Origin of the sequence: Dysgonomonas sp. HGC4, from assembly GCF_001261715.1 — a bacterium.
Classification (GTDB): Bacteria; Bacteroidota; Bacteroidia; order Bacteroidales; family Dysgonomonadaceae; genus Dysgonomonas_A.
Window position 1 is genome coordinate 1 of the sequence record NZ_CVRU01000056.1, and the last position, 115,343, is coordinate 115,343.

General features: G+C 35.2%; 122 protein-coding genes and 1 tRNA gene (1 of these 123 running past the window's edge). 27 read left to right on the forward strand and 96 right to left on the reverse strand.

Annotation, left to right across the window (positions count from 1 at the left end; genetic code table 11):
• Window positions 1-170: 170 nt before the first annotated feature.
• From HGC4_RS04870 to rpmB, 18 genes are all read right to left on the reverse strand, one after another.
• Window positions 171-1,469 carry an inositol-3-phosphate synthase gene (locus HGC4_RS04870; protein ID WP_050709007.1) on the reverse strand — a complete coding sequence of 433 codons (1,299 nt, stop codon included), beginning with the start codon at window positions 1,467-1,469 and terminating at the stop codon, window positions 171-173.
• A gap of 708 nt (window positions 1,470-2,177) precedes the next feature.
• Window positions 2,178-2,900, reverse strand: a complete 723-nt coding sequence (locus HGC4_RS04875) for an HAD family hydrolase (protein WP_050709008.1) — start codon at window positions 2,898-2,900, stop codon at window positions 2,178-2,180.
• 121 nt (window positions 2,901-3,021) lie between these two features.
• Window positions 3,022-3,942, reverse strand: coding sequence for a CDP-alcohol phosphatidyltransferase family protein (locus HGC4_RS04880; RefSeq protein WP_050709009.1), 921 nt, complete (start codon window positions 3,940-3,942; stop codon window positions 3,022-3,024).
• 171 nt (window positions 3,943-4,113) lie between these two features.
• Window positions 4,114-4,977 carry an ATP-grasp domain-containing protein gene (locus HGC4_RS04885; protein ID WP_050709010.1) on the reverse strand — a complete coding sequence of 288 codons (864 nt, stop codon included), beginning with the start codon at window positions 4,975-4,977 and terminating at the stop codon, window positions 4,114-4,116.
• A 133-nt stretch (window positions 4,978-5,110) separates the two neighbouring features.
• Window positions 5,111-5,806: a nucleotidyltransferase family protein gene (locus tag HGC4_RS04890; protein ID WP_050709011.1), complete on the reverse strand. Its 696-nt coding sequence runs from the start codon at window positions 5,804-5,806 to the stop codon at window positions 5,111-5,113.
• 99 nt (window positions 5,807-5,905) lie between these two features.
• Entirely contained in the window at window positions 5,906-6,997 is a 1,092-nt protein-coding gene (gene pdxA, locus HGC4_RS04895; protein WP_050709012.1) for a 4-hydroxythreonine-4-phosphate dehydrogenase PdxA, read from the reverse strand.
• A gap of 147 nt (window positions 6,998-7,144) precedes the next feature.
• Complete coding sequence (locus HGC4_RS04900) at window positions 7,145-7,801, reverse strand: hypothetical protein (RefSeq protein ID WP_050709013.1); 657 nt, start codon at window positions 7,799-7,801, stop codon at window positions 7,145-7,147.
• A 12-nt stretch (window positions 7,802-7,813) separates the two neighbouring features.
• Window positions 7,814-8,839 (reverse strand): dual-specificity RNA methyltransferase RlmN, encoded by a 1,026-nt coding sequence (rlmN, locus tag HGC4_RS04905; RefSeq protein WP_050709014.1) that lies wholly within the window; start codon window positions 8,837-8,839, stop codon window positions 7,814-7,816.
• Window positions 8,840-8,957: 118 nt separating this feature from the next.
• Window positions 8,958-10,304 carry a glucose-6-phosphate isomerase gene (locus HGC4_RS04910; RefSeq protein WP_050709015.1) on the reverse strand — a complete coding sequence of 449 codons (1,347 nt, stop codon included), beginning with the start codon at window positions 10,302-10,304 and terminating at the stop codon, window positions 8,958-8,960.
• Between the two features lie 5 nt (window positions 10,305-10,309).
• Window positions 10,310-11,308 (reverse strand): NAD(P)H-dependent glycerol-3-phosphate dehydrogenase, encoded by a 999-nt coding sequence (locus HGC4_RS04915; protein WP_050709016.1) that lies wholly within the window; start codon window positions 11,306-11,308, stop codon window positions 10,310-10,312.
• Between the two features lie 119 nt (window positions 11,309-11,427).
• Entirely contained in the window at window positions 11,428-13,158 is a 1,731-nt protein-coding gene (gene lysS, locus HGC4_RS04920; RefSeq protein ID WP_050709017.1) for a lysine--tRNA ligase, read from the reverse strand.
• Between the two features lie 309 nt (window positions 13,159-13,467).
• The gene (locus tag HGC4_RS04925) at window positions 13,468-15,669 is read right to left on the reverse strand and encodes an HU family DNA-binding protein (RefSeq protein ID WP_050709018.1); all 2,202 of its coding nucleotides are present in this window, start codon (window positions 15,667-15,669) and stop codon (window positions 13,468-13,470) included.
• A complete protein-coding gene (locus HGC4_RS04930; protein ID WP_050709019.1) occupies window positions 15,662-15,952 on the reverse strand; it encodes an HU family DNA-binding protein in 291 nt (96 codons plus the stop codon). Before HGC4_RS04930 ends, HGC4_RS04925 begins: the two co-directional genes overlap by 8 nt.
• A 114-nt stretch (window positions 15,953-16,066) precedes the next feature.
• A complete protein-coding gene (gene rimO, locus HGC4_RS04935) occupies window positions 16,067-17,362 on the reverse strand; it encodes a 30S ribosomal protein S12 methylthiotransferase RimO (RefSeq protein ID WP_050709020.1) in 1,296 nt (431 codons plus the stop codon).
• A gap of 164 nt (window positions 17,363-17,526) precedes the next feature.
• Window positions 17,527-18,483, reverse strand: coding sequence for a signal recognition particle-docking protein FtsY (ftsY, locus tag HGC4_RS04940; protein ID WP_050709021.1), 957 nt, complete (start codon window positions 18,481-18,483; stop codon window positions 17,527-17,529).
• A gap of 142 nt (window positions 18,484-18,625) precedes the next feature.
• On the reverse strand, window positions 18,626-18,787 hold the full coding sequence (locus HGC4_RS18350; RefSeq protein ID WP_082204075.1) for a DUF4295 domain-containing protein: 162 nt from the start codon (window positions 18,785-18,787) through the stop codon (window positions 18,626-18,628).
• Between the two features lie 15 nt (window positions 18,788-18,802).
• Window positions 18,803-18,991: a 50S ribosomal protein L33 gene (gene rpmG / locus HGC4_RS04945; RefSeq protein WP_050709022.1), complete on the reverse strand. Its 189-nt coding sequence runs from the start codon at window positions 18,989-18,991 to the stop codon at window positions 18,803-18,805.
• Between the two features lie 19 nt (window positions 18,992-19,010).
• Window positions 19,011-19,250, reverse strand: coding sequence for a 50S ribosomal protein L28 (gene rpmB / locus HGC4_RS04950; protein ID WP_050709023.1), 240 nt, complete (start codon window positions 19,248-19,250; stop codon window positions 19,011-19,013).
• Between the two features lie 238 nt (window positions 19,251-19,488).
• Between rpmB and HGC4_RS04955 the strand changes: the two genes are divergently transcribed.
• Window positions 19,489-20,739: a metallophosphoesterase gene (locus HGC4_RS04955; RefSeq protein ID WP_050709024.1), complete on the forward strand. Its 1,251-nt coding sequence runs from the start codon at window positions 19,489-19,491 to the stop codon at window positions 20,737-20,739.
• A gap of 73 nt (window positions 20,740-20,812) precedes the next feature.
• Here the strand turns inward: HGC4_RS04955 and HGC4_RS04960 are convergent, their stop codons facing one another.
• Window positions 20,813-23,314, reverse strand: coding sequence for a hypothetical protein (locus HGC4_RS04960; RefSeq protein ID WP_050709025.1), 2,502 nt, complete (start codon window positions 23,312-23,314; stop codon window positions 20,813-20,815).
• A 293-nt stretch (window positions 23,315-23,607) separates the two neighbouring features.
• Here HGC4_RS04960 and HGC4_RS04965 point away from each other — a divergent pair, with 293 nt between their 5' ends.
• Window positions 23,608-24,540, forward strand: coding sequence for a tRNA modification radical SAM protein MnmL/YtqA (locus HGC4_RS04965; RefSeq protein WP_050709026.1), 933 nt, complete (start codon window positions 23,608-23,610; stop codon window positions 24,538-24,540).
• A gap of 168 nt (window positions 24,541-24,708) precedes the next feature.
• Here the strand turns inward: HGC4_RS04965 and HGC4_RS04970 are convergent, their stop codons facing one another.
• Together HGC4_RS04970 and HGC4_RS04975 are read right to left on the reverse strand one after the other, a co-directional pair.
• Entirely contained in the window at window positions 24,709-28,551 is a 3,843-nt protein-coding gene (locus HGC4_RS04970) for a DUF748 domain-containing protein (RefSeq protein ID WP_050709027.1), read from the reverse strand.
• 146 nt (window positions 28,552-28,697) lie between these two features.
• Entirely contained in the window at window positions 28,698-31,184 is a 2,487-nt protein-coding gene (locus HGC4_RS04975; RefSeq protein WP_050709028.1) for a TonB-dependent receptor, read from the reverse strand.
• Window positions 31,185-31,597: 413 nt separating this feature from the next.
• Here HGC4_RS04975 and HGC4_RS04980 point away from each other — a divergent pair, with 413 nt between their 5' ends.
• On the forward strand, window positions 31,598-32,992 hold the full coding sequence (locus tag HGC4_RS04980) for an MATE family efflux transporter (RefSeq protein ID WP_050709029.1): 1,395 nt from the start codon (window positions 31,598-31,600) through the stop codon (window positions 32,990-32,992).
• 12 nt (window positions 32,993-33,004) lie between these two features.
• Window positions 33,005-35,119: a DKNYY domain-containing protein gene (locus tag HGC4_RS04985; RefSeq protein WP_050709030.1), complete on the forward strand. Its 2,115-nt coding sequence runs from the start codon at window positions 33,005-33,007 to the stop codon at window positions 35,117-35,119.
• Window positions 35,120-35,122: 3 nt separating this feature from the next.
• Here the strand turns inward: HGC4_RS04985 and HGC4_RS04990 are convergent, their stop codons facing one another.
• On the reverse strand, window positions 35,123-36,760 hold the full coding sequence (locus tag HGC4_RS04990) for a phosphoethanolamine transferase (RefSeq protein ID WP_050709031.1): 1,638 nt from the start codon (window positions 36,758-36,760) through the stop codon (window positions 35,123-35,125).
• A 197-nt stretch (window positions 36,761-36,957) separates the two neighbouring features.
• On the opposite strand from HGC4_RS04990, the gene corA reads away from it, so the two are divergent.
• Window positions 36,958-38,037: a magnesium/cobalt transporter CorA gene (corA, locus tag HGC4_RS04995; RefSeq protein WP_050709032.1), complete on the forward strand. Its 1,080-nt coding sequence runs from the start codon at window positions 36,958-36,960 to the stop codon at window positions 38,035-38,037.
• Window positions 38,038-38,119: 82 nt separating this feature from the next.
• On the opposite strand, the gene HGC4_RS05000 is transcribed toward corA, so the two are convergent.
• From HGC4_RS05000 to HGC4_RS05015, 4 genes are all read right to left on the reverse strand, one after another.
• Window positions 38,120-39,184: an acyltransferase family protein gene (locus tag HGC4_RS05000; protein WP_050709033.1), complete on the reverse strand. Its 1,065-nt coding sequence runs from the start codon at window positions 39,182-39,184 to the stop codon at window positions 38,120-38,122.
• Window positions 39,185-39,308: 124 nt separating this feature from the next.
• Window positions 39,309-39,851 carry a DJ-1 family glyoxalase III gene (locus HGC4_RS05005; RefSeq protein WP_050709034.1) on the reverse strand — a complete coding sequence of 181 codons (543 nt, stop codon included), beginning with the start codon at window positions 39,849-39,851 and terminating at the stop codon, window positions 39,309-39,311.
• A gap of 57 nt (window positions 39,852-39,908) precedes the next feature.
• A complete protein-coding gene (locus tag HGC4_RS05010) occupies window positions 39,909-40,817 on the reverse strand; it encodes a cell envelope integrity protein TolA (protein ID WP_050709035.1) in 909 nt (302 codons plus the stop codon).
• 28 nt (window positions 40,818-40,845) lie between these two features.
• A complete protein-coding gene (locus tag HGC4_RS05015) occupies window positions 40,846-41,559 on the reverse strand; it encodes a pyridoxine 5'-phosphate synthase (RefSeq protein ID WP_050709036.1) in 714 nt (237 codons plus the stop codon).
• Between the two features lie 312 nt (window positions 41,560-41,871).
• Here HGC4_RS05015 and HGC4_RS05020 point away from each other — a divergent pair, with 312 nt between their 5' ends.
• Window positions 41,872-42,744 (forward strand): NAD kinase, encoded by an 873-nt coding sequence (locus tag HGC4_RS05020; protein WP_050709037.1) that lies wholly within the window; start codon window positions 41,872-41,874, stop codon window positions 42,742-42,744.
• A gap of 92 nt (window positions 42,745-42,836) precedes the next feature.
• Here the strand turns inward: HGC4_RS05020 and ruvC are convergent, their stop codons facing one another.
• Both ruvC and HGC4_RS05030 read right to left on the reverse strand, forming a co-directional pair.
• Window positions 42,837-43,412, reverse strand: coding sequence for a crossover junction endodeoxyribonuclease RuvC (gene ruvC / locus HGC4_RS05025; RefSeq protein ID WP_050709038.1), 576 nt, complete (start codon window positions 43,410-43,412; stop codon window positions 42,837-42,839).
• 86 nt (window positions 43,413-43,498) lie between these two features.
• Window positions 43,499-43,810: a DUF4286 family protein gene (locus tag HGC4_RS05030; protein ID WP_050709039.1), complete on the reverse strand. Its 312-nt coding sequence runs from the start codon at window positions 43,808-43,810 to the stop codon at window positions 43,499-43,501.
• A gap of 278 nt (window positions 43,811-44,088) precedes the next feature.
• Here HGC4_RS05030 and HGC4_RS05035 point away from each other — a divergent pair, with 278 nt between their 5' ends.
• The 3 genes from HGC4_RS05035 to HGC4_RS05045 all read left to right on the forward strand — a co-directional run bounded on the left by HGC4_RS05035 (window position 44,089) and on the right by HGC4_RS05045 (window position 45,773).
• Window positions 44,089-44,277 carry a hypothetical protein gene (locus HGC4_RS05035; RefSeq protein ID WP_157258136.1) on the forward strand — a complete coding sequence of 63 codons (189 nt, stop codon included), beginning with the start codon at window positions 44,089-44,091 and terminating at the stop codon, window positions 44,275-44,277.
• 68 nt (window positions 44,278-44,345) lie between these two features.
• Window positions 44,346-44,419, forward strand: a tRNA-Ala gene (locus HGC4_RS05040).
• A 151-nt stretch (window positions 44,420-44,570) separates the two neighbouring features.
• Window positions 44,571-45,773, forward strand: coding sequence for a tyrosine-type recombinase/integrase (locus HGC4_RS05045; protein ID WP_050709041.1), 1,203 nt, complete (start codon window positions 44,571-44,573; stop codon window positions 45,771-45,773).
• 16 nt (window positions 45,774-45,789) lie between these two features.
• Here the strand turns inward: HGC4_RS05045 and HGC4_RS05050 are convergent, their stop codons facing one another.
• The 52 genes from HGC4_RS05050 to HGC4_RS05305 all read right to left on the reverse strand — a co-directional run bounded on the left by HGC4_RS05050 (window position 45,790) and on the right by HGC4_RS05305 (window position 82,489).
• Window positions 45,790-47,649: a hypothetical protein gene (locus HGC4_RS05050; protein ID WP_050709042.1), complete on the reverse strand. Its 1,860-nt coding sequence runs from the start codon at window positions 47,647-47,649 to the stop codon at window positions 45,790-45,792.
• Window positions 47,646-52,034, reverse strand: coding sequence for a phage tail tape measure protein (locus tag HGC4_RS05055; RefSeq protein WP_157258138.1), 4,389 nt, complete (start codon window positions 52,032-52,034; stop codon window positions 47,646-47,648). Before HGC4_RS05055 ends, HGC4_RS05050 begins: the two co-directional genes overlap by 4 nt.
• A 116-nt stretch (window positions 52,035-52,150) precedes the next feature.
• Window positions 52,151-52,513, reverse strand: a complete 363-nt coding sequence (locus tag HGC4_RS05060; RefSeq protein WP_050709044.1) for a D-Ala-D-Ala carboxypeptidase family metallohydrolase — start codon at window positions 52,511-52,513, stop codon at window positions 52,151-52,153.
• Window positions 52,500-52,952, reverse strand: a complete 453-nt coding sequence (locus HGC4_RS05065) for a hypothetical protein (RefSeq protein WP_050709045.1) — start codon at window positions 52,950-52,952, stop codon at window positions 52,500-52,502. The genes HGC4_RS05060 and HGC4_RS05065 overlap by 14 nt, the downstream gene beginning before the upstream one ends.
• A gap of 8 nt (window positions 52,953-52,960) precedes the next feature.
• Window positions 52,961-55,027, reverse strand: a complete 2,067-nt coding sequence (locus HGC4_RS05070; RefSeq protein WP_050709046.1) for a metallophosphoesterase family protein — start codon at window positions 55,025-55,027, stop codon at window positions 52,961-52,963.
• Window positions 55,028-55,198: 171 nt separating this feature from the next.
• Window positions 55,199-55,591, reverse strand: coding sequence for a hypothetical protein (locus tag HGC4_RS05075; RefSeq protein ID WP_050709047.1), 393 nt, complete (start codon window positions 55,589-55,591; stop codon window positions 55,199-55,201).
• Complete coding sequence (locus tag HGC4_RS05080; protein WP_050709048.1) at window positions 55,581-56,072, reverse strand: hypothetical protein; 492 nt, start codon at window positions 56,070-56,072, stop codon at window positions 55,581-55,583. Before HGC4_RS05080 ends, HGC4_RS05075 begins: the two co-directional genes overlap by 11 nt.
• Window positions 56,069-56,956, reverse strand: a complete 888-nt coding sequence (locus HGC4_RS05085; protein WP_050709049.1) for a hypothetical protein — start codon at window positions 56,954-56,956, stop codon at window positions 56,069-56,071. The genes HGC4_RS05080 and HGC4_RS05085 overlap by 4 nt, the downstream gene beginning before the upstream one ends.
• Window positions 56,953-57,810 (reverse strand): DUF6712 family protein, encoded by an 858-nt coding sequence (locus HGC4_RS05090; protein WP_050709050.1) that lies wholly within the window; start codon window positions 57,808-57,810, stop codon window positions 56,953-56,955. Before HGC4_RS05090 ends, HGC4_RS05085 begins: the two co-directional genes overlap by 4 nt.
• 1 nt (window position 57,811) lies before the next feature.
• Window positions 57,812-59,179, reverse strand: a complete 1,368-nt coding sequence (locus tag HGC4_RS05095; protein ID WP_050709051.1) for a phage portal family protein — start codon at window positions 59,177-59,179, stop codon at window positions 57,812-57,814.
• Window positions 59,176-59,415 carry a hypothetical protein gene (locus HGC4_RS05100; protein WP_050709052.1) on the reverse strand — a complete coding sequence of 80 codons (240 nt, stop codon included), beginning with the start codon at window positions 59,413-59,415 and terminating at the stop codon, window positions 59,176-59,178. Before HGC4_RS05100 ends, HGC4_RS05095 begins: the two co-directional genes overlap by 4 nt.
• Before the next feature lie 8 nt (window positions 59,416-59,423).
• A complete protein-coding gene (locus HGC4_RS05105; RefSeq protein ID WP_050709053.1) occupies window positions 59,424-60,473 on the reverse strand; it encodes a hypothetical protein in 1,050 nt (349 codons plus the stop codon).
• Window positions 60,470-60,976, reverse strand: a complete 507-nt coding sequence (locus tag HGC4_RS05110; RefSeq protein ID WP_157258140.1) for a hypothetical protein — start codon at window positions 60,974-60,976, stop codon at window positions 60,470-60,472. The genes HGC4_RS05105 and HGC4_RS05110 overlap by 4 nt, the downstream gene beginning before the upstream one ends.
• Before the next feature lie 99 nt (window positions 60,977-61,075).
• Entirely contained in the window at window positions 61,076-61,318 is a 243-nt protein-coding gene (locus tag HGC4_RS05115; RefSeq protein WP_050709055.1) for a hypothetical protein, read from the reverse strand.
• Complete coding sequence (locus HGC4_RS05120; RefSeq protein WP_050709056.1) at window positions 61,311-61,550, reverse strand: hypothetical protein; 240 nt, start codon at window positions 61,548-61,550, stop codon at window positions 61,311-61,313. The genes HGC4_RS05115 and HGC4_RS05120 overlap by 8 nt, the downstream gene beginning before the upstream one ends.
• Before the next feature lie 27 nt (window positions 61,551-61,577).
• Window positions 61,578-61,829, reverse strand: a complete 252-nt coding sequence (locus tag HGC4_RS05125) for a hypothetical protein (RefSeq protein ID WP_050709057.1) — start codon at window positions 61,827-61,829, stop codon at window positions 61,578-61,580.
• Between the two features lie 283 nt (window positions 61,830-62,112).
• On the reverse strand, window positions 62,113-62,553 hold the full coding sequence (locus tag HGC4_RS05130) for a membrane lipoprotein lipid attachment site-containing protein (RefSeq protein ID WP_050709058.1): 441 nt from the start codon (window positions 62,551-62,553) through the stop codon (window positions 62,113-62,115).
• Between the two features lie 280 nt (window positions 62,554-62,833).
• A complete protein-coding gene (locus HGC4_RS05135) occupies window positions 62,834-63,724 on the reverse strand; it encodes a DUF932 domain-containing protein (RefSeq protein ID WP_050709059.1) in 891 nt (296 codons plus the stop codon).
• Window positions 63,721-64,446, reverse strand: coding sequence for an N-6 DNA methylase (locus tag HGC4_RS05140; protein WP_050709060.1), 726 nt, complete (start codon window positions 64,444-64,446; stop codon window positions 63,721-63,723). Before HGC4_RS05140 ends, HGC4_RS05135 begins: the two co-directional genes overlap by 4 nt.
• Window positions 64,443-64,673: a hypothetical protein gene (locus HGC4_RS05145; protein ID WP_050709061.1), complete on the reverse strand. Its 231-nt coding sequence runs from the start codon at window positions 64,671-64,673 to the stop codon at window positions 64,443-64,445. The genes HGC4_RS05140 and HGC4_RS05145 overlap by 4 nt, the downstream gene beginning before the upstream one ends.
• Entirely contained in the window at window positions 64,654-65,097 is a 444-nt protein-coding gene (locus HGC4_RS05150; RefSeq protein WP_255349822.1) for a hypothetical protein, read from the reverse strand. The genes HGC4_RS05145 and HGC4_RS05150 overlap by 20 nt, the downstream gene beginning before the upstream one ends.
• Window positions 65,098-65,173: 76 nt before the next feature.
• Window positions 65,174-65,743, reverse strand: coding sequence for a hypothetical protein (locus tag HGC4_RS05155; RefSeq protein WP_050709062.1), 570 nt, complete (start codon window positions 65,741-65,743; stop codon window positions 65,174-65,176).
• 611 nt (window positions 65,744-66,354) lie between these two features.
• On the reverse strand, window positions 66,355-67,998 hold the full coding sequence (locus HGC4_RS05160) for a hypothetical protein (RefSeq protein ID WP_050709063.1): 1,644 nt from the start codon (window positions 67,996-67,998) through the stop codon (window positions 66,355-66,357).
• The gene (locus HGC4_RS05165) at window positions 67,988-68,596 is read right to left on the reverse strand and encodes a hypothetical protein (protein ID WP_050709064.1); all 609 of its coding nucleotides are present in this window, start codon (window positions 68,594-68,596) and stop codon (window positions 67,988-67,990) included. The genes HGC4_RS05160 and HGC4_RS05165 overlap by 11 nt, the downstream gene beginning before the upstream one ends.
• On the reverse strand, window positions 68,589-68,876 hold the full coding sequence (locus tag HGC4_RS05170) for a hypothetical protein (RefSeq protein WP_050709065.1): 288 nt from the start codon (window positions 68,874-68,876) through the stop codon (window positions 68,589-68,591). Before HGC4_RS05170 ends, HGC4_RS05165 begins: the two co-directional genes overlap by 8 nt.
• On the reverse strand, window positions 68,845-69,342 hold the full coding sequence (locus tag HGC4_RS05175) for a hypothetical protein (protein ID WP_050709066.1): 498 nt from the start codon (window positions 69,340-69,342) through the stop codon (window positions 68,845-68,847). The genes HGC4_RS05170 and HGC4_RS05175 overlap by 32 nt, the downstream gene beginning before the upstream one ends.
• Window positions 69,329-70,186, reverse strand: a complete 858-nt coding sequence (locus HGC4_RS05180; RefSeq protein ID WP_050709067.1) for a hypothetical protein — start codon at window positions 70,184-70,186, stop codon at window positions 69,329-69,331. Before HGC4_RS05180 ends, HGC4_RS05175 begins: the two co-directional genes overlap by 14 nt.
• A 122-nt stretch (window positions 70,187-70,308) precedes the next feature.
• Window positions 70,309-70,905 (reverse strand): hypothetical protein, encoded by a 597-nt coding sequence (locus tag HGC4_RS05185; protein ID WP_050709068.1) that lies wholly within the window; start codon window positions 70,903-70,905, stop codon window positions 70,309-70,311.
• The gene (locus HGC4_RS05190; protein ID WP_050709069.1) at window positions 70,905-71,861 is read right to left on the reverse strand and encodes a hypothetical protein; all 957 of its coding nucleotides are present in this window, start codon (window positions 71,859-71,861) and stop codon (window positions 70,905-70,907) included. Before HGC4_RS05190 ends, HGC4_RS05185 begins: the two co-directional genes overlap by 1 nt.
• 13 nt (window positions 71,862-71,874) lie before the next feature.
• Window positions 71,875-72,966, reverse strand: a complete 1,092-nt coding sequence (locus HGC4_RS05195; protein WP_050709070.1) for an ATP-dependent Clp protease proteolytic subunit — start codon at window positions 72,964-72,966, stop codon at window positions 71,875-71,877.
• A gap of 71 nt (window positions 72,967-73,037) precedes the next feature.
• Entirely contained in the window at window positions 73,038-73,703 is a 666-nt protein-coding gene (locus tag HGC4_RS05200) for a hypothetical protein (RefSeq protein ID WP_050709071.1), read from the reverse strand.
• A complete protein-coding gene (locus tag HGC4_RS05205; RefSeq protein ID WP_050709072.1) occupies window positions 73,700-74,140 on the reverse strand; it encodes a hypothetical protein in 441 nt (146 codons plus the stop codon). Before HGC4_RS05205 ends, HGC4_RS05200 begins: the two co-directional genes overlap by 4 nt.
• Window positions 74,141-74,218: 78 nt before the next feature.
• Window positions 74,219-74,716, reverse strand: coding sequence for a hypothetical protein (locus HGC4_RS05210; protein ID WP_050709073.1), 498 nt, complete (start codon window positions 74,714-74,716; stop codon window positions 74,219-74,221).
• 503 nt (window positions 74,717-75,219) lie between these two features.
• Complete coding sequence (locus HGC4_RS05215; RefSeq protein ID WP_050709074.1) at window positions 75,220-76,464, reverse strand: VapE domain-containing protein; 1,245 nt, start codon at window positions 76,462-76,464, stop codon at window positions 75,220-75,222.
• Between the two features lie 195 nt (window positions 76,465-76,659).
• Entirely contained in the window at window positions 76,660-77,307 is a 648-nt protein-coding gene (locus HGC4_RS05220) for a DUF6633 family protein (RefSeq protein ID WP_050709075.1), read from the reverse strand.
• A 5-nt stretch (window positions 77,308-77,312) separates the two neighbouring features.
• Window positions 77,313-77,504 (reverse strand): hypothetical protein, encoded by a 192-nt coding sequence (locus HGC4_RS05225; protein ID WP_050709076.1) that lies wholly within the window; start codon window positions 77,502-77,504, stop codon window positions 77,313-77,315.
• Window positions 77,505-77,506: 2 nt separating this feature from the next.
• Window positions 77,507-77,695 carry a hypothetical protein gene (locus HGC4_RS05230; RefSeq protein WP_050709077.1) on the reverse strand — a complete coding sequence of 63 codons (189 nt, stop codon included), beginning with the start codon at window positions 77,693-77,695 and terminating at the stop codon, window positions 77,507-77,509.
• A 4-nt stretch (window positions 77,696-77,699) separates the two neighbouring features.
• Complete coding sequence (locus HGC4_RS05235) at window positions 77,700-78,227, reverse strand: hypothetical protein (RefSeq protein WP_050709078.1); 528 nt, start codon at window positions 78,225-78,227, stop codon at window positions 77,700-77,702.
• Complete coding sequence (locus HGC4_RS05240; protein WP_050709079.1) at window positions 78,224-78,505, reverse strand: hypothetical protein; 282 nt, start codon at window positions 78,503-78,505, stop codon at window positions 78,224-78,226. The genes HGC4_RS05235 and HGC4_RS05240 overlap by 4 nt, the downstream gene beginning before the upstream one ends.
• A gap of 13 nt (window positions 78,506-78,518) precedes the next feature.
• A complete protein-coding gene (locus tag HGC4_RS05245) occupies window positions 78,519-78,749 on the reverse strand; it encodes a hypothetical protein (RefSeq protein WP_050709080.1) in 231 nt (76 codons plus the stop codon).
• Window positions 78,750-78,755: 6 nt separating this feature from the next.
• Window positions 78,756-79,178: a hypothetical protein gene (locus HGC4_RS05250; RefSeq protein ID WP_050709081.1), complete on the reverse strand. Its 423-nt coding sequence runs from the start codon at window positions 79,176-79,178 to the stop codon at window positions 78,756-78,758.
• Window positions 79,179-79,184: 6 nt separating this feature from the next.
• Window positions 79,185-79,367 (reverse strand): hypothetical protein, encoded by a 183-nt coding sequence (locus HGC4_RS05255; RefSeq protein WP_050709082.1) that lies wholly within the window; start codon window positions 79,365-79,367, stop codon window positions 79,185-79,187.
• Between the two features lie 3 nt (window positions 79,368-79,370).
• Complete coding sequence (locus tag HGC4_RS05260; protein WP_050709083.1) at window positions 79,371-79,592, reverse strand: hypothetical protein; 222 nt, start codon at window positions 79,590-79,592, stop codon at window positions 79,371-79,373.
• Between the two features lies 1 nt (window position 79,593).
• Entirely contained in the window at window positions 79,594-79,809 is a 216-nt protein-coding gene (locus HGC4_RS05265; protein WP_050709084.1) for a hypothetical protein, read from the reverse strand.
• Complete coding sequence (locus tag HGC4_RS05270; RefSeq protein WP_050709085.1) at window positions 79,802-80,053, reverse strand: hypothetical protein; 252 nt, start codon at window positions 80,051-80,053, stop codon at window positions 79,802-79,804. Before HGC4_RS05270 ends, HGC4_RS05265 begins: the two co-directional genes overlap by 8 nt.
• Entirely contained in the window at window positions 80,046-80,423 is a 378-nt protein-coding gene (locus HGC4_RS05275) for a hypothetical protein (protein WP_050709086.1), read from the reverse strand. Before HGC4_RS05275 ends, HGC4_RS05270 begins: the two co-directional genes overlap by 8 nt.
• Window positions 80,424-80,435: 12 nt before the next feature.
• The gene (locus HGC4_RS05280; protein WP_050709087.1) at window positions 80,436-80,711 is read right to left on the reverse strand and encodes a hypothetical protein; all 276 of its coding nucleotides are present in this window, start codon (window positions 80,709-80,711) and stop codon (window positions 80,436-80,438) included.
• Between the two features lie 2 nt (window positions 80,712-80,713).
• Window positions 80,714-81,178 carry a hypothetical protein gene (locus tag HGC4_RS05285; protein ID WP_050709088.1) on the reverse strand — a complete coding sequence of 155 codons (465 nt, stop codon included), beginning with the start codon at window positions 81,176-81,178 and terminating at the stop codon, window positions 80,714-80,716.
• On the reverse strand, window positions 81,153-81,323 hold the full coding sequence (locus HGC4_RS05290) for a putative quorum-sensing-regulated virulence factor (RefSeq protein WP_157258142.1): 171 nt from the start codon (window positions 81,321-81,323) through the stop codon (window positions 81,153-81,155). Before HGC4_RS05290 ends, HGC4_RS05285 begins: the two co-directional genes overlap by 26 nt.
• Window positions 81,324-81,343: 20 nt before the next feature.
• Window positions 81,344-81,835 (reverse strand): hypothetical protein, encoded by a 492-nt coding sequence (locus tag HGC4_RS05295; protein ID WP_050709090.1) that lies wholly within the window; start codon window positions 81,833-81,835, stop codon window positions 81,344-81,346.
• On the reverse strand, window positions 81,832-82,194 hold the full coding sequence (locus tag HGC4_RS05300; protein WP_050709091.1) for a hypothetical protein: 363 nt from the start codon (window positions 82,192-82,194) through the stop codon (window positions 81,832-81,834). Before HGC4_RS05300 ends, HGC4_RS05295 begins: the two co-directional genes overlap by 4 nt.
• Before the next feature lie 4 nt (window positions 82,195-82,198).
• Entirely contained in the window at window positions 82,199-82,489 is a 291-nt protein-coding gene (locus tag HGC4_RS05305; RefSeq protein WP_050709092.1) for a hypothetical protein, read from the reverse strand.
• Between the two features lie 20 nt (window positions 82,490-82,509).
• Here HGC4_RS05305 and HGC4_RS05310 point away from each other — a divergent pair, with 20 nt between their 5' ends.
• Complete coding sequence (locus tag HGC4_RS05310) at window positions 82,510-82,854, forward strand: hypothetical protein (protein ID WP_050709093.1); 345 nt, start codon at window positions 82,510-82,512, stop codon at window positions 82,852-82,854.
• Between the two features lie 144 nt (window positions 82,855-82,998).
• On the opposite strand, the gene HGC4_RS05315 is transcribed toward HGC4_RS05310, so the two are convergent.
• From HGC4_RS05315 to HGC4_RS05325, 4 genes are all read right to left on the reverse strand, one after another.
• On the reverse strand, window positions 82,999-83,223 hold the full coding sequence (locus HGC4_RS05315) for a hypothetical protein (RefSeq protein WP_050709094.1): 225 nt from the start codon (window positions 83,221-83,223) through the stop codon (window positions 82,999-83,001).
• Window positions 83,224-83,346: 123 nt separating this feature from the next.
• Window positions 83,347-83,754 carry a hypothetical protein gene (locus HGC4_RS05320; RefSeq protein WP_050709095.1) on the reverse strand — a complete coding sequence of 136 codons (408 nt, stop codon included), beginning with the start codon at window positions 83,752-83,754 and terminating at the stop codon, window positions 83,347-83,349.
• A 158-nt stretch (window positions 83,755-83,912) separates the two neighbouring features.
• Window positions 83,913-84,074 carry a hypothetical protein gene (locus tag HGC4_RS18815; protein ID WP_185099949.1) on the reverse strand — a complete coding sequence of 54 codons (162 nt, stop codon included), beginning with the start codon at window positions 84,072-84,074 and terminating at the stop codon, window positions 83,913-83,915.
• Between the two features lie 92 nt (window positions 84,075-84,166).
• Entirely contained in the window at window positions 84,167-84,514 is a 348-nt protein-coding gene (locus tag HGC4_RS05325; protein WP_050709096.1) for an EF-Tu C-terminal domain-related protein, read from the reverse strand.
• A 545-nt stretch (window positions 84,515-85,059) separates the two neighbouring features.
• Between HGC4_RS05325 and HGC4_RS05330 the strand changes: the two genes are divergently transcribed.
• The 4 genes from HGC4_RS05330 (at window position 85,060) to HGC4_RS05345 (ending at window position 90,000) form a co-directional block, all read left to right on the forward strand.
• Window positions 85,060-85,722, forward strand: a complete 663-nt coding sequence (locus HGC4_RS05330; RefSeq protein ID WP_050709097.1) for a hypothetical protein — start codon at window positions 85,060-85,062, stop codon at window positions 85,720-85,722.
• A 27-nt stretch (window positions 85,723-85,749) separates the two neighbouring features.
• The gene (locus tag HGC4_RS05335; protein WP_050709098.1) at window positions 85,750-86,241 is read left to right on the forward strand and encodes a hypothetical protein; all 492 of its coding nucleotides are present in this window, start codon (window positions 85,750-85,752) and stop codon (window positions 86,239-86,241) included.
• Window positions 86,238-89,138 carry a hypothetical protein gene (locus tag HGC4_RS05340; RefSeq protein WP_050709099.1) on the forward strand — a complete coding sequence of 967 codons (2,901 nt, stop codon included), beginning with the start codon at window positions 86,238-86,240 and terminating at the stop codon, window positions 89,136-89,138. The genes HGC4_RS05335 and HGC4_RS05340 overlap by 4 nt, the downstream gene beginning before the upstream one ends.
• Before the next feature lie 226 nt (window positions 89,139-89,364).
• Window positions 89,365-90,000 (forward strand): class I SAM-dependent methyltransferase, encoded by a 636-nt coding sequence (locus HGC4_RS05345; protein WP_050709100.1) that lies wholly within the window; start codon window positions 89,365-89,367, stop codon window positions 89,998-90,000.
• 6 nt (window positions 90,001-90,006) lie between these two features.
• Here the strand turns inward: HGC4_RS05345 and HGC4_RS05350 are convergent, their stop codons facing one another.
• Both HGC4_RS05350 and HGC4_RS05355 read right to left on the reverse strand, forming a co-directional pair.
• Entirely contained in the window at window positions 90,007-90,786 is a 780-nt protein-coding gene (locus tag HGC4_RS05350) for a Cof-type HAD-IIB family hydrolase (RefSeq protein ID WP_050709101.1), read from the reverse strand.
• Window positions 90,787-90,953: 167 nt separating this feature from the next.
• Entirely contained in the window at window positions 90,954-91,607 is a 654-nt protein-coding gene (locus HGC4_RS05355) for a tetratricopeptide repeat protein (protein ID WP_050709102.1), read from the reverse strand.
• A 134-nt stretch (window positions 91,608-91,741) separates the two neighbouring features.
• Between HGC4_RS05355 and HGC4_RS05360 the strand changes: the two genes are divergently transcribed.
• Window positions 91,742-91,969, forward strand: coding sequence for a hypothetical protein (locus HGC4_RS05360; RefSeq protein WP_050709103.1), 228 nt, complete (start codon window positions 91,742-91,744; stop codon window positions 91,967-91,969).
• A 79-nt stretch (window positions 91,970-92,048) separates the two neighbouring features.
• Here the strand turns inward: HGC4_RS05360 and HGC4_RS05365 are convergent, their stop codons facing one another.
• The gene (locus HGC4_RS05365; protein ID WP_050709104.1) at window positions 92,049-92,753 is read right to left on the reverse strand and encodes a 16S rRNA (uracil(1498)-N(3))-methyltransferase; all 705 of its coding nucleotides are present in this window, start codon (window positions 92,751-92,753) and stop codon (window positions 92,049-92,051) included.
• 84 nt (window positions 92,754-92,837) lie between these two features.
• The gene (locus HGC4_RS05370) at window positions 92,838-93,437 is read right to left on the reverse strand and encodes a bifunctional nuclease family protein (protein ID WP_050709105.1); all 600 of its coding nucleotides are present in this window, start codon (window positions 93,435-93,437) and stop codon (window positions 92,838-92,840) included.
• A 241-nt stretch (window positions 93,438-93,678) separates the two neighbouring features.
• Here HGC4_RS05370 and HGC4_RS05375 point away from each other — a divergent pair, with 241 nt between their 5' ends.
• From HGC4_RS05375 to HGC4_RS05385, 3 genes are all read left to right on the forward strand, one after another.
• Entirely contained in the window at window positions 93,679-94,110 is a 432-nt protein-coding gene (locus tag HGC4_RS05375; protein WP_050709106.1) for a GtrA family protein, read from the forward strand.
• Between the two features lie 186 nt (window positions 94,111-94,296).
• Window positions 94,297-95,499, forward strand: coding sequence for a bifunctional phosphopantothenoylcysteine decarboxylase/phosphopantothenate--cysteine ligase CoaBC (gene coaBC, locus HGC4_RS05380; RefSeq protein WP_050709107.1), 1,203 nt, complete (start codon window positions 94,297-94,299; stop codon window positions 95,497-95,499).
• 173 nt (window positions 95,500-95,672) lie between these two features.
• The gene (locus tag HGC4_RS05385) at window positions 95,673-97,376 is read left to right on the forward strand and encodes a M23 family metallopeptidase (RefSeq protein WP_050709108.1); all 1,704 of its coding nucleotides are present in this window, start codon (window positions 95,673-95,675) and stop codon (window positions 97,374-97,376) included.
• Window positions 97,377-97,481: 105 nt separating this feature from the next.
• Here HGC4_RS05385 and HGC4_RS05390 read toward each other — a convergent pair whose 3' ends face one another.
• The gene (locus HGC4_RS05390) at window positions 97,482-100,424 is read right to left on the reverse strand and encodes a tetratricopeptide repeat protein (RefSeq protein WP_050709109.1); all 2,943 of its coding nucleotides are present in this window, start codon (window positions 100,422-100,424) and stop codon (window positions 97,482-97,484) included.
• Between the two features lie 368 nt (window positions 100,425-100,792).
• Here HGC4_RS05390 and HGC4_RS05395 point away from each other — a divergent pair, with 368 nt between their 5' ends.
• Entirely contained in the window at window positions 100,793-101,329 is a 537-nt protein-coding gene (locus HGC4_RS05395; protein WP_082204076.1) for a C40 family peptidase, read from the forward strand.
• Between the two features lie 108 nt (window positions 101,330-101,437).
• Here HGC4_RS05395 and HGC4_RS05400 read toward each other — a convergent pair whose 3' ends face one another.
• Window positions 101,438-102,964, reverse strand: a complete 1,527-nt coding sequence (locus HGC4_RS05400; RefSeq protein WP_050709128.1) for a sulfatase — start codon at window positions 102,962-102,964, stop codon at window positions 101,438-101,440.
• 726 nt (window positions 102,965-103,690) lie between these two features.
• Between HGC4_RS05400 and HGC4_RS18355 the strand changes: the two genes are divergently transcribed.
• Entirely contained in the window at window positions 103,691-104,326 is a 636-nt protein-coding gene (locus HGC4_RS18355; protein ID WP_082204077.1) for a DUF4377 domain-containing protein, read from the forward strand.
• A 73-nt stretch (window positions 104,327-104,399) separates the two neighbouring features.
• Here HGC4_RS18355 and HGC4_RS05410 read toward each other — a convergent pair whose 3' ends face one another.
• From HGC4_RS05410 to HGC4_RS05420, 3 genes are all read right to left on the reverse strand, one after another.
• Complete coding sequence (locus HGC4_RS05410; RefSeq protein ID WP_050709110.1) at window positions 104,400-105,023, reverse strand: hypothetical protein; 624 nt, start codon at window positions 105,021-105,023, stop codon at window positions 104,400-104,402.
• Between the two features lie 66 nt (window positions 105,024-105,089).
• A complete protein-coding gene (locus tag HGC4_RS05415; RefSeq protein WP_050709111.1) occupies window positions 105,090-105,341 on the reverse strand; it encodes a hypothetical protein in 252 nt (83 codons plus the stop codon).
• A 65-nt stretch (window positions 105,342-105,406) separates the two neighbouring features.
• On the reverse strand, window positions 105,407-105,565 hold the full coding sequence (locus HGC4_RS05420) for a hypothetical protein (RefSeq protein ID WP_157258144.1): 159 nt from the start codon (window positions 105,563-105,565) through the stop codon (window positions 105,407-105,409).
• Between the two features lie 294 nt (window positions 105,566-105,859).
• Here HGC4_RS05420 and HGC4_RS05425 point away from each other — a divergent pair, with 294 nt between their 5' ends.
• The 4 genes from HGC4_RS05425 to HGC4_RS05440 all read left to right on the forward strand — a co-directional run bounded on the left by HGC4_RS05425 (window position 105,860) and on the right by HGC4_RS05440 (window position 108,805).
• The gene (locus HGC4_RS05425; RefSeq protein ID WP_050709113.1) at window positions 105,860-106,630 is read left to right on the forward strand and encodes a S24 family peptidase; all 771 of its coding nucleotides are present in this window, start codon (window positions 105,860-105,862) and stop codon (window positions 106,628-106,630) included.
• 148 nt (window positions 106,631-106,778) lie between these two features.
• The gene (locus HGC4_RS05430; RefSeq protein ID WP_050709129.1) at window positions 106,779-107,567 is read left to right on the forward strand and encodes a cysteine hydrolase family protein; all 789 of its coding nucleotides are present in this window, start codon (window positions 106,779-106,781) and stop codon (window positions 107,565-107,567) included.
• Between the two features lie 78 nt (window positions 107,568-107,645).
• Window positions 107,646-108,365 (forward strand): MBL fold metallo-hydrolase, encoded by a 720-nt coding sequence (locus HGC4_RS05435; RefSeq protein ID WP_050709114.1) that lies wholly within the window; start codon window positions 107,646-107,648, stop codon window positions 108,363-108,365.
• 59 nt (window positions 108,366-108,424) lie between these two features.
• Window positions 108,425-108,805 (forward strand): VOC family protein, encoded by a 381-nt coding sequence (locus HGC4_RS05440; RefSeq protein WP_050709115.1) that lies wholly within the window; start codon window positions 108,425-108,427, stop codon window positions 108,803-108,805.
• A gap of 77 nt (window positions 108,806-108,882) precedes the next feature.
• Here HGC4_RS05440 and HGC4_RS05445 read toward each other — a convergent pair whose 3' ends face one another.
• Together HGC4_RS05445 and HGC4_RS05450 are read right to left on the reverse strand one after the other, a co-directional pair.
• Entirely contained in the window at window positions 108,883-109,272 is a 390-nt protein-coding gene (locus tag HGC4_RS05445; RefSeq protein WP_050709116.1) for a hypothetical protein, read from the reverse strand.
• Between the two features lie 288 nt (window positions 109,273-109,560).
• Entirely contained in the window at window positions 109,561-111,213 is a 1,653-nt protein-coding gene (locus tag HGC4_RS05450; protein WP_050709130.1) for an AMP-binding protein, read from the reverse strand.
• A 368-nt stretch (window positions 111,214-111,581) separates the two neighbouring features.
• Between HGC4_RS05450 and HGC4_RS05455 the strand changes: the two genes are divergently transcribed.
• The 3 genes from HGC4_RS05455 to HGC4_RS05465 all read left to right on the forward strand — a co-directional run bounded on the left by HGC4_RS05455 (window position 111,582) and on the right by HGC4_RS05465 (window position 114,930).
• Complete coding sequence (locus HGC4_RS05455; RefSeq protein WP_185099950.1) at window positions 111,582-112,388, forward strand: mechanosensitive ion channel family protein; 807 nt, start codon at window positions 111,582-111,584, stop codon at window positions 112,386-112,388.
• Between the two features lie 64 nt (window positions 112,389-112,452).
• Window positions 112,453-113,106 carry a hypothetical protein gene (locus HGC4_RS05460; protein WP_050709118.1) on the forward strand — a complete coding sequence of 218 codons (654 nt, stop codon included), beginning with the start codon at window positions 112,453-112,455 and terminating at the stop codon, window positions 113,104-113,106.
• A gap of 54 nt (window positions 113,107-113,160) precedes the next feature.
• A complete protein-coding gene (locus tag HGC4_RS05465) occupies window positions 113,161-114,930 on the forward strand; it encodes a hypothetical protein (RefSeq protein WP_050709119.1) in 1,770 nt (589 codons plus the stop codon).
• Window positions 114,931-115,003: 73 nt separating this feature from the next.
• Here HGC4_RS05465 and HGC4_RS05470 read toward each other — a convergent pair whose 3' ends face one another.
• Window positions 115,004-115,343, reverse strand: the 3' portion of a protein-coding gene (locus HGC4_RS05470) for a hypothetical protein (RefSeq protein ID WP_050709120.1). 80 nt of this gene lie beyond the right edge of the window; the window shows 340 of its 420 coding nt (coding positions 81-420); the start codon falls outside the window, past its right edge; it ends in the stop codon at window positions 115,004-115,006.

The following is a 115,343-nucleotide window of genomic DNA, read 5'->3' on the forward strand; positions in this document are numbered from 1 at the left end:
TTAGACACTTTTTTGAATAAATTATTTCAACAAGACACTACTTATACACCTAAAATTCTAAAGTAAAGAAACTTATGATTTATATAATTTTTTAAGTCTATTGAGATATAAAGTAAAAAAGAAAGGAGGACAAAATCCTCCTTTCTTACAAATTATATAGTTATGCTATATTAGTCGATAAAATCAACAGTTTCTTCACCAATCATTTTACGAAGTGTATTTTTTAACTTCACATATTGGATGAATAAATCGTGTTCTGCAATCTGATTCTTTTCGTGCATTGGGCTCTTGAAGTAGAATGATAACCAGCTTTGGATACCGCTCATGCCAGCACGTTGTGCAAGGTCAGAGAACAATACAAGGTCAAGACACAAAGGAGCAGCAAGAATAGAGTCACGGCAAAGGAAATCCACTTTCAATTGCATTGGGTAACCCAACCATCCGAACAAGTCGATATTATCCCATCCTTCTTTATTGTCCTTACGAGGAGGATAATAATTGATACGTACTTTGTGATATACGTTACCATAAAGTTCTGGATATAATTCTGGTTGAAGGATATTATCGATAACCGATAATTTTGATTCTTCTTTTGTTTTGAATGATCCTGGATCGTCAAGAACTTCTCCGTCACGGTTACCTAGAATATTTGTAGAGAACCATCCGCTAAGACCTAACATACGAGTCTTGAACATAGGAGAAAGAACTGTCTTCAACATAGTTTGACCAGTTTTGAAGTCTTTTCCACAGATCGGAACTTGTTTTTGTGCTGAGAATTCCCACATTGCAGGAATGTCAACAGTTAAGTTAGGAGCACCATTGATATAACCTACACCTTCTGCAATAGCTGCATAAGCATATAAGTTCGATGGAGCAATATCTGCATGATTTTCTTTTACTGCTTTTTCGAAAGAAGAAAGGTTTTTGTGAATTTCACCAAGAGGAGTAAATACTTCTGTACTACCGCACCAGATCATAACTATTCTATCGCAGTTATTGTCTTTTTTGAAGTTGCGGATATCTTCTCTTACTTGTTCCATCAAGTCCCATTTAGTAGGAGCCTGTTTTACCCATGTACCATGAAGTCTTTTTACAAAATTTTGATCGAATACTGCTTTCATTGGCTTGATTGCCGAAAGCTCGTCTTTCACTTTGTTTAGATCTTCATCAGTTAATACCTCAGCATGTTTAGCTGCTTTATAAACATCATCTTCGAAAAGATCCCATCCACCGAATACGATATCATTAAGATCAGCCAAAGGCACTGCATCTTTGATCTTCGGAAAACGATTTTCTTCTCTTTTACCCAAACGCATTGTAGCTAATTGAGTGATTGAACCAACAGGAACACCTAATCCCTTACGAGAAATTAATGTACCTGCGATAAATGTAGATGCCACTGCACCACCAACTCCAACAACAAGAACACCAAGTTTACCTTTGGCTTCTTTCACTTGTACTTTTTCCATTTTTTAAATTAAATTAAAATACACTGCAACCCGCAGTAATCCTTTAAACTAGCGGCTTTCTTCATTCAGAATATTTTACTCCTAAGAAGAGAAACCTATATAATAAAATCGCTTTGGTGAAGATTCATCTCATTTTATTCTCCCAACCCGGGCTTTTCCGCCATACAACCGGCATCCATTATTAAGAATAAATATTCAGACCAACGCTCTTGTATTATCAAATATTAAGTACATGTAGATTTAGTATCAATCAAATAAAGAGTCAATATCTAAATCTCTAAAAATCTTTTTCTCATCCAAATAAGCCCTTAAAGCATTATTCGGCATAAAGATAGTTTTCAAAGATAGCTGTTTTTTTGTAGTTTCCTGCCATCTTTCATCATTATCGATACAATCAGCTGAAACATTACCTTTTACCCACACGTGAGCACCAATCCCAACATCTGTATTCTTTTAATTTATATGCTTAGAAACATTCATATTTCCGTTGACGATAAGACCTGTTATATCAGGATCTTCAAAATCTAAAAAACATCTCGTCCCATCAAATTCTAAATAGTCAAGAATCCAATCTACTTCAAGAACTGTAACAAGAGTATCTTCTAGGTATTTTTCAGGAATTCCGCCAAAATTAACTTTATCCCCAAAAACACATAGTTTTTCAGCTTCTAACCATTTTATTTTTTGATAGGTTGCTATTCATTCTAATTATATTTTAAAGGCAGTAGCTAACTCCATAAAATCAGTAATTATCAAATCAGCAGTTGCATCAGGATCATCATCGCCCCACCCTGGCCCTTTTAACCAGATAGTCTGACATCCGTTTTTAGAGGCAGGCACAATATCTTTTGCATGAGAATCTCCTATCACTACAATAGAAGAAGCAGGAAGGTTTAACTTATCTACACCCAAACCAAAGATAGCTGGATCAGGTTTTCGTACACCTACCACGGCTGATTCTATAATATCATCAAAGAACTCTAATAGACCGAAATCGCCCAATACAGCTTGTACATTTCCATAGAAGTTAGAAACAAGCACCATGGGATAACGATCTTGTAAAGCTTTTAAAATCTCCTTTTCTTTACTTATAATCTCTTTAGCAAAAAGATAACATTGCTTAGAAATAGCAAGAGAATAGCTAGCCGTTTTGTCATTATCTTCTAACAATTTCTGCTCTAGCAAATAACGGATCTGAAGATCTGTTTTTATTTTCAATAAATCGTAGAAGTTATGATTTGGTTGCACATCAGGATGTGTCGCTAAATAACGCTCTCCATATACATAAGCTTCGCGAAAGGCTTCTTTAGTTACTGGTACATTTACATCCTTATAGGCATCCCATAAGACCTCAGCCCAATGTGCACCATTACTATCTATTGTACCTCCGTAGTCAAAAATAATACCTTTAACGGCACTCAAATCAAACATATATTCGGTTTATTTTAATTATTAAGTAAATGAAAGTATTTATTGATACACTTCCCAATTATAACAGACCATTACCTTAGCTAGGAAAAGGAACGTAACTTTAAGTTCAATAAATACGATCTCAGTCGTATTTATGTTCTTCAATCTCTTTTGTAAATGTTTTACACATTTTCTCATGGCTCCAAACCATATATACCAAAATCACATTGAGAACTATAAGTTCGAACACGAAATACAGCCAAGGTTCTCTAATCAACATAGCAACAAACAAAGCTATTGCACGAGTATTGAAAGAGAGAATATTAGTCCACTTCATCAAAGGTAGGCTTTTTTCTCTAAAATCGGCTCTGAACTGCTCAGGAGCAGTTTCACCATATTTACTTTTCAACAGTTTAAACATGACTTGAAAGTTACCAGTCCAACTTTCTTGTCCCTTTGTATAGTTGGTATAAAAGGTAAGAACTAACTTTTCCCAAAAATTAGACTTCCAAGTTAGTGTAGCATTTTTTTGATTCAGTTCATTAGTATTATCCAACTCACTACCCGATTTTCCTTTCAAAAACAGTAAGTGTATATTGCGATAATAATCGGCCATAGAAGCTTGTTTACTATGAAAAAAGCCCGTTATAATAGCCAAAGCCCATATACTCCATCCCCATACAGGGAACAGACGCATACAGATAGCAATATAAATGGAAGCAAACCACAGATTTCCGGCAAAACCATCTAACACTCTACCTAATGCTGAAAATTGTTTAGTCATACGAGCCAATTGCCCATCGGCACTATCGTATGAATTGGCCCATACCAAGAGAAGTATACCTAAAATAGTGACCCAGAAATTATCAAAGTAGAAGCAGATACCCGAACCTACTCCAATAAAAATACTGGCTATAGTTACAGCATTGGGAGTTATCCCTAATTTCTGAAAAAGTAATGCCCATCTATAACCTATGGGGCGATAAAAATAAATATCTATAAACTCCTCGGTGTCTGACGATTTCAGCGTAGATTCTAAAGTCGGTTTTTTATCTGAACTCATTTGAAATTATTTTCTATTCTTAATTCTGCAAAAACTTTATATTCAGATCTCTGAATACTTGCTTTCCCTGTTCAACCCAATAACTTACCTCTTATTTCCCTCAAGATGAACTAAAAGAACAACTTTCAATAAAGAAAGAATACTTAAATAGGTATTGTGTTAAAGAAGATATTAAATATGTTTTTGTACGTGTTTATCTATACATTCTGCAATTTTAGGGGCAGCCTGCTCACGACAAGGAGCAAAACTAGGCCAGTCATTAAAATCTATGATCTTAAATGATCCGTCTTTTGCAACAACACAATCACCTCCATATATTTTTATATTCAGAATTTCTCCTGCTTTATCGCAAGCTTCTTTCAAAGCTTCTACAGAAAAAGCATACTGATTGGCAGCTCCATTTATTTCCTCTAACCCAAATTTACTATGGCTCAAATCAAAAGGATAGAAATGATAGAAAAAGTCAGTATCAGCCACACCATAAAACTTCACAAGATCTCCAACAAGATGCTCATTTATAACTGCATTGGGGATTCCTCTGAATGCAAATTCTTTCAAAATCTCCTTAGCTTCGGTTATGCTTCTTGCAAAGGCAACATCTTCGCGGTGTATAGCATGAAAATCGCCTCTTTTGATCCAATATGCATTGGCATCCATTTGCTCTAACAATTCGGTAGGATCGTCATTACTATCTATAATAATACTTTCGGGGTGAGGTATATTATTGTCGATAAGCATACGCGTCATCTTTCCTCTGGTACAGTTTTCGATACCATAAGCCGAATTTATAACAACTGAGCCATTATCTTCCAGATGCTTCAACCATTTGATTGTACTCTTATCACGAGCCATATCAAAGATAAATTTATCCTTGATATCACTTAAAACAAATTCCGACTCTGTATAATCTTGTACGTCGTAGCCCATATCTCTCAGACATTGCGCTGTCATATTGTAGATGGTACCGTCGTTTCCAATATGGTTGGGCGAGTATTTGGTTTGTCGCTTTATCCCAGTTAGTTTTCCTTTAGACATGATTATTTATAATATAATTGCTCTACTTTTTGATTTCCGGTTTATTTGGAGGCTGCAAAATACGTATGCTACATTTCAATTATAACAAGATTTAGCTACTAGCCTTGCCAAAGCAATAAATAGGTCTGAGACCTTAATTCCTTAGAAAAGCTTCTGCTTTCACAATATCCTCTGCGTGATCAACATCTACAATCTTAGGAAATGGGTATGCTTTGAGACACAGTCCATCAGCCACAAGTTGACGCTGAAAATTACGCATGCGTGATTGTCCCGAAGATAAACAATTCTCGAGTGTATCAATTGCTTTAGGAGTAAGTCCATAGATACCTCCTGAGATATATTTACAAGAGTCTGAATTATCCAAAAATCCTGTAATTTGCATAGCTTCATTCACATCTACATAGAGAGGCTTCTCGTCATCAATATAATCTGTAACGGCCATCATACCATCCGATTCAGAATCTGCGATGAAAGCCTTAATATATTGTTCGAAGTCTTCTTCCTTAAATATTGTATCAACAGTAGTCAAACAAAACTTGCCATTACGTAAAAAATCTCTCAATTCGAAGAAACTATGCATCGAACTGGGAGTAGATTTAATTACGATATTCAATGGAATATCCAGTTTTATTTGTTTTACGTATTCTTGAACCGCTTTCATCTCTTCATTTACAATGATACTGATAGAGTCAGCTTGATTCTTCGCAAAAATATCAATCAGGCGGCGGATCATCTCCACACCATTTAACTTTACAAGGGGTTTTGGTAATGTAACCCCTTCTTGTGCCAACCTCGAACCTTCTCCAGCGGCTATTATTGCATAATTCATCTTATCCTATTCTTAGTAATAAATATTTATTGCTTTGTTTGCTACAATAACTGATTATTGTTATTACACTTCTCAAAGCTACAAAAAGATCTCCGACCTTTAATCTTCTGAAACCTCTTTAGTTAAGTCTAAGACTTCATTATCTCCACCTTTTTCGTAATACATTTTTCTCAAAGGATTAGCGTGCGCTTTATCATACTCAATACGATTACGACGAGTATCTATTGCCAGATAAATAGCTTGACGGAACGAGTCTTCCGATGCTTCATTTTTCCCTGCAATATTATAAGCTGTGCCATGAGCAGGTGATGTGCGCACAATTGGCAAACCTGCTGTAAAGTTAACACCCTCTTCCATCGCTAATGTTTTGAAAGGAGCTAAACCTTGATCGTGATACATGGCTAATATACCGTCAAAAGACTTGAATCGCCCCGATCCAAAAAAGCCATCGGCTGCATAAGGTCCGAAACACAAAACGCCACTTTCTTCCATCTCACGAAGAGCAGGAATAATAATGTCGTTTTCTTCTGTTCCTAACAACCCATTCTCTCCTGCATGAGGATTCAGTGATAGTACTGCGATACGAGGCTTATCTATATTAAAGTCACGAAGCAGCGATTTATTAAATATACCGATCGTTTCCTTTACTTTGTCTTTAGTAATATTTTCGGCAACCTTACCTAAAGGTAGATGTCCTGTAACAAGAGCAACTCTTAAGTCATCTTTAGCAAGAATCATTAATGATTTAGATGTATCTTGTCCAAATTTTTGCTCCAAATATTCCGTATGTCCGGGAAAATGAAAGGCGTCCTGTTGTATATTATCCTTGTTGATAGGTGCTGTCACCAATACATCAATCAGTCCGGCAGCCAAATCAGCAGTAGCTCTTTCCAACGCGCTCAACGAGGCATCTCCTGCTGCTTTAGTAGACTTGCCCAACTCAACTTTTATGTCATCGGGAATACAATTAATAACATTCACTTTGTTTACCTCTGCTTCATTCGCTTCCTGAATCAGGTTGAAAGTAACAGGAGGCAACTCTAAAGCTTTGCGATGATAGGCTGCAACTTTTGTAGATCCGTATATTACGGGAATGCATAATTCCGCAATACGGAGATCGCCAAACGTTTTAAGTATGACCTCATAGCCAATACCGTTTATGTCACCGTGTGTAATTCCTACTTTTATCATTGTATATTAGTTTTTCTAAGTAATTTGTTCCTTAAGGTCACAGACCTTTTTATCGCTTTAGCAGCTATAACCATAATAACCAGTTATAACTTTAAGATATAGTATTAAATATTACAACTCACTTAAGTAAGCTGAAAAGTATGTGACCTATTTTACTACCTTTTCCCACTGATGAGCCAATTGCTCGGCATAGTCGGTAAATGTATTCACAGAATCAAATTTATGAATAGTATATTCGGGTTGCCCTTTCAATTTCGAAATATCGATAGGCGAATAACCATCGTGTGCGAAAAAGAATATCTCTTTTGTTTTATTATTATAGAAAGTTGTATTGCCATTTGCCTCAAGAGCAAAGGTTACAAGATCATTTATATCTAAAGGCTCAATACCTTCCGATTTACATGCCGCAAGATAGTTTTCTTCCCAACCGCCCATACCAATAACAGCATCTTTTAAAGTAAAAGTATGCTCGTTGTTAGTCAAAAATGTATCTATATTCCGATGACCTCCAATCCAATACTGAACTATAGTCCCCACATTCTTAGAGAGCAAAGCATGTTCATGTATAATGTTACGTCCGCGGGGTACACAATGCTCCATGTGACATAACCATCCGGAAGTATTGCCATGTTTATCTGTCCAAATGTATTGACGAAAGACCTGATTGCTATTTATTGTAAAATCAATCCAGCTGGCTTTCGACAAAAGTTTATTTAATGATGGAAATGTAGTTTGAAATTCTTTATCAAACGAACTTTTTCCATCAGAAATATTTGTAAAATTTATATGTGGTTGTTTACTCATAATGACATAATCTTACTTCTTACTCTTCTCTGTTGATAGCATTCCGCAAGCAGCAAATATATCTTCACCTCTTGAAGAACGTATGGTGCACATAAGCCCTTTGCGAGTCAGAAAATCTCTAAACTGAACCATGGTTTCGTTAGTAGATGTTACCAAATCGACATTAGGGATAGCATGGAAGCGAATCAAATTGACCCGACAATCCAAACCGTTTAATATTTTGAACAACTCTCTAGCATGTACCAGTGAATCATTAAAATCTTTAAACATTATATATTCGAAAGACAAACGTCTTTGCTTTGACCAATCATATTGTTTCAGCAGTTCGAGAACTCCCGATAAAGGGAATGCTTTCTCAGCTGGCATTATCGACAATCGTTGCTCCTTCATTGGTGTATGTAAACTTACTGCCAAATGAGCATTACTTTCATCTAAAAAACGTTTCAACTTGGGAGTGACTCCTGTAGTGGAAACGGTAATACGCTTCGGGCTCCATGCAAAACCATAGTCCGAAGTCATAATATCTAATGTTTTTTTCAACTGTTCATAGTTGTCAAGAGGCTCACCCATACCCATAAATACGATATTGGTAAGATCATCCGACTCTTCTATCGAACATACTTGATTCAATATTTCGTTTGCTGACAAGTGACCATTGAAGCCTTGCTTTCCTGTCATACAAAACAAGCAATTCATCTTACATCCTACTTGAGACGATACACATAAAGTGGCTCTCTCATCTTCGGGAATCATTACCGATTCGATAAATTTCCCTGCATCTGTTTTGAACAGATATTTTACTGTTCCATCTATCGACCTTTGATCTTCGATAGGTAAAGAACGTCCTACATCGTATTTCTCCGACAATAGGTTTCTATTCGCTAACGATAGATTTGTCATCTCCTCTATCGTAAGTATTCTTTTCTTATAAAGCCAGTCTGCCATTTGTTTAGCGGCAAACTTAGGCAACCCACACTCTAATGCAACCTCTTTCAGTTCATCTAAAGTTAGCCCCAATAGGTGCTTTTTCTCTGTCATTCTGTACTCTTAAGTAATTTAGTATTTCTATTTGCAGGGACAAATTATATGGGTTCCCTATAATGGGCAAACACATAGGTTTGCCCCCACAGCTTAGAAATAGAAAGGTCTCCGACCTTTAAAGACGTTTTTGTATTTCTTCGTGGTCTTTTTCAAAACCCGGTTTATTCAACAGAGCAAACATATTCTTTTTATAAGCCTCTACACCAGGTTGATCAAAAGGATTTACTCCTAAAATATAACCACTGATACCACATGCTTTTTCAAAGAAATATATAAGTTGTCCCAAATAATATTCGCTCAATTCAGGAATTTCAATTTTGATGTTTGGTACACCTCCGTCAACGTGAGCTAACTGAGTACCTAGTTCCGCCATTTTGTTCACGAAATCAACGCGTTTACCTACTAAAAAGTTCAATCCATCTAAATCTTCTTCATCTTTTGGTACAAGAACCGTATTATGAGGATTTACTACTGATAGAACAGTTTCGAAGATAGAACGTTCACCTTCTTGTATCCATTGTCCCATTGAATGCAAATCTGTAGTAAAATCTACAGCTGCATTGAAGATACCTTTATTTTCTTTTCCTTCGCTTTCTCCGTACAACTGTTTCCACCATTCTGCAAAGAAGTGAAGTTTTGGATTGAAGTTAGCTAGAATTTCTATTTTCTTACCTTTTTTGTACAATTCGTTACGAGTAACTGCATATTGCTCAGCAAGATTTTTCTCAAATGGTACATCTGGAGCTGTATTCTTTTCCATGAAAGCAGCACCTGCTACCAGTTTTTGGATGTCAAATCCGGCAACTGCAATAGGCAACAAACCAACAGGAGTAAGTACAGAAAAACGACCTCCTACATTATCTGGAATTACATACATCTTGTAGCCTTCTTTTTTAGCCAATGTATGTAAAGCTCCTCTAGCTGCATCTGTGATTGCTACGATACGGCTTTTAGCCTCAGCTTTTCCAACTTTTCTTTCCAATTCTCCTTTAAGGATGCGGAACGAAAGAGCAGGTTCAGTTGTAGTTCCCGATTTTGATATATTTATAATACCGAACGATTTATCTGCCAAATAAGCGATAAGTTCCGATACATAATCTTCTCCGATATTTTGACCGGCATATACTACCACCGGATTTTTACGATCTTTTTGTAACCAGTCGAAAGAGTTTGATAGAGCTTCAATCACCGATTTTGCTCCCAAATAACTACCTCCAATACCTACAACGACTACTACTTCGCATTTGCTTCTCAATACTTGAGCTGTATCTGCAATATCTTTCAGGTCTGCATCTGAGATAGATGAAGGAAGGTTTAGCCATCCAAGAAAATCACTTCCCTTACCCGAACCTTTATGCAAAGTTTCATTGTATTGTTTAGCCAAAGCTGCACCAGCTTCTATTTCTGACTTACTTACAAAAGAAAATACTTTATCAACATTTAAATTTATAACCTTTTCCATTCTTGTTATTTTAATATTTCTTCTCTTAAACGCTTAATTTCTATTCGTGCCGGAACTTTTTCATAAAGGATACGGTAAACCGTTTCCACAATCGGAATATTTATGCAATAATGTGCATTCATTTCCATTATACATTTAGTTCCGTAATATCCTTCGGCTACCATCTCCATTTCTATTTGTGCAGCTTTTACCGAATATCCTTTTCCAATCATCGATCCGAAAGTTCTATTTCTACTGAAACTAGAATAGGCAGTAACCAATAAGTCTCCTATATAAGCCGATTCAAATATATGACGCTTGATCGGAGAAACTACTTCCATAAACTTCTCCATTTCCTGTACTGCATTCGAAACCAATACTGCTTGGAAGTTATCTCCGTATTTCAACCCATGGCATATACCTGCCGCAATGGCATATACGTTTTTCAAGACAGCAGCCAGCTCTATACCATTTACATCCACCGAAGTAGATGCTTTCACAAAACGATTTGTAAATATCTTGGCAACAGCACTAGCTTTCGCCATATCTGTACATGCAATAGTGGGATATGTCAAGCGTTCGAGTGCAATCTCTTCAGCATGACAAGGACCTGCTACTATTGCAATATTATCTGCGGGTACACCATATTCTTTAGTCAGAAAATCGGTAACCAATAAGTTTTCAGGGGGTATAATTCCCTTTATTGCAGATATAATAAATTTGTCACTTATCGGCGTTTTTAATTGCTCTAAATGAGTTTTCAAAAACGGAGAAGGTACAGCCAAAATTAAAGTATCCGAATTTTTTATTACCTCATTTATATCTGAGAAAAAAGAAATCCTAGATAAATTAAATGGCACATTCGACAAATAAGAAGGATTGTGTCCTACTTTTATAAAATCTTCAATTTGCTCAGGACGACGCATATACCAATTGATATGTGTCTCCTGTGTTAACACTATTTTAGCAAGGGCAGTAGCCCATGTTCCTCCTCCTATTATAGCTATTCTTCCCGGATAGTTCATCGGTCATTATTCAAGTTAAACAATAGAGACTTAATTACAGTAAACAAAATACTTTCCATATTTTAAGTCATAACTAACTTTGTCAATTACTTTCCAAAGTAAATAAAAGGTCTCCGACCTTATTTTTTAGCATTGTTAACCCATGCTTGCACTTCCTCATCTTTCGGGTTGGCTAATTCTAGTTTGTGCTTCTTATTCATTTCACACAACTCCTGACGTAATTTATTAGGATTAGCTTCAGTCAAATCCTCTACTGTCAGATAGCCTGCCTTCTGAATGACTGATACCCATTCTTCAGGAATACCTATTTCTGTATATTTTGATATAGAATCTCTCTTAACTACTTTTTCGGGACGCATCTGAGGAAATAATAATACTTCCTGAATAGTTGTTTGTCCAGTTAATAACATAACCAAACGATCCATTCCAATACCCATACCCGATGTTGGAGGCATACCATATTCTAAGGCACGAAGGAAATCCTGATCGATAAACATCGCCTCATCGTCACCTTTTGCCGAAAGTTGCAATTGCTCTTCAAAGCGATTGCGTTGATCGATAGGGTCATTTAATTCAGAATATGCGTTTGCCAATTCTTTACCATTAACCATCAATTCGAAACGTTCGGTTAACTCAGGATTGGTTCTATGTCGTTTACATAAAGGAGACATTTCGATAGGATAATCGGTAATAAATGTGGGCTGAATGTATTTGCCTTCACATTTTTCGCCAAATATCTCGTCGATAAGTTTACCCTTACCCATTGTTTCATCCTGATCAACGCCCAATTGCTTACAAACTTCACGTAATTGACTTTCATTCATCCCATTAATATCAATTCCTGTATGATCTTTAATAGAATCAATCATCGTCACACGTTTATAGGGAGCTTTAAAATTAATTAGATTGTCCCCTACCTGCACTTCTGTTGTACCCAATACATCCAAACAAACCTTTTCGATCATTTGCTCTGTAAATTCCATCATCCAGATATAGTCTTTGTAAGCTACATAGATTTCCATTACAGTAAATTCTGGATTATGCGTGCGATCCATACCTTCGTTGCGGAAGTTACGAGAAAACTCATACACACCATCAAATCCACCAACAATCATACGTTTCAAGTACAACTCATTAGCTATTCTCAAATAAAGAGGAATATTTAGGGCATTATGGTGAGTTATAAACGGACGAGCAGATGCCCCTCCTGGTATACTCTGCAACACAGGTGTATCAACTTCGATATAACCTTTTTCATTGAAAAGATTACGCATTGAGTTAAACACTTTTGTACGCTTTAAAAATATATCTTTTACACCCTCATTTACGATCAAATCAACATAACGCTGACGGTAACGCATTTCAGGATCAGTAAAACCATCGTAAGTTACTCCATCTTTTACCTTAACAACAGGCAACGGACGAAGCGATTTAGATAATACAGTAAGGCTTTCAGCATGAACAGAAATTTCTCCCATCTGAGTACGGAATACATATCCTGTAATTCCAATAAAATCACCTATATCCAATAATTTTTTGAAAACTACATTGTATAAGTCTTTGTTTTCATCTGGACAAAGATCGTCTCTGGTAATGTATAATTGTATGCGACCTTCAGAATCCTGAAGATCAACAAAAGCAGCTTTTCCTGCAATACGACGGCTCATTATACGACCGGCAATAGCTACTTGACGACGCTCTGCATCATCCTTAAAGCTTTCTTTTATTTCAACCGAATATGCATTCGTTTCATACAATGCCGCAGGATATGGATCTATACCCAGTTGGCGCATCTCCTCGAGGCTTTTTCTTCGAAAAATTTCTTGTTCACTTAATTCTAGGATACTCATTATCTTATATTCTTTTACTTTCTTTTTCTGTCGATTTTCCTTTAAATTACAAATTATCCTCAAAGCAATCTCTTGCTATGCAATATTCACTCTAATTTAAATTCTAAATAGTGAATAAATAACGTTATTGACATAAATTCACGAGTTGGTAAAATTACAAATTATTGTACGTATTTTACATATAAAAGCAAAAAAGAATAACAGATACTTATATCTGTTACTCTTTTTTAAGGTCGAAAACCCAATTTAATACCTTGTTACCACCACAAACCCAATATAGTTATAATTGAACAGTATGGTATATCGTTTTTATCTAAGTCTTAGAATTTTTGCTTCTAGATTTTTAGCTACCTGAATTTCTCTTGCATCGCTCGGATTATACACCCCATAATCGGATAAAGGCGGTATAAGAAGGCTCGTTCCTATAGGCACATTATTGGGATTAGCAATATTCTTTTTATTCGCTTGATAAATATACACCCAATAATCGGGATTGCCGTAATGAGTTGTTGCCAACGTACGCAAAGTTGTACCCTTTCTTATTGTAGCATATTTTGCTTTTGAATCAGAAGCTGGCTTAGCTTCAACCTTCGGTTCTACTTGAGGTTTCACTTGCGAACCAGAAGCCGACTCAGCTTTACTTTCATTTTTATATTTTTCCAAATGAAACTCTGCTTTATTTAGTATACCGAATTTCAATTTATCTGAAATAACAAAACTATTTTTTTCAGCATCTATTGTTCCTCTGGTCAAAGAATCTGTTTCTCCAACAATAGCCGCTTTAACTGCCTCAACCTTTGGCTCAACAGCGGATTCTTTAGCTATCGGAACTATAGGTTCTTTCTTCATTGTCTTAACTGTATCCTCTACAACTTGGGCTTGTACCTTCTTCATAGAATCAAGCATAGCGTCAGTTGCTTCAACCATAGGTGATACTTCATCAATAAAAGGTAAAGTATCCGTCAATGAAAGATTAGTTCTCCCCAGATTAGACTCAAAATCGTAAGGTTTATTAAGCATCTTAATCAAACCATAAGTTAGAGAAGCAACAATAACCAATAAAAAAGCTATCATTGGTAACCATTTCCTAAAGCGCGAGCCTATATCAGGCGAATTAAAATCATGATATGGAATATCAACTGGATCTATCGTATCAGAGAAGGAGACACTTCTAGTTTCCGCAGGTTTATTATTCCCGGCATAGCTTCGTTGATTCCCAACGGAAGGTATAACAGGCTCTTTTTCATTAGCCTCCGAGGCCTCAACGCCTTCATATCCAGATTCTCCTAATGGAACAAAGTCCATTTCTGTTACTACTTCCTCTTCCTCAACGGGGAACAAAGGACGCTCTGGATCTTCATTCGAAAATGCTGCTTTTTTTTCCTCTTTTATCTTATTCTGAGCATCACGATCAACAAACGAAGTTTCTTTCTTCGCCAGCCTTTCAATTACAGGAATAGGAGCAGGAATGATAATATCTTCCTCTGTTTCTATTTCCGAATCAAAGTCAGATTCCAACTCAAGATCGTCTGATACTATATTTTTAGAGAGAGGCTCTACCAATAGCACTGATTCCACTACCACCTCTTCTTCATCTTCTATCACTTCGGGTTGAACATCTTCAATAATGTTCTCCACTTTTTCACCCTCAATTGCTACCTCTTCTGATTCTTCTACAATTGTAGACTTATCTGAAGAATCTTCTTCCTGCACATCATCATCCTCTTCTTCCTCGTCATTACCATCAACTGGTACATGAGGCAGATCCAACAACTCTATTGGAAATTCTTTCTGTACGGGAACTTCTTCTTGAATAACTTCTTCAATCTCCGGTTCTGAAGATACAACGGGTCTAACTAAGTCATCCTTAGGAACAGTAAGAATTATAGAATCGGACTCTTCAGATGGCTTCGAAGAAGTGTATGTGTACACAAATGATTGAGGATATCTTTGTTTTGAAGAATCTTGCGGTCTCGATTCTTTTTCGGAGTTTACTTTATCAATATCCTTTTCTCTCACCGGTGTGTTATTTACATTGTCAATTATTGGAGCAGACTCTACAACAATCGGTTTTTCAATTTCTGAGACGATACTCTCGTCCTCATTTTCTATATCTATTTCTTGGTTCTCAACAACTTCATCTTCAACAGCATTTTCGCTGTTATCAACAGAAGCTTCGAACACAACTCCATCTTCCAACAAGATTGTCTCGAATTGGGAAAATGGTTTATTTACTAAATTTTTAAGTATTTTGTCAGGAAGAAAACTTAATTTGTAATGAGAAGGAATCTCTATTTTCTCTCCTGTATTTACATTTACACTCTCGCGGCTACTTACCGAGATTAGCTTAAATGTTCCGAAATCTTTAACCTTAACAGAATCATTATCAAATATCCGTTCTAAAATCAATTGAAAGAACTCTCTAAAAAAAGAGTCTGCATCTTTCTTCGTTATCTTGGCTTTCTTCGATAAGATATCAACCAAATCTTGAAGTGATAGTTTATCATTCATTCTCAGACAACTTTTTTAATTTATCTTTAACTACCTGACCCGGACGAAACGCTGTAGTAATCTTTGGAGGCACTAGAAATCGCTGCTTAGAAACAGGATTTACCGACATCCTCTCCTGACGTCTTTTGGTTTCAAACAATCCAAACCCTTGTATGTTAATAGAATTAGAATTTGCCAGATTAGTATTAACAACAGATACAGCATCCTCTAGAATCTTAGAGGTCTGAGCCTGTGTCCAATCTAATCTTTTAGACAGCTCTGCAATTAACTCTTTATTTGTCATAGATTTGCCGGATTATAAATACTTTTATTATGCATTACCAGACCTTCAATTTTCGATTATTTAGTTACATTAACTGCCTAAATAGCCAACAGACCTGACTGCTAATATATCAACTTAAACAACACTACCATACAGATCGAAAGGTTCCGCTTGATTTATAATAACATTATAAATATCACCTTTGTTCAAGGGAATATCTTTAGATATCAATACCTCGGGATCAACCTCTGGTGAGTCGTATTGAGTACGCCCAATATAATATTCGGCATCTTCTCTATCAATGATTACCGAAAAGGATTGTCCTATTTTAGACTCATTAACGCTCAAGGAGACACCCTCTTGCAAAGCCATTAACATATCCATTCGTTCCTGTTTAACCGTTTCGGGAATATTATCTTCGTATTTTTCATATGCAAAAGTACCTTCTTCGTTCGAATATGGGAAAGCTCCCATTCGCTCAAACTGAGCCTCTTTCGCAAACTGCATTAGTTCTTCAAAATCTTCTTCGGTTTCTCCCGGATGCCCTACCAAGAAGGTCGTCCTAAGATGAATACCAGGAACTTCTTCTCTAATTCTCTTTACCAGGTTAATTGTTTCCTGTTTTGTAATACCTCTTCGCATTTTGCTCAACATATTATCACTAATATGCTGAAGTGCTATATCAAGATATTTACAAACATTATCTCTTTCTCGTATTACTCGAAGTAAATCATAAGGAAATTTAGCAGGATAAGCATAATGTAAACGAATCCATTCAACTCCTTTTACATCAGAGATACGTTCGATTAATTCAGGAAGTTTCATTTCCTTATAACGATCAATCCCATAATAAGATAAATCTTGTGCTATAATCTGAAATTCTTTAACGCCTAGTGCTACGAGCGATTGAACTTCTGCTACAATCTCTTCCATCGGACGAGAACTATGTCGTCCAGTCATAATAGGAATAGAGCAATATGAACAAGCACGATTACACCCTTCCGATATTTTCAGATAAGCATAATGGGCAGGAGTTGTTAAAGCTCTTTCATATTCAACATCTTTACGAAAAGATTTTCCGAGATCAGTAATGAGACCTTTCCATCCAAATTTTCCATAAAATTTATCAACCTCAGGTATCTCAGCCTGAAGCTCTTCCATGTATCTTTCGGATAAACAGCCCATTACAAACAGTTTATTCAGTTTTCTATTTTTTTTAGCTTCTGCAAAACCAAGTATCGTATTTATCGATTCTTCTCTTGCATCACCAATAAATCCACATGTGTTTATAACGACAATTTCGCCTTCGGGTTTGTCCGGATCATGCTTCACAGTATATCCATTAGCGAGGAGTTGCTTCATTAACATCTCCGAGTCGACTAGGTTCTTGGAACAGCCTAGTGTTACAACATCAATTCTATTTTTCTTCATTCAAAAAGAATCCTTCCTTCTTAGGTATAAATAACAGTAAATATTTATTGCTATATTTTATAATTATAACTGTCTCCGGTTAATTATACTCTCAAAAGCAACAAAGAGGTCTGAGACCTTAAATCCAGCAATATAGTTTATTGCAGGGGCAAAAATAGCACAATTTAGCCACCAAACAATGAGTTAACGAATTCTTTTCGCTGAAAGACTTGCAAATCGTCTATACCTTCGCCAAGTCCAATATATTTTACAGGAATCTTAAATTGATCCGAAATACCAATTACAACTCCACCTTTTGCCGTGCCATCAAGCTTTGTTACAGCCAAAGCAGTAACATCCGTAGCGGCAGTAAATTGCTTTGCTTGCTCAAATGCATTTTGACCTGTCGATCCATCAAGCACCAGTAAAACTTCATGAGGTGCACCGGGTACGATTTTATTCATTACATTTTTGATCTTCGACAATTCATTCATCAATCCGACCTTATTATGTAATCGTCCAGCTGTATCTATTATTACAACATCTGCATTATTGGCTTTTCCTGAACTGATTGCATCAAATGCTACAGAAGCAGGATCAGAGCCCATTGCTTGTTTAATTACCGGAACACCAACCCTCTCTCCCCAAATAACCAACTGCTCTACAGCAGCAGCACGGAAAGTATCAGCAGCTCCAAGATATACCGATTTTCCGGCTTTCTTAAATTGGTTAGCCAATTTACCAATTGTTGTAGTTTTACCTACACCATTAACACCCACAACCATTATTACATATGGCTTGTTGTCTACTGGCAGATTAAAACCTTCAGTATTATCATTTGAGTTATTTTCGGTAAGCAATTCAACAATTTCTTCATGCAAAATAGTACTCAATTCATCTGTACCTACATATTTATCCTTAGCAACGCGTTCTTCTATGCGTTCGATGATTTTCAGCGTAGTATCCACACCAACATCCGAAGTAATTAATACTTCTTCCAAATCATCCAATACACTATCATCAACTTTAGACTTCCCAACAACAATCCTTGAAAGTTTAGAAAACATGTTTTCTTTTGTTTTTTCCAAACCTTTATCCAACGATTCTTTTTTCTGTTTTGAGAAGAAGTCCAAAATACCCATAAGATCTTATTATTTATTCTTGAATACTATAATAGTTGCTCCCAATATATACTTGGAACGAGCTACACAAAGCTAATAAAGGATATACAAAAAACCCCCTAACAAATTCTTGAAAGGAGGTTTTTAGTTATTTTTAACTAAATTATTTTGCAAAATAATCTTTCACAGCTTCATTAGGAACCATTTCTTCCTTAAATGTATAAGCTCCTGTTTTAGGTGATCTTACCATTTTAATTACTTTTGCATAATTACGTCCGTCTTTTGATGATGGATCGCGGTAACCTGCGACTGTCTTCTTTGCCATGGTTGTATATTATTTTTACTTAATTTCTTTATGTACTGTTACTTTCTTCAAAACTGGGTTGTATTTTTTCAACTCCAATCTTTCAGTTGTATTTCTTCTGTTCTTTGTAGTAATGTATCTTGATGTACCAGCCATACCACTTTCTTTGTGTTCGGTACATTCTAGAATTACTTGAATTCTATTTCCTTTTGCTTTCTTTGCCATTTTTAGGTTCTCCTTTGATTTAAGCTTTTAAATAACCTTTTTCAGCTGCTTTTTTCAATGCAGCATCCAAACCAATTTTATTAATTGTACGAAGACCTGACGCAGATACATCTAGACTAATCCAACAATCTTCTTCTACCCAATAGAATTTTTTCCTGAATAGGTTGATATTAAATTTTCTCTTAGTCTTTTTATTTGAGTGAGAGACATTGTTACCAACCATAGCTTTCTTTCCTGTAATTTCACAAATTTTGGACATCGCTACTATATTTTATTTTTTATTTATTTTATTCCTTGCCGTAGTAAAACAGGGTGCAAAATTAAACCTTTTTTTTGAATCAGCAAATTATTGGCAGTTAATAAACTATCTTTTTTCAAAAAAACACTACTCCTTAATTATCTTATTCTTAACTGAGAATAATCTTTCCCAACTTTGTAATAGAAATGCAAATATAGTAACTTTGTTGATGTCTAGAAATATATAATACCTTTTTACTATGAAAAAACACGTTTACTTATTTTTGTGTGTATTCCTTTTTACATGCACACATCTATTTTCTCAATCGCCTTTTAGCTTTATTGTAATTTCCGACACACACCTTGGAAGGGAAGGATCGGAAGAAAAAAACAGAAAAACGCTTCGCTATCTACTTAATCAGCCAAGTAAACCTGAAGCTATTTTTGTTGTTGGAGATCTTACCAACAATGGTTATCAACAGGAGTATGATCTTTTCAAGAAAGTATTTACAGAAGAGTTACCAACTAATTTCCCTAAATATTATTGTCTGGGAAATCATGATAGGTATAATGACAAGGGAAGCGAGAACACCCGATTTCAAAACACATTAGGGCAAGACCTTAACCAATATGTAGAGGTTAACGATTACCCCTTCATACTTATAAGTATGGAAAACTCGTCTTATGACAAATGCTATACCGACCCTAGTCGTAAGTTCCTATTAGAAAAATTAGAGTATGCAGCTAAGAAGCATCCTGAAAAGCCTATTTTCGTATTCTTTCATATGCCAGTTGTAAATACGGTATATGGATCATACGAGATTGGGGGTAAAGATTCATGGGGTACTAGCGGATTAAAAGATATTTGCGAACAATATCCACAGATCGTAGCTTTCTCAGGACACTCACACTACCCTATCGGAGATGAAAGATCTATACACCAAGATAAATTTACATCTGTAAATGATGGTAGTATTGCCTACTCGGAAATAGAAACGGGCAAAACCGAAGGGATACACCCCGAAGGGTTTAATGATGTTACCGAAGGCATGATTGTTAGTATTGATAATAACAAAGTGAATATTCACAGATACAATACTGCACAAGGCGTAGAAATAAAAACTCCATGGGAAATAAAAGCCCCTCACGATGGCTCTGCTTTTACGTACAAAGACAGAAAAGACAACAAAGCGCCTAAATTTACAAAAGGTATTAAGCCTACCTTTTACAATATTACTAAAAATGGTTGCAGACTATTATGGAAGCAGGCTTCTGATAACGATATAGTACATCACTATAAAATCTTATTGACGAAGAGAGGAGACGAAAACAGCTCCCCTACCCTTATGACTATTTTCTCGGGGTTCTTCTTAAATGCAGAGATGCCTCAATCGAAAGGTTGGGACTTGAAAGATTTAGATGCCGATTCGACTTATGACGTATTGGTTTCGGCAGTTGATTCTTTCGGCAATGAATCAGAACCCATAATAGGCTCATTTACGACATTGTAAGCTTATCAGAATCATTAAAATAGAAGAGGCGAGCATTCCATTACTCGCCTCTCTTTATCTATATCTGTTACCTTTAAAAACCCATACCTATACCAATAGAAAAACGATTGCCATCTTTTGACCCGAAATATGAGAATTTACCCGTATAGCTTTTAAAGAGTGTAAGCCACCAACCTCCACCATAAGAGGTATGCCACCTTTGAGAATCTTCGCCCGGATACCATACCCGACCATAATCAGCACCCACAAAAACACCATATTGCACAGGTGTAAAAGGGTTCTTTAGATGACCTAGATCGTATCTAAGATCGGTATGTTGATAAAGAGATTGTCGTCCTATAAAACGGCTTTCCCTAAAACCTCTAAGTTCAACAGAAGCCGCCTGATAAAATTCGTAATCGTTAGTAAACAACGCTGTACCAATTACCTCTGTAGCTAAAGAAAGGCGATCTCCACATGCTATATTAAATGCAAACCTCGATTTTAGATAAGGAAAATTTCGACTTACATCTTTCACATCCCAATTCCAACCTCCAGTTACCAAAAAATCAATTGAATTAAGTAAAGTAGTATTAAACTCTCTGTTTATTTCATAAGTCACATGGAAATCGGCGAATACCCTTGTATCAAATACCGGATCATCATCTCCATATACTTCATTTATAAACCTATCAGTAGGTTTATCCATCTTATATAATTCGACAGTTGTTGCAGCAGTAAATTTATTGGTTTCGTCCAGCTTCCAATAATAAGAAGGTTCTATACTGTACTTAGCAATGCCCACCCGGTTAAAATCTATCGATTTATCTTTAAATCCGTTTGTCTGATTACCATACCCAAAGAAGTTATGAAAATCGTTTGCAATACCAAAAATAGCCTCAATATTAAAACCCTTCATTTCATCCAGCGAAGGAAACATTCCCTGATACATCAAACCATCTAAGTAACTATAACCAATTCGGTGACGATAACTATAAGGCGACCGCTTGAAACCATACATTGTCTTACTCACATATGCTCCCAAATAAAAACCTAAGTCGGAGTCATATACCCCCCATGGCGTGAAACTTATACTTTGATACTTCAATTTCTTATAATCATAAGCATGCACTTTCTCTACGTTGGTTCGTATAATACTGGCATTACCAAGTGTATCATTTTTGACATCGTGAGATTTATAATCATATATATCCGTATTTCGTCCTCCAATAATATTATATACGTTGGAACCTTTTCCTCCCACCAAAGTTAATGGCATAGCCTTTCTTGATTCGTTATTCAATCTAAATTCATCGTCTCCTTCCAGCCCATACAACCAAATTTCTTTCGTACTCTTGTCATATTTCTTATCAAACAACAGAAGCTTTGAGTTTTTATCATATATACGAACATTAGTTGCATGCTTGTCCTTCTGATCTATGACAAATAAATCGTCTCCATGAGTACCAGTAATTACAGGTGTTTCCTGTAATATATCATAATATTTCTGGGCGATCTTTTCGACAACATCCCTACGATTTTTTAAATTCTTTTTTATAATCTCGGTGTCAGGTGACGCATATATTTCTTTCGGTAACTCTTTGAATGCATTATCAATTACCGAATCGGTTAAAAGAGTTTTAATATATTTTGCTTCTTGATACCATATTTCTCGTCCTGTTCGTGCAACTAGGGCTATATCAAGAGGAATAGCAATGCCGTTTGCCTTTTTCAGATTTTTTATGCTACTATCGTAATTTGTTATACTATTTAAGCCAAATACGTCTAGCATCAATTTAAATAACACTCCATCAACTTTTGTAAAAGCATGACTGCGGTCTGCAACCATTGGCATGTATACAAGGCTATCTCCATGAGGAACTTCGTACCACTGCCAACTTTCTCTCGTTTTATTCCAGTCTCCGATAAGTATATCTAAGAGCCGTTCTCTTATATATTCATGCTGATCAACATGAAAAGCTTTAGATTCTTGAATCTTAGCCAACAGCTCAGCTGTCTCTATTATTTTGGAGTGTGTTGTGAACGTCTTTAAATCATATATACTAATTAGTCGATCAGCTATCCCCGTACCATCTGCAATAGTATCAGTAGTTGTATGCTTGGGAATATAGTATATTTCGGAATCAAAAGAATTTACACCTACATCTTCTGCCAGCTTATTTGCAACCATAAAAGCATAGGGATGAGTTATTGTATAAGCATCGCCTATAAACTTATCAACATAAGTACCTTGAAACTCTTGCTTGCTATATGTATTCTTAAAAAAATCAGATTCCATAAATGTTGTTGCACCACCAAGAGGTCTGACCATATAAAGGTGTGCATTTTTATCTTCAAGAAACAATGCATGCAGACGCGGCAATTGACCTATAAACTTAAGGCCTCCGTGAAGATCGTATAACTCTGTCGATTTAACAGTTATGGGGGTAGAGTAAAGCTCGCGATAGTGCTTACCTACAATGCGATTATATAACCCCGCTCGTTTAGCCGCAGTTTGAGGATAAATTGATTTTTTTATTACACCTCCCGAATACAACGGGATGGTATCCTCTTCCAACTTGGAAGATGTATCCATAGCCGAGACATTCAGGTATAATAGGCTGTATATAAATAATACAACGCTAATTTTTCTAATACTGTGCATAAGTAGGAGTCTGTTATAGTAATTCCAATACAAATATTACATTTCAAGCCATTTGTTTTGAAAGTCTAACTATCTCAGCAAATGTAAAGGCTAAAGATCTAAGTATAATACAATAATCAATTATTATAGATGTCTTGCGACCTCAAATCTTAAAATTGTATTTAAACTCATTTGGTTATATAACAATTTGTACCTTTGCATAGTTTTACACGAGAACAAAATTAATGACAAATAAACCATATAAAGAGTTTGGAGATTTCTTAAACAGCATATTTCCACAAAAGGTTCAGAAAATATCTATCAATGCCGGCTTTACTTGCCCCAACCGCGATGGGTCTAAAGCAGTAGGCGGATGTACATATTGTAACAACCAAAGCTTTAGCCCCGGATATGGAGGCAAGCAACGCACAGTTACCGATCAATTGAGAGATGGCATCGCCTTCTTTTCTCACAAATATCCCGAAATGAAGTATCTAGCGTACTTCCAGTCATATACAAACACATACGATGACATAGAGAAACTGATTGCCTTATACGAAGAGGCATTGGCTTACCCGAATGTCGTAGGTATCATTATAGGCACTCGTCCTGATTGTATGCCTGCTGATCTGCTCGAATATTTCGCAAAATTAAAGGACAGAACTTTCCTTTTGATAGAATATGGCTTGGAGTCGACTTTAGATTCTACCCTCGAATTTATCAACAGAGGACACACATATGCCGAAAGTGTAGAGGCTATTTACCAAACGGCTGCTAAAGGAATATATACGGGAGCTCATATGATTCTGGGATTACCCGGAGAGAGCAGAGAACAAATGCTGGAGCATGCCGATAAATTGTCTGAACTGCCTTTGACAACCCTAAAAATGCACCAGTTGCAGTTGATAAAAGGGACAGTTATGGCTCGTCAATATAGAGAGCACCCCGAATGGTTCAACTTATTTGAAGTAGAAGACTATATTGATCTTTGTATTGATTTTACAGAACGCCTCAACCCCGATTTCATTATCGAAAGATTTGTGTCACAATCTCCAAAATCTTTGCTTATTGCTCCCGATTGGGGATTGAAAAACTTTGAATTTACAGCCAAAGTCTTGAAACGATTTGCCGAACGCAATGCATATCAAGGAAAGCTTTGCAAAAAGGTTATAGTTTGATCTAATCCCTTTGACTTTCTTTAGTTTACCACTACACATAGTTATATTTCATTATTGTCCATCTTCTTAGCAAAAATATTTTTGCTAAGAAGATGGACAATTTGATTATAGATGCTCAGATATTATTAATTTCTATCGGAATTGTTTTCTCCAGTTCAAATGTCCCGTTTACTTTTTAGGAACACCCTTTATCTCCGGTTTATTTTCTTTCTTATCCTTATGGAATATGCCCTTTACTTTTTGAAAAAATCCCGAAACTTTTTTCGCAAAATTTTGCTTCTTCTGAGAAAACCCTACTGATTCTACAACAGCAGGCTGCAATATCTGCCATAGATAATTGAATGTGGAGTGGTATGCATCACGTTCGATGGTTACATGAACATGTCTTGCTCGTTTATGTGGTTTATCGGGGTTATTCTTTTTTATTACCTTATTCGCAACCGTACTCACAAGTGTATTAGTTGTTAGTTCACCGTCCTTATTTTTCAACACAGAAATACTCAGATCGTTATACAGCATCAACATCTCAATAGTAGCACCCTTGCTCGAAGCATCTGTATTAAATGTGAGAGATTTTATATACCCTGTTTCAACCTTAGCTGGAGCCATTGGTGTTATCAATTGATTCAGATCCTTTAAATCAAACTTATTTAGATGAGCCTTAAGATGAAAATGATCGTTAAGTGAGTCAACCGGCAACATCCATGTAGCCGTAAAATGGCCTGTTCCCATCAAGTTTCCATCAGCATCCAGTTTGATGTACTGGCCAGGTCTCGAAACAATATTAGTAAGCCCCGATAATCGTCCATTCATATTAGTGAAAAAGATCACACCTGGAACTGTATTATTCTTGGGCAATTCTTCATATACAACTTTAAAGTTGTTGACATTAGCCGTATCTATATCGAATTTCACTGGAAGCTTTTGAAGCCCTTCATAAATCATCGGCATGATGTTGTGCTGTATCTCTATCTGCTGATTTTTGAAGTTCAACAGTTCAACATCTTTCATCAACAGTTCTTTTGCGTGAAGTCTATTATTGGCAAAATATCGATTAAAATCTATACCCGATAACGATATATGCCCTACCCCCACATCAAACCAATCTTTATGAGTAGGATGATGATAGGCAAACTCTTTCTTAGAGTAAGCAGGCACCAAATGAAGTTTTTCTATTCTAAAACTACCCTCATTCTTTTTCAGTTCAATAGTTTCTGCTTTTAGCATATAAAAACCATTGTTCAGAGGAAACTGAAAATTATGTGTGCTGAAATTAATATCGTCCATCACAAACGTTTTCAGTTCGCTATTTATAACCAGTCCACTGAAAAACAAATTAGTTGTATTCAATTGTTGCTGCCTATTAAGTTTTCCATTCAATGTGGTTGCATAGTCAATATTAGCATCCGAAATATTGAACTTGTTTACAGATACCTCACTACCCAATTTTTCAAACACTGAGTAAATATCCTGCTTATTGGACGAAACTTTACTTTTTTGCGCAGACTTAGAAATCTGATTTATTTTAACAACAGGCTTAGCAACTTCTACACTTGCTAGATTAAACTTCCTATTATTCAGATTAATATCCAGAATATCCAGATTCGATGTTTCGAAATGCAATTTAAGACTGGGTTGATCTACCCCTACCTGAATATTAGAAATACCAATTCGCCCTATATTTAAAGATCCTGCAAAAGGAGTCGAAGCACTTGCCTTACTTTGGCTACCTCCTCCTTCTATCACTTTTTTATAATTTATTACAGGCGATTGCAATGTAATCTCACCAATAGAACTATTCTTCATTTCGGCGTCCCATGCCAAAGCCTTTAGTTGAAGTTTACCTACAGTTGTGTTTAAACTATCTTTAGTTGTGTGATCCGAGTATTCTATTTTCGCATTGGAAATATCAAATAATCCTGCAATAAAATTGGTTGTTTTATCTTTCACCTCACTATTCTTCTTAGTCGTATTCGAAGATTTTCGAGTTTTCACAACCTGTATAGTGGGAGATTCTACATTAAAGGAATTAAACATCACAGTATTTTCCTTTTCTGTTATCTTATAATCTATACCTCTGACTGCAACAAATGGACTCAACAACGAAAAGTAAGTATCAGGAGCTTTCTTCCATGTGTTTCTTTGAGGCAACAGTTTTATATCAAACAATTCTAAATTACCTTTTATGCCCGTATACACCCCTTTTCTGATCATCAAACGATAGTCTTTTCCGGGTAAGAGATTATCAAAACGTTCGAAACTAAATCGAAGATTATCACACGCAAAAAAAGTATGTGAATGTTTTATTGTGATTTCATTTATAAGGAAATTTGATGCAAAAAAATCAATCCTTGGTAATTTATAAACCGGATTATCCTTATTTGTATTATCGCGGAATGTAATATTTCCACCATTCAAATTTACTTCACTTATAGATATATGCTTAAAAAAGGGTACAACAACATTCAAATTGGCTGATTTATCATCTACCGGCGCTATCTCTTTTTTCGATTTATGCATTTTCACATATTCGATGTTTGGAGCATCTATCGATAACTGCTGCGCCCGTATTCCTTGATCGTATTCTAAGCCCAACAAACGAATAGAATCTATAGTTCCGACAATATAATCTCGTTGGGTTTTAAGTTGCAGAGGCGACAACTTCACTTTGTCTATCTGAAAATCTTTTGTTACCGTATTCAACTTCATATGCCCAATACTCAGCGCATGATTTTGGCTTATAACGATACCTTCTATATCAGCAGCATCTACTGAGAAACCCTGCGAATACAAAAATCGTTGCTGGATATCGGCTAACGAATCGACCTTAAAACCATAAGCTTCAAAATTAAAGCGATCCATATTATATACATCAATCGTATCTTTGGTAGCATTGGTATATTTTAGTTTAGCTTCCGTTATACCTATCTTATCGATTGAGATGCTATGTAGAAGAGGCGATACTATGGCATACAAAGTCCACGACAGATTCAGGGTATCCTGTACTTGTACCCCGGCATCTTTCTTTGACTCTATTTTTACACTGTCTTTTTTAACGTTGAAATATTGAATTTCAGACCTATTTATATCAAAAGCATTTGCTTCTAAATAATTGAGAGCATTTTCTCGCTTAAACCTCACACCTGTAACCTCTATCGAGTTTATCTTTGCTTCAAGATAAGTATCGGGAAGTACATGTTGCTGTTCCCACAAAAGCGTCTGAGGCTCTAGATGTACCTTCTCTATATGAATAATAGAATCTTTGGTACTTAACCTTATATTGGCTGTCTGAAGTAAAAACTGATTATTGGATAGTAGGACTTGCGGCTGATTAGTGGTAAAATCGAAATCATCACAGAAAAGCAGTTTACCTGATTGATCTGAGTTCTGATCTAACACAAAGCCATAGGCATGAAAACTCACATCTGTCAAACCATACACAACGGGTGTTCCCTGATCTTCTGCCAGATAAGAGATACTGGCATTTTCTAAATTCATTTTCTTAACAGTCAACACATCCATATAAGGAGATATCAACTCATGCAATGATTTAGATGTCTTATTTTTGGTTTTTATTTCAGCACGTGACGAGCTTTCCGACTCAAAAACTTTAACTATCGGTCGTTTGATTTCGAACAGATCGAAGTGAAGCTGTCTATAACTAAACATCCAAACCAGATTGAGCCCTTTGAAATGGATTCGTTCTATCTCTATATCAAAATAATTTTTCGGCAAACTATCTTTTGCTGACCATTGCTTAAACACCGCAGAATCGACCTTAAGCTCTACACCTTTAAGAGTCAGCTCTCCATTGAAAAGTCCAATTTCGAGATGCTTAGAGCTAAACTGATAAAATCCTCCCGTTGCATCAGATACACTCTCGCTCAGTTTTTCCCGCAAAAAGCCTTCAAGCCTTTCCCTCATATACCAATTGACCGCAAATCCCACGATAGCAATGACTATTATAGTGAAACCTACAATCTTTAGTATCTTACGTTTTTTTATTTTCATGCAGAAGGGCTCTTTTTTCAACAATATTAATAAAACTATTCCTTTATTAAACAAAGCCTCTGCAATTATGTTCCATCCGAAACAAAAAACATCTCTAAGTTTTATATTACCAAGAGATGTTTTTTATCAATTATTTCATCTTAACTCTATTGCTGACCGCCGCCTTGCGCGTTACCACCGCCGCCGCCCATAGAGTCGTCATTATTAATTCCACGAACCGCTTTCTTAATCTGAGCTTTCATCTCTCCAAATCGATACGACACTCTTATTCCAAAATATCGGCGTCTATAAATGCTATATGATTCTGAGCGAAAGGTAGGATTATCCACTATATTCCGAAATGTCTGTTTATCTGAAAACACATTTGAGGCTGAGATATTAACGTTTAATTTCTCTGATAAGAAATCCTTAGAAACCGACAGTCCATAATAGTTATAGGAAGGACCCCGTCCTTGTATATTGATATACGGTGTACCTCCATTTACAAAAAGATTCACTCTGTATGTTTTAGGAAAAGTATATTGCATATTAGTATAACCATTTACGGCAAAACCCGAATTAGACAACTCAAATTCATCCATATTCGATTTAATATCAATATAAGAGCCCGATAAATTTCCCGACAGTCGAATCTTTTGAGTAGGTGTCCAGCTAAAATAGGTAAAAAGACCTAACCTTTTGCTTTTTCCAATATTAGCATAAGTTGTTCTACTCACAATATCATCCAGTTCAGTGATACGTTCAATAGAGTTATCTACAAAATTATAAGATAAACTGGCATTCATATTAAACTTCGGATTGAAGAAATTATAATTCATATCAATAGTATGCGATTCTATAGGCTTCAAGTTTGGATTACCTACACTTACGTTCAATGAATCTGTTCTATTCTCAAATGGATTCAATTGCCATATACCCGGTCTTGATACTCGCATATTATACCCTAAACGAAAAGTCTGAGAAGGGCTTGGCTGATAACTAAGCGTAATAGAAGGTACAAGATTAGATAAATCTGTTTCATAGTTTTTATCATTAGCCTGCTCTCCCTCCGCCAAAGGATATTTTATACTTAAGTTAGTACCCTCGTACCTAAGTCCCGTTTTAAGACCAAACTTTTTATATTTAACTGCATAGCTGGCATAACCTGCATAAATATCTTGTCTGTGTTTAAATTCATCTTTCAAAGAAGGCTCTTCTATCCATTCGCCTGCCTGATCATAAAACCGTCCGCTACTACTTTTATTTAACCGGATAATATATTTAAGCCCAACTTCCAGATTATGGATTTTCTTAAAAGGGGTAGCATAATCTATTTGCATGGTATGCTCCTTTTGAGTACCATCTGAATATTGTCTGTTTTTAAAATCGTCAATATTCAAGATACCCACAACTTCATTATCCGAACTCCAGTCGTCAGGTTCCAAAGCCAAACGATATGAGAGTGTCAACAATCTGTCTTTTACCGTTTTTGAAGTCTTTTGATAATCTGCTTTCAACTCCGTAGAACCATATTTATAGTCGCCATCTGTAGACTGATCAAACTCCTGAATTGGATTGAAAGAAACATTTTCTAGTCTGTTATTGGTAAAAGAAGTCTGTCTACCTGTTCCCGCATAACGTCCAAAACCTACATTTATCAGATTCAAGGAGTCTATTTCATAACTAAGCTCTCCATTTCCAAACTGCCCATTACCTCTATTCTTACCCGTTCCTCTTTGGATTAGATACTTATTATCCACATTCGCAAAATTCTCTCGTTTTAAGTAAGTGTCATATTCAGGATTTCGATATTCGTAATAGCTGTAATTACCTGTAAAACCAAGCTTCCCCGATTTCATTGTCAAGTATCCTGATGCACCATAACCTCCTTGAGAATTGCCCCAACTACTTACTGTTGCCGTATACCCACCCATTGAAGAGTTTTTCGTAGTAATGATATTAATGATACCAGCTACTCCTTCGGCATCATACTTTGCACCTGGATCGGTGATTACCTCTATATCTTTAATAGTACTGGCAGGCATACTTTTTAATACATCCTTAGGATTGCTTGCCAACATAGAAGAGGGCTTCCCATTTATATAAATTCGGAATGCCGATGACCCTTTGAGCTGAATCTGATCTTCACCGTCTACGGTTATCATAGGCACTTTTTTCATCATATCCAGAGCGTTATTAGTTTTAGACTCGGGATCATCTTCCATACTATAAGTTATCTTATCTAATTCTACTTTTATCAATGGCTTTTGAGCCGAAACCACCACCTCGCTAAGCATCTTACTATCGTCCTTCATCAGGATATTACCTAAATCCTGCATCTTGGCGGTTGTCAACGTAAATGGCTTACTAACGGATTCTTTGCCTATAAACTCTATAGTCATCAAATACTCTCCCGGCTGAGTCATGGAAAATTGAAATTTTCCATTTTCATCAGTAGGAACTACTTTATCGACCTTCTGAAGATCGGCTTGCTTGAAAATTTTAATCGTTGCATAAGGTATAGATTCGGAAGTTAACGAATCTGATACAACTCCTTTTACCGTTACTTTAGACTCCGCCACAGCCTGAGCCTCTATTAATAAAGGAAAAGACATAAGAATATACAGAAGGACAAGTAGTTTTTTTGTTGCCATACGTATTGTTTTAAGGTTTCTAATAAAAATAGAATATAGTTAGATAGTCTTTAGATTTCTCAAATATATGTCAGCATTTTATAATAACCAACTGCTCGAAGTTTAAATTTTAACACAAAATCTATTTTTATTGATATTTACCATTATTTACGGTTGGTTAACTTGGCATAATAGTCTATGTACTACCTCTAAACTATCTATAATTTAACCTTCAAAAGAGTTCCTTATTTTTACTTTTTTGAGGATTATTGTCTAACTTTGTACTGCTTTATCTGAAAACGACCGGCGCCTATTAGAGAAAAATCTAAGACACATATCAAATATCAGATCATTAAAGATAATATGGAGCAGTTATCTTTATTCGCAAAACCTACACATCTCGTATTGCTCTTCATTCTTAAATTTTAAAAGAAATGCAACAAGTTGCAAATGTTGACGAACTAGAAAACAAAAACATTGCTAAACTTCTTTGGCAATATGCATTACCTGCAATTGTCGGGACTCTAGTTAACTCTCTCTATAATGTTATCGACCGTGTATTTATAGGACATTGGGTGGGAGATGATGCCTTAGCCGGCTTAGGCTTGGTACTCCCTATTATGAATATTACGGCAGCTGTAGGCATGCTTGTTGGAGCAGGATCAGCGAGTCGTATTTCAATCTATCTAGGAAAGAAGGATAAAGAGACTGCCGAAAAAATTGCAGGAACCTCGTTCCTTATGACTATCATTATTAGCGGAATAGTCATCGGATTATTGCTATTATTTCTAAAACCGGTACTTATGTATGCAGGGGCAAGTGAGGCGACCTACCCATATGCTCGCGATTTCCTTGTTATCTTTTTGCCGGGTAATCTATTTCTATCCTTATGCTTTAACTTCAATAATATGATGAGGGCTTCTGGATATCCTAAAAAAGCAATGATAACCATGCTTATCAGCGTAGTAGCTAATATCATTTTAGCCCCTATATTTATACATTATTTAGGTTGGGGAATGAAGGGTGCAGCAGCAGCTACATTTATAGCTATGGTAATAGGTTTTATCTTTGTAATGCAACACTTCTTGAATCCGAATAGCTATATAAAGCTTAGATGGAAAAACCTGAGATTAAACAAGAAAATTGTTTGGTCTATTACATCTATCGGGATGTCGCCTTTCCTTATTCAGTTGACAGCTTCAGTTGTAGTGTTCTTCATTATAGCACAGCTAAAAATATTCGGAGGTACAGACTCTCATTCGAGCGACATGTCTATTGCAGCCTATACAATTGCCAACACTATGCTTATGCTTATTGTAATGATTGTATTGGGGCTTACACAAGGTATGCAGCCTATTGTTGGGTACAATTACGGAGCGAAGAATTACGATAGGGTAAAAGAGACTCTGATCTACACCATTAAGGTAGGTACAGTCATTACTACATTTGGCTTTATCTTAGGGTTCTTTTTTCCACAAATATTCGTTAGCTTTTTTGGACCTGGACCTGAACTTGCCGAAAAATCGGCGACAGCATTACGCCTTGTAGTTATATGCTTCCCTCTTGCCGGATTTCAGATTGTTGTTACCAACTTTTTCCAATGTATAGGTAAAGCCGGAAAATCAATTTTCCTGAGTCTTACCCGCCAAGTACTATTCTTAGTACCTGCTTTATATATATTACCTCAACACTTAGGTTTAAAAGGAATCTGGTTATCTATGCCTGTGGCTGATGCTTTAGCGGTAATAGTTACCTTTATCTTATTTACATTTCAAGTAAGAAGTCTTAAAAGAGAAGCGGACGCCCTAACCCAGAATCCACAAAGTTGAAAAAGCGGAAAAATGTCACAACCCATCGGTATAATTGCAAAGATAAAAATAGCAGAATCTGATTATAAAAATTATCTGAAAACAAAGGAGGTAAAACAACTTGCCTCCTCTATGTTTTATTCGATAAAACATACTGATAGAAATTTCTATATTTTCCAGTATACAAAGAAAGAACAAACATTATATGTTTTCATTTATTACAATTATGGAAATTCGGAAACATTAAAAGGAATAGAGTTTGAGTCATTAAAAAGTATCCAGTCTTTTTTGACAGCCGAAAGTAGTGGATATCTGATAGGAACGCTTGACTGTATTAACTTGGATCAAGAGGATTTTCATTATGCATATACTTTGGAAAAAGGCATTTGGACAGACCATAAAAAGCTGGACGAAACTAGATATAAAGAAGTACTAAAAGATACTGATCGGTTATACAAACTACTTGATGGAGAATTTAGCGATAAGGTATTTTCATCACGTATTGTTGATACAACTATAGTTAAGAGAATAAGAACGCTGCAAGAAAAGCACCGAATTGAAAATTTAGTAAACCGATTACATGAGGCTTCGCCTTATAAACCTCTTTATTTTTTTGGTAATTACTATTATAATGGAATATGTATTTACAATCCTCACCAACGACTAACTGCATTATTAGAAATTGATCCACATACTTTTATCCAGAAACCATATGGAGGGTCTGATCATAAACATGTTGTAATTGATAATATAGTAATAGCAACCGATCCTCAAAAATTTAAGAAATTACAAAAATTAGAATCTGTTTTCTATACATCCTCAGAGGCTGTTTATGATTATAAGGGGCATTTTATACCCAATGCAGATCCAAAGACATTTAAGCTAGAACAAGAAGGTATTGCAGAAGATGCTAACTACATTTACATATTCAACACACAAATACCCAAAGTTGAAGTGGGAGAATATAAGATAATTGATTATGGATATTCCAAGCCTATAATTATATATGGTGAAAAAGCAATCTATTTAAACAGCAATAAATTAGAACAGCTAAACCCTTCGACTTTCGAAATTTTAGAGATATATGAAAGGTCACATAATACTTTCACACATTTGATAAAAGCGAAAGATAAGGACGGTGTATTTATTATTTATCAAAAATCAGGCTTAAATGCTTCACACCTCAATACTCCAATCGAAGTTTTAAGAGACATTGATATTGAACAGACAATTATCGAATATCAGAAAACGTCTCACAATCTGAGTGAGAAGAAAACTAATGAAGAGAAACTAATTGATGAAATTGAAGGTGACGATTTTATAGAACAATACAATAAGAATAAGCATTCACTTGATTTTCTGTTGAAAATCAATAATTATTTTTATCAGTGTTTTCAGAAGTGGATCAAATCAAAAGATAAGGCAGAGTTAGATAAAATTCTAAAAACATACCATATAATAGAAGACACTGCTTGGGTCAATCCTCATTTGTTTCATCATACAGCTTGTGTATATGCAGCCCTTGGAGAGATACAAAAAGCTACAGAAGAAATTTACAAAGCTTGTTTATTCGGTTATGAAGAGATAAAAGCAATTTGGGGCGATGAGGACTTAGTAATACTGCACTCAGACCCTTATTATAAAGAATTACAGCAATATTATGAAACCAATATAAAAATATTGCCAACCCCTTTAATTACAACAGAAGTATTAATAAGATTAGATGCATTATCGGTAGAAGAAATTCAATCTTTAGCGTACACAATTACAAAAAGATTTTTAATTCCCGATAAATCTCATGTTTTGTTGATGCAGAAATCAAATAGTCCCAATGATCAATCGTGGGAGGTTTACTTGAGTTTATTGCAAAGCTTCTTTAATCATGTATTAAAAAACAGTACCTTTTCCTCTTCTTTATATAAAAAATTTAAAGATTATGAATTAATGCCTGCTTCCGGTCATTTCGAACAATTTAAATACCAGTTTAGTCATGCCCATATTGCAGGTCCAACTTTGGAAGATTGCCGCAGGACTTTAGAAAAAGTCAGAGCCTCTCTTGATAGAATACAAAATGCTCAAGAAAAAATCGCTATAACTAATTATATAAATCAATCAGAAATTATGAAGGTTTTAGGAGAGCAAGTATAATTATTATTTTTTATTACTTCTGGCTTTTACCTCATCATAGGTAAGTTCACCTATATAACGTTCTCTTGGCTCAAATTCGATAGAAAAGATACTTCTCTTATCATTATAATCAAGATAGTTAAAACCAGCCAAATCTGATAAACTATACAAAAAGTCGGATGTAGAATAACTTCTTGTTGTATCTAAAATCAAGTCCTCCCGTTCTTTCTTAAAGTTAGGCGACATCCACACAAGAAAAGGCACTTCGCACATACTTGGTGATACCTTCTCATAAGCATGTCCGGCAAAGTCTCTTGTTTCATAAACTTCCTCCCCATGATCCGAAAAATAAACTAAGGCTGTTTTCTGATCCGATTGATCTTGCAAAATATGTATCAATTGAGAGAGTACAAAATCGTTATATAAAACCGAATTGTCATACTTATCAATAGTGCGTATCGCTTTTTTATCTCTAAAATCGGTTTCCTTTATTAAATGATCCTTCTCGTTATTAAAGATATTATAAGGCGGAGTATATCTAAATTCGTAAGCCATATGATTACCTATAAGATGAATCAAGATCAGCTTATTCTTCTTATTCCCATTCGCTAATATATTCCTAAAAGTAGGCAAGATTATCTCATCCGGTTGTTTCTCGCTAGAAAGGCTATATATATTTTTCGATAGATCCAACAATACATCATAACTTGTTTTGAAATTACCTCCAAATGGTTGAGTACTTATAAAATGAGTTTCATAACCAGCTCTATTGAATAGTTCAAACATAGAAGGTTTCTCTGTTATGTAATCAAGGTTATCTCTATCAGCCAAAGTAAGTATAGAACGCAATACCGGAATTGTATGCACCTGAGGCGATATCACATCCTCATAAACTAATAAGCTGTCGCCCAATGCTCCCAATTTGGGATTAGTAGTCCTAGGATACCCATATAAAGACATATGTCTTCGCGTTAACGACTCTCCTATAACCACAACAATGGTTTTAGGTACTGAATCCTCAAACATCTCTTTTACTTCATAAGATTGTGATTGGCGTTCTAAGATTGCACACTCTTCTTTGCCTAATCTTATTTTATAATCAACAAACATCTTATAAAAATTGACAAAATAGACTGATCGGGATAACGGAGGCAGAGATACAACCAATATCAAAGACAGCAAAGCTGAGATAAAAGTTATCTTATGATCTTTTATTCTCAAAGGCTTCCCTACCCTCATTTTCCAGATTATCAAGAAGCAGAGTAATATATAAACCAAGCATCCAACTATAATCCAAGGATTAAAGTAGTGTACCAAGAATTCCTTACTCTCTTCGGGATTAGTTTCAAACAAACTTATTACACTATTTTTCTGCAACAATACATGTGCAAACAACAAATAACTTGTATAAATAGTATTAGGCAGATACGAGATTACAAACAAACCCGAGAAAACCAGTTTTTGAGTTCGCGATTTACAAAACAACAAAAGAAGCCCGATTGATATAAACAGAATTGTATTTATTGTTATTGTAGCCACCACATGCTTTACAGAAAGATTCTGCGCCAATGGTGTAAGAAGCGGAAGAAACATAATCATATAGAAAAGAAAACAAATCTGTAACTTCTTTCCATACAATGCATTTACAAAAGAACTATTCATTAGTTAATTATCCAATTTTTGATTAGGGTCTCAGACCTTTTTATTGTCTATTCGAGTATAAAAGCTATCGATTATCGTCATTTTTGATACGACATTTATACTTCCTTTTACTTATATGTGTTTATACCTATAATGTAGGTCGCAAATATAGCATTTTTTCTTATTTTTGATCTAAGTTTATCATCATACACAATTTTATGGCAAAACGAAGTTCTAACGGAATACGTAACCGTAAGCATATAAAGAATGCTCATCTACTAGAAACTCTTTCCTATTTGGGTGAAGTACAATTACCTACGTCGATTGAGTTTATACAATATAATTCAAAACAGACTACAACAAAATCTATCGCACCCTCCGATAAATTAAAAGATCTCATTAATGACGATTACATAAACTGGTTTAAAATAACAGGGATATCAGATGCCGAAGTTATATTCAACATCTGCAAATCGTTTGGAATACCCCGATTTGATGTTAAAGACCTCTTGTCGGGACGTCATGTAACTAAAGTGATAACCTATGAGCACAATACGTTTATATTGATGTCGGGGTGCTTCACAACTGAATCTCACGAATTGAATCTTGATCATATCGCTTTTATTCTGGGAGATAATTACCTTATAAGCCTTCAGGAAAACGGAACCCCCATATTTACAGATGTTCAGGAAGCTATCAAAAATTCCAAAGTACAGATACGTGAGAAAGGTACCGATTACCTTCTGTATATACTACTCAACTGTGTACAATCTCTATACAATGATACAGTCTTAAAACTAGCAACTAAGATAGATAATATGGAGGATAAACTCATAGAGAACAACACCAAGGGTATTGATATTATGAGATTTATACGAATCCGTAAAAATGATTATTCATTACTAAAACGGGCCGTATCGTCAATGCGGGAAGAATATTCAAATTTACTCCATAATGATAACCATTTGATTAGACCCGAGAACAAGATATATTTTAATGATTTTGATGACCGATTAAGAACCTCATCCGATGATCTGGATATTTTTCATGAGTCAATCAACTCATTGAGTAATCTCTATTTCAATAATAACAATTTGAAGATGAACAATGTCATCACCAAATTGACAGTAGTTTCTACGATATTTATCCCTCTTACGTTTATGGTTGGAGTATGGGGCATGAATTTTGAATATATGCCCGAATTGAAGTGGAAATTTGGCTATATAGTGGCGTGGGGAATGATGATACTCATTGTTATAATAGCCATTCTGTTTTTGAAAAAGAAAAAATGGCTATAAGGTGGTCTCAGGCCATTTTATAGTTTTAGAAAGCATATCAGTATGTAGCATTTTGATATACAATATAGTCTTCACCTGCAACTTAAACGGTTGAGGCTATAGGCTTATTAAACCTCTGTTTTACCCATCTATTGGCAGGCTTCTCTACATATTTGAGAGAAAAGCCGGAAACGATAATAGTGAAAGTAACTCCCAACATAAAAATGATTGGTCTATCGACATCAATACCCAACAAGAATAAGGCTCTATCAGTATACCAGATAACTATTTCGTGAAACAGATAAAAAGCAAAACTAATCTCGCCAAGCCATACAAATGTATCATTTGATAGAAACTTAGAAATCTTTCCTGCCTGAAAATAGAATACCGATATAAATAATCCTACGGGTATCCAATACCATAGAGAATGACGATAAACTTGTGGTATAAAATAAGCAGAAGTATAAAAAACCAGAAACAGAGCAATAACCAATAGCTCGAGCAATGTAGGAGAAATAGACTTTACCAGATTCTTAACCTTATTTGTTTGACAGATATTGTAAAAGAGTATTCCTAATATAAAATCGAGCAACCTCACCGGAGGGAAGCTATAAAGAAACCATTCTTCATTCTTACTCCCACTTAATATTGGACATAAAAGTAAAACAAGAACACTAATCGCAGTGAACACAACGAGAAACCTATGTTTCATCGTCGTAAACCAAGCTATCAGAAAAGGAAATAAAAGATAGAAAAACATTTCAGTCGAAAGGCTCCAAGAAGCAGCATTAAAACGAATTTCTTCTGTTGGATAGAAACTTTGTACCAAAAATATATTAGAAATAAAATTAGTTATATAAGGCTCATTCAACGGATGATCTTTCCTCATATACACCCAAATAAGCATTGTTAGAATATGTAAAGGGTAGATACGAGCTAAACGTGCTACATAAAAGAAGCGCTTGCTAACCTTATTTTCTTGAAAACTTTGCTGATAAACATACGCGAGAATAAAACCACTCAGGACGAAAAAAAAACTAACTCCCACATACCCTTCATAAAATATATGATGAAGGAAAGGGTTTGTTTCTTTATCGAAAAGAATATAATGACTCATAAAAACCATAAAGGCAAATACAAATCGAAGAGATGTTAGTGGTTTAATCATCAATAGCAAGTTCTGCCGAGATTACAGAACGAATACGGATTTTAATTAGTATTAGCAACAATAGTGTGAAAGGGGCCCAAACATCTTGATTATGCTTGACACCTCATCTCGATACTGTATATGGTTAAGCTAAAAGCAAACCTTTAGCAACCTCGTCTCTTTTGGCTTTTCCTGCTAGCACTTCTAATAATTGGAGAGCAAAATCAAAAGTCAGACCTGGTCCTCGTCCTGTTACTATTTTGCCGTCTACAACTACAGCTTCCTGCGTTTTGAGAGTTGCACCGTCTAAGTATTTTTCAAATCCGGGGTAACATGTTGCAGACTTACCTTTTAGCAAACCCAATCCGCCTAAAACCATTGGTGCTGCACAAATAGCAGCTATATCTTTATCTGCTTCCGAAAAAGCTTTTACTTGTTTCTTCAATCCTTCATGATCGTTGATTTTAGGTGTACCACCCGGTAGAATCAACATATTCGTAGCTGAGAAATCAGCTTCCGTAAATAGTAAATCAGCAACCATAGGAATACCATGACTGCCTACCACAGTTTTCTGATCGGTTAATGAAACGGTTTTCACATCCACATCACCTCTTCTCAATATATCTACTGTAGCCAAAGCTTCTATTTCCTCAAATCCTGTTGTTAAAAAAATCAATGCCTTTTTCATTTTCAATTCTATTTAAGGTCGCAGACCTATTTGTTATTATAAAAAAAGTCTATAAACTTAGTTTAGATTAAACTTATATGTAATAGTTCCCTTTTGATTATTAGAGTTGGGGCTGACAGAAAACTTAGTCCGACGGGCAGCACGTAAAGACTCATTTCTCAAACTTGAGTTTGTAGTATTCGTCCCTTTACCAATACTTGTCTCTATAACGTTTCCTTTAGGGTCTACAATTATATCTACTACTACGGTACCATAATCATCTACATGATATTCGGGAAGCTTCAGACCTCCAGCGCCTACACCTCTACCTCCAAGATCGTAAGTTCCCGTACCTCCTACCCCCGATACTTTTCCGGTACTACCATTGCCCGAAGGCGAACCCTGAGTACCCGTACCCTGAGTATTTCCACGACTACCACTACCCGATCCGTTTCCGAATAAACCAGCCATTTGGTTGTTTATATTCTTCTTTCGGGCAGCCTCTTCTTGTGCTTGTCTATAGGCTTCAGCCTGAGCCTTACGCTTTACCTCTGCGGCTGCATCTTCCTTGCGTTTCCGTTCGGTTTCGGCTTTCTTCGCCTCATTTATAGCTATTGTTTTTTCCACATCCTGCGTTGCAGTTGGAGCTTTAGTCTCTTTACTCGTTACTTTAGGAGTAGTAGCCTTTACTGGAATAGGTTCAACTTTCACATCCGGAGTCGATTCTCCTAAATTATTAGGCATCGTTGGATCTGACTCTATTGGTTCGGCCACATCTTCGGTCAAACCATTTCCTCGCCCAAAAGGTTCATCATCACCCAATGCATCGGCAACATTACCAAACATAACGGGCACACCTCCCAGCTCCTGACTATATCTGTTATCGCTAACAGGCTTTATATAATAGAATAGTAAGCACAATAATAGTATTACGTGAAACGCTATTGTTCCCGCCAAACTTATTGTCTTTTCTTTCACCATAGCCATAGGCTTATTATTTTGAGGTCTATAAGACCTATTTCAAACAGTTTTTATATGCTGCAATCGTTTTTTCCAATCCCATATAAAGAGCATCACTAATCAATGCATGACCAATAGATACTTCTTCAATATAAGGAATGTTTTTATAAAAGAAATTTAGATTCTCTAAACTCAAATCATGTCCTGCATTTATTCCCAATCCTAGTTTTTTAGCAATTTTGGCTGCTTCCACAAAAGGAGCAATAGCTTCTTCCTTATTCTTTGGATAAAAAGTAGCATAAGGCTCAGTGTACAACTCAATACGATCTGCACCAGTCTTAGCAGCATACTCTATAATCTCAGGATCAGTACCTGTAAATATAGAAGTACGTACGCCCATTGCTCTGAATTCATCTATAAGATCACTCAAAAAAGATTGGTGAGTTTTTGTATCCCAACCCGCATTAGATGTTATAGCATCGGGAGCGTCGGGCACTAATGTTACCTGAGTTGGCTTTACTGATTTGATAAGCTCTATAAAGTCAGTTGACGGATACCCCTCAATATTAAATTCGGTCTTAATCTGAGCTTTCAGATCATATACATCTTTAAACTTAATATGACGCTCATCAGGACGAGGGTGCACTGTTATACCTTGCGCTCCAAATTTTTCGCAGTCCAAAGCAACTTGCAAAACATTTGGCACATTTCCTCCCCTTGCATTTCGTATAGTCGCAATTTTATTAATATTTACGCTCAACTGTGTCATAATAGCTTCTTTACTTGATTAAGGTCTCAGACCTCTTATTCTTCTTAAAGTATATAACTAAGCAACATGTAATATTAGTAGCTATATTTTAAATTTAGCAATTAATAGTTGGTTACCTCTAATAATAAAACTTTTTCACCAACTTTGTACTATCGCCTGATATACTATTACGCAAATTTAATAGTAAATACCGAAACTTGGTACTATTTCAGTATTTTTAAGGGCACAGATGAACGCATTCCTTTGTTACATTCATTTAGTACTATGAATTAAAGGAATAGATAAAATAAACAGACGTTAATTATATCTTTTATGAAAATTGGAATTTTCGGCAAAAAATATCAGAAAGAGGAGCAAATAAAGAAAATTTTTGACATCTTATCTCGTAACAAGGTTGAGATATTTATTCAAAAAGAATTTTATGAATACCTGAAACCTAGCCTTGATTTAAAAGATTCTATTGCCGGTATTATTGACTATAATAATTTGAGTCTCGATATGGCATTTAGCATTGGTGGTGATGGTACATTTTTGCGTACTGTATCGGCAATCAGAGAAAAGAACATTCCAATTTTAGGTATTAATACAGGACGTCTTGGATTTCTGGCGGATGTTTCGGAAAACGATATGGAACAAACCTTATCCGAAATACTAAACGGAAATTATACAATAGAAGAACGTAGTCAACTCAAATTGAGGGTTAATGATTCTTCATGCGAAGCTGCCGATTTTGCTCTTAATGAGATAGCTATACTTAAGCAAGATTCATCTTCGATGATTACTATTGATGTCAACATCAACGGCGAAAGGCTTACCTCTTACGAAGCAGACGGACTTTTAGTATCCACTCCAACAGGCTCTACAGCTTATTCACTCAGTGTAGGAGGCCCTATTATGGCTCCTAACACATCCAACTTTATCATTACTGCAATTGCTCCCCATAGCCTAAGTGCCAGACCATTGGTTATTGAGGACGATAATATCTTAACTTTAACTATAAGGAGTCGTAGTTCGTGTTTTCTGATTTCGCTTGATGGTCGTTCAAAAGCTATGCCTATAAATGGAACAACTTTACAAATAACCAAAGCGAAAACATCTGTACGAGTGGTAAAACGAATAGGACAAACTTTTTACAGCACGCTTAAAAACAAATTAAAGTGGGGTACCGATCCAAGGGTAGATTAAGAGTTTCAGACCTTTTTTATTTGTAGATTGGGTAGATATTAATAAATATCACTTATTAGCTCTATTGAATTTCACTCAATAGTTTTATTTCTCTATTTGTCGCCTTTTACTTTGTTGGGATTCTGATTTATGAAATCTTTCCAGCTATTAAACTTCTTTTCTTGTGTAGGATTATTAGTCTGAAAATAGTGGCAAACTGCTGCTGCAAGTCCATCGGTGGCATCCAGTTGAGGAAGCATACTTTCGTCAGGTATCTTCAAATATTGCTGAAGCATGTAGGCAACCTGCTCTTTTGCAGCTTTTCCATTACCGGTTATTGACATTTTTATTTTCAGAGGGGCATATTCAAAAATTGGAACATCTCGAGACAAAGCAGCAGCCATAGCAACCCCTTGCGCACGTCCCAACTTCAACATACTCTGAACATTTTTCCCAAAGAAAGGAGCCTCAATAGCAAGTTCATCAGGCAAGTACTCTTCGACCAAAGCCAAAACTCGCTCAAAAATACGCCTCAACTTAAGATAATGATCGTCATACTTACTCAGCTGTATTACCCCCATTGTTATCAACTGAGGTTTATTATTTAATACGCGCAACACTCCATACCCCATAATTTGAGTACCTGGGTCAATGCCCAAAATTATACGTTCTTTATCTACCTTAGCCATTAATCATTTATTCGGGTTGTAATAACCTATTAATTATAAAAGCGAACTGAGTTATAGAACAAATTCTATATCTACAAATACTACATTTAAAGTAGTGAGACTTCTTCTAGAAGAGTTACAAAACCTCCCACTTTAGTACCAAACCTCTTATTTAGTTCAGCACTCAAACCTTCGCCCGTTTCTCCTGCCCATCTGTTCAGAACATCTATATCTTCCGTCTTAAATTGCATGGCATAACTCACACCGCTTTCTTCGTGCTGACGCTCTATCTTAGCCAAACTAGGTTGGCTTAACAAGCCACTTTCCAAAGCTTTAGGTATGTAGAAAGTTTTCAAGAAGTTCAAACATTCATCATGTATTGCGTCTTCAAGATGAAGAGTTGTATTAAATATCAACATAATTTTTCTATCAAATTTATCTATACTGTATGCAAAGATAATCAGATAATTTGCTTTTTGAGTCAACGCTACTTACAGACGCCCTATAAATAACACATAAAGAAGTTGTTATAATAAAAAATATCACAATAAATGTTCAATTTAAATTAACAAAAAACACTCCTTATTATTTAACTATAAAAAAATCTCACTTTTTACTGAAATATCTATTTTTTTTATGAACTTTCCATTCTGATAATCATTATAAAAGTAGTAACAATTTTAAATTAGAAATGCGTATGAAAAGAGATTTACACTTGAAAAAAATTTATGTTGCAACCCTTCTTACTGCCCTAACAGTACTACCTACAGCATTTGCTATTGGAGTGTTTTTAGAGAGTAATAGGAAATCGAATTGCAAAACGAGTCAAGCAACATCAATTACACATCTACAGGCAGATAGTTCGTCTGAAAATGTATCTAATTAATTTGCATTTTATTCTCAATAAGACAACAGTTAAAGAAAAACTTATATCTTTGTTGCAGAATTGAGAACGGGGGATTAGCTCATCTGGCTAGAGCGTAACACTGGCAGTGTTAAGGTGATCGGTTCGAGTCCGATATTCTCCACAAATTTTCGCAAAAGTTGATAAATAAAGGGTTTCAAAATTTTATTTGTCTGAAATGCAAAAATAGATGTCTGAGACAGACAGAATGAGTTTTATAATTTTTAGTTTATATTTTGTGTTTGTCGCTATTCACTTAATTAAAAAACTAGATTATGGGACGAAGAAAAGTAAAGTTTGTACTTCCGAAATTGAATGATTGTGGAGGTGACTTAAAATTAAAATGGTATGTTGAGTATTCATACCGAGATGAAAACAACGATAAATTAGAGCGTTTTAGGGTTTATGAAGGATTTAGCATACTACCTACTACAAACGAGCGATATACTCACGCAGAAGCTATTATAACCGAAATTTCGACCAAGATACTAACAGGTTGGAATCCTTTTGATATTGATAAAGTAACTATCAATAATCACATTCAATACAATATACAATCAAGAGTTTACGGGAATAGAGAAGAAACAGAAAAGAATCTGTTTTACTATATGAATACCTATTTAGAAGAGAGACGACCTACCCTCTCTCGTAAAACTATGCAGGACTATACCTCAAAACTGAGAATGTTTCATCAATGGTTACAATCAGAAGGAAAAGGAGAGATCTACGCTCAAGAGATAACGAACGATATCATTAGTGATTATATTTTCTCTCTAATAAATAAAGGTAGGGAAAAGCATACCGTCAAAGATTCACGACAAAGGATCTCTCAAGTATTAAACTGGCTTGTAAAAAAACAGATCCTTATAAAGAATCCTATTTTCGATTTACCAGAAGCAAGGCAGCACCTCGATCATTCGGCTCAACCGATGACAAAAGCAGAAGCTTCTTATCTACTTAATTACATTAAGAAAAAAGATAAACAACTATATTTGTTTTGTTCGATGCTCTTTTATTGTGCCATTCGACCAGGTACTGAGCTGCGATTATTGAAAGTAAAAGATATCAACCTATTTAATAACTCTATTTCAATACGAATTGAGAACGGGAAAAAAGGTGAAGGTGTTGTTAATATACCTCCTAAACTGGCACAAACATTAGAAAAGATGCGTATTACTTCATGCAACCGTGAATTTTACGTGTTTGGAAAAGATGGAAAGCCCGGAGTCGATTGTTGGGGTAAAAATCATTTCAGACTCTTATTTAATAAGTATCGTGACGAGATTGGATATCCGAAAGAGTATAAATTATATAGTTGGAAATGTACGGGAGGTATTCTATTTGCGATGAGTGGTGCTCCTTTGGCTGCAATACGTGATCATTTTCGACATAAATCAACAGCTTACACAGATATTTATCTGTCAAAAAAGATTGGGAAACAAAACGACTATGTAAAACATAAGTTTCCAGAATTATAAAGGAAAAAGGAGGTTTTTAAGCCTCCTTTTTTGTGTATGGATAAAAATAACCGATTGCGATGGGTAGAAAACCCGTTTGTGTTACTTCTCGCTCTATTTTAAAACAAACAAACCTTTTGTTATTTATAATAAAATCAGACCTGATATCAATATTATCTTCTAACTCGAACAAATATTTGTAAGGTCTAGTTGTATCAATACTAATTGCTTGACTATATATGTCACGATTTAAATTTTTCAGCCTGAAAGGATCCCCTCCGACGGGACCGAAGTATCGAATTATTTTTGTTTTTTCAAAATATTCTGCCAAAGATTCCACCCATGCAATTGGAAAGGTAGCCTTTGATGTATTAGGTTCGACCAAATCAAGTTCGGACAGCCCAGTATATACAGCTAATCGCATTTTAGTATAATTTGATTTATCATCTGACAGCTCCATATCACCTTCAACTAAAGACTGAATATCAAATTCATCATCGTAACTTGGAGATCCATCATACGAAAACAATGGATCATAGTTTCCGGCAACAGGCAATTGAAGCCAATCGACAGGCTGAACATCACCTCTGTATTGTGTTGTTGTTACCATAGATGCAGGAATAATATCAAACTCGTGATCTAATTCCGTGGATTTGGGGTTGTTCATTAATGGAATGAATGAGTTTACCCGACGTGGAATAACCTCCTCTTTTCCGTTTACGGTTTTGCCTGTTCTGAAAGCAATAAAATAATCGTATTTGAGGATATTCGTGAAGATCTTTTCAAAACGTTTAGTGTCTGTATCATCCTGAACTAAATTGTACAAATGTGTTAGAGTATAATAAGTAACAATAGTGCCTCGTGCAGCAGCTTTTTCCATAATGCGTGAATCCATATTCATAAACGCATAATACTCATCACTATCCAGCGAATAACCTACATTTGCAATACGTATGTCAAGATTGTTATCTTCATCCTCTGTTATTTTCAGTTCATCAATTGTTTTTAAAGTAACCATCTCTCTATTTTTTTGAGTGTTATGGTTATAAAGCAATTGAACCTCTCTCGTGTTTGAGTTTACAACAAACACACAATCAAACTGAAATTCAATTTTTGAAAGAAAGTCATTTACAGTCCATGAGGGCAACATTTTAGCAAATTCTAATGTCTGCATACCATGCACAATATACATATTCTTCAATACTTCATGCTCTTCAATTGCATTATATATCAATTTATATCCTATTGCTGCAATAACCTCCTTTATTATAAAGCAAAAATAAGGCTGTGGAACTTGTCCCGAAAATGCAGGAAAATAATAAGGCGCTCTTTTCCCTGGTGTTATATAATCATTTATATAATATTTATTCCCAAACACACCTATAATATCTTCATAAGGCTCATAATCCGCATGATAAGGTAATAAGTGCCAATCGCGTTGTGGATATGAAAATTGTAAAGAATCTAAAACCTGTTTTGCAACATCTAGCAAATCTGACTCTGCTTCCGGATCAGGCACAAAAAGTGCAGCTTTACCTAAATTAAGATTCCTCAGATTAAGTTTACCACCTATAACAAAATTCATTTCTGAATTTCCGCTTAGTAATTGGATCATAACCTCTTTCTCTGAGATATCCATTATCTTTTCCGTACCATTCAGATAAACCCTACCATTTATAATAAGTATAGCACGGCGTTTAGTTGGAATTTCGTTATCTATATTATTACGATTGATATATTGATATACTTTTGCATTCACAGCTTTTAGCAACGAAATAGATATATCATACGTATATTGACTATCTTTTGTATAAACAGGATTCTCTTCCAATAATGGAAAAGAAAAATCTTCTTCTAATATAACCAGTTGATTATCTATATATAATTCTGTTGTCATTTGCCTCTTGATTTATTACTGATCAATCTGTTATATGTGTCCATAGCCTGCTTAATACCGCTAGGACCTGTCACACTGTTTACTGTATTGAACGGCTCATTAAGCCTTTCTTTCAATTGTCGGTTTGTTTCGGCGACATCTAGCAATACATTAACCAGGTATTCGTTTTGTTGCTGTAACTCAACTTTTGCTGCTTCATCGGCTTGACGGGGCAATTGTGCAACACGCTCCTTGTATTCTAATGCAGATGCAAAATCATGTGATCTCAAGCCCGACACTGTATTTGTTCGTTGAGCCTGATCTACGACATCGAAGACACGGCGAACATAGGGATTGTTAACTGCTTCTGCATTACCTACAAATTCGCCTTTGTGTACCAATCCGGCTACATCGTATTTGCGTCCGGGATCTGTGTACCCTCCGACCCAATAATTTGCCATTGCAGCCTCATGCTGTTTTTTAATCGCTCCTACATTTATTAGTCCGGCTGCCGTTGCCACTCCGGCGGCAATGGGTGCTAATGCAGGACCTACAATCGGGATGGCTGCCGTAGATGAATAGGCGTTGATTGCAGACTGAGCTGTTTGAGCCAATGCCATTGCTATTTGAATTTTGAAGGATCGGTTTTCACTGTCTCTATTCGCCTGTGCTAACTCCCTATCCCTTTGCTCTTCTAGCTTCTTTACTTTTTTAGAGTTATTACCGGCTGCTTTTATCTGAGCTTCATATCTTTTATTGATTGAGGCTGTTTCGGCTTCATTTGTGGCTCTTACATAGGATGAATAAGAGTTCATCAACTCTTGCAAAGATTCGAGAGCAAATTGGGTTGTTTGCAACATTCTCTCTCTTTTGGCTCTATCCTGTTCCTCCTCAAGTAAATTGTATTTCTCAATGATGGCTAACCTCATTTGCTCATACAATTCTGTATTTTGCAGGTTATCAGCAAGCGACTCATCTAAGAATGCAAGCTCCATCGCACGAGCCTCCTCAAGAGATTCAATCGTTCTCTTTTTATTGAGGCGATCTCTTACTTCTGCATTCTCTTCATAATATTTTGCTTGTTTATCAAGCGATTCTTTTTGCAATTGAAGACGTTGCTCCTCTGAGATTCCATCGATTGACATTTTCTCAGCAGTATAGCCGATATCAAGCAGTAGCAATTGACTTTTATACAACCTTTCGGATATCAAACCCTTTGCCCTGTTTTCAGCTAATAAAGATTCTTCAACGGCTTGAGCCTCTTCCAAAGCCTTTAGTTTTAGCCTAATTTCGGGTCTTTCTATCTTACTCATTTTCTCTTTATGCTGTTTTTCGAGCAATTCGAGAGCTGCGAGTTGATCAGCCGTCAATTTTTCACGGCTTACACCGAACAATCCCAATTCTTTTAATCGGGTATCGTATGCTTCCTGTTCTGCTTTGGCTGGATCTGCATTCAGGATAATTCGTTTTAAATCGGCTTGAAGTTTAATTTCTCGATCTAATATTGTATTATCAATCTCTGAAATTTGTTTTAATAAATCATCTTTTACAGCCGGATCTGAAACGGCTTTCTTTAAGAGATTGAGTTGTGTAATCCTTTTTTTATCATATTCATCTTGTGCTGCGAGTAGTTGATTATTAAATTCAAACTCTGACATCTGTTCATCATCACGAAATTTCTTTTTGATAGCTGAAATAGTATCATTATGTTCTATCTCAAGCTTTCGCATTGCATCTTTTATCCTTTTATTTTGAACGCCTACCTTTTCGGGTTTACCCGGAGGATCCACAAGAGGAGGAGGTACTTTTGCAACTTCTTTAGACAACTCTAATTCCTTAGCCTTTTCTTCTACAATTTTACGCTGAACATCAACCTTCTGATTAAGATTATTCAGTTCTACACTATCTGTAAATGCGTTATCTGTTGAAAATGGAGTGTTAGGTTTTTGTTGAACAATAGATGGAAATAATTTTGCTGCTTGTTGCTCCTCCAATATTGATAACTTAGCTTTTTCGTTCTTCAACTCATTCTCTAAATATGCAGCATTGGTTTTAAGAGACTGTAAATTCTTCTCATTCTGAGTATCTTTAGTCTCCATGTAAAGACCTGCATAGAATAGTTGTTGCTTTTCAAGATCCTCATTTTCCTTTTTTAAGTCTCTTATTGAATTTTTTCGAAGAGCTATTGCATTAGCGTATCGATCAGGGTCAATATCAGAAATTTCACTTTCTAGTTTTTTAATTTCATCCAAATTATCAACTATTGATGCCCCTATTTCATCCACTTTGGCTTGAGAAGCTTTAGCTCTCGCATTTTTCAATAGAGCAACCGTATAAGCTTCCACCGATTTAGTTGCCTCTTGAGTATTAATATTTTCTAAACTTAGGTTACCTAAATATTCGGGAGATATTTCATTGAGACGTTTTATTGCCTTCAATCTCTCTTCTTTACTTACCTTTTCGTTTTTAGCAACTCGTAATAACAGATCTAATTCATTTTTTTCACCTATAATTGACTTCTGAGCCTCTTTATGAACATCATTCAATAACTTAGCCGTAGATGCAGCCTCTTTTGAATTTACTGAGAGTACAAATATTCCGGCTGCTAATGCTGCGATAACTGCTGTCAATATCACTAAAGGATTCGTCAAACCTGTTACGGCTGCAAATGCTAACATTGCTCCTCTTGCTTTCGCAACTTGTCCTGTTAGTGTGTAATATGCAACTTGAAGAGCATAGATAGTACCACGCAAAAGAATCATTATTGCATTTTGAGCTTGCAAGGCTCTATAATGTAAAGTCTCAATGATAGTCCACTTTCCAGTTAATGCAGTCATTAATTTAACAGCAACCATGTAAGTTCCTACTGTTACAACTAAGCTTGTAATTGCTTTACCATACTTGATAAAGAAGTCAATAACAGAAGGTAATATCTTTACTAAATAGGTCATTCCGTTTGTTGATTTGATCAACGCCGGACTTAATCGTTCGCCAAGTTCTAAAGAAGCATCATAAAATGCTTTACGTCCTTTTTCAAGTGTCGCTTTTAGGTTATTATTCTTGATTTCGTACTCTTGAGTAATTGATGTTCCTTCTGCAAAAGCTTTATTAGATATTTCTTGAGCAACATTTACTTTATCAATATTGGTTGCCAAAGCCGAAAGTACACCTACTGCACGTGCACCATCCAGCCCCATATCCTTGAACATAGGTATGAGCTGCTGAAAACCGCCTTTCTGAGAAAGAGCAGTTAATACCTCCTTTATCGCTGCGTTGGTATCTTCTTTTAGTAGTTTGTTGAATTTAGTAATTTCAAGACCTGCAATTTTCGCGAATTTAGCAGGATCACCCATCAACTTCATAATGAAGTTCTGAACGGCTGTGGCTGACATTTCAACGGCTTGTCCCGACTGATCAAGAGCAGAAGCATAACCTAAAATGTTTTGAATAGATATTCCTGCTTGAGCTGCTACCCCACCCAATCGTTGTGCAAAGTCAACCATATAAGATTCCGAAGCAGTTGAACTGGCTCCAAGTTCATTGATCGCTGAACCAATTGCAAGCATACGCCCTCTCAAATCTAACTTATCAAGTTCTTTTGTGGATCGGGCAAAAACATCGGATATTTTTCCGATATCCTTCATTGCTCCTTCTCCAAGATCTTCACCGAGTGATACATCAATTTGATTTGCTGCTACAACAAAATCAAGAATATCCTTTTTAGAGGTTTTACCGAGTTTTCCGGCATCACGAGCTAATAGATTTAATTGCTCGCGAGTAGTCCGGGTATCCATTTTCTTAAATTCCTCATTCAGATCTACAACCTGATCACGTGTGAATCCTGTTGTTTTCATTACATCAGAATACACATCATCCATCTTTGCAACTTCTTCTGCCATTTTACGAAAAGCAAAAGATAATCCCGTGACGGATGCCAATACAGCAGTAACAACACCGAAATATTTATTAAACCCGTCTGTCATTTTCGACCAACGAGATTGTGTTACCTGACTTTCTGCATTGATTTTTCCGAGTTCGGATCTTACGGCTTTTATCTTGCGTTGCAACTCATCCCATTCCTTAGAGCCACGAGCAACTTTTCCCGAATTGAGTTCTTTATTTAGTTGGGTGAGTGCTTTCTTAAGATCATTAGGACCCGATGTTGAAAGGTTATTCATTACCTTATTCACATCGAATGAGGAACGGATAATGTTTCTCATTTCCCTATTGACCTGCTGTAATGCTTTATTTGATTTATCGAATGCCTTTTTATCTCCGGCTTTGGAAGCTTCGACCATTCTGTCGCGGTACTCCCTTGCTAGAACTTCGAGTTTAGAGAGTTCCTGTTCGGCTGATTGACCGTCAACGGTTACTCGTGTTTGAGCCTGATTTACTATATTCGCCATTTCCAATGTATTTTGAGCGAAAATAGCAGGAGAGAGAATGGCTAGAAAAGACATAAAAAAGCCCGAATCTCACGACTCAGGCATTTCTCAATAGTTATAATAACAAAAATAGCATTCTAATACATCCAAGCTACTTGAGTTGGCAAATTCGATCCGGCTCCAATATGGATATAGGTTTTAGCTATACCTATACGTTTTATACCCAGTTTATAAGCAGCTCTTAGAATCTTAAATCGATTTGTTGAGTCATTGCATCTAATATCAACAGCTTTTGCTTGAGGGTGATCACCTGATCCGCTTCTACCTTTCGACTTCTCCCATGCAGGAGAACGATAAGCACAATTTAATACTAAGGGTATTCCTGCTCCTTCTCTGAGAGCATCTAAGAGATTCATAAACTCTTGATCCATGTCCTGTAACGAACACGAAGGTGTACACTTTTGGAACTCTTCTTCTTTAAAATATTTACTTGTTATCATCTTGTTTACCAAATATGAAGTTATATAATTCAGGCATTCTCTTCACTATTTGCAATCCAAACCAGTGGTATAAAAACGCAAAGACTCTATTTGTTGGGAAAAGAATACATATATTTCTGAGGGTATTACTCACATAGAAAGCAAGAAATATATAGGTTAGTGTTTTAACGAAAAACAGCGATTCATCTACGTCTCCCATTCTGTCACCAATAACGAAGGTACTTGCTATAATAGATAAATACATAGCTAAGAAAATCAATGATAGTAAGACTTTCTTGAGTCTTATTCGATCATCATTACGAAAGATATCAACAAGTATTCCTGCTGCGATATCTGCCAAGAAAACGAGTCCTAATATTATCATTGGATTCCACACGGGTTCCAGATATGAGATTATTGCACCAATAATCCCGACAAAAAACAATTTAATTATATCCATATTATTAGTTAATATTTAGATTTATCATAAATCACACTGATAGATTTACGCTCTCTTTGATCATATGCAACATCTGAACCTAGCCTCACAAGACTGACCGTTTTATCGTCAAGATTAATACCGACGGCATTTATACAGTCTTGTGATTGAGTACCTTCAAGTCGCGGAGTATCAGAAAATTTATCTTCCATTTTTGTGCATGAGACTGTACAACTTAGCTGTGTCGTATTCTCTATAAAACCAAATTTATCATAATGCTCGTGTCCAGTAAAGTAGCATATAAACTCCTGCTTTCCCGTAAATGTGACATTCACAACGTTAGCAGGCAAATCGGCAGATGATGTTGTATATGTTTTATTTAATGATGTGCCTTGCTTCCAAGCTTCGACAATATCTCTAACGGGGTTCTCTCCATTTTGATAAAATGTGTACACTATTGTTTCTGTTGTATTATCAAAGAAATTATTTACGCCTGTAATAACTTCTCCCGAAGGTCTTTTGAGTCCTGTTCCAATAATTTTGCCCGCGGGCTGATGTGTTACGATAATGGCTTTTGTTGTAGCTTTCAAGGTGTTGATCAACCACAATAGTTGTGTATCGGTTAGATAACTATTGCTAGTACCCGATTTCTGACTTTCATATTCATCTATAAATATGAATCGTACTCCTTCTATATCTTTATAATAGTAGTTTTTCGAAGACGAGGCTAAGCCCCATTTCGCCCAGAATGGCTGCATAAACTTTACATTTGCTGCTGCTGTTGTACCATTTTGCAGATCGTGATTTCCGAGACAATGATAAACTGTCTTAAGAGAAGGCAAAGCTATATCTTGATATGTTTGAAAATCATCAACTATTGTACTAGCTACAATATCACCGCAATTTATTCCAAACGGAATTGTAGAATATTGGTTAATTGCTTCAAATACTCTTCTTATTTGTTCTTTTTGTCCGTGAGGGTCGCTGAATTGAATAAAGCTGAATATATTATTTTTAACAGGGTTTGCGAGTCCTCCAATTTTTTTTGACAATGCTTGCACTGCTACTTCTTTTGTCTTATTAAGACCCCTTACCGAAGAATCGTTAATAACAGTTCCACCGCCTGTATTGCCGCCTTCTTCTAAAATAGCAGAAGTAGCTATAACGCCTACACAAAGATCACGCGTCAGGCTAAATCCGGGATTTGTTCCGTAAAATGCATACCCACCCGCAACGGGATTGGCTCTTGTTGTATTGACCAAAAATTCGGCTGAATTGCTAGGTTCTCCGATTCCGAGAAACTCTGTTCCTGCTAGTGTTATCTCGTTTGGGAATGTTAATATTTGATCTCCTAGAGTCGTTATTGACAGGTTGAACGAAGAAATAACCGTTCTTGGATTAGGTATTCCTGTTGCAACGCTGATCGTGAGCGTGCCTATTCTACTAACATTTAATCTGATTCGATTAATAGGCACACCTCTCAATACACTTTGTTCTAAGTAATAAAAGGCATATCCTCTTGAGGATACAGTACCCGAATCGGAAAAAGGAATAAGTTCTGTTAAACGCTTAGAGCTGCCTACATCTTGCCAACTGTCATCTAATAGATAGCTTGTCAAAGCTGCCCCTATAAATAGCTCTGTTACCCATCCTGTTTGAAGTTTATAAGATAAAATTTGCCCTATTCCTCTTTGAGCTGCAGGTACTGCACCTCTAGCCGTTTTTCTGTCAATATAGGTTAATGTAGTCGCTTGTGTCACATTATAAATGACTTTTTTATCTACCTTTCCAGACACGTCAATTTCAGGTATCGTTCCACCCTCAGTACGAACAACTGTATAAGTTTTGCCTCCAATTGTTTTAGTTTCGTCTGCTTTTTTGTCTAATTCAACTTTTAAACCAGCCGTTGAAATAACTTCATTTGTTTTATTTGTAACAGTTTGAACAATCTTTATCGCAACTGAGGCTACATATTCTTTAACCCAAATTATTGCATTCAGCATCCACGAACCAATTCTGATAGCTGTATTAGCTTTAGGAAACACTTCATCACGTATCTCCTGTGCATCCTTTATTAATTCATTCTCATCAATCATATCTAATTTGTATGTTTCGTTTTACACTTAGGACAATAAAATACGTTGCACCTCACACAGTAAATGAAACCGCAACAGGTACAAGCTATCTCTTCACAATGATTTGCCATTTCTTTTTTGTGCTAAGTAAATAATGAATGAAGGATGGAGAAAAGACAAAAAAAGGAACGATTATTTCGTTCCTTCAATTACCTGCTGTATAACGTGTGTAAAGTCTTTACCGCTCATATCAGCCATCTTTTCGGCTAATTTCATGCAGTAATAATAATATTTTTTGTTTAACCAAGGTCGTGGCACTCTATCGGGATGGAAACCTAAATCTCCGCTATTCCCTTTTGAAACTTCCCTACCTGTTCCTCGTTCTACGAAAATACCATACTCATTAAAAGTGTGCTCAATTACTTCTTTAAAAGTCCCCATGTGTTTTATAGGAGAAGCATGAACCGATTCAACTAAACTACCAGTATCAAACACCTTATAAGCTGCTAGTTTTTCAACCCAAATATTCACCATCACTTGTGACCATGAGCGAAGATATGCTTCTCTATCTTTGTTATTCGTCATACCATTGTGATTTATCGTAGCATAAATTCGTAGGTTCATCAACACTAAACATAAAATATATTCCTGTACATCCTGCTATCGCATGACCATCTAATTCATAATAAGGAATACGATCTGTATCGAAAAAAATTTGGTCATTAATAAATACATTTCGATCTTTCACTAATTGAGTACAAATCAATGTGAATATATCTCGACATTCCTGCATCGCAGTTGTTTGTTGTACCATGCTCCCTAAAGTGAATTTCTTGAGAACGAATATTACGAACATTCTTCGACTAAAATATCCACCTCCTTTCTTATATACGTACCCATCTTGTGTATCATCTAATACAAAGTATGCAGGATCTGATCTCAAATTAGCGACAACACCTTCCATACTAGATAACCCAGTACTCTTGCAAAACCTATATTTGCCGTCCTTAGTTTTTTTAAGCCGGGTATTAATTTCTTTAAAATATGCTGTTGCGTCAAATTTCATTTCTTCATTTTGTTTAGTCGATTTTGAATTTCTTTATTCTCTTTGGTGATGCTATCTAACCTTGAGAACGCATCCCAAACATCACGATCTAATAACTGATCATTCTTAGTTATGTCACCTAGATTTAAAGCCTGTAACATATTATCGATATACTCTCTCATATTTGGAGGAGTAATATTTACTTGTGTTTCTGTATGCTCTAATCTCTGAAAGAAGTTCTTAAACTCTTTAGATAGTCTATCTTTCAGTCCTGAATAATAAATAAAGACTGTAAACCGTTTTACGATTGACAGTTTTCGAAACTTCTTACTTCGTTTATTAATCTTATTGATATCGAATTTGCGAGCATCGCAATAAATAACAGCACATAAGCAATTCAAATAATATTCATCTTTTGTAAATAGATATGCCTGATAATAGTTTTCAGCATTAAACCACTGTCGGAACGACACTCCTTTGAACAAGGGCTGGACATGTTTTTGTCCGGCCAACTTGGGCAAAGGATTTACTTCTGTAATTCCATCTGTTAGGAAAGAAAGCTTTTTGCTAAAAAATAACACTTCAAATTCCTGTAATATAAACTTTCCTTTTTTCACTTTGCAAAGCCATTCTTCTCTATTAAAGACTTTCAAGACTTTGATACCCGAAAAGAAGAAGAAACATTTACTTTGAATCTCTGTCAATGTATTATCATTGATCATAAGAGTTGAAATATAGAGGAGTTGCTTCTCTGTTAATTCTTTCCACGATTTTGGTAATTTAATATCAACTTCGGGCAATAACCTTGCTTTTTTCTTTTGCACATACGCATAAAGAACAAAAACGACTAACCACAATATGGCTGATCCTAGTATGATTACAAATATATAAGCTGCTGTTTTCATGGGTTAAACATAAATGTTTGATCTGTTTTTTGATTCACATAATTCTCAGATGTTTTTATTTTATATGCCTGAGAAGTCATAAATGTTGTATAATTATCCTTATCGGCAATCATCTGATTCACTATTGTTCCCAATAATTCCTTGCCTTGATTTACTTTTTCTTTTGAGTACAAGCCTAGAACGACCTGTAATTTATAAAATACATCTTCATCGTATTTAGTCAACTTGTCTGAACGTCTGTTTTCAATAAGTTCTTTCATGTATTCAAAACTGACAGTATTAGACATATCACCCTGATAGGAAATAAGCAAAGGGTAAAGCTCATCTAAGGTGTTACGAGATGCATTACTCCGTCCAAAACGCCTTAGATCTCCGGCTGTTATAAACAGACAGTTTGTATAGCGTTCAAAATGTACGCTTTTCTTCCATTCTTCTCGAAACATATTATCAGTACCCGATAATAAAAGAATAATTAAAGCATCAGTTGATTCACTTAATCGCAATTTCACCCAATCAAGCAAACGCTCTACACGCTCTTTCGAAGCTGGTGCGATATTATTAGTAGATGAAACAACCGCAAAACCGTTAGGAGTAGATATCAGATCGACAAAAGGAATACACAAGTAATAAGCATTTATAGCGACTATTCGCTTAAGTGCATCTTGAATAGTTGTATTTGTTGATGCTATGATTGCATCAAACAAATCTGATCCTATTATTTCGTTTATGATCTTCGTCTCCGATTCTTCAAGAAAAGGTTTTAGGGTATCCATGTCCGACAGTTCTTCATCGGGATTGAACCTCTGAGCAGTTGGAATAAAACTCACAAAAGTTTTTATATCATTTATTAGCATATCATTGGTTGTTATCGGGTTCGCGTAATGTTTTCTCTTCTGCATCGCCCCCTGTTGACAAAACAGTTAGCGTAATAACTGGGATATCAAATTTCAGATCATCGTATTTATTAAATTCTTTGATCACGTGATAAGGAGTGAGGAGGATATCGTGATATGGTTTCTCAAGAGATTGTTTTATAGTAAACAATTCTCGTTGCACAGATCCTGAATAGCTACCTTGACCTTTACCCGGATACGCTCCGATCATACCCGGATGAACACCCATCGCATAACATAGCATATTACTAGCTTCTGCTGAATCTTCGATCAGATCTCCACCCTCTTTTTTTGTATCCACAAGTGATATTGTCACCATGCTATGTGTATTACCATCAGGATCTACATAGCAACCTGTAACCAAAACCTTATTTGCATTATCAATACCTCCCAAAAAGTCACGTATATTCTCAAGTTCTTTGATACGTCTCTTTTTTTGTTCTTCTTTATCTGTTATTACCTCGGTTTTAAAAATCTCTTCCCAATATCTACTATTTATTTCTACTTTGTATTTCACTTTAGCAGACTTTATAATATCAAATTTTCTCTTTGGGATAATACGTTTATACTTATACCAACCCGAATTAAACACCGAATACCAGGGAGCGAATGGATAATACTTTTTGCCAACTGTCGGAAATAGATTTACGATTGCAAATTTCCGAGCAGTGGTCATTTCTTGTATCTCTCCATTCTCATTCGGGATCCTGCCAAATCGAACCTCAAGATCCCCAATAGGATCATAGTAATCTAAAACAGGAATAACTTCCAGTTCGTCGACAGTTGGTGTTTTATCTTCAAAATCCCCATAAAAAAGATGTTCAATTTGTCCTGTTCTAGGATTGCACGATTCAAAACGACAATGGATTGCTTCTTTGTGTCTTAGTTTTGTTATTTTCGAACCTTCTTTATTAACTATAACCAAAGAAACTGTAAATAGAAAATACTTCATATCAGCTACCTGATCAAGAAGATATTTAACTGGATTATTATATTTGAAGAATTTAATAATATCTTCATTTCTTACCTTTTCATCATTATCTCTCCTATATCTTAAGCCGGATGCATAACAGGTCAAAGCATTGAAATGATTGTTTTGCGATAATACTTCATCATCTTCAACAGCTTTTACAATCTTGTAAGGGCGTTGATTATCGTCACCCCACGACACATAACCTCTATAATTTTCATCTACTTTTACAGGCGTAGGACTAATATCATCACCTATGATACTATCTATTTCACTAATATCAATAGTGTTCACAAAAGCAACTGAATCTCCGAGATTCAGCACTGCTGACACTTCATCCAATAATTCTACATTTCTCATAATATCACCTCTTTATTATTTACTTCAAAAATCAGTAAAGCCTTTATTGTTCTTTTTTCTCCCGAAACAAGAAATGTAAGATTGAATGTATTTTTCTCATAATTACTTGAGGTGCAAACAAGGTCTTTACATTCCATTATAGAGCCATCTTTTTTCCAACATTTCAGACTACCAATTTCAGCATGAGAATTAAGCAGTTTTCTAACATCATTTATATGTATATATTCTCTTGTCATTTATCAATTTAATTAAATGTATAATCAAACGAATCATCATGGATCCTCAAAGAATCTTCTTTAAAGTCAACTACAACCTGATTGCGTTGTGATAACCTATATTTAAATTCATGTGATGGGAGTTCCGATTGCAACGAGCTGCGTTTAACAGTTGCATCCGTGATAGTTATTTCTTTCCAGAAAGTTTTATTCCTTGCTATATAAACATTTTCCGAGTTATATAGATCTTCAATCCAATTGGCTGTATTTTGATCTAAAACTCCCGTGTTGGCAGTATATTCTCTAAGAGCCTCAATATGATATTTCTTAAATTTACCTTGCATATAACCAAGCTCATTCGAGTATTTATTTTCACGATTCATAGATCCCATGACAGCGAAAGATTCCGATACACCGAAATTGTTTACAAATATCAATTCTAAAACAGAAGGGCGTGAATAGCCGTCAATGAGAAAAGTTGCCGTTCTATTATCGGCAATAACAGCAAACTTTACTAGATCGTGATCTGCTTTTTCATAAGCCGAAAGATGAATAGCCATTCCGACAGTTCTATCAATAACATCTAAATCTGCTAATTCTCCGCTCGAATTACTGTAATTCCCGTTCAGATCTCTGTAACGTGCTGCATATTTAACCAATGTTGGTTTAGTCACATACAGCGATAAAAATTGCACACTATCAATCTGTACAGTTTTGTCACCTTGCATAAGAGTCAAAAAATGACTTTCTACAAATTGAGCAGCACTAATATTAATCTCTGCACGTGATAATATAACTTTGCTTGTATAAGTGAGTGTATTTTCTTTATTAGAGAAATGAAAACGGAACTCATTAAAAGAGCCACCCGAAATATTTGAGGCTATAATTTCAGATAAACCAAGAATATAGATTTTCAGATCATTATCCGGAACATATGTTTCTCTGAGAATTTCAATATATTCGTTTGTTGCGAGTTTCCTTGACAAAACAAAGGTGACATCACTTTCTACAACACCCAAAACGATTTCTTGAAAGTTGCTAGAAAAAGCAAATTGAGGTATATAGCTTTCTACATTCATCGCTCAAAAAGTTTAATCCCCAATCCTAGAATCGGTAATTTATTCACTGCATCATATCCGGCTGATATCATTAGATTTTTATGTGTGCCTGATACCGACATTACACCTCTTGAATCTACATTCAAATACAATCTGTTTTTAGCAGATTGAGTAATCTTTGGATAAGCATAAGTGTAATTAACCTTACGTGCCAACAAAGCATTTTCGCTCACTGTATCTGTCACTGAAACTACTAACACCCCATTGTTGATTAATGTATCTTTATAAACTCTTTTCAAAAAGTAATCAGATATAACTTTAGCCGTATCGACATCAACGGGAGGAATAGTTCGAATTACATCAACTGGATAAGGGACACGTTTAATTACTGAATCGGTAATTACAATAGTATCTATCCTAACAGTTTCCATATCGGGCAATTCACTTATATACTCTCTATGTAGGTTATAACCAGCAATAAAACCGATAACAAAACCAATAATCAGGAGCCAATATTTATTCATAATCTTCATTTGAATTATATAAATTCAAAGAAAATCAAGAATCGATGCACAACAAAAGACAAAAAAAGCCCCTCATTACTGAGAGGCTGATCATTGTTGTTATTCTTTTAGAGCTTTTTCATTGCTTAGTTTCATAAGCCAAACAGGCTTTGTGTCATCAAACCCAATTTTATAGCTAAACTTTGCCATTATTTGGGTTACTTCTTGTATTGTATATGATTCCATTTCAGAGAGTTCATATACTATCTGTTCACTCGATTTTCGTATAGTTGCGTCCACTTCGGTAGCTTGAAGAAATTGACCAATGTACCGACTAAAAATAATTTTCTTTACTTCATCCATCTTTTCGAATATTTGTGTTAGAAATATCAATCATTATTTCTTTTAGAAATTGCAGGTCCTCCATGCGATCCAAAATCACATCACTACTTTCTTGCATATGTTTTCTTTGTTCCAAGATAAGCTTTATAAGGTCGTCGAAAATAGGGAGTACTGTACCTGAGTTTTCTTGAATATACTTTACTTGAGTGATAACGTTTGGATTAATAATTGCACCATCGATTGAATGTTCCATGATTAAATTGGTTTTGATTTGTTTTGTTTAATTAGATTTTGCCATTAACGAACATTTTAGTTCGATATCTGGCGAATCTATATGAACATTCAAATAACCAGGTATATTGGTCATATCACATTTATATCTCTTTTCTTGAAGTTGCATAGAGGTTACACCTCTCTCTAATAATTTAGGATCATTAGGATTGAATATTTCAGCAAAACGAAGTAAGGCTTCATAGACTCCTTGTGTAGATTGTTGTGTAATAACACGAACAGGTTGATTTAATTTTTTCATTGTAGAATTGGTTTAGCTATTAAGACAGAAAAAAACGGCTGTCATATCCCGTGTCGCTAAACCAATTCTACTAACGAGCGAACTCGGAAATAAAAAAGTGGGAAAATGAACAACCGTTCTATATTTTAGATATAGGCATAAAAAAAGCCTATAAAGACAGGCGAACATAATATTCGCTCATTGTATAATTGGTTTAGCACTGCAAATATGAGAAGAATATTTGAAATAACACCAACTTAAAACAAAAAAAAGCGAGTACACCTCGCTTTCCTTACCTTAAATATTATTTCCATATTGTATAAACATCATCTTTTATTGATAGTTTATACATTTGAAGTGTATAACCTTGCGCCTTGTCATTCAATGGTTTTCCTGTATATGGATCGAAAACACCCTTACATAGTCCACAAGCCCATGCAAATCCGCGAGTCACAATACTCTCTGGGGTCTGAGGGTAAGATGATGGATATAAATAAATGCTATTTTTAGAATGATCTACTTTTACATTAGGACAAGATTTGGAAGAAGCAGGATAATAACCATTCTTAACGAAATAGATATCCGTATTTACTATTATTCCATATTTCGTTGATAAATATTCATCAGTATTTTTAACTTCAGTTCCTTTAAACTCTCCAATTTTCGCCAACGAGTCATTTTCATCATCTTTTGAACAGCCTGATAAGAGGAAAACAGCACAAAATATAAATAGAATTTTTCTCATTACTGCATAGTTTTAATAAAGTATAGTCTATTTTACAGACTGTAAAGATATAAAAAAAAGCAACAAACTAAATTTGCAGCTTCACTCTTTAGTATTATTTAAAAAACCTGTAACATCAATCAAGATGTACAGATTTACTCTAAAAACTTCCTTATGTACCACAGCGTAGCAAGGTACTTTTGCGTTTCTTTGCTACTTTCTTGCCGCGTAACGCAAGAAAGTAGCCGCCGCCATGGGTAAGCCATTACCCATGTAGCGACATTAGTAGATATTTAATCTATTATAATTCGAATCTTTCTTTCAATAACTCCATCATTGCGACATTTTGAGGTAGTAAATTTGGTATTTCTGCCTTTTCGGGTTTATATAACTCGGTAGCAATATTGTATAAATCCCACAACGTAGAAGCTTGACCGTTCAAATGACGAATTAAATATTCCTCTGAGTACTGAGATATTTGTCCCTGTGTCAATGGGTATTGTTTTATATTACTAGATAAGTCCTTATTTCCGCTATCCTTTGCCACTCGCAAGCAAGTTAATAAACCTATAAATTGATAAGCGTCATTTTGTGAACATCTAATTTGTTTCATTTTCTCAATGATACGAAGATCGTTTTCTCTGTACTCGAAAAAGTTATCAAGCCAATTTTTTACAGTTGCAAACATTTCGTCATTCGTTACTCCGTCTTTTCCGTAATTGTAGGCGGTGCGTTCCTTAGACAAAATACATTGATTGTGACAAATTTTGACATTAGGACCGAAGCCGATTTGCACTCCGTCTTGATGGTAAGCGATTGCAATAGTAGTATTCATTTCCGAGTTTTCACCGTCATTTATTTTGATCGTTGTAAAAACACGTCTCAAAATATGGGCTTCAACTGAATTATCGCCTTTTATTTGTTCGATTTGTGGCAAAACAGATACACCAGGATGTTGACTACTTTTGTTCTGAGCTGCGAAGATTTCTTCAAGTTCATAGTTTAAGCCGCTGTTATTGCAGATATTTAAAACATTTTCAATCACTTGATAATGATATAAACCCTTCAAAGGATTACCAAAAACATCGTTTTCTTTGTGCGTTACTTTCAATGTTTCAAAGTCTAAAATCTGTGTTTTATTTTCTTTAAAATTAAACTTCCTGTAATTATTCGTTATATCTAATGTGATCATAATAAGCAATCTATTTGATTTAAAAATTCTGTTAACTGACTATCTATTATAGTTTCTGAAATGGGGGTTTCTTGTGGCTTTTCTTCCGTTTTTGGTTCTTCGGTTATAGTTGAAACTTTATTTTTTGCGTGTAAATCTACTTTGTGAATATAGGGTACTTTGTATTTGGGATGGGGTTTTACTTCCCATTCTGCCCACTTTTCAAGACTTAATGTATTCATGTGTTCAACTGTACCATACAAGCCGTTTAAACAAAGATTTATAAGTGTCATTTGGCAGCATTGATAACTAATATCCATACCAGAATATAGGTTATACTTTCTTAGTTTAGCTGTTGCAAGAAACAAACGACCTGAACCACAACACGGGTCATTAATAGTGATAAATGGAGGAGGCGGTGTTAACTCTGCCATAAGATCACAGATATGAGGCGGTGTAAAAAATTGCCCTGCTTGCTTACTGCTTGAACACTCCATAAAATAGTCACCTAAACAGTCTATTAGTCCTTCTCCGTTGTTATCCATCTCTATGACAAGACTTGCAAAAGCTTCGGAAAACATCAACATTTCGTCTTTGTCGTATGATTTAGCCGTCTGTAAGTATAGTTCCTCTTGTTCTTGCATTGATAAAGCACACACGGCGAAAGTTAGAAAATCACTAAAAGCGTTACTTCGCCCGACCTTTCGCCCTGTTAGCTCAATACATTCTATAAAACTTTTCATGCTGTTAACAATTCGAGTTCAAAATCATCTATAAACTTTTTGATAGATGGGTTTCTCTGCTCTAACGCTTGAATCTTTTCAGTCTCTTTGTTTTTACTGATTATGATTTGATTTTCAGAAAAAGAAACGTTGATTATATCTCCCACTTTAAACCCTATTTTTAGGAGCTGTTCCCCCATCAATTTGATAAGTGGTTCACTGTTTTCGTTAGTTACTTGCTGTATCATATTTCACCTCCCTTTTTTTAACTTGCAATTGAGAGAATACAAAGCAGATCGGGTTAAATTTATAACTGTCTGTTGCTGCGTTTTCGTCTGTGTTGGGGCGTGTTTTCTTCTTTCCCCACAATAGTAGTGCGTGTTCGCCTTTTATGACGCTGTACCCTGCTTTATTCCATTCTGAGAGGGTTTTAAGTTCTGTATGTCCTTGTTTGGAGTACAAAGCTTTCAAGCCTTGGTTTATATTCTCGATCGTGCCTTTTTCCACTTTCTTTTTTAGAGGCTTAGACAACTTTTTTAGCTTTTCTCTTTTTTCTTGTAATGTGGTTAACTGGTTCTCTGTCGCTGGTTTGCGGTTTCTAAATGAATTTGAGAATATTATTTTTTGCTCTGTTGCTTGAATTGTAACATTTTCCATATCTTTGTATTGCATTTGAATTGAATATTTAATATTTGATTTAAAATTAAGCCTTGCTTGGTTGCTGCCTTGCAAGGCTTTTCATTTTTTTTTAGGCTGCACCGAAAAAGATTTCTTTCATTTTTTCCTCTACCGTAATTTGTGCATCTTTAAAATCAGCATCCCAAGACTCCAACACTTTAGCAATAGTTCGGCGACTAGGACTTTTGAACTCCAAACCGTTTGCATCCCGAATAATAATTATAGCATTACTATCATCATGTGATATTGTAAACTTGCTTAAATCGGCTCTTTTCTTTAATAAATTTGTATGCTTTTCTTGAAGAGAAAACAGATTATTTGCACATACTTTCAATTCTTCGATTGTCGGAACTCGTTTTTCTTCCTCTTGATGGGTGGTAACTTCTTTAGTCTCTGCTTGTGTCGCTGCAATCTCGTTATTTTCGGGGGTTGCAACTTCTTGGGTTTGGTTCTCTTGTGTTGAAACTGAGGTTTCGGCTGCGGTTTCTTGTAGTTTTTCTTCCGTTGGTTGGTCTACTGCCAAAGGTGTAATTTCTTCCGCATCTTTAGGATTGAATTTTTTACCAGTGTTTACTGTATTAGCTTTTACAGATAACACACTTTTTCTCCCTGCCACGTTGGCTGTTCTTGACTTGTTCATTGCATTTGAATTTTAAATTTTAATACTTAATTATCTTAAGGTCTTGGTATTGCTGTACCATTTCCTTAATACAAATATACGAAAAATATCTTTACAAACAAACTTTAAACACCTACAAAACAACACATTAGATGCATACCATATGCAAACGCTACTACACAATCAACACAATCCTCACTATTGATTTTAAATTATTTTTTTCACTTTTCAATTGCCTAACAGAAAATAAGGCTTTAAAAATCGCTATATCAAGCCATTACCAAGACAATATGTAAATTAAAGTTAAACTTTATTTAGCTTTTCCGATTTATAAACACCTACATACTTGATTATTAGCATTTTTTCTCTCTTGTTTTTGGCAAAAACAAGTAGTAACAGTCTGTTGACCCTGCCTCGCCCTGTCAGATTCTTGTAATTACCCCCTCGGTATACTACCTTATGTTAAAATTAACATTTTAATTTAACATTTTCATTTAACATTTAAAATTAACATTCGTCGCTCACACTAGCACTCAAACACTTGATATACTGAACGTTTACACCATTACCAAAGACAAAAAAAGCGCTAACGAACTTAATCGTTACCGCCTACAATATCATTGATTACCTGATTACCCAGTCCATGAGCCACCCATACCCGAACTAAATGAATCAGCAGGATATCTGTTCATCCCAATGACCAGTGTGTCCCAGGCATCCGTCCCATCAGTCCGGTACTCAAGCTTATCCTCTTCTGTTTCGGCTAATTTCTCTCCCGATTTATCTTTACTAAAACCATTCGGACCATTCCGTGTTCCGGTGTTCTCTATTGAAACTATAAGTTCTTCGTTATTCTCTTGATTCAATAAAGGAGTCAAGCCACCTTCGACTTGACCTTTTAATAAACGATTGATAAGCAAATGCTTCTCGTGATGCTTCATTGGTTGACCGATGTAAGCCATAGTAACCTCCCAACCATTTAAGAGAAAGGTGCGTTCTGCTACTATTGCAAAGCTATCATCATTAACTGCGTAGTTAGATCCAAGTGCTGTTGAATCGTAGTAATACACTACATGTTTCTTAAGATGAAACCTATAATAATGACAGAAGTCATTTATAACCTCTTCAAGTTTACGCTCATACTTAACATAGAAACTTTTGATAGTGTTGATAAACCTACCTTCACGTTGTCCGGCTACTAACCAATTGATATTCGAGTTATAGTCCATTGCCACGCATATAGGCTCGAAAGGCAGAACGTCTGCATCTTGTAGTGAACTGTTGTCCTGTACCTTTTTCAGATTATAATCAAGCCCTTGAAGGTAATCGTTATTATTACGAGTGTAGTAGTGTATTCTACTATTCAATGCTGCATAGAAGCCATCTTTAAGAGTTCCTAATCGTTTGCAAAGAATAGATGTTTGAAAAACAATTGGGGGTAAATCCCTTTTCATTTGTTTTATATAATCTTCTCCTAGAACTAATAGGTTCTCAATGCTTGACCATTCGCCATAATTAACAGCCACTTTACGCAACTGAGAAAGCGTCTTAGCTAATGTTTTATAATAAGAGGGTAGATATTTAGGAACCGATTCATTCAGCCTCTTAGCCTCTCTAAATCGCTCCTCAATCTTCCACAATTCATAGATGACCCCGTGAATAGTTTCAATTAATTCTAAGTCCATCTTATCCTTATAACCGAGAAACCAAGAACCTCTTTTTGTTGTCGGCATATCAGATATAATAAGCATTCCGTGATGGTAGGGAATATGTCCAAAGTGCGAACGAATACCACCATTAGCAGGAAAAGTTTCATCCTTTAGCTTTTCAAAATCTAAGAATTTAGCTTCATCACAAAGAATCCAATCAAGCGTTAATGAGTTTGAAGATCCAATTATATCCTGCGAAATAAAATAAACAATAGATCCATTATACCAATACATGACATGTTCATAATTGGCAGGTTCTATTATAGGCTTAGCAAAACCTAGCGATTTCGGAGGCTTCTTCCCTAATACATAATGCAGATCTCGCTTGAATCCGAACGCTTCTAAGCCTTTTAAAGTACCGGGCAGTGTATTTGTTAATCCACGTTTATAAGATGGAAAAACAAAAGCACCTGAACTTCTAGGCATCTGTTGTATATTTCGCAAAACAAAAGGAGAAGCAATACCATGAGTTTTACCAATACGCCTACCACCTACAAAAACAGTTGTATGAGCACTGGTGTACATGACCTGTTGTTGTGGCGGATTAAAATATATTTTATTCGCCATAACTTTGTATTTCTTTTAATAATTCGGGGTTAATACCTATTTCCTCAAAGTCTACATATTCAATATCAGCTTCATATTTCTTTTTCATAGCTGCTATTCGTTCTTGAATATTTGAAATGGGTTTGATACCTATTACGCTCGGATCAGAAGTAGGAACAAACTGTTGTGGTATAATTTCATCCCACGGAAATTCTAAGGCATCTTCTTTATCTAATTGATTGTATTTAGCATATTTATCACCTGCCATAATCATGGCAATAGGATTTTTTTTGATACGAGCCAAGTCCAAAGCCTCCATGAAAATGGCATTGACTTTGAAACGGTGAAATGCTTTAGAGGCTGCGTTTATATCACCTAACAACTGTTTAGTGATCTTTATATCCTCATAAGCTTCTGATTGTGATATACCGAACATGGAGACTAACGTGTCTCTCATTTCCTTGTCTTTCTTGAGAGGATAATCGTTCCATATCGTATAAATCAAACGGATCCGTTTAATACGATTGATAATCTGAGGTGATATCTTTTCTTTTTCAAGAGTATCAACATCATCATACAGATGTCTATGACAGAGGACTAATGTTGTTTCTTTACGCATTTTCTTCTATTTCCATATCAGCGATATATCTTTCAGACAGTTCAACAGCCATCGGCGAACTGGCTTTAGCTAACTTCACCTCCTGACTTCTGATTTTATGTATCGTGATGATTTTACCTTTATGATAAGCCTTGTAAACGGGTGATGATTTACTGTTGATATCGGATCTGAATTGTATTTCATCTAAATCAAGTAGAATAGCGATCTGACTGGGTGACATCAGATCTCCTGCATATTCTTTAATCTTATCAAGTATCTCTTGTGAGTAATTGTTTGGCATTGATTGACTTCTTTACAATTTCATTTATAGCATTTTCATATAGCTGATAAATTGCCTGATCGGTGGTTATTATTCCGCTTTCGTTTCTGTTACCTCTTGTCTGATTTTGTGAGGTATTTATTGAAACTTTGTATTTCTCGTTACTGAGTAATAAAACTTTGGAGTGATTATTTGATAGATATATCTCATCAAATACATTACTGGCAAAAGGAATAAGTTTTGCTATCTTCATAGCTGCTTTCATATCGATCAGAAGCTTTGCACTAAGAATCTGACTATTTGACTTTTGCCTAAACATAGATCTTATAAATTCTTCTGATATCGAAAAAGAGGTAATGAAAATATCAGCAGCTCCTATTTGTCTCAATACATCACGAACAACATCAAACAACTGCACATCATCAGTTAAATAAGCCTGTAACGGGTACAGGCTTAGATCTTTTAATATGCTTTTATTCTGTGACACTTGTATCAGTATTCGTATCGGGAATACTCAATCCTATCTCAGCTAATTCTCTCAGTTGTGTTTCGTCTACTGATTGACCATCAGATAGTAACTCATCAAGTCGGAGCTGCATTTGAGAAAGCACATGGTCTTTTTTCTTCGGGTCTGTTAGATTCGGAACCTTTTTCTTGTTGTCGCTCAAGTATTTTCTGTTTGCACTTACTTTCTGAGGAGTAAGGGAAGGAACAGCCGGAGCGATTACAGTATCAACAACTACGGGAATAATAGGAGTAGGATCTTCGGGTGGATCCTGATCTATTGGTGTAACAGGTACAGCAATAGCAGCATCATATAACCTCCAATTATTGGATATTTTGTCTGCAATTTCTATCAATTGCTTAATGAATGGATAACGATCACACGGTCTATCATTCTTCATTAACTTCAATTTCTCATGGAAGGATCTTATAAGAGGATATAATTTTTTGTTAGATTCAAAAGCCTCTTTGGCTGCATCAGGTAAAGTATCGTGATCTAACCTCTTACCATTTGTTGCTTTTGGGTCTGCATCAACAACAGGTAACACTTCTTTCTCTATGCGTACTTTTTTCTCCTCGAACTCTTTAAGTTCCTGATCAGTTAGATTTTTGTATGCCTTTATCTTCGCTTTTTCGCCTAAGATCTCAGATTGTTTTTTCAACTCATAAACTAACTTTTCTACATTCTTTTTTCTGATTATGTTATCATATAGAATACGATTTCTATTAAGCTGCAACAATAGGGTTGCTCCTGCTTCTACATTGGAATGATCAGAAGATAACCACTTATCGACTTTCTCTTTAAATTCTAAAGATGGATTATTCATATTGAGTAAATTATATGTTTATAAATCAAACCTAGTAATTACCTAATATGGCAGAAAAGACAAAAGAGGCTTTGCAATTGCAAAACCTCTTCACCACTTAACTAAAAAAAACAGATTATATATTAAGCACCACCAGTCTGCTCATCAGGGTTGATAGTACCATCTTCTGTAACTATTTCACCCATATATATGGGAAAATGACAAACATCTGTACAAGAAGGAGTAATAGTTGTCCCCATTTCGTCACCTGTCGGATCAGATCCTAAGCTTAGGGTAACATCTGTATTGGTTTGAAACATTTCGTTCCCTATCACTCTATATGTTCCATTTCGTTGTTGAATGAGGTACACATAATCGTCGTTAGCTGCTAACTTCGATAAACCTGCTGATTCTGCATCGGCATTAGGAACAACAATTACAGCCTGATTAAGATATGTCTTTGATGGTTTACTTCCTTGACTTTCTGCTGTTGCCGGACTTTTGTCTGAAAGGATGTCCATACTTTTCCACTTTTTTTCGGCTACCAGTTTAAAACTACCTACATATGTAGCTAAATCTCCCATTGAACCGCTAGTAGGAATTTCAGTTGGCAAAGTAGGAAATTTTACAATACTACCTTTTGGAATAAAAAATACTTTTGGACGGATACCCGGAGTATTTGTTTGCCCTGTACACCATTCTAATGATGTTGGCTCTGTTGCTGGATTACATTGTTTCATTATTCTGTTGCAAGTTTACCGATTAATAATTTCTCAGGAGAAATAGTTTCATACTGAACACCAAAAAGAAGAGCTGCTGATAAAGTAACCAAGAAAGCTTTGAATCTGTCAATCTCAATTTTCTCTAAATCTTGACCATTACCTGTACCCACTAACATATTAGTTCGGGGTGTAATTTGAATAAGCTTTGCGTCAGCTTTATTAGGGAGTGCTACCAATTCACACAAACCGTTACTACCTTCAAGAAAGGTTTTTTCAAAAGTTTTATTATAGACTACACCTCCAACACTTTGCTGATAATCATCTTCATAAAACTCTTTCACTTCCACTGGAATGAACATTTTAGTAGGCATTGATTTCAGAACATCAGTACCCGAACGCCAATAATCCTTTAGCAAATCTTTTGCATTATTACGGTTTATTACCTCGTCAAATACATATAGGTTTTTTTGTGCAGTAGAAATAGTTGTTGCTGTTATCTCAGCCTGTGCAATTGTGTCAAAACCATTAAAAAGATCTTTACTTTTTGTACCAGCACCATTTCTTATAGCCGAAAAAAGAACACCATTTAGTTTCCCTCCAAGTGATTTCATCATCGAAGCAACTACTAATCTTGAAATATTTACGTTTTTAAGAGACTCGCCTGATAAGGTCAAGCTTCCATAAATAGATTGTACTATCTTATTGGGATCGAAGTTCCTGATTACTGAACCTAAATACGTTTCAAGATCACGACCTTTGATATCAACACCATCAGATTCTCTTTCTGGATCGTATGGTCCAAACTCCGCATCATCATGAATTTCTCCTACTGTTTGTCTATACTGGATACCCGGTCTTAATGACATATGATCCAGTGAGCTTTTAAGCCCTATTACTGGCATCGAAAGCATCTCGCCTCTAAACTGATGAGCCGATTTAGCTAACTCTTGTGGGGTTATATTAATATTTGCCATATATATTTATTTATTAATCTTTTGGAAGTAATTTTTCTAATTCAATAGCAGCCGCTAAATTTTCATAGGCAGTACCAGCCGAATAAGTTTTGCCACCATCATTTATTTTAGCTACCTGACCAGTTGTATCACCATCAGAATCTTTTAAGTTTTTCAACTCGGTTTCCAGTTCTACGATCCGATTTGTTTTTTCGGTCACTACTCCTTCTGCATCCAATTTGGCTTGGTTTGCCTTTTCAATGCCTGCATTCAGTTTTTCTAAATCAGCAACGGAAAGATTTACCTTTCCTTCTGATTCTTCTACACCGTCAACACTTAGTATAGTATTAACATGAGTCCACTCTTTTTTCATATTTATTATAGGGGTTTGAGGGTTATTATCTGTTTGTTCTTTTTTGACTGACACAGAATTAAAAATATCTGAGAAACTATTTTTTAGTTCCTCCCATTCTTCTTTTATTACTTTGATGATAGATTTATCTTCATCCGAATTATTTTTAGTTTCCGCAAATCGAGAAGGTAATGGCAGTCCGGCTGCATTTACTAATTCTTTGAGTTCGTTAGTGTAATTTATTTTCTCACTAGATTTTCCATAAATCTCATTCACAAAACCCCATTCTTTTGCTTCTTCTGCATTCAACCAAGTTTCTTCTTTCATCAGATTAAGTATCTCTGAAAGGCTTTTCTTTGATCGATTCACATACATACGTGCAAGAATAAGAGTTACTTTTTCATTCTCTTTTTTCTCTTTTTCTAGTTTCTTGATCAACTCATCTATGTGATCTTCATTCATATATGCGTATATATCAATTGGTGACATTGCTTTATGAATGAGATAACCACTATTTATGTGTGCTCTTACCGTTTTAGCACCAAGTGTAGCCACGGTACAAGCAGAAGCATTAAGCCCGATCATATCAACTGTCACATCTCCATGTGCTTCAAATTGGGCTGCTATATCTATTGCATCTGCAACTTTGCCACCCATTGAACTCATACGAACTGAGACAGGTTTTTTCTCATGTTTTGCCATTATTGACTTTACATAAGTCTTTGAGTTCTGCCAAACTCCTATGTACCCGTCTATATCTATTGTATATGCCATAATAAAAAATGTTGCATCGGAATTTTAATTCACAATGCAACATTATATATATTATAAGGTATAGGAAAAGACTAGAATTTATTACGTTTCAGTTCATTTACTCTAACCCAGTCTCCATATATGTAGCGTTTTCTCTTTTCGTTTTCAGATCTTGACTCTAATAACTTATTAATTGATCTACTTAAATTTTGTTTTATAAGATATATTTTAAGATTCTTTTTTAATATTTCATGTAATGGAGTACCACCACATAAACATTCCTTATACTCATTGATAGATTCCGTACAGATATCTGTAAATATCGAGTTTGATAGTAACATATCTTTACACTGTTTTCTGAATGCATCTATTTCACGTAAGCACGAAATTCTATCATAAAGGAATCTTTTACCAAATGACCTACCACTATAAAGCATTTCATTACGCATATCATTAACTGTGTAAATTGATGGAGCTGTAAAGCCTTTACCATCTACCATACCCGATACATATTTAGATATTGACATTTCACAGCCATTGAAAAAGGTAATATGATCCATAGATTGTTTTGAACATATACCTATGGGTGGCTTTTGTTTATCTATCCTTTTTTTTTCTTCTTCCATCAATTTCGTTGTTTCAATACAAATTTTATTAAATTCAAATGCTGCTTTTGAAAATGCTCCAATAGCATTTTTTACACCATCTGTTAGTTTAATCCAAGCTGTCGGATCTATTTTTATATTTATTTTTTTCATACTATTTCCAATAATGAGAATAGGTTTGTATAAGATATCTCATATTCCAAAATATTGGCTCCTGTTGTTTCTCCGGGACTTGTATGTTTTACTTGAGTAATAGGAAAAGGCATTTCATTTGTACCTAGCAACCAAGTTTTACCGTTTACATCTGTCAATCGAAAGATCATATCTTTATTGATTAATGCTTGCTTGAGTGTCCACGGGAACAAAGGTTGTTCTCCTGCTCTGAATTTCAATAAGGTGGTGAATACAGTTTGACCGCTCACAATCTTTGATTCGGATTCCACCGATGCCATACCCTCCATACAAATTGTAGAAAAAGTACCGTAAACCTTTACAGGAATACCGAATGTTATTTTCTCATTTGCTTCCATAACAGTCATAGTTCCGACTGCATATTCTAGTTGTTTATATCCCGATAAAAAATTATTCATATTTCTTTTATTTTACAGATTATCACCATTTTAAATATTTTTTTCTTGTGTAAAAAACGCCTTCAAGTCGAAAAAAGATTATGATAATTTAACATCATTCTCGCTTCTATATTTTTTCCGCAACCGATAATATTTTTGTCGTATGACTTCGGCGTTTTTATCATCTTCAATATTGGGAATGCCATGACTTTCACACCACGCATAAATGATTTTAGTTAGTTCAAGTTCTTTGATTACTGACAGCTCAAGAAGCTCAGTCCACATATTGTTCATAAAAATCAGATCTAGCCTTTCAACCAATATATCTTTGGCTGCTTCGACCAGGTAATTATAAACACGTGGGTCTTTTTCTTTGGAATATGGGATTTCAAGCCGAACATAGAAAACATCACCTGAAGTATAGTCCTCCGGCGGTGCATCCGTATCAATCCAATGAGGAGGTTTCACTAGTAAAGTCCTTATAATTCGTTGTTCGGGAGAATCTTTTGGCAAAACTATTGGATCACCAAAGTGATGTGTGAGGTATTGTTGCATATACCTTTCAACTTTCAGATAAATGTATTTTTCGCTACTCATATGCTTTTTTGTATTTCTTCCAGTTTAAAGATACCAACTATTTCGCACATTTTCAGCATTTTACACGTTAAAAGTAAACAATTTCATGCTTTTAATAATGAAAAACAAAATTTATTTTTACTTACTACAAACTACACACACCTAAAACACTATGTATCTGAATATTGAATGTAGTTTTCATTGTAGTACGTATATTTTGTAGTAACTTGTAGTAGGTTGTAGTAACTATATGCTTTAAGGTGTATCTACTACAAAGAAACGGCACAAACAAAGCGTTTCAAAGGCTTGTAGTAATGTAGTAAGTAAGTTTTAGAGATTTACTATTTACGAAAACTACTTTATTTGTAGAAATAAAAACATATTCTATATAGATATAATAATAAATAAAGCATACGTAAACGCAAACTCCCCCGAAGCACTAAAAAAGAAACGAACGAACGAATACTTTTAATAGATACTCCGAGGGAGGGGGCAAAATAAAGGCGTATGCGGTTTAAATAATTTTACTCTATAAATTTTATATGATATCCATACATTGGGTTACCTCCATCTTTAGGACGAAAGGATCCACGCACATATCCGAGAGCTGCGAGAGCTGCACCAAGCTTTGAGGGTGTGATCTTCGAGTTATCTTCTTTTCGAATCTTATGACTGAGCCTTTGTATTATTTGTGTGGGGTTTAACTTTTCGCCATCCTCATTACTGGTGGGGGCGATTAAATATTTCTGAACAAATAACATTGCATCTGTTTCAATCTGATATCGCCTGTTATATTCTTTCAGTTCTTCAAAGTCCACTTCACTAAATATATAATTAAACTCAGTACCTTCTAAGAGAGTGAGTGCTTCACTCCATACTTGATCAATGTCAACTACTTTAGAATAGTTCTTATCAATATTTTCCAATTCAATAGTTCCCCAGCGTCGATATCCGTAGCTGTCATGAAGAAAGCCTCCCTTTTCTGCATTGCGGTTCGTAGTGAATACGCCGCAACCCATACGAGCCTTAGAAGTAGGAAATTCTTCATGTTTGCGTTTGTTTAGTATCGTCTTTGCTGAAAGAACCGATTTAAACACATCTATATTTGATTTACCTATTCCGACCAATTCGTCAAATGTTACAATCATATAGCGAGTGAATACATCTTCGGTATCAAATTTCTTGTCGTCACGGCTCGACTTCACATAATACTCACTAAGTGTTTCGGGTAAAAGGAACTCAGAAATAAATGTTTTCCCGATACCCTCCTCACTGTGTATGAATCCTAGTGCTACATCATTAGGAATAGACTTTATCCAACAGGCTACACAAGCAACTAACCATTTACGAATTAGTTTATCCGTGCGTTCTCGGTAATATTCGGGCGTGTGATCATCAAAACAACGGGGTGTTATATGCTTGCATAGAATATCGATATGACTTTCACCTTTATATTTGCCTCTAATGCTATCAAAATATTCTACGATAGGGTTACAAGGCTGTATATAATTGGGGCTGCGTATGATCTTGCGAAGCATATTGTCGCTTATGTTCTTACCCTCTGACATGATATGTAATGAGATATCATCAAACGTTGGTGCAAATGCGTATCGATCAGGATCTTTACATGTGATCTGTATTTTAGTAGGGTCTTGAATAGGAATACGAATATCGTAATGTTCTAATAGAAAATTAACAACATCCTTTATTTTATCAGTTTCAAAAAGAGATTTTTGTTTTGATATCTCTTTTTTCTCAATTTTTGCCATATACTTTGCCTTTGCCTTTTGTTTTATACTAGCCTCGATTGAAGCGTATAATTATATTCAGTTCGTAATCTGTTTATCGCTGCTATTTTGACAGAATCGGGATCATCACAATTGAAATAAATTATCTTCTCCTTACAATTAACTGCGAACCCTTTCGTTCTGATCCTATAAATCAAACAATAGAGGGTATTCTTATCATTGCTTTTCTCCATTACTCATTCTCTTTTCTATTTCCGCTGCAATAATCTGAGGTATTCGTTTTTCACATTGTATTTGAAATTCATCCATTAATTCCTTTTGTTTTAGTCCTTTCTCTTTAAGCTCATTGAATATAATTTGCTTTTGTTCTGTCTCAACTTTTTCCCTTATAGATGCCAAAGCTGTATTAATCTTAGTCAATGCTCTGGGATGTGCATACATACGATCAATATTATATTTAAAGAAAGAAGTTAATATTCTTTGTGCATCAACTGATCCGTAAAACGGTCCATATTCAGACCTCATAATTTTATCAAAAATAAGTTTCATATCTGCAAGTCGAAAATACTTGTATAAAGGGTAAATCATAACAGATACCGCACGTGTTTCTGTCAATGGTTTGTTGATGTTAGAAAAATCATTTAGAAACTTCAACCACTTTTCAACATACTCTGCACCAGGCATTGATCCATTTTGAGTGTACATGCAATTTATATCTTCGAGAGTTAATCCATTTTTTATTACAGACTCTTCTATCGTTGTTACATGAGAATAAACAATTAGCAACTGAGCAGGAGAATAGTCTTTTAAAAAGGAGTCAAAGGTTGGATATTGAGCAAATGTTTTATCTTGTATTGGTGTCATAATATTTATTGTTTTAAATATTCTGTTAAAACTATCATTCTGAATTTCTCTCCTTTCTCTAATTCGGAAGGAGTAACCGCCCACGCCCGTTGGAACGTTTCATTATCCTTTGCTGATTGGTAGGCTTGTTCTAACAGAAAATTAGCCATCTCCCATTCTTTCGGCGTGCATTCTATTGTTATTGATACTTTGCTCATAGTTATAGTGGTGTTATTTTTACTCCTGAATCTTTAAATGACTGGTATAACTTTCGGTCTAATTCTTCAACTCCATTGTTTATTAAAAAATCAGCTTGTGCCTGATCATCCATTTCATTGAATTCGGTATAAGTATTATCATCTACCTCAAGCCAATTCACACATATTTCATAATAATATAGTCGTGGCATAATTTCAATATTTTAAATCAGTCCAATGAATTATCTTGCCTTTAAAGTCTTGATTAAACCATCTGAAAAAATCATGAGTAGAATCAAAGCCATCATTCTTTGCTAGCGTATTAATCTCTTCTAGTGAGAGCACACGTTTATCAACAGATACCCGAAAGCGTTTTCGTAATACAATATCTAATTTGGGTACATATTCTTCGAAGATATAATGACATACTGTTTCTACTCCTAACAAAGTCAACGCTTCCTTTATTATTGGATTAATCTCAAGACCAACGTCCTTAATTTCTATTTCTTGAGTCGAAATAACTTTACTTTCAACGAAACAATTGTAATTGGGTGTTCTTGCTCCTGTTGCAAAATGTATCTTTCTGCCTGCTTTCCATCTGTTTGTTTTGTCATATCTTATAGAATGAGGTTTCTTACTATCACCTGTAAATTGATGTTTCCAATTATTTACACAGTTTAATATTTTTGATTCAAAATTCGTATAGCCACCCCAAGGATACTCTATCTTAAAATTTAGTATCATAGCAATTCTCCTTTCACTAAAATTAAATTTATTGATAGGCTTTTGCCAATTTTGTAATAGATCTTATCTCCTATTGCACTAATATCTATCGGGGCTTTGGCTTTTCCTTTATTCCGATTGTAGTCTGAGACTACTTTTGAATAGCGAGAATCGAGGTTTGCTTTTAATTGATCTTCTGAGATCACATTGTCTTCGATTTTCTTAAATTCCTCATGAAGCCTTTCTTCTAGGTTATTACGAGGAACGTAATATGTTATTTCAATGAAGTACTTTTTCATAATTAATTTGATATTAAGACATTAATGTATATCCATCTTTAGCGATCACAATACTTTCTTGAGTAAAGAATGGCTCATGTAAATCTTCATCGTATTCTTCATCGTTCTTTTCAGGAAAACTAAGTCGAAAACAATCATCTACTTTAGACTTTATTTTATTTTCGACTTCATCTATATCTGCATCTTCTGGAATATATCCTGCATATATAACTATTACTGATATTCCTTTGGGTTCTCTGCTCATGGCTTTTTATTTAAATAAAGATTGAACATATTTGAAAGTCTTAATATGCTCTTCTTCTGAATCATACAGATAACTTTCTTCATTAAAGAAAATATGATACTTAACTTTAGATAATAGGTTATCATCAAACATGTTGAAGAAAATATTAAACAATTCAATCATATTATCAGCCCTTCCCATTGATATCCCGTGTGTGTCTTCTCCGAAGTCTACAAATTCATTATTAAATGACATTATACCCTTTTCAATAGGATATTGTACTCGTAGAATAAAAGTTCGTTTGAAATGTACTTCGAACTGTACGTTTTGTTCAGACTTACAATATTCTTTGATCTGTAAAGAGAATACACCGAATAGTTCTGATAATTCTTCTTTTGATAGCTCACTAGGCTTTTTGTTTATTGCGATTTTGATTTCTTCTTTATTCATTTTGGGTTATTTTTTTTTAAAATCGATTGTTGTTTTCTTTTGCTCTTTTAATTGCTCAAGTAATTTTCTGATCTTTCGAAGTTCTTCGAATATATAATTAAGAGATTGCTTCAATAATGAAAAACCATAATACAGGGCTATTGCTATTGATAATCCTGCGATTGAAATATCACTCATTACTTTACTCATAATCTAAAATGTTTCTAGTAAATGCTTTCTGAACTTTAAGAATTTTGCTAAAGCTTTATGTAATCGCTTAGCTTCTGATTCATTCAGGGTTATAGAATTATAATCTTGAATAGTCCCTATTCTTAAGTCACAAGTGTTATAGTTGTAATCAACTTCTAATACACGTTGCTTTGAATTTATTACTCGAAGAAGTTCGGGTTGCATTGATTTGGTTTGCTTTTTCATCTTATACTTCTTTAATTGTTTCTATTACTGCATTATACAATACTTCTGCGAGCCATCCCGTAGCCATTAACAGGTTACCTGTTGCGTATGAGAGTTTTCTAACGGGAACGGCTTCGCCTTGTATTATAAATTCGAGAGGAATATCGGCTTGCATTTCTACTTTCTCTAATAAGAGATCGTACATAGCTGGTGATAGGTACAATATATTTTCATCCATCTTTACCGAATTTCTCAGGATTAGTTATAAGGTCTAAAACCTTTGAATAGGCTTCTTTATATTCAGCTTCGTTAGATTGTTGAAATGGTGCCTTTAACTTCTGGTTAAAAGCTTTGTAAGATTCAAAAGTTTCAGAGGACTCAAAACTGATAGAAGGGGATGAGCGAAATATTGTCACTGTAATGGCACAATTGTGATATACGGCATAAAAGATATATGCTGATTGTTTGTAATACTTAACCATTTGAGTCCTCCTTTTCTTCTAGTTGTTCTTCTGTTTCAAAAGTATAATCATCGTCTGCACTAATTATTGTCAATTTTACTCCAGGTGAGAAATCGATTACTTCTGCAAGAACTCCCTTTTCATTCCTAGCCCATTGTTTTAGGTGTCTGCCATCTTCATCTTGAGTATATAAATAGCCAAATCCTTCAAGGAATTTTTGATAACCTTCTCTCATGACTAAGTATGCTATATGTTCTGCTAATTCTTTAGTATCATCCATATCAAAAAAAACAGAACCCCAACCTTCTAATGCTGCTTGAGTCCAAACGGATTCGTCTATTTCGACTATATAGTTATCTGTACGAACTGCGTCTATGCTATATTTTTTCATAATCGTATAATTTTACTCTATAAATTTTACATGAAATCCATACATTGGGTTACCTCCATCTTTGGGACGAAAGATTCCACGCACATATCCAAGAGCTGAGAGAGCTGCACCAAGATTTGAGGGTGTGATCTTCGAGTTATCTTCTTTTCGAATCTTGTAACTGAGCCTTTGTATTATTTGTGTAGGAGTCAACTTTTCGCCTTCCTCATTACTGGTGGGGGCGATTAAATATTTCTGAACAAATAACATTGCATCCTCGTGTTTTTCTTGTGGTTCTTTTAATTTCATTATTATAACTCCTTATTTTTAAGTTGTTCTGATTTACTTTTTTCACAATCGATATCTCCGTAATAAACCGATCTTGCTTTGATTATTTTAAATAGTGTTTCGAGATCAGGTGCATAATAAAAATCAAGATGAGACATAGCAGTTGAAAGGCACGACTTGAAATTCCCATCTTTGTCAAACTTATAATTATCAAATATTCGAAAATGGAGTTCTACAAAAAAACCATACAATTCATTACTATAAAGCCAATCATAAAAATCATCTGTATCCTCAAATTCTCTTAATTGATAAGTTATTTCTGCATATTTAAAAGCTCGGTTTATCTCTTCTTCATCCATTGAAGATATTTCTGCGTAAAAATCATTTAGGTCGTATGAGGATGGATAACCTGCTAACAATTCTATTTTATTGATTTTTACATCATTCTCAAAACAGAATTCACTAATCTCCTTTAGTAGCTTTTTCATTTTTTATTTCCAATTTTATAGCGTCCATGTTATCTTCAATATATTCTTTAACCTCGGTATCACATTCTCCTTCTTCATATAACCAAAGAAGATGAGATCCGGGAACATCTAGCATTTTATCACCTTGATAAATACCGTACGGCATTGGGCTTTCATCTGTTAATATCATATTGCACTTACTTTTTTATCGATTATAATTTCGGTTTGCTGTGGCTCTTCAACTTTGGCAGGATCATCGCCTGTTATTTGTCTATCTGTCACTTTGTACATAGTTTTCCACCCAGTGGCGATGAAGTACTCAAGCATTTCAATTGCTCGTTTTTCATTCTTTTCTGAGAGGCTTTTCAACCTTTTTAGCATTATTGATTCACGTCTCGAACCCATATATTTTTGATGATCTTCGAGTAGATAATCTTTATAGAGTTTCCACGTTTCAGAAAATTCTGTACTTGGAAAAGGTAGCTTCACATCAATAGGAGCAATAGGCTCTACGAGTTTATCAAATTCGTTGTGATACGTCACAATCTTATTCCATTCGTCTGCAACGACTTTAAATGCTTTCTGCATCCTTTTATCAGTCAATCCTTCAACTAACTGATAAAATAGATCATTGAATTTGGAGATAGATCCCGACAATGTTTTCCACTGAGGTTTCATAGATTATATTTTTCGGCTAATGAGGCTAATACATTTTCCAATTTCGAGTAATTGAATCCAAATAGAGGATAAGCAATTATTTGCTTATTTTCATTACTGAGCGAATCAACCATTAATATTTTAGATTGCTCAAGCTCAGAAGCCATTGATGTTGTAATTTCAAAATTGCAGTAAAAAACTAATCTCGTTGGAGGTTTTACCTCTCTGAAATGTTTGTCTCCTTTTTCCTTTATCAATTCAGGTTTACTAGGATCGAAGAATACTATATTAGCATCATCAATAAATACATAAGCAATAGAATGACCGTTTTTAGTTGTACCCTCTGTAAAAAGAGAATCTTTCTTTTTTTTAAATTCCATGATCTTAATCTTTTTTTAGTTTTATATTCTGGTTTGTCGCTGGCAATTGATTTTCTAAGTATTCAAGTTCTACCTTCTTGAAACTCATTTCTCTTAACTTCTGATAAAATGTCGAATATTCGTATTCGAAATGCAGTAGAAAATTGTTTCTGATCGCTTTTTTATCTGATTTAGACAACTGATCATACCTCTGCTTAAATGTTAATTCTTTTATTTCTTTATTCATAGTCTGTAAATTAGTCTTATATTTAGTCTGCAAGGTAAACATTTTCATACTGAAAGTAAACAATTTCATGCTTAAAATAAGTTAATTAAATGCAAGACACTATTAATCAAAGGATTGTTATTTACTGCGAGAAAAAAGGATATAAGCAAACAGATCTTTGGACGGCTGGGTATGCGTCTAAGCAGACGGTTCAATGGATTTGGAAAGGTAGAAGCAAGCCGGGGTGTGAGTTTCTTGAAAGATTCATAGCTGCACACATAGATTTGAATGTTAGATGGCTATTCACAGGAGAAGGAGAAATGACAGAATGTGTTGATCAAGAAACACAGACGATCATTACATATCTTGAAAAAAGGATTAAGGAAAAAGATGATGAGATTGAAGAACTCAATCGAAAATTAGATGGTCAAAATCAGAATAAAAATAAAAAATAGCAGACACTTATAAAAAACAGAGGTGACAAATACAGAGTAGACAAAAATAAACAACTCATTATAAGAACATTGAATACGCCGTGGCGTCTCCGATATTCTCCACAAAATGTGAATCCTCAGACAGAAATGTTTGGGGATTTTTATTTAATCAAAAAATCTAAAATATAAATAAGCAAGTCCTATTATCACCCCAAATACAATAGGTAATCCTATTAAAGTGTTGATACAACCATGACTTAGATTATTAGCTCCATCATCAGAACTTCCTTTTAAATATTTTAGAGATTTAGAGAATCCGATGGTTTTCAGAAATAAATATCGAATACGCACACCAATAAACCTAGCCAAATCGAACATAATATTTTCCATTTTGAGAATGCTTTTACAAAACTAATTGTTTTCTCAAAATCTTCACAAAAAGAATTCGAGACTTTGGTGCTATGCTCCACAAAATTTGAATCCTCAGACAGAAATGTTTAGGTATATTTCGTTTTACCAATCTAAATCATTCGTATACTTTTCACCCTTATACTTATTAAAGTCTTGGACCTTAACACATGCAAGGGATTCGACATTAAGTTGCCAAATAGAAGAATATTCCGACCATGGGTCTGTAAGAATTTGAATGTTATTTTCATCAATGAATTTAAGAGCAAATGCATCTTTTATTCCATCAACACATATGCATCTAAAATTCTTTACCAGAATTAAAGTATCTCCACCAACAACACACCAACTATTATCGTCATTTATAAAAGCGCAAGTAGGTTCTCCATAAAACGATCCAATATGAATATTCTCTTTGGTTTCATTATTTATAAAATAGGCATCTTCATAAACATTGCCAATTTCAAATAAATCTGTTTTATATAAACATCTATAACCTATTTGATTCTTCATTTCAAGATAAAATAATTTATTTTCATAAAGCTAACAATTTTCTCAAAACCCGCATAAGTGAGTACGAGATTTCAGGAGTATAGATTACATAAAAAAATCCCCATATATTTCTATTGGGGGATTATTATTAATCAGAATCTCGTGATTCATCAAATCCTCTACTTGTTTTGTCCTGGGGCATAAGGTTTAGCAGATTGACTTCCTGTAATCTTCTTTGCGTGTCCCGGAGGAATACCATTTTTATTAGTATGTACTGTTTTACACGATGATACAAACAATAACCCAACAATCAACGAGCCAAATAAAACTAGTCTTCTCATGACATTTTTGCATTAGTAATAAAGAATCTAACAGTATCCGAATAGTATTTGTTCTCCTTAGTTACAATTATCAGCCAGAAATATCCGAGGACTTATTGTTCTAAACAGAAATCCGGTCTTAAGATTTCTGTTATAATGCCTATCCCGACTATTCTTGTCCCCTCTCTTACTTCAAATTCTTTACCTACATAGAGTTTTCTAATATGAAAGTGAGGACTTGCTGTCGTCAGATAACAATCAACCGTTTCTCCTAAAAGACAAATCTCTTTATCTATAAATGCTTGACAAGCATCCCAATCTTTTCCATCGTAATGAAATTGACCTCTATATCCGTTTCTTACAGATGTTTTTCGTCCCCCTTCTTTTTCTAATAAATAGTATATATTAGCTCTTAATTCAGGTATTGGATTTGTAAACCGATTTAGTTGATTTGCATTCATTGAATAAAATTTCCTATAAAACTAATAATCTTTTCAAAATCATTACATAAATGAGTCTAACATTATGGATTGACCTTCCACAATAACTAACAGATTCTCATCTTTGAGATTATTCATTGTTTACTTCGTAGAATGCATCTGATATAAACTTGGCTCTAATAGAACAAAAAACACCAATCCTCTATTAGTGGGTATATGAAAAAGTATAATTACACACCGCAACTACAATTAACACACTTGTCTATAATATATAAACTCAAAGATCTTATAAGTGGAATTAACGACATAAACAGTATTAACAATCACCCCAAATGTTAAGGCATTGCTTAATATCTAAACTTACCTGCAAAAAACAAAAAACATTACTCATGCAAACCTTACTATCAGCCAGTTTCAAGGCAATAGTCTATCCATCAGAAACACACTATCTAACTAGTTATTAAATAAGTAATGTATTTTATTTATGTATTTTATCATTTATTGGCACTAATATTATAAAAAAATTATATACTTTTGACTTTAGAGATATTAAAAAACGACAACTAATGAAAATTTTCTATGTATTTATGCTAGTAATATCTAGCATAGTTTTCGCGGAAGCACAAGTGGGCGTTAATACCAATGACCCTAAAGTTAGTTTGGATGTTCGAGCAGTCGCTGTAGATGCAACTACTGCCGAAGGTATAATAGCTCCACGACTAACCTTAGCTCAATTGGTTTTGAAAGATGCCAAATATATGGCCGATCAAACAGGAGCTATTGTTTACGTAACAGATATAGTTGGGAATAATACTCCTAAAACAAAAGAAGTAACTTCAGTTGGGTACTATTTCTTTGATGGAACCATCTGGCAAGCAATTGGACCAGATCCAGATTCGAGGTTTTTTTACATGCCATCTGTCACTTTACCAACCGACTCCTCAGATCCATCTTATAACCCGAGCACAAAAGTATACACAATAGACCTATATAAAGCATATGCCGAACAATTCGGGTTGACAAATTCGGGTTCATCGATTAAAAGCGCAAGTTCAACGTCTCTACCCACATTACCAAGCAATGCTTTAGAATATTTCATTACTTATTATGACAACACCGTCTTTCAGAGTGTTACATTAAGTGATGCGGGTGTGTTAACGTATAAACTGCCCGATGAGATCACGATTTCAGACAAAACGTTTATGAATATAATTTTTAAAGCTAAATAACAAGCATAACAAAACAAACAATAGACTATGAAAATATTTTATGCGCTTACACTTTGTTTATGCACGATATTTGCATATTCACAAACCAAACAGACGAATTCTGCTGACGGAACATATATCTTCCAAAAAGCAACATTTACGGTTTACAACTACGACTCCAAAGCAGAAGTTGACACTCGCGCCATAGATAATGCCGCTTTACTTGATACTACTGATATATTTTTTCAAAAAGTATTTTTGAAAGCAACGATAGAAAATGATCAACTATCGTTTTGCACATTACCTGATCAGCGCGAATATAAGGTAGAGAATCAATTAACATTGGTTCCTGCTCCAACTAAAGAATTGAGTAAAGAAGATTACACAAGTAATATTTCTATGCAATTATCCCCCTACACTTTCGAAGTCAACAATAATATACTAACTTTTACCTTCATCTATTCATATGGAGATTCCAGATATAGTTTTCCATTAGAGGGTAAATTAACTGTGAGCCTTACTAAAGAAAAAGATCAATGAAAGAACTATATTATAAAATATTCTACTTATGTGTTTTTATATTTTCAGTAGGAAATATAACTGCTCAAGATTGTGATTTGAATTTTACAGTAACAACTACATCAACCCCTTCTACCTGCCAGGCTAATGGAACAATAACTGTAACCTTAGGAGGTGATTTAAGCAATATCAGCAACGTACAATATGGGTTAACATCCGCAGATGGGTTCACAATTAACCCACAAGAGAATAATGTATTAGCAAATATACCAGCAGGCACCTACACGGTCACAGCAAGGGCATTTTGTCTTACAAATGAAGATTATAGTGTGGTAAAAACAGCACAAAACGTAGTGGTAGCAGGTACATACAAAGTACCCGAGGCTTCATTTAACCCTTCATCCTCACGTAAATCTTACAACACATGTAATACAGGTATTATAGTGTTAAACGTTATAAATGGTAGCGGAATTTTCACCTTTAATATAATCTCTGCACCCGATGGAGCACCCACAGGTGTTATTACTCCTACAAAAAGCGGATCATTATATACGTTTCCCGGACAAAATTATCCGGCAGGCAATTATGTAGTTCAGATAGAAGACGGTTGTTATACAGCCGTAGCTACTTTTACTCTGGATGAGATTACCGGTTTCCCCACTTTCAGCTATTCTAACACCACATTCTATCCTCCAAGTGTAAAAACATCATGTACTACTGTTACTTATAGTCCAGGATCAATAAGTTCCACCACTACTCCCGACTATTACCGCTATTTTGCTGATGGTATGTACGAAGTAGGTATTGCACCTACCGGTTCTATGCCTACTCAATGGCTTCCATGGTCTTCATCCAGACAGAATTTTGAACTACCGTCTGCTTATATCAATTATTACCCAACAAATAGCCTGACTATATATATTCGCTTGAAAGGATGTGAGAACGTTTATGTTTCTCAAACCAGCAATCTGAGAAAACCATATCCTGTTTTCTCATCCAGCACCCGAACTTGTGAAGACTACCAATATTATTTTTATCCTTATGGCGATTATGATGGTTTTTTCTGTTATCCGCTTTCCATGGTTATTACTCAAACCTCAGCAGGAGAAGGGCAAGGAACCATTGTATACGAAAACCACAATGTAATGAGTACTGCAAGTCAATATGTTTCCCTCAATTATGGCGCCACTTATACTATGGTAACTACTGATGCCAGCGGAACAGTAGACACTAGATCGGTATCTCCTACCAGAGGAAACATCTCCCTTACTTATACAGATGACAATTGTAGCACCCAATATAAGCTTTCATATTATACAACAGATCCTTGTTACCCTATTGAGGTAACCATTACAGATCCTTCAGGTGATATTATACATTCTAAAACTCTTACCTCAACAACAAGCACTGTTGTTGATCTGGAATATGGCAAGGCATATATATTTGAAGCTATATATGTTGGGACAAATCCTTTACGTACTTATAGAACTACTATAAATAGAACTTCATCTATACCTACTGCATATACATTATCGCTTTATAGCACAGATCAATGCGTAGAAGACCAAGGGCGATTACAAATTAGTAGAAGTGGGTCAGGTAATTTCCCCATAGGTACTACTTTCACTATAACCGGACCCGAAGGATATACAACTCAAACAGCAACTGCTACCTCTTCCACATATTACTATTACATGCCTACAGCCAAATTGCCTGCCGGCACATACACGCTTACTGTTGTTAATGGCTGCGGAAGTACCACTCCAATGACGGCATCTTTAACTCTCAAAGGTATATACAGTGGTAAAGAGTTGACATATACTACAGAAAACACATGTTCGGGAATGAAGGTTACACCCTCAGGTTACATGACCTACCAGAGTGTACAGCAAACCAATTCTACTTATTATAGACTGACAAGCGGACCAACAGGTTACGATAAAACAGTAATTAAACCCGGTGGCTCTTTTACACTCTCTACACCTGGTGTTTACAAATTGGGTATTACTCTTACTAACAGTACTACAGGTTGTGTAATCAACGAAATGACAATTAATTATACTGCTCCCCCATTAGCTTTAAGCCAAACGGAAACAAATGCCTATGTTTGCGTAGAGAGCAGCAAAGGAGTTATTCTCTTAAGTGCCATAAATGGTGTAGCACCTTACAAATACGAGCTATGGAATAAAGAAAATACAGTAAAAGAAGACATCCCTGATGTTGTTTCATCGGAACATCAAGTGTATTTTAATTATGGAAAAGCCAATGAAACTTATACTGCACGCATCAGTGATAATTGTGGTAATAAGTTCAGCCAGCAGATAACCCTAGCTAAACTTAGTTCTGCACGTGTTGTATATGCCACTAATAACAATGTCTGTAATGGGGACTCTATACATCTTAAATGTATAACATTAGGAAAGACTGCTTATGACTGGACTGGACCTAATGGCTTTGCTACAACAACACAGAGTCCTACAATCCCTAATGCTCAAGTAAACATGACCGGATGGTACAAAGTATCGGTGATGCCCGAATTTTGTGGTGAGCCCGTACAGGATAGTGTTTACATTCAGGTTTACCCCCCTTTTGCAATAGAAACTATTACGGCTGACCAAAAGACATGTGTCCGTACAAAACCAAGTACGCTTAGTTGTGACGTAACAGGAGGAAATGGTATATATACCTATCAGTGGCAATCGAGCACAGACGGTGTATCAAATTGGACAAATATAGTTGGTGCTACCAGTGTAATTTACTCACCTCCTGCTCAAATTAAATCTGGAATGTACTACTATCGTGTTATCATAACCAACACTTGTGGTGTTATTGAAAGTAGTCCTATAAAAGTAGATGTTACACCTTGCTACATTCGAATAAATCCTGATATAAGGGTACGGGTAAACGGCAAGAAATAAACCTTTTTTGCATAGTGATAAAAAAGACCGAGACTAATTATTATAAATTATAGTTTCGAGGGGAAGTCCATTTTTGGTACTTCCCCTTAATATTTGTCTCTAATAGGCTATCATAAGAACGTTGCCCTAGATTTTACCCCTATACTACTTTTAAGAAAAACTAATACAATTTATAATGCTAAAACATTACCTTTAGACCCTAATCACTAATGATAACCAAGTTCTTATGCAAAACGCAGATTATTATTCATTTGACAGAAAAGAAATCTTCCCATTTATACCCCAAAATATAGAGAAAACTTTAGATGTAGGTTGTGCTGCCGGAGTCTTCTCCAATAAGCTTAAAAAAGAAAGAAACCCTGAGACTTGGGGAATAGAAATGCAAAAAGAAGCCGCCGAAATTGCAAAAACAAGATTGGATAAAGTTTTAATTGGATCTTTTGACGAAGTTTCGGATGACCTCCCTCAACAATATTTCGATTGTGTTTTCTTTAATGATGTGCTCGAACATATGCCATATCCGGAAACGTGCTTAACAAAAATAAAAGCGAATGTACATCCGAAGGGAAAAATTATAGCGTCAATTCCCAATATGAGACACATAGAGGTATTGAGAGAATTATTGTTTCAAAAAGACTGGAAGTACAAAGATTCTGGAATTTTGGATAGAACCCATTTGCGTTTCTTCACGAAGAAAAGTATAATACGAATGTTTAAAGATTGCGGATATAAAATAGATCTGATAAAAGGAATAAACAGTGTTAGCCCTTATTGTCTGACATCAATACTCTCCAAATTATCATTAAATTCACTTGACGATATAAAACATAAGCAATTTATAATAGTAGCCTCACCAATATAAGAAGTTTTAGATAACACCAAAATGCTTCAATGCGTTTTGAATCCCATCATCATCTGCCGAATCTGTAATGTAATCGGCAGCCTGCTTTGCCTCATCGCCGGCATTGCCCATAGCTACACCAATGGCAACATGCTTCAGCATCTGAACATCGTTACCACCATCACCAAACGCCATCGTTTCGGAGAAGTCTAACTTATAATATTCGAGAAACTTATCAATACCCGTTCGTTTACTATTACCTCTAACATTTACATCTGCAAAAAGAGGATTCCAACGACTAGCGTCACAATGAGTCAACACTGTATCTAAGATTTCTTGTTCCTGTTCTTTATTTATAAAAGCATCTATTTGCAGAACTTCCTCTTTATCTATTTCATCCAATATTCCCAGAGGAGACAAGGGAACATCTACCAAACGACTTATTTCTCTCACATTTTCATCAATACAATTAATAAGCTCTTTCTTTTCGGTTATAAAAATAGAAGGGAAGAGGAACTTTTCCGAATGATAACGAAGAAGGGCATCTATATTTTCTCTAGGTATTGGATTGGTGAAAATCGTTTCATTTTCGGAATTAATACAATGAGCTCCATTCAAAGTAATAAGCCCATCGAAAACCAAACCGTTCAGATCACCTATTTGCTTGAAATAACGTCCTGTTGCTATAAAAACTTTAATTCCTTTTTCCTTTACCTCATTTATTGCATCAATTGTAGATTGAGGAATAGAATGTGTCTTAAAACTTTTCAGAGTACCATCAATATCAAAAAAAATAGCCTTTATCATATTTTTGTTTCTTCTATTTTACTAATTCCAAATCAAGTATCTAAAAGAGTTACTCTAATCATTTAAAAGAGATATTCTCTAGAGAAAGCACTCTTTATTTCCTCTGTCATTTTTATAAAAAACTCCAGTCTTACTTATTGCATAAAGAAGACTATATATCGTTTTTTTCAGATGTATTTTTTCTCGAAGAAGATACTGTTCTTTCTGGTAACAGCGTATTTCATCAATAATTCTTCGAATTTCTTGTCTTTGCGAATATTATCAAAATCGGGATCTTTTTCAATTAGAGACTTAGTTAGTCTATTTGACTTAATTTGATACTTATTCGTTAAAGCTTTTTCTAACCATTCTAGAGATTTCTTTTTCTTATTTAATAGAGAATACATGCATGCTAGATTGTATGCCGCAACCTGATCGCCCAACTTCTCTGACTTTAGACACAATGTTGTGATCTCAGATTCGTAATAACGAATATTATTCTCCATTTTAGCCAGTCTTAATACAGCTACAGCCCAATCGTTATATACATAGACACTAGAAGAACCCAACTCCGAAGCCCTTCTATACATCTCAAAACTTTCTTTGAACATTGCCTTATCTTTGTTTTTTTCGCCAAGATCTACTAAAACATTTGCTCTACTATAAAATATATACTGATCTGTAGAGTCTAACTCTAACACTTTTTGATAACAGATATTTGCAGCTTCCAAGTTCCCTGCTTCTTCAGCAACATCTGCTCTCTCAATCCAGACATCAGCACTTTGCGAATAAATGATTGTAGATATAAAGCATAAGCAGAAAAGTATAGTACATTTTTTCATAAGGTCTCAGACTTAAATTAAAGATGTAAAAGTAATATAATTGTACAAGTATCTCAAAAACCCTTTGAAGGAATAAGGATTCTACATTCTAAGAATTTATTATCTTTACATATCTAAAAAATGGATCAGGAAATATGAATGAGCTACCCAAAGAAAACAATCAATCACTGCCACCCAATGAAGCTTTAAAACCGCTCATTGATGCCTTTGTAGAGAGTGCCAGAAGATCGTTAGAATACGATATTACAAAGTATTCTCTAAAACGATACGAATCATTTATATGCAAAGGGTATTACAAAAAGAAATTATATAAAGCCATTCTAGCTTTGAGAGAATTCAATAAAGAAGTCGCAGAAAAATAAAGACTCAGCCCTATTTATATAGTAAATATAAATGCCTTAATTCTTTTGAGATTAATATTAAGATACCTCGTACTGATTATTATCCATTAAGTATTTGGATAGTATTGCAAGCAACCAAAGCAGCAGTTTCAGCACGTAAACGGCTTTCCCCTAAACTTATCGGTTCAAACCCGCACTTTAGAGCCTCTTGTACTTCTTGTTCACTAAAATCACCTTCGGGTCCTATCAATATTAAGACATTACCCCCAGTCTTGTAGATTGTTTTTAGTAATTTCTTCTCTTGAGGATAGCAATGAGCTATAAACTTTTGCCCATCAAAAGGCTTCTTTATAAAGTTCGAGAACGAAGTCATCTCATCTAATTGAGGTAGAACTGCTTTCTGTGATTGCTTCATGGCTGAAACCAGAATTTTTTCTATACGTGGTAGTTTAACCTCCTTTCGTTCCGAGTATCTGCATAACAAAGGAGTCAGGTGATCTATCCCTATTTCTGTTGCCTTCTCAGCAAACCATTCAATACGATCTAGATTTTTAGTAGGTGCAAATGCAATATGTAGATAATTGCCCCAAGGCATTGGCTCAACTATAGTTTGGATGATATTTACAACACAATGTTTTTGATGAGCCTCAACAATTTCGGCATCAAAGAAATTCCCTTTTCCATCGGTCACCAATATTTCATCGCCTTCTTTTTTACGCAAAACTCTCACACAATGTGCTGATTCATCTTGTGGTAAAGTATTATCTTGCTGAATATTGGGGGCGTAAAATATAGTTTTATCCATAATGTTATATAAAAAGGGCTTGATACTTAAGCTACAAAAAAGATTTAATGTCGCGTTTCGGAATCAGAAAAAAGATTGAAGATCTTAATGATTAAATCGTTTATCCATTTCGTCACGTAAGACGGATGCCAATTCATAATCTTCATTATCAATAGCTTCCTGCAACATCGAGTTCAACTCTTCTTCACTAAGTAATGCATAACTATCCATATATTCTGTACTGTCATGACCAGTTACAATCTCTTTGTTGTCAATATCGTCTTCGCCTTCGCTGAATACTATTGCCAACTTCTGCATTATCTCTTCCGTAGTATATATGGCAGATTTACTTCTCAAAGCAATTCCAATAGCATCGGATGTACGAGACTCTATTGAAATCTCTTTTTCTCCTTGCTTAAAGATCAGTTTAGAATAAAAAATACCATTATCATACTTATAAATAAGCACTTCTTGAAGAACGATTCCCCATTCGGACATAAATGAATAAAACAGATCATGAGTCAATGGACGTGGAGGAGACGTATTTTGCAACTTAAAGGCAATAGATTGAGCCTCAGGCGTCCCGACAACAACCATAAGACGTCTTACACCATTCTCTTCTGCCAAAACCAAGCCATATGTGCCTGATTGTGTTTGGTTAAACGAGAATCCCAAAACTGATAATTTCACCTTTTTTTCCGTCACAATAAATAACCTTTGTAAGAGTATTGTAATTCAAAAATAGTCATTTTTATGGTATTTGCAGAGCGAAAAAGCAAATTTTTAAATAATAATCGTACAAAAAGACAAATCTCAAAAGAAATAAAGCCTTATCTTTGCGCCCTAGGAGAACAATAAAGTATTTATCATCATATCTTTATTTCAATAAAATTTGGTTATTTTTTCACCAAAATAATAAAAAGATCTGAGATCTAAGTAATACATAATGAATCAATCTTTCAAAGAATTAGTAAAGTACGGAATAGTCGGTTTTATTGGATTAGGTGTCGATTGGGCAGCATTTTTTCTCTTCCGAGATGTTATTGGAATCAACTATATTGCCTCGCATATACTCAGTTCGATATTAGCTATTACAAATAACTTTGTACTTAATAGCTACTTTACTTTCAAAGCCACCGATAAAATATGGCAAAGAGGTATTTCATTTTTCGGCATTGCCGGAATAGGATTAGTTATCGGTTCTGTTTTGCTTCCGGTATTCGTACAGCTAATCAATCTTAGCATCACCCATCTCGACTTAAGTCCGTTAGCACCAAAGGTTGTACAAAATCTTTCGAAATTAGTAATAACCGTCATTATCGCTTTTTTACAATTCTTTTTAAATAAATACTTTACATTTAAGAAAAAGGATGCGTGATGTAGCAAAGCGTTTGCTATTTTTGCAATGAATTCAATATTAGTTCGAGACAATATTTAAACTTGACACCACTTAAATAAACAGAATTATTTAATGGTGTATTTTCGAGCTACAACAGTATATAATTGTTATTCTTATCAAAATATTAAATAGGTCTGTGACCTTAATTTATAAGACAATAGAGAAATGACACTAAAAGGTAAACATATAGTATTAGGTATAACCGGTAGTATCGCTGCATACAAAGCAGCATCACTAGCCCGTCTATTCGTTAAAGAAGGCGCAGAAGTGCAGATTGTGATTACCCCCTCGGGAAAAGAATTTATTACTCCTGTTACATTATCTGCTTTAACCGGCAAACCAGTTGTATGCGATTTCTTTGGTGCAAACGATGGTACATGGCATAGTCACGTAGACTTAGGCTTATGGGCTGACTTTATGGTTATAGCTCCGGCAACAGCAGCAACAATGGGTAAAATGGCAAACGGAATTGCCGATAATATGCTTGTAACGACCTACATGTCGATGAAAGCTCCCGTATTTATTGCTCCTGCAATGGATTTAGATATGTTTGCGCATCCTTCTACTGCACGAAATATAGCTCTACTTCAATCATACGGTAACCTCGTCATTGAGCCTGCTTCGGGCGAATTGGCTAGCCATCTGATAGGAAAAGGTAGAATGGAAGAACCCGAAAATATCGTAGCCTACATCAAGGAACATTTCGAGAAACAAGAGTCTCTTTCAAAAAAAAAAATCCTGATAACAGCGGGACCTACGTATGAAAAATTAGATCCCGTACGGTTTATAGGAAACTATTCGTCGGGAAAGATGGGTTTTGCTTTAGCTGAAGAATGTGCCGAAAGAGGGGCAGAAGTTATTCTTATAGCAGGTCCTGTATCTTTAAAAACAAGCCATCGTAACATCCAGCGAATCGACGTTGAATCGGCTGAACAAATGTACGAAGCTGCAACAAAAGAATTTGCAGACACAGATGCAGCCATATTATGTGCTGCGGTAGCCGATTATCGCCCCAAAGAACAAGCTGATAATAAAATAAAAAGAGCTGAAGGTTCAAATCTCACATTAGAGCTCATTCCCAACAAAGACATTGCAGCATCATTAGGCAAAGTAAAAAAAGAGGGACAAATCTTGATTGGTTTTGCTTTAGAAACTAATAATGAAGAGCAGAACGCACTTGCCAAAATTCAGAAAAAAAACCTTGATTTTATTGTGCTAAACTCCCTAAATGATAATGGTGCAGGGTTTCAGTACGACACCAATAAAATTGCAATCTTAAACAAGAGCGGCAAGCGTACAAATTTCGAATTAAAGAACAAAAAAGACGTAGCTAAAGACATTATCAATAATACCTTAGAGCTCATCTAAAGTTTCTTCGAAGTATATTTTCCATTTAAAATAAGCAAACACAAAATCTTTATAGCCTAATACTTGTTGTATTAAGGATAATGTTTGTAGAATCGTATTATATCACAATAATGCGATTCAATAATAGTAACACGAGTTTAAGGCTTTCTTAAACATCTTATAATTAATATATAATGAATAAGATCATCACAACTATATTTCTATTTCTATCGTTAAATAGTTTTGCACAAGATTACAGAAGTCCATTAGATATACCCCTATTATTGAGCGCCAATTTCTGCGAACTTCGTAATAACCATTTCCACTCAGGTATAGATATAAAAACGCAGGGTGTTGAAGGCAAGCCTATATATAGCGTAACCGACGGATATATATCGCGAATAGGTGTTTCGCCCAGCGGATATGGATTGGCTTTATATATAGACCACCCCAATGGACAGACGTCGGTTTACGGACATTTGAGTTCTTATAATGTAAGAATAGGCGAATATGTAAAACAAGAACAATATAAGCAGGAAAGTTTTAGAATTGATGTAAAACTTAAACCTTATCAAATTCCGGTAAAAAAGGGAGAACTTGTAGCTTATAGTGGCAATACAGGAGGATCAGGAGGTCCACACCTGCATTTCGAAATAAGAGATACTAAAACAGAAAATGCTTTAGACCCTTTGGTCTATTATAAGAAATTAATCTCCGATAATAAATCGCCCGATATAAAAGGAATTGCAGCCTACCCCGTTCCGGGCAGAGGTGTTATAAATGGCACTATCCTACCCTTGCGCCAAGCTGTTAGCTTACTAAAATCAGGAGAATACTCGGGATTAAAACAATCGATTGAAGCATGGGGATTAATAGGATTTGGAATAAAAGCTTATGACCGAATGGATGCTACATCTAACATTTATGGTGTAAGAGTTGTCAAACTTTCAGTAGATGGCAAGCAAATATTCAAATCAGAGACTGCAGGCTTCTCATTTGATCAAAGTCGTATGATAAATACATTTACCGAATTTGCAGAATGGAGACTTAACAAGTCGTTCTATATGCAATCATTTATAGAACCAGGTAATAAATTGCCTTTCTATTCGGCTGTAAATAGCGGCTACATCAATATAGATGAAGAACGTCCCTACAAAATATCTTACGAGTTGGAAGATCTGTATGGAAATAAGTCTACATACGATTTTACAATCAGAGGTCAAAAGCAAAATATACTTACGCCATCTGCTTGCAATCAGGTTTTGATATGGGACGAAGATAACAAATACAACACCAATCAATTTTCGCTATCTATCTCAAAAGGGAACTTATACAATGATGTATGCTTCACTCTTTCTCAAGCTTCGTCAACAGATTTCTTTTCTGATATCTTTACAGTAAACAAAACTCCTGTACCCCTCGATAAATCGGGAGAAGTGACCATAAAATTATCATCAGACCCTATAAGTAATAAAAAACAATATGGCTTGGTACAAGTGAACAATAACAACAAAAGAGGAGCTTGGGTTGGCGGCACTTACAAGAATGGATCTGTGGTAGCTTCAATTCGCGAATTGGGCATGCGATTAAGTGTCTCTGCTGATACCGAAGCACCTACTGTAACACGTATAGAATCCTCAACATCGGGAAAAAGAAGAATAATAGTACCTAAAGACGAGATAAGACTGCGCGTAAGCGATAACCTTAGTGGTGTAGCCACTTTCAGAGGAACAATTGATGGTAAATTTGCATTATTTACACATGACATGAAATCTCCTATAATTACATATAAGTTTGATCCTGCACGATTAAAAAAGGGTATAACTCATAAGCTTGTTTTTACAGCAACAGATGCATGTGGAAATTCAACCCAATACACTGCTGACTTCGTATATTAAGACTACTGAAAAAACCGTAGCTGTTGTTTACAATGCTACAACTAAATACAAAAAAAAGACCATCCTTCAACAGGATGGTCTTTTTTTAATATGTTTTTTTATTCTTTACTCTTCAAGATTGTCATTCGAATCTGGCGATTGCACCTTCATCAACTTGGTTATAACATCCACTTGCTTCTGAGCCTTTTCAATTAATCTCTGATTGTTTGGCTCCAGCGAAATTACCTTTATAAAATCGTTAAGACCTTGTTGATACTGCTCTGTTACTTTACTAGCTAATCCTCTATTAAAGTAAGCTTTTGTATAATTAGGATTCAACTCAATAGCTTTACTGTAATCTTCAATCGCAACACTGTGCTGACTATGATTATAATAGATATTGCCTCTATTAAAGTAAGTTTCTGCTAACTCAGGATTAAGACGGATAGCCTCCGTATAATCTTTTACAGCCGAATCGTATGCCTGCTTATTAGTATATGCATTTCCTCTATTAAAATACGCTTCCGCATTTTCAGGAGAAATAAGCAATAACTCGCTAAAGTTAAAGATTGCCGAATCAAAATCTTTAAGGTATGCATACGACAAACCTCTATTCAGATAAGCTTCTGCATAATTAGAATCTAACTCTAACACTCTATCATAATTAGCAATAGCCTCAGAGTATTCCTCTTCTTTAAAGTAAGCGGTTGCCAAATTAGCATATACATGAACTCCAGCCTTCTGATTAATTACAACCTTGTTATAATCGACAATAGCCAATTTGAACTGATTGGTTTTGAAATAAGCATCGGCTCTGTACAAATACACCTCAATACTATCAGGATTTAAACGAAGTACCTCATCAAAGTCGGCTATTGCCTGATCGTATTGGTCTTTGATATAATAACACTCTCCTCGTTTGAAATAAGCCCTCTCGTCTGTTGAATTAACATTGATGGCTTCCGTAAAGTCAGCTATTGCTTTATCGTATTCGCCTACACTAAAATATACGCTTCCACGACTAAACAAGTCTATACTATTAGGATCTAAACGCAATGCTTCATTACAATCGTCTATTGCTTTCTGAAACTCACCTTTATTATTATAAGCATTGCCTCTGTTATTATAAGCTTCTGCATTATTAGGATTTAGTTCTATAGCTTTATTAAAATCTTCAATCGCTTTATCAACATCATTACGTTGCAATAAAATTGTTCCTCGAAGATTATACACAGATGCATCATCTGGATTCAAACGAAGTACTGTATTAAAGTTATCAATAGCTCTGTCGTATTCTTTTCTATTATAATACACTAACCCACGATTGTAATATGCTTTATCATAATCGGGAGATATAATAATTGTAGCATTATAATCATTGATAGCCTTATCTAATTCATTTATTTTTGCATACGCCAATCCTCTATTATAATAAGCATCTTTATCATTAGGATTAAGTCTAAGTGTAGCATTGAAGTCTTCAATTGCTTTATCATAATTCTCCAACGATAGGTACACCATTCCTCTATTCAAATACGCTTTGATATTATTAGGTTTGATACGCAGGGTTGCATCAAAATTTTCGATTGCCTGATTATTCAATCCTTTACTTTTACAAATCACACCCCTATTAAAATAAGCTTTGGCATCATAAGGATTCATTTTCAAAGTGGTATCATAATCATTCAAAGCATCATCAAACAAGCCCATATTAAAATAGGCATTGGCTCGATTATAATAAGCATTGGTATAGCTAGGGTTTAATTGAATCGCTTCATTGTAATCTTGTATAGCTTTATCGTACTGTCCCATATTACTGAACGTAGTACCTCTGCTATAAAATGTTTCAGCATCATTCAAATTCAAATTGATAGCTGTATTATAATTTTCGAGAGCGTGCTCAAAATCACCTTTATCGCTGTATGCTGTTCCTTTATTAAAATACGCCTCAGCATATTCAGGATTTAATGCTAATGCCTGATTATAATTCTCTATAGCAACATCATATTGTCCTTTGTTACCATACGCTGTTCCTCTATTATAATAAGCCTCTGTATAATTTGAGTTTAGTTCGATAGCCCTATCATAATCCAGTATAGCTTTATCATGCTCACCTATACTATTGTACACATTTCCTCTATTATTAAAAACCTGAGGCTGATTCGCATTTATTTCTATCAGTTTTGTATATGTTGCAATAGATTGTACAGTATCTGCATTTGCTGAATAAGCCTGAGCTAAGTAGAAATAAGTTTGATAAAGCAAACTGCTTTTTCGATCTTTATCTATCACCTCATCCTTTTCTATATTTTTTGCAATTTCCTCCAACGCTCCAATTTTTGTAGTCATATCAGCTTTACTTATTGCTGCATGTATATCAAAATTGTAGCTCGAAGTGCGTGCGTCTTCTTTTATATTTCCCTCTATTTTTTCGACTGCCGAAAGGGTACTTTCCACCTTACCCAAAGCAACTTCGATCTCGTTCTTACGATCGTCTATTTCTTGAGTCTTAGCATCAATTTGCTCTTTCTGAGCATCAATCTCTAATTTCTTAGAATCTATATCTTTTTTCTTGTGGTCTATCTCATCATTTTTATCAGTCACCTTGTCAAGAGTATCCTCCACGGCTTTCATACGATCTTTTAACTCCATAAAACCTAAGAATGAAAAAATGAGAGTTATGAGAGCCAATACCGCAGCCCAAACAAATAAGAGCATCACTGTATTATCTGCAGTTCTCGATAGCATTCCCGAATATTCGGTTAATTGGGTAGTGGCTTGTTTAATAATCGCATCCTCAGCCATTTTAGCTTTCTGGGTTTTAACCAAATTGATGCTATCAACATAATGGCGTCCTACCTGATCGGTAGCAACCACATATTGAGAGTTCTCACGAAGCATCCCAAATAGTTCTTTTAACTCCTGATTATTTTGTTCGGCACGATCAACAATACGTTTAGTGTTAATATAGCTTATGCTGCCCGCAGTTAAGGTAAGTGCTATAAGAATACACGCAAACCAGCCAAAATTGATGAATCGAGCAGTTTTTCTGTTTTTGTCAATAGCCATAGTATAGCTTTTTTATAATATATTTAATTTATGATTTTCACCTATTAGGTTCTTTAACAACGAAGTAATTATGCATACCTCATCTATCCCGGGTTAAGGAAAAGAAGCGATTTATGTGCACAGATGAATCCTTTATTATTAAGTGCCCTTTATGTTTTTTTAGATACACAGCGTGTGCTTTATTTCATATGTACCTATAAGTTACAAAAATAAGAAAAAACATTAACACTTGAACACTAAATCCTTTTTTTTAGAAATGAAAATAAATGCAAAATTTAACAATAGGAGTATTTACCTGACTAAAGGCGTCAATCATTATTACTATCTTTATGTTTCATTTTGATCATTAGAGAATAAATTAAATGTGTATGAACAGTTATTACAAGCTGACTAAATGGGTAGTTTTCACAATTGGTATATGTATACTTACAGGCTTATCTTCTTGTGGAAGCAGCAAGGTTTTATATAATCCGGTAGAAGTTGAGCAATTATCTCGTAGTTTAAGTATTCCTATCAACAACGATGACCCCAATATACCATTATATGCAGAAGTATCTCTATGGCTGGGCGTACCTTATCGTTATAGTGGAAACTCAAAAGCCGGATCCGATTGCTCAGGTTTTGTAAGCGAAGTATACAGAAGAGTATATAGCAAGAAACTCGAAAGATCGTCCGAAGATCAGGCAAAAAAAGATGTACACAAAGTAGGCAAAGGTGGATTAAAAACCGGCGATCTCGTATTTTTCAGTACCTCTCCCAGATCAAAGAAAATAGATCATGTCGGAATTTTTCTTAGAGACGGCTACTTCATTCACGCATCCACCTCCAAAGGAGTAATAGTTAGCCATCTGAATGAAGATTATTATAAACGAACGTGGAAAAAAGGAGGCAGAGTTAAATTATAAATAACTTACGATTTATAAATGAGTAAGACACTTCTAATTCTATCCCATTCTTTTAAATATATCAACAAAAAGCAGACATTTTTCTTGTCTGCTTTCTTTTTAAACTCTTTATACCTCATCAGGCCAAGGAACTAATTTTTCTGTATTTTTAAAAGAAGGTCTTTGAGCGTCAACTCTTCTAAGGTATTTACCCAAGTCTTTCGATAGATTTCTTACAATATCTACTCGCTTTTCAGATAAATTATTTATTTCACCAATATCTTCTGTTACATTAAAGAGTTCTTTCTTTCCTGTGTCATAATAATAAATCAACTTCCAATCTCCATCACGTACGGAGCAGGTTGCTCCGATTCCCGGTCCCGATGGTCCCCAGATATTCGGAAAATTCCAATACAATTTTCGATTTTTAGAAGGATTGCCTTTCTCTGTCAATAACGGAACAAAACTCACACCATCAACAGGCTGCACTGACCTGCATTTTTCCACACCCGCCATCTCCAGAATCGTTGGAAAGAAATCTTCTATAATAACATACTCATTATTTTTAGATTGCTTTTTAACTTTTTGAGGCCACGAAACAATCATAGGTTCACGTATTCCTCCCTCGTAAGCTGATCCCTTTCCACTATTTAGTGGCGAATTCTGAGTATGAGGCTCTCCACTTCGCGAAGTTGCGGCAAGCCCTCCATTATCAGACATAAACATGATTATTGTATTATCGGCTATTCCGTTTATTTCTAAGTAATCCATTAAATCACCCAAACTTTTATCCATTCCCTCAATAAGCGAAGCGTATGCCGATTCGATCTCAGTCATCCCTTTATCTCTATATTTCTGATAGAATCGCATATCTTTCTGAATAGGAATATGAATGGCATAATGCGCCATATATAAAAAGAACGGTTGATCGAGCTTTTGAGCATGATCCAGAGCTTTTTTAGCTTCCAAGGTAAGAGCTTCGGTTACAAAAATATCTTGTCCCCAATATTTATCGAGACCCGGTATAGCTTGAAGAGGACTTTTTTGTCCATCAGTTTTGTTTCCAAAATTTTCAGTTCCCAGATAACTAGCCAAACCACCTCCGGCATGCCCTGCAATATTAACTTCAAATCCGAAATGATAGGGACTTTCACCTGGAGTATCTATGGCTCCAAAATGAGCTTTTCCACAGTGTATAGTATGATAGCCATTATCTTTCAAAATCTGAGCCAATGAAGTTACCTGATAAGTATAGTCAATTCCCTCAGTTTGGCAGATTCCATTAATATTCCAGTTTGGAGGTTGTATTATATCACTCTTTCCATCATTCGATTTATTCTTCTCCAAAGTCCAGTTTGTAACGCGATGTCTGGCAGCATTCATCCCAGTCATCAAACTGACTCTTGACGGAGAACTCACACTACAAGCATAGGCTTGAGTAAACATCATTCCTTGGTCTGCTAAACGCTCCATGTTGGGAGTTTCGTACAGATTGTTCCACTGAGTCCTTTCAGTCCAAAAAGGTAACGAAGTATCTTGCCAACCCATATCATCAACCAGAAAGACTATAATATTTGGTTGCTCTTGTATTTTCTTTTGGGCAGTACTAACTAATGGGATGCATATAGCTAATGGTACAATAGATTTCCATTTCATCTTTAATGCGAATTTATGTTTTTCATAGGTTATCAACATAAAGGTACAACTTTTCGTGCAATCCATAATTTTAATTATCCTCTATTATCATATAAAATATCAACGACACAACCTCTTAGCAATATTATTTTTTTTACATTTGCTTTATGAGAGTTCGTCTAGCAATAGTTGCCATTTTGCTCATAGCAGGATTATTGATCAGTTTGTTTTCCAAAAACAAGCTGACTCGCTTTTGCCTGCACACTCCTCTCAAGGTACTACTTATCAGCTTAACAATATCTCTTCCCTTATGGATTATATCGGGCTATATTTTTAAAGACTCAGACATAAAACAATATATGGATGTTAACAATAAAGACTTATTCTTTTATCCATTTTTTATCTGTTTCAGCTGCGCCATAGCATCTTACTCTATATTTCTTAGCAAAATACGCAGCGTTCGTAAAAACTTTCTTTTGTCATTTATAAGCTTTCTCCCACTGCCCCTGCTCATATCCTTTTCCCTTGTTTCATCGCAGCTAGAATCTAGTGAATACTATTTACAAACAGCCTATTATTCGCTGGCATTCATTCTACCTCAAACCTATTTCTTCGTCTATTTTTGGAGAAGGGAGCAAAAAGGAGAATGGTCAAAAGATGGTCACTTCCACAGGTGAGACCGCACAATTATAGAACATTTTAGAATGTTGGCTGTTTTAAGAGAAGTTATTTATAAACTATCTACATATGAAAAAATTAATTGGTTTACTCTTTTTGCTACCTCTATTATTTGCATCATGCGCATCAAATAATACTGTAAAAATGACCATTGCTTCACAACAAGGAGATTGTGTGGGCGTAGCTCCTCAGAAATGCCTACTCGTAAAAAAAGGCTCCGAATCTAACTGGACATTCTTTTACAATCAAATAGAAGGCTTCGACTACAAAGAAGGCTTCGAGTATGTATTGGAAGTTAAGGAAGAAAAAGTTGAAAATCCACCTGCTGATGCTTCTTCATTAAGATATATTCTTGTAAAAGAAATATCCAAGACACCCACCACATCCGAAGGATTACCTGCATCAATAAATCCTGTTACTGAAAATTACCAATGGGTAGGACGCGTACTTGAAAAAGATGAGGTAAATATAGGTCGTGGAGCTGCCGAAGGCAAGATAAGCGCAACTGTAGTAAAATTAGTGGTTACAAGTTCCGAAACAGATAAATTCAAGGAAGGCGACACTATTCATGCCGAACTGATAACATCTCCTGCGATTGCTCCGAGCATAGGAGGAGAGTATGTTTTTAAAGCAAAAGACATGCACCCGGCACACGCTTTAGGCGTATATATGCTAGAAACAGATGTACAAGATTTGACTCGATAATAGCAATATATATAGAGTGAAAAGACAGCGACAAATTAAACCTGCCGCTGTTTTTTTTATTTATATAAACCTCTCAACATTCAGTTTTACGCAAAGTAGACCTTCTTCTTATAGTAAAATCTTTTTGCTTACAAACATCCCTACGAATTTTAGAAATTATCTCACTTATCCGACTCTGAGATATTGTTGTAAGACTCGATAAATCGGCATAGTTTATCGCAGGCTTCAAACGAACATACATCTTAAAGAGCTCAAATTCGTGAATAGGGTATTTAGCATATACAAAGTCAAAGATATCGTTCTCCAACTCAAACTTACTTTTAATCAACTCTTCATCACTTTCAGAATCGTCTATTTTATCATGATTATCCAATGGAGTTGTTACGCTTTGCGATGCCTGTATATTTATCTGCATGAAGTTGGTAAAGAATGCTCTATGAAAATACGCTTTATAATCGGCTATCTCCAATCCTCCGAAACGTATCTTATCATAAATACGCAGAAAAGTATCATTCAAAACATCTTCATCATAAGTATCTTTATTGATTAATTCAGTCTGCAAACAAGGGTAGAACCTCCCAAACCATTCTTTAAACGCATCTGCTTTCAATTGATTCTCGGGAGTGGCAATGGCTCCGGGTTTAATTTTAATATACTTCTTTCCTTTATTATTTGCTCCGCTATTACCTAGTTTCATAATTGTGTTTGGTTTTGATGGTAAGTATTCTTAATAAACAAATCGCATTCAACGAACATAGAGAAGTTAGGCATATTGCCCATATTCAATCTGATCGACAATACTAACGGTTCTTGCTTTGTGTTTAACTCGTTCGATTATACGATCAACATTAGATCGTTCTGCTTTTATCTGTACAACCGTATCAGCATCAATCCGAATAGAACGAAGATTAGTTTGTTTTTTCTTGGTACGATCTATCAATTTTTGAGCTTGTTTGATAGCATCCGATTGGTCAAAAGTTTTGTAGCGTCTCTTTGTAGATGTCTTGGTTTCCATAAGGGTTTGTTTTAAGTTTGTTTTGTTCTTTGTAAGTTTTGTTTGTGTTGTCAAGGAGAGTCTAATTAGCCGGCAGTTTTAAAGAATTCACCGAATCGTTCAAACAACTCTTTGTCTTCGTAATAGCGCTCAATAGCCCATTCCTCATTGTAATTATAAGAGTTGTTCAAATACTCTTCATTCTGTTCAAATGCAGCGTTCCAGAGCAATTCTTCTGTTGTCATATTGTAGATTATTATATTTTCTATAAAGCATACTAACATATACACATTATTCTTTATTGATAAAATTATCAAAATTAGGACTATTCGGTTTCTCGGTCACATCCTTATCCTTTTAATTTTTTCTGATATTATCAAAAGCAATCAATTGGTTTATATCGTTTTAATTTATATCTTTGTAATTCATCATTTGGATTGACAATGCAAATATATTCGATATTTCGAACACAAACAAGTCTATTCAAATAAAGTATTCGACAAACCGAATATTTAGAATCAATCTAAATAAAAAAAAAGATGAAAAATTCAATAAACGAGCGCATTAAGATGATTGTAGAACAAAGTTCGAAATCAGTAAGGGCTTATGCTGAGTTTGCGAATATTGCCCAAACAACACTAAATGATTGTATTAAAGGCTCAACAGAGCCTAAATTTGGGCTCATCGACAAAATAATTAACGCCGAACCGAATATAAATACAGATTGGCTCTTAACCGGACGAGGCGACATGTACCGCAAAGAGGACAATGAAAGCAATCTAAGCCTCGCTATTGACGCGGAACAAGAGCCTTATTTCGTGAATAGCTCAGGCGTAAAATATTACGAAATGCCCAATGGGCGATTTCGCATGCGCGTACCTTTAATCCCCATAAAAGCTTATGCCAAATATGTAGATGAATATCGCGATGCAGAATTTGTTAATGACTTGGAGGAAGTCGAATTTATTGTCGACAAAATTGGCATGGGACGCTATTATGCTTTCGAAATAAAAGGAGATAGCATGGATGATGGTTCAAAACGCAGCATATGTGATAAAGATATTGTTTTAGCTCGTGAATTACCTAAGGATTATTGGCGTGACAGATTACGGAATGATGAGTATCCTTTTTGGATTATACTAATAGGTAATACCATTGTATGTAAACAAATAATTAAACAAGATTTGGAACGCTGCGAAATAACTTGTCACTCTTTGAATTCATCTCCCGAGTACGCCGATTTCACTCTAAGCATGAATGATATCAGCCAACTATGCAATATCGTAGCTCGTCAATCGGTACAATTTTAAGATATTGATTTATTTCATATCTTTATCATCCTATTTTTGGGGAAGAATTATTAAATTTAGCCAAAACACTTTTAGTGATCTCCCTTACAAACAAGCCAATAGTCTCCTAAATGTTGCCAATAAGTCTTAGACTTAAATTATGACTGCGATGAAAGAAAGAACAGCTGTACTAGGTATTGATATCCAAAATGATTTTACCCAATCTACTGGAGCTTTATTTGTAAATGGAGCGGATGCTGATGTTAGGCGGATGGCTACTTTTATAGAAGAATATGGTTCGAGTATCGATTATGTTGCACTCACAGCTGATTCTCATCAACCCATACACATTGCAAACCAGCACTATTGGAAAGACAAAGAGGGATACCCTCCTGCATTATTTACAACAATACACGCAGAAGATTTAGAACAAGGAAAATGGATGCCCCAATTCAATAAAGACAAGGCATTGAGCTACCTCAAAGCACTGGAAGCAAAGGGAGAAGTTTGCACTATATGGCCTGCACACTGCATACAGGGCAGTAAAGGGTGGTCAATAAACGAAATTCTAATCAAAGCTCTTTACTCGTGGTGCATAAACGAAGGCAAAACTTACGATCTTTTTTACAAAGGCATGCATCAAGCAACAGAACATTACAGCATATTTAAAGCTGCAGTAGAATATGATGACAGCGAGGAAACAAAACTGAACAAAAGATTGTTATCAAAACTAGAAGAGTTCGACAAAATATTAATAATGGGAGAAGCAGCCGATTATTGTGTAGCAAATTCTTTAAATGACATGTTGAAAGCTGCCCCCTACCTGGCAAAACGAATTATAGTGCTGACTGATTGTATTTCGTGGATCAATCCGGAAAACGAACGGGCAATAAAAATGTATGATGATGCCAAACTACAAGGGGTTAGATTTGCAACATCCGACCAATTCAGAGATTAAGGGCTAAAGCCTTTCGATTCTTCAATAAACATTATAAGAACTGAGAACGGTTCTAAATTTCTAATTTTAAACAAGAAAATGAGACTAACTTATATACATCATAGTGGGTTTGCTATTGAAACAGCAAATTTCACTATAATAATAGACTATTATCAAGATTCAATCAGTAAGAATCATGGTGTTGTAACCGACAGATTACTACATCGCCCACAAAAATTGTATGTGCTGGCATCGCATGGACATGCAGATCATTTTAATCCTGAGATTCTTAAATGGAGGGAGGAACGCCAAGATATAACTTATATATTCTCGAAGGATATTGAGACAGCATCTAAAACCACCTTCTGCGATATTACTTTCATAGACAAGGACGAACAATACAAAGACGACCTATTACAGATTGATGCTTTTGGCTCTACCGACTTAGGTATATCATTCAGAATAAAAGGAGATGACAAAGTTATATTTCATGCCGGCGATCTAAACAACTGGCATTGGAACGAAGAATCAACCGAACAAGAGATTAAAGAAGCAGAGGAATTTTATTTAAGAGAACTCAATCACTTGTCAGCCTCAACGCCATCTCTTGACATTGCCATGTTTCCCGTCGACCCACGACTTGGTAAAGATTATATGAAAGGAGCTGATCAGTTTTTAGAGAAAATACCTACACAGTTATTTATACCTATGCATTTCGACACCGCTTATGACAAGGCAGCTGAGATAAAAAGTATTGCCGAAAAATACAAAATAGAAGTATTTGTACCTTCACACAGAGGTGATATTATTGAAGTATAAAAGATATTTTTAATCCACAAAGGCTTACTGCCTTAACAACCAGATAAAGAGAAATAATTATGCAAATAGTAAGTAGATTTGACCACTTTAACGTCAACGTTACCAATTTGGAACGAAGCATAGAATTCTATGACAAAGCATTAGGTTTAAAAGAACTCAGACGCAAGGAAGCTCCCGACGGCTCATTTATATTAGTTTATCTATCGGATGGAGTAAGTCCATTCTCTTTAGAACTAACATGGTTAAGAGATCACTCTGAAGCTTATGAATTGGGCGAAAATGAAAGCCACCTATGCTTTCGAGTTGAAGGAGACTACGATGAGATTCGTAAATATCACAAAGAGATGAATTGTGTTTGTTTCGAGAATCACAAAATGGGATTGTATTTCATCAACGATCCTGATGATTACTGGATTGAAGTATTGCCTGTAATTAGATAAGCTAAATAGCTGAAAAACTCGGAAAAAATTTTCCGAGTTTTTTTTATAAGTATAAAGTAATATCTATTAATATCTAATTACCGAAGAAGGCATGAATATTTCCATCCAATAAGAAAATTATGCTGCCCTGACGCCTCAGAATAATACTGTATAATAGTATCTTCGTCTACCCAAACATTGGGCTTAATAGACTCTAATGTATTATTACATAAATCGAAGCACCCCTCAATATCTACTGCATTATTAAACTGCACCAGACTCATATCACATACCTCAAAGATATTGGGTATCCACAAAATTGAAGATTCTTTACAAGGTATTAAATAGACATTTGAAGTTGGATGTCTACGCCTTGATCTAGGATATTCTCGCTCCAAAGCAATACTACTACGCCCGATAAATGCCTGAGCTGTTCGGAGAATTTTTTTTATCGCTGCCTTTGACAAAGGATTAATTACTTCTTCCATAATATGATTAGTCCTCAAATAAATAAAGAAAAGTTTAGTTTCGTGTTTGCTATAATCTATTTACGCATTTATACCATCCCTCAGGCAAGAAAGGCTGTACAATGACGATATTTTAATTAGAAATACAATTTTTTCAATAAAGAGGCAGGGGGATCTTTAAATAAAACAGACGTATAAACCACTCTATTCTTTTCAGAATAAAACAATTAACACCTTGTTATTTTCAGCCCTCTGTTTCTTACAACTTATGCCTCCAAATCTACTAAAATATAAATGTAAGTTTGTGAATTATTTGTATAAAAAACGTTTAATACTTCTTTTTGGTGTTTTATCAAACTCTTCTGCACGTATTGTATAGTCTATAATTTGACTATATCGGGGAAGGCGTTTGTTTATATTCACCATTTCTGACTGCAATAAGCTATCTACACTCTCTTTTGAGTGCAAGGCATTTATAACATCATGATCGGGAAAGATAAGTGCATGCAGTTTACCGTCTCTTTCGACAATCAGCGATTCGGCAACATAACTAGTATTATTTAATAATTGCTCAATCTCTTCGGGATATATATTCTGACCCGATGGTCCAAGAATCATGGTTTTGCAACGACCTTTAATATACACATAATTACTCTCGTCCATTACCCCTAAATCTCCCGTTCTTAACCACCCATCAGCACCTAACACTTCTGCCGTTGCTTCGGGATTCTTATAATAGCCGAGCATAGTATTTGTGCCTCTTACTATGATTTCACCTGTAACGTTTTGAGGATCGGGCGAATCGATCTTCACCTCCATCCTATCGACCGGTTTACCGCACGAAGTTGCTCTATATGTCTCCCAATAGTCATACGATATAAGCGGACCACATTCGGTCATACCATATCCCACCGTATAAGGGAATTTAATACGCGATAAGAATTTACCTACTTCTGAATCTAAAGCGGCTCCACCAACTACAATTTCAACAACCTGACCTCCAAATACCGAGATTAATTTATCTTTTACTTTTGCAAATATTTTTTCTCTGATAATAGGAATCTTAATCAGAGTTTTTGTTGGCTGCTTATTCAATTCAGTAAAAACCCTCGATATAATTATCTTCTCAATAATCAAAGGCACAGCAATAATTAAAGTAGGCTTAATTTTCTCGAAAGCATTCATTATTATCTGAGGAGAAGGCAATCGCGTCAAGAAATGCACATGGCAACCTTTGGCTACTGACAATAATATCTCGAATGCTAGACCATACATATGTGCCATAGGCAACATACTTACAATACCATCGCCTGCTTTAACAAACTCAATACTTTCTATTGCAAATTTAGTGTTAGACCACAAACTTCTATATGGAATCATTACACCCTTAGGTGTACTGGTTGTACCCGATGTATAGTTGATAAGGGCTAATTCTTCAGGTTGCTCCTCATGAAACTTCAAGTCTGAAGGCAAGAAACCCTTTGGATATTTTTCTTTGAAAACAAGAGCCAAGTTCTCACATACCTGATTGAGTTTTTCGGAACGTGATTTTTGAATGGCATAATCCTCTATTGTAATAATGGTTTCTACATGAGGTATTTTCAAAGGATCAACCTTATCCCATACATGCTCTCCTACAAAAAAGACTTTGGCATCGCAATGATTCACAATATTATGAATACTCTCACCATCAAAATCATGTAAAATAGTTGTTACTATTGCTCCATAACTCATAGCCGCAAAGAAAGTAACCGCCCAATTTGTACAATTGCGCCCGCAGAGTGCTATTTTGTCGCCTTTTTGCACATTAATCGTGTCAAAAATAATATGCAATTCTGCCATTTTATGGGCAAAATCTTTAAAAAGGAGAGTACTTCCATTATAATCGCTAAAAACAGGCTTATCCCAATTGGTATGAATGCTGCTTTCTATTAACCCTAAAAATTTATCGTTGTTTTCCATGACTGCCATATCTATCATCCAGATTTTGTATACCTTATTTATATCTCCAAGGGATTTATTTATAACATCTACCAAGATAATAAGTTGCCTCGGAGTGTCTATTTATCATAAAGCCTTGATTTAATGCAAATATAACGAAATAATCTACGAATCAAATCAAAGTATAAAAGATAGCTTTCGTTTTTCACAAAATAAATAATATGATTTTTCTCATAAGATATTGCTTTGAATATTTGAATTTTACCATTTAAAGAACAATGTTTTTTATATATATTTGCACCATTTACTTCAATTAATTATTAATATAAACTAGAATAATTTTTATGTTAGGTTTTATTTTATTGCAAAACATAAAGGAGATAAGCCCTATGGCTTTAGAACCTATCCTACAAGGTCTATTGGATCGCCTGATAGGACTTGGCGAAAAATTAATAGTAGCCGCGATTGTTTATTTTGTAGGTTCGTGGCTCATCTCATGGCTACTCAAGTTGGTTCAAAAAATTTTAAGCCGAAAACTTGTTGATGGCGCCGTCCAAACATTTATCAATAGTTTGGTAAACACTCTATTAAGAATAGTACTGATTGTTGCTATTATTGGTATATTAGGAATTCCAACTACATCTTTAGCTGCAATAATAGCTGCCGGTGGTTTGGCTATTGGTATGGCAATGAAAGACAATCTTTCTAACTTTGCCGGTGGAATTATGATTCTGCTAAATAAGCCCTTTAAATTAAAAGACCGTATTTTTGTACAAGGGATGGATGGGGTAGTTATGGAAATAGGTATTCTTTATACAATACTACTAACAGCTGACGGACGTACCATATATATTCCTAATGGACCTTTATCGACAGGTAGCATTACCAATTATTCTACACAAAAGAATAGAAGAATAGATATTATATTAAATATAAACTATGGCAATAATGCTGATGAATTGAAAGCAGCATTAACAGAGGTAGTCAACAGAAACGAAAAAGTATTACAAGCTCCTACTCCATTTGTAGGAATAACTAACATCAACAACGGAAATTTTGACATAGTAATACGTGCTTGGGTATTAAATGACGATTATGGAAGTGTCAGCGTTGATTTGAATGAAGCTATTTACAATACTTTATCTCAAAAAGGGGTATTTGCAGCATCTTCTCTCTCTGTCAGAATGGTAAACTAAAAAGTCTCTTAGAACCAAGACGGATTCTTGGTTCTAAGAGCAATAATATTTATAGATTTGTATTATGAGAAAAAATGTAATTTTTGTAATTGTTTTTATCGCAGTAATTCTGGGATTGGTAAAACTACATACCATAAGCTTAGAGAATGAGAAGAATCAATCGATCGGTATTAAGGGCATTGCCAATATCGAGTATCCTGCAAGTGTAGAGGTTCGCAACGATATACCCTTCGAGTTATTAATAAACCCTGAGGATAAAGCTCTACTTCCTGATAGTGTAAACTGTGAAGAATTCAGACCTAACTTGATCTTGTTGAAGAAAGGATTTGATGAAAAAGACAGCTTTCAACTAAAAGAGTTTCCCAATATTATTGCAAATGCTATTTCATTGGAAAATTTCGATGCCTCAATTCTCGAAACAGAATATGCCGAGGCATTAGGAGAGAATCTAAATAATTTGGTGAAACAAAATGCAGAACGTACCTCTTCGACAATATCAAACTGGCAGGCATTACCTATCAGCAAAATAAATGGAGCAACTGTTTTAAAGTTCAAATACAAACTTGAAAACAGAAATAAGAAAAACCTTAATATAATTATAGCGTACTTATTTAAGGATAACAAGCAAGTAGAAATTACTTTAACTGCTCCCAATAAAAATATCGAAGAATGGACTGCTATCTATAATGAAATTCTGAATACAGCTTCAATTAATTGATTTTTCATTTATTCGGTATTTTACAATTCAATTCCAAATTTTTAAGATTAAGTAATGAATAAAGCATACACTACACTAATTTTCGTTATCGTCCTTTTTATTCAGTCCGGCAATATTGTCGGTAAAGACATACTTGCCACTCCACTCAAAAGAATTGACATTCTGAACATAGGCTCAATAGCCTACCCCGCTAATCTTGAAGAAAGAAGTGATATACCATTCGAATTATTAGTAGATGAAGAATTTCAGAAACTGGTGAACGATTCGGTTAACTATGAACAGTTTCGCCCTACTCTGATCTTTTTCGAGAAAGGATTTAAAGCACCTAAACCCTCGGGCAAAAAAATATCTTTCGGCTATATAAGCATTACAGCTCTGTCAGGAAAATACCGCTTTCCTAAAGAAATATCAGATGTACAAAAAGCCAAGATAGAGAACAATATCAAACAGGATGTAGACACCAATTTAGTTGGAACTCAATTCCAACTAAAGACGTGGAATCCATTCGAATTCAAGACTATTAATAATTTAGTAGCCATTCAATATTCCTACGAACAAACACTAAAAGGCAAAAACCCCACCAATATTATAACTACAAATCTTTATGATTCTGATCTACAACTACAGATAGTACTATCTGCCCCTAAAAAAGAGTATAAGAAATGGCTAGTGTATTACAATCAGATAATAGAAACCTTCAAACGCAAGGTCAATATTGGGGACATAGCCACTTTTGAATATCCAACTGATATTCAAGAAAGAAAAGATATACCATTCAAATTTTTAGTTGATAACGAGTTCAAAAAGATACTCGGGGAATCTATCGATTACGAACAGTTCCGCCCGGGCTTACTGTTTCTTAAGCGTGATTTTGAAATAGCAGACAGCACCAACATCAATCCTTTTGGTAGTATTTCATTTAATATATTACCCGAATATAATGCAAGAGCATTAAAAAAAGATTCTTTAAATCTGAATTTACTACAAGAGAATATCAAAAAGAACATAGATCAAAATCTTGAATCTACCGATTATAAAATAAATAGTTGGGGCGATTTTGAGATTTCCGAACTTAACGGTGTACCCATCTTACAATATTCTTATGAACAACAATTGAGAGACAACGAAGCCTCGAAGGTTTATTTAACATATTTCTTCGACAAATCGGGACAAATACAATTAACAATGTCGTCCCCTCTTAATAGCTTAGATCAATGGAAAAACAACTACGATAAAATACTGGCATCTTACCAACGTCTGATAGCAATTCTTAATATTGGAACCATGTTTTATCCTGCCAATCTGGAGGAAAGAAGCGATATTCCATTCGCAATGCTAGTAGATAAAGAGTCTAAAAAGAAACTAGGGGACTCTATTGACTATGAACGTTTCCGTCCTACATTATTATTTCTAAAGAATAATTTTAATGAGAATGACTCTACCCAATTAGAATCATTCAGCAGTATCACCATCAGTAGTCAAGAGGGAGATTTCAGCAGATTGAGTTATCCCGACTCTCTGAATATTGATACCATACAATATGAAATGAAAGCATCTGTTGAGCGAAATTTACAGAACACAGGTTATACTTTAATCAGTTGGGATTCTTTCAATTCGAGTATCAGCAATGGTGTTCGTACCCTCAGCTACTCTTATACTCAGCAATTGAATGGTGCTGAGCCTAAACATATATGCGTAACCTATTTTTACACAAAAGAATCACAAACAATGGTTACTTTAACCAGTTCAGCAAGTGAGTATTCATTCTGGAAACCCGAATACGACCAGATGGTTCAGTCGTTCAGACTATCGGGTTGGAGATAACTATATTTAAAGTCTAAATAAAAAAGATCGAGCCATTTATGGTTCGATCTTTTTATTTATATCTTTTGCCTCCTTACTCTACAAGATTAAATATATATTCGGAATTTGTGGTATGATCCGGATTTATTACAATCAAATAATCAGGGAATACCTCTAGCGACCCAAATTGATACCCATTGATACGCACAATATGATTAGGGCTATCCTTTTTCTTTTGAATCTGATAAGGATACTTACCGATCGACCCTTCGTTATTATAGAAAGAGCTTCTTTCTTTCGACTCACAATCTGCTTTTGTATAATAATCTACAACAACACTGTCTTTCTCGAAATTTAGGACGTTGTATGTTGTAATCAGACATCCTCCATCAATGAAAGATTTACAAGCTTCACTCACTACAATCGAGTATTTT

What these genes read in the sequence shown, in the direction of transcription:
- HGC4_RS04870 (WP_050709007.1), bottom strand. Translation starts at nt 1,469, where the DNA reads ATGGAAAAAGTACAAGTGAAAGAAGCCAAAGGTAAACTTGGTGTTCTT.
- HGC4_RS04875 (WP_050709008.1), bottom strand. Translation starts at nt 2,900, where the DNA reads ATGTTTGATTTGAGTGCCGTTAAAGGTATTATTTTTGACTACGGAGGT.
- HGC4_RS04880 (WP_050709009.1), bottom strand. Translation starts at nt 3,942, where the DNA reads ATGAGTTCAGATAAAAAACCGACTTTAGAATCTACGCTGAAATCGTCA.
- HGC4_RS04885 (WP_050709010.1), bottom strand. Translation starts at nt 4,977, where the DNA reads ATGTCTAAAGGAAAACTAACTGGGATAAAGCGACAAACCAAATACTCG.
- HGC4_RS04890 (WP_050709011.1), bottom strand. Translation starts at nt 5,806, where the DNA reads ATGAATTATGCAATAATAGCCGCTGGAGAAGGTTCGAGGTTGGCACAA.
- pdxA (WP_050709012.1), bottom strand. Translation starts at nt 6,997, where the DNA reads ATGATAAAAGTAGGAATTACACACGGTGACATAAACGGTATTGGCTAT.
- HGC4_RS04900 (WP_050709013.1), bottom strand. Translation starts at nt 7,801, where the DNA reads ATGAGTAAACAACCACATATAAATTTTACAAATATTTCTGATGGAAAA.
- rlmN (WP_050709014.1), bottom strand. Translation starts at nt 8,839, where the DNA reads ATGACAGAGAAAAAGCACCTATTGGGGCTAACTTTAGATGAACTGAAA.
- HGC4_RS04910 (WP_050709015.1), bottom strand. Translation starts at nt 10,304, where the DNA reads ATGGAAAAGGTTATAAATTTAAATGTTGATAAAGTATTTTCTTTTGTA.
- HGC4_RS04915 (WP_050709016.1), bottom strand. Translation starts at nt 11,308, where the DNA reads ATGAACTATCCGGGAAGAATAGCTATAATAGGAGGAGGAACATGGGCT.
- lysS (WP_050709017.1), bottom strand. Translation starts at nt 13,158, where the DNA reads ATGAGTATCCTAGAATTAAGTGAACAAGAAATTTTTCGAAGAAAAAGC.
- HGC4_RS04925 (WP_050709018.1), bottom strand. Translation starts at nt 15,669, where the DNA reads ATGAATGATAAACTATCACTTCAAGATTTGGTTGATATCTTATCGAAG.
- HGC4_RS04930 (WP_050709019.1), bottom strand. Translation starts at nt 15,952, where the DNA reads ATGACAAATAAAGAGTTAATTGCAGAGCTGTCTAAAAGATTAGATTGG.
- rimO (WP_050709020.1), bottom strand. Translation starts at nt 17,362, where the DNA reads ATGAAGAAAAATAGAATTGATGTTGTAACACTAGGCTGTTCCAAGAAC.
- ftsY (WP_050709021.1), bottom strand. Translation starts at nt 18,483, where the DNA reads ATGGGTATTTTGGACTTCTTCTCAAAACAGAAAAAAGAATCGTTGGAT.
- HGC4_RS18350 (WP_082204075.1), bottom strand. Translation starts at nt 18,787, where the DNA reads ATGGCAAAGAAGACAGTCGCAGGTTACCGCGATCCATCATCAAAAGAC.
- rpmG (WP_050709022.1), bottom strand. Translation starts at nt 18,991, where the DNA reads ATGGCAAAGAAAGCAAAAGGAAATAGAATTCAAGTAATTCTAGAATGT.
- rpmB (WP_050709023.1), bottom strand. Translation starts at nt 19,250, where the DNA reads ATGTCCAAAATTTGTGAAATTACAGGAAAGAAAGCTATGGTTGGTAAC.
- HGC4_RS04955 (WP_050709024.1), top strand. Translation starts at nt 19,489, where the DNA reads ATGAAAAAACACGTTTACTTATTTTTGTGTGTATTCCTTTTTACATGC.
- HGC4_RS04960 (WP_050709025.1), bottom strand. Translation starts at nt 23,314, where the DNA reads ATGGATACATCTTCCAAGTTGGAAGAGGATACCATCCCGTTGTATTCG.
- HGC4_RS04965 (WP_050709026.1), top strand. Translation starts at nt 23,608, where the DNA reads ATGACAAATAAACCATATAAAGAGTTTGGAGATTTCTTAAACAGCATA.
- HGC4_RS04970 (WP_050709027.1), bottom strand. Translation starts at nt 28,551, where the DNA reads ATGAAAATAAAAAAACGTAAGATACTAAAGATTGTAGGTTTCACTATA.
- HGC4_RS04975 (WP_050709028.1), bottom strand. Translation starts at nt 31,184, where the DNA reads ATGGCAACAAAAAAACTACTTGTCCTTCTGTATATTCTTATGTCTTTT.
- HGC4_RS04980 (WP_050709029.1), top strand. Translation starts at nt 31,598, where the DNA reads ATGCAACAAGTTGCAAATGTTGACGAACTAGAAAACAAAAACATTGCT.
- HGC4_RS04985 (WP_050709030.1), top strand. Translation starts at nt 33,005, where the DNA reads ATGTCACAACCCATCGGTATAATTGCAAAGATAAAAATAGCAGAATCT.
- HGC4_RS04990 (WP_050709031.1), bottom strand. Translation starts at nt 36,760, where the DNA reads ATGAATAGTTCTTTTGTAAATGCATTGTATGGAAAGAAGTTACAGATT.
- corA (WP_050709032.1), top strand. Translation starts at nt 36,958, where the DNA reads ATGGCAAAACGAAGTTCTAACGGAATACGTAACCGTAAGCATATAAAG.
- HGC4_RS05000 (WP_050709033.1), bottom strand. Translation starts at nt 39,184, where the DNA reads ATGATTAAACCACTAACATCTCTTCGATTTGTATTTGCCTTTATGGTT.
- HGC4_RS05005 (WP_050709034.1), bottom strand. Translation starts at nt 39,851, where the DNA reads ATGAAAAAGGCATTGATTTTTTTAACAACAGGATTTGAGGAAATAGAA.
- HGC4_RS05010 (WP_050709035.1), bottom strand. Translation starts at nt 40,817, where the DNA reads ATGGCTATGGTGAAAGAAAAGACAATAAGTTTGGCGGGAACAATAGCG.
- HGC4_RS05015 (WP_050709036.1), bottom strand. Translation starts at nt 41,559, where the DNA reads ATGACACAGTTGAGCGTAAATATTAATAAAATTGCGACTATACGAAAT.
- HGC4_RS05020 (WP_050709037.1), top strand. Translation starts at nt 41,872, where the DNA reads ATGAAAATTGGAATTTTCGGCAAAAAATATCAGAAAGAGGAGCAAATA.
- ruvC (WP_050709038.1), bottom strand. Translation starts at nt 43,412, where the DNA reads ATGGCTAAGGTAGATAAAGAACGTATAATTTTGGGCATTGACCCAGGT.
- HGC4_RS05030 (WP_050709039.1), bottom strand. Translation starts at nt 43,810, where the DNA reads ATGTTGATATTTAATACAACTCTTCATCTTGAAGACGCAATACATGAT.
- HGC4_RS05035 (WP_157258136.1), top strand. Translation starts at nt 44,089, where the DNA reads ATGAAAAGAGATTTACACTTGAAAAAAATTTATGTTGCAACCCTTCTT.
- HGC4_RS05045 (WP_050709041.1), top strand. Translation starts at nt 44,571, where the DNA reads ATGGGACGAAGAAAAGTAAAGTTTGTACTTCCGAAATTGAATGATTGT.
- HGC4_RS05050 (WP_050709042.1), bottom strand. Translation starts at nt 47,649, where the DNA reads ATGACAACAGAATTATATATAGATAATCAACTGGTTATATTAGAAGAA.
- HGC4_RS05055 (WP_157258138.1), bottom strand. Translation starts at nt 52,034, where the DNA reads ATGGCGAATATAGTAAATCAGGCTCAAACACGAGTAACCGTTGACGGT.
- HGC4_RS05060 (WP_050709044.1), bottom strand. Translation starts at nt 52,513, where the DNA reads ATGATAACAAGTAAATATTTTAAAGAAGAAGAGTTCCAAAAGTGTACA.
- HGC4_RS05065 (WP_050709045.1), bottom strand. Translation starts at nt 52,952, where the DNA reads ATGGATATAATTAAATTGTTTTTTGTCGGGATTATTGGTGCAATAATC.
- HGC4_RS05070 (WP_050709046.1), bottom strand. Translation starts at nt 55,027, where the DNA reads ATGATTGATGAGAATGAATTAATAAAGGATGCACAGGAGATACGTGAT.
- HGC4_RS05075 (WP_050709047.1), bottom strand. Translation starts at nt 55,591, where the DNA reads ATGACGAATAACAAAGATAGAGAAGCATATCTTCGCTCATGGTCACAA.
- HGC4_RS05080 (WP_050709048.1), bottom strand. Translation starts at nt 56,072, where the DNA reads ATGAAATTTGACGCAACAGCATATTTTAAAGAAATTAATACCCGGCTT.
- HGC4_RS05085 (WP_050709049.1), bottom strand. Translation starts at nt 56,956, where the DNA reads ATGAAAACAGCAGCTTATATATTTGTAATCATACTAGGATCAGCCATA.
- HGC4_RS05090 (WP_050709050.1), bottom strand. Translation starts at nt 57,810, where the DNA reads ATGCTAATAAATGATATAAAAACTTTTGTGAGTTTTATTCCAACTGCT.
- HGC4_RS05095 (WP_050709051.1), bottom strand. Translation starts at nt 59,179, where the DNA reads ATGAGAAATGTAGAATTATTGGATGAAGTGTCAGCAGTGCTGAATCTC.
- HGC4_RS05100 (WP_050709052.1), bottom strand. Translation starts at nt 59,415, where the DNA reads ATGACAAGAGAATATATACATATAAATGATGTTAGAAAACTGCTTAAT.
- HGC4_RS05105 (WP_050709053.1), bottom strand. Translation starts at nt 60,473, where the DNA reads ATGAATGTAGAAAGCTATATACCTCAATTTGCTTTTTCTAGCAACTTT.
- HGC4_RS05110 (WP_157258140.1), bottom strand. Translation starts at nt 60,976, where the DNA reads ATGAATAAATATTGGCTCCTGATTATTGGTTTTGTTATCGGTTTTATT.
- HGC4_RS05115 (WP_050709055.1), bottom strand. Translation starts at nt 61,318, where the DNA reads ATGGATGAAGTAAAGAAAATTATTTTTAGTCGGTACATTGGTCAATTT.
- HGC4_RS05120 (WP_050709056.1), bottom strand. Translation starts at nt 61,550, where the DNA reads ATGGAACATTCAATCGATGGTGCAATTATTAATCCAAACGTTATCACT.
- HGC4_RS05125 (WP_050709057.1), bottom strand. Translation starts at nt 61,829, where the DNA reads ATGAAAAAATTAAATCAACCTGTTCGTGTTATTACACAACAATCTACA.
- HGC4_RS05130 (WP_050709058.1), bottom strand. Translation starts at nt 62,553, where the DNA reads ATGAGAAAAATTCTATTTATATTTTGTGCTGTTTTCCTCTTATCAGGC.
- HGC4_RS05135 (WP_050709059.1), bottom strand. Translation starts at nt 63,724, where the DNA reads ATGATCACATTAGATATAACGAATAATTACAGGAAGTTTAATTTTAAA.
- HGC4_RS05140 (WP_050709060.1), bottom strand. Translation starts at nt 64,446, where the DNA reads ATGAAAAGTTTTATAGAATGTATTGAGCTAACAGGGCGAAAGGTCGGG.
- HGC4_RS05145 (WP_050709061.1), bottom strand. Translation starts at nt 64,673, where the DNA reads ATGATACAGCAAGTAACTAACGAAAACAGTGAACCACTTATCAAATTG.
- HGC4_RS05150 (WP_255349822.1), bottom strand. Translation starts at nt 65,097, where the DNA reads ATGCAATACAAAGATATGGAAAATGTTACAATTCAAGCAACAGAGCAA.
- HGC4_RS05155 (WP_050709062.1), bottom strand. Translation starts at nt 65,743, where the DNA reads ATGAACAAGTCAAGAACAGCCAACGTGGCAGGGAGAAAAAGTGTGTTA.
- HGC4_RS05160 (WP_050709063.1), bottom strand. Translation starts at nt 67,998, where the DNA reads ATGGCGAATAAAATATATTTTAATCCGCCACAACAACAGGTCATGTAC.
- HGC4_RS05165 (WP_050709064.1), bottom strand. Translation starts at nt 68,596, where the DNA reads ATGCGTAAAGAAACAACATTAGTCCTCTGTCATAGACATCTGTATGAT.
- HGC4_RS05170 (WP_050709065.1), bottom strand. Translation starts at nt 68,876, where the DNA reads ATGCCAAACAATTACTCACAAGAGATACTTGATAAGATTAAAGAATAT.
- HGC4_RS05180 (WP_050709067.1), bottom strand. Translation starts at nt 70,186, where the DNA reads ATGAATAATCCATCTTTAGAATTTAAAGAGAAAGTCGATAAGTGGTTA.
- HGC4_RS05185 (WP_050709068.1), bottom strand. Translation starts at nt 70,905, where the DNA reads ATGAAACAATGTAATCCAGCAACAGAGCCAACATCATTAGAATGGTGT.
- HGC4_RS05190 (WP_050709069.1), bottom strand. Translation starts at nt 71,861, where the DNA reads ATGGCAAATATTAATATAACCCCACAAGAGTTAGCTAAATCGGCTCAT.
- HGC4_RS05195 (WP_050709070.1), bottom strand. Translation starts at nt 72,966, where the DNA reads ATGGCATATACAATAGATATAGACGGGTACATAGGAGTTTGGCAGAAC.
- HGC4_RS05200 (WP_050709071.1), bottom strand. Translation starts at nt 73,703, where the DNA reads ATGAAAAAAATAAATATAAAAATAGATCCGACAGCTTGGATTAAACTA.
- HGC4_RS05205 (WP_050709072.1), bottom strand. Translation starts at nt 74,140, where the DNA reads ATGAATAATTTTTTATCGGGATATAAACAACTAGAATATGCAGTCGGA.
- HGC4_RS05210 (WP_050709073.1), bottom strand. Translation starts at nt 74,716, where the DNA reads ATGAGTAGCGAAAAATACATTTATCTGAAAGTTGAAAGGTATATGCAA.
- HGC4_RS05215 (WP_050709074.1), bottom strand. Translation starts at nt 76,464, where the DNA reads ATGGCAAAAATTGAGAAAAAAGAGATATCAAAACAAAAATCTCTTTTT.
- HGC4_RS05220 (WP_050709075.1), bottom strand. Translation starts at nt 77,307, where the DNA reads ATGACACCAATACAAGATAAAACATTTGCTCAATATCCAACCTTTGAC.
- HGC4_RS05225 (WP_050709076.1), bottom strand. Translation starts at nt 77,504, where the DNA reads ATGAGCAAAGTATCAATAACAATAGAATGCACGCCGAAAGAATGGGAG.
- HGC4_RS05230 (WP_050709077.1), bottom strand. Translation starts at nt 77,695, where the DNA reads ATGCCACGACTATATTATTATGAAATATGTGTGAATTGGCTTGAGGTA.
- HGC4_RS05235 (WP_050709078.1), bottom strand. Translation starts at nt 78,227, where the DNA reads ATGATACTAAATTTTAAGATAGAGTATCCTTGGGGTGGCTATACGAAT.
- HGC4_RS05240 (WP_050709079.1), bottom strand. Translation starts at nt 78,505, where the DNA reads ATGAAAAAGTACTTCATTGAAATAACATATTACGTTCCTCGTAATAAC.
- HGC4_RS05245 (WP_050709080.1), bottom strand. Translation starts at nt 78,749, where the DNA reads ATGAGCAGAGAACCCAAAGGAATATCAGTAATAGTTATATATGCAGGA.
- HGC4_RS05250 (WP_050709081.1), bottom strand. Translation starts at nt 79,178, where the DNA reads ATGAATAAAGAAGAAATCAAAATCGCAATAAACAAAAAGCCTAGTGAG.
- HGC4_RS05255 (WP_050709082.1), bottom strand. Translation starts at nt 79,367, where the DNA reads ATGAGTAAAGTAATGAGTGATATTTCAATCGCAGGATTATCAATAGCA.
- HGC4_RS05260 (WP_050709083.1), bottom strand. Translation starts at nt 79,592, where the DNA reads ATGAAAAAGCAAACCAAATCAATGCAACCCGAACTTCTTCGAGTAATA.
- HGC4_RS05265 (WP_050709084.1), bottom strand. Translation starts at nt 79,809, where the DNA reads ATGGATGAAAATATATTGTACCTATCACCAGCTATGTACGATCTCTTA.
- HGC4_RS05270 (WP_050709085.1), bottom strand. Translation starts at nt 80,053, where the DNA reads ATGGTTAAGTATTACAAACAATCAGCATATATCTTTTATGCCGTATAT.
- HGC4_RS05275 (WP_050709086.1), bottom strand. Translation starts at nt 80,423, where the DNA reads ATGAAAAAATATAGCATAGACGCAGTTCGTACAGATAACTATATAGTC.
- HGC4_RS05280 (WP_050709087.1), bottom strand. Translation starts at nt 80,711, where the DNA reads ATGAAATTAAAAGAACCACAAGAAAAACACGAGGATGCAATGTTATTT.
- HGC4_RS05285 (WP_050709088.1), bottom strand. Translation starts at nt 81,178, where the DNA reads ATGAAAAAGCTACTAAAGGAGATTAGTGAATTCTGTTTTGAGAATGAT.
- HGC4_RS05290 (WP_157258142.1), bottom strand. Translation starts at nt 81,323, where the DNA reads ATGCCGTACGGTATTTATCAAGGTGATAAAATGCTAGATGTTCCCGGA.
- HGC4_RS05295 (WP_050709090.1), bottom strand. Translation starts at nt 81,835, where the DNA reads ATGAAACCTCAGTGGAAAACATTGTCGGGATCTATCTCCAAATTCAAT.
- HGC4_RS05300 (WP_050709091.1), bottom strand. Translation starts at nt 82,194, where the DNA reads ATGGAATTTAAAAAAAAGAAAGATTCTCTTTTTACAGAGGGTACAACT.
- HGC4_RS05305 (WP_050709092.1), bottom strand. Translation starts at nt 82,489, where the DNA reads ATGAAATTGTTTACTTTCAGTATGAAAATGTTTACCTTGCAGACTAAA.
- HGC4_RS05310 (WP_050709093.1), top strand. Translation starts at nt 82,510, where the DNA reads ATGCAAGACACTATTAATCAAAGGATTGTTATTTACTGCGAGAAAAAA.
- HGC4_RS05315 (WP_050709094.1), bottom strand. Translation starts at nt 83,223, where the DNA reads ATGGAAAATATTATGTTCGATTTGGCTAGGTTTATTGGTGTGCGTATT.
- HGC4_RS05320 (WP_050709095.1), bottom strand. Translation starts at nt 83,754, where the DNA reads ATGAAGAATCAAATAGGTTATAGATGTTTATATAAAACAGATTTATTT.
- HGC4_RS18815 (WP_185099949.1), bottom strand. Translation starts at nt 84,074, where the DNA reads ATGAGAAGACTAGTTTTATTTGGCTCGTTGATTGTTGGGTTATTGTTT.
- HGC4_RS05325 (WP_050709096.1), bottom strand. Translation starts at nt 84,514, where the DNA reads ATGAATGCAAATCAACTAAATCGGTTTACAAATCCAATACCTGAATTA.
- HGC4_RS05330 (WP_050709097.1), top strand. Translation starts at nt 85,060, where the DNA reads ATGAAAATTTTCTATGTATTTATGCTAGTAATATCTAGCATAGTTTTC.
- HGC4_RS05335 (WP_050709098.1), top strand. Translation starts at nt 85,750, where the DNA reads ATGAAAATATTTTATGCGCTTACACTTTGTTTATGCACGATATTTGCA.
- HGC4_RS05340 (WP_050709099.1), top strand. Translation starts at nt 86,238, where the DNA reads ATGAAAGAACTATATTATAAAATATTCTACTTATGTGTTTTTATATTT.
- HGC4_RS05345 (WP_050709100.1), top strand. Translation starts at nt 89,365, where the DNA reads ATGCAAAACGCAGATTATTATTCATTTGACAGAAAAGAAATCTTCCCA.
- HGC4_RS05350 (WP_050709101.1), bottom strand. Translation starts at nt 90,786, where the DNA reads ATGATAAAGGCTATTTTTTTTGATATTGATGGTACTCTGAAAAGTTTT.
- HGC4_RS05355 (WP_050709102.1), bottom strand. Translation starts at nt 91,607, where the DNA reads ATGAAAAAATGTACTATACTTTTCTGCTTATGCTTTATATCTACAATC.
- HGC4_RS05360 (WP_050709103.1), top strand. Translation starts at nt 91,742, where the DNA reads ATGAATGAGCTACCCAAAGAAAACAATCAATCACTGCCACCCAATGAA.
- HGC4_RS05365 (WP_050709104.1), bottom strand. Translation starts at nt 92,753, where the DNA reads ATGGATAAAACTATATTTTACGCCCCCAATATTCAGCAAGATAATACT.
- HGC4_RS05375 (WP_050709106.1), top strand. Translation starts at nt 93,679, where the DNA reads ATGAATCAATCTTTCAAAGAATTAGTAAAGTACGGAATAGTCGGTTTT.
- coaBC (WP_050709107.1), top strand. Translation starts at nt 94,297, where the DNA reads ATGACACTAAAAGGTAAACATATAGTATTAGGTATAACCGGTAGTATC.
- HGC4_RS05385 (WP_050709108.1), top strand. Translation starts at nt 95,673, where the DNA reads ATGAATAAGATCATCACAACTATATTTCTATTTCTATCGTTAAATAGT.
- HGC4_RS05390 (WP_050709109.1), bottom strand. Translation starts at nt 100,424, where the DNA reads ATGGCTATTGACAAAAACAGAAAAACTGCTCGATTCATCAATTTTGGC.
- HGC4_RS05395 (WP_082204076.1), top strand. Translation starts at nt 100,793, where the DNA reads ATGAACAGTTATTACAAGCTGACTAAATGGGTAGTTTTCACAATTGGT.
- HGC4_RS05400 (WP_050709128.1), bottom strand. Translation starts at nt 102,964, where the DNA reads ATGAAATGGAAATCTATTGTACCATTAGCTATATGCATCCCATTAGTT.
- HGC4_RS18355 (WP_082204077.1), top strand. Translation starts at nt 103,691, where the DNA reads ATGAAAAAATTAATTGGTTTACTCTTTTTGCTACCTCTATTATTTGCA.
- HGC4_RS05410 (WP_050709110.1), bottom strand. Translation starts at nt 105,023, where the DNA reads ATGAAACTAGGTAATAGCGGAGCAAATAATAAAGGAAAGAAGTATATT.
- HGC4_RS05415 (WP_050709111.1), bottom strand. Translation starts at nt 105,341, where the DNA reads ATGGAAACCAAGACATCTACAAAGAGACGCTACAAAACTTTTGACCAA.
- HGC4_RS05420 (WP_157258144.1), bottom strand. Translation starts at nt 105,565, where the DNA reads ATGACAACAGAAGAATTGCTCTGGAACGCTGCATTTGAACAGAATGAA.
- HGC4_RS05425 (WP_050709113.1), top strand. Translation starts at nt 105,860, where the DNA reads ATGAAAAATTCAATAAACGAGCGCATTAAGATGATTGTAGAACAAAGT.
- HGC4_RS05430 (WP_050709129.1), top strand. Translation starts at nt 106,779, where the DNA reads ATGAAAGAAAGAACAGCTGTACTAGGTATTGATATCCAAAATGATTTT.
- HGC4_RS05435 (WP_050709114.1), top strand. Translation starts at nt 107,646, where the DNA reads ATGAGACTAACTTATATACATCATAGTGGGTTTGCTATTGAAACAGCA.
- HGC4_RS05440 (WP_050709115.1), top strand. Translation starts at nt 108,425, where the DNA reads ATGCAAATAGTAAGTAGATTTGACCACTTTAACGTCAACGTTACCAAT.
- HGC4_RS05445 (WP_050709116.1), bottom strand. Translation starts at nt 109,272, where the DNA reads ATGGAAGAAGTAATTAATCCTTTGTCAAAGGCAGCGATAAAAAAAATT.
- HGC4_RS05450 (WP_050709130.1), bottom strand. Translation starts at nt 111,213, where the DNA reads ATGGAAAACAACGATAAATTTTTAGGGTTAATAGAAAGCAGCATTCAT.
- HGC4_RS05455 (WP_185099950.1), top strand. Translation starts at nt 111,582, where the DNA reads ATGGCTTTAGAACCTATCCTACAAGGTCTATTGGATCGCCTGATAGGA.
- HGC4_RS05460 (WP_050709118.1), top strand. Translation starts at nt 112,453, where the DNA reads ATGAGAAAAAATGTAATTTTTGTAATTGTTTTTATCGCAGTAATTCTG.
- HGC4_RS05465 (WP_050709119.1), top strand. Translation starts at nt 113,161, where the DNA reads ATGAATAAAGCATACACTACACTAATTTTCGTTATCGTCCTTTTTATT.